The organism is Chromatocurvus halotolerans (assembly GCF_004340525.1).
GTDB classification, from domain to species: Bacteria; Pseudomonadota; Gammaproteobacteria; order Pseudomonadales; family Halieaceae; genus Chromatocurvus; species Chromatocurvus halotolerans.
The window spans coordinates 1-115,343 of the sequence record NZ_SLWX01000008.1 but is presented as its reverse complement, the minus strand read 5'-3'; the positions used below and the strand labels follow the sequence as shown (position 1 = coordinate 115,343).

Annotated in this window: 85 protein-coding genes (1 of these 85 running past the window's edge); 45 read left to right on the top strand and 40 right to left on the bottom strand. The window is 63.8% G+C overall.

Annotated elements, in window-relative coordinates:
* The 3 genes from EV688_RS10675 to EV688_RS10665 all read right to left on the bottom strand — a co-directional run.
* Positions 1-1,291, bottom strand: partial view of a TonB-dependent receptor gene (locus tag EV688_RS10675; RefSeq protein ID WP_117317967.1) — the start only. It extends 1,316 nt beyond the left edge of the window; 1,291 of the gene's 2,607 nt are visible here — the first part of the coding sequence; it begins with the start codon at positions 1,289-1,291; the stop codon falls past the left edge of the window.
* Between the two features lie 154 nt (positions 1,292-1,445).
* Complete coding sequence (locus tag EV688_RS10670) at positions 1,446-1,775, bottom strand: type II toxin-antitoxin system RelE/ParE family toxin (RefSeq protein WP_117317969.1); 330 nt, start codon at positions 1,773-1,775, stop codon at positions 1,446-1,448.
* Positions 1,772-2,044 (bottom strand): type II toxin-antitoxin system Phd/YefM family antitoxin, encoded by a 273-nt coding sequence (locus tag EV688_RS10665; protein ID WP_117317971.1) that lies wholly within the window; start codon positions 2,042-2,044, stop codon positions 1,772-1,774. The genes EV688_RS10670 and EV688_RS10665 overlap by 4 nt, the downstream gene beginning before the upstream one ends.
* Before the next feature lie 172 nt (positions 2,045-2,216).
* Between EV688_RS10665 and selD the strand changes: the two genes are divergently transcribed.
* The gene (gene selD, locus EV688_RS10660) at positions 2,217-4,511 is read left to right on the top strand and encodes a selenide, water dikinase SelD (RefSeq protein ID WP_117317972.1); all 2,295 of its coding nucleotides are present in this window, start codon (positions 2,217-2,219) and stop codon (positions 4,509-4,511) included.
* Here the strand turns inward: selD and EV688_RS10655 are convergent.
* Positions 4,435-6,960 carry a CehA/McbA family metallohydrolase gene (locus EV688_RS10655; protein ID WP_117317974.1) on the bottom strand — a complete coding sequence of 842 codons (2,526 nt, stop codon included), beginning with the start codon at positions 6,958-6,960 and terminating at the stop codon, positions 4,435-4,437. The genes selD and EV688_RS10655 overlap by 77 nt on opposite strands.
* Positions 6,961-7,109: 149 nt before the next feature.
* On the opposite strand from EV688_RS10655, the gene EV688_RS10650 reads away from it, so the two are divergent.
* Together EV688_RS10650 and EV688_RS10645 are read left to right on the top strand one after the other, a co-directional pair.
* Positions 7,110-8,282 carry a dipeptidase gene (locus EV688_RS10650; RefSeq protein WP_162883915.1) on the top strand — a complete coding sequence of 391 codons (1,173 nt, stop codon included), beginning with the start codon at positions 7,110-7,112 and terminating at the stop codon, positions 8,280-8,282.
* Positions 8,283-8,610: 328 nt separating this feature from the next.
* Entirely contained in the window at positions 8,611-9,273 is a 663-nt protein-coding gene (locus EV688_RS10645) for an SDR family oxidoreductase (RefSeq protein WP_117317978.1), read from the top strand.
* 25 nt (positions 9,274-9,298) lie between these two features.
* On the opposite strand, the gene EV688_RS10640 is transcribed toward EV688_RS10645, so the two are convergent.
* The 3 genes from EV688_RS10640 to EV688_RS10630 all read right to left on the bottom strand — a co-directional run bounded on the left by EV688_RS10640 (position 9,299) and on the right by EV688_RS10630 (position 11,199).
* The gene (locus EV688_RS10640) at positions 9,299-9,901 is read right to left on the bottom strand and encodes an exosortase H-associated membrane protein (protein ID WP_117317980.1); all 603 of its coding nucleotides are present in this window, start codon (positions 9,899-9,901) and stop codon (positions 9,299-9,301) included.
* The gene (gene xrtH, locus EV688_RS10635; RefSeq protein WP_117317982.1) at positions 9,882-10,388 is read right to left on the bottom strand and encodes an exosortase H; all 507 of its coding nucleotides are present in this window, start codon (positions 10,386-10,388) and stop codon (positions 9,882-9,884) included. The genes EV688_RS10640 and xrtH overlap by 20 nt, the downstream gene beginning before the upstream one ends.
* 91 nt (positions 10,389-10,479) lie before the next feature.
* Positions 10,480-11,199, bottom strand: coding sequence for a hypothetical protein (locus EV688_RS10630; RefSeq protein ID WP_117317983.1), 720 nt, complete (start codon positions 11,197-11,199; stop codon positions 10,480-10,482).
* Between the two features lie 283 nt (positions 11,200-11,482).
* On the opposite strand from EV688_RS10630, the gene EV688_RS10625 reads away from it, so the two are divergent.
* Complete coding sequence (locus EV688_RS10625) at positions 11,483-13,099, top strand: amidase family protein (protein ID WP_117317985.1); 1,617 nt, start codon at positions 11,483-11,485, stop codon at positions 13,097-13,099.
* 590 nt (positions 13,100-13,689) lie between these two features.
* Positions 13,690-15,147, top strand: a complete 1,458-nt coding sequence (locus EV688_RS10620) for a serine hydrolase domain-containing protein (protein WP_117317987.1) — start codon at positions 13,690-13,692, stop codon at positions 15,145-15,147.
* Positions 15,148-15,165: 18 nt separating this feature from the next.
* On the opposite strand, the gene EV688_RS10615 is transcribed toward EV688_RS10620, so the two are convergent.
* Positions 15,166-17,325 (bottom strand): S9 family peptidase, encoded by a 2,160-nt coding sequence (locus tag EV688_RS10615; protein ID WP_117317989.1) that lies wholly within the window; start codon positions 17,323-17,325, stop codon positions 15,166-15,168.
* A gap of 144 nt (positions 17,326-17,469) precedes the next feature.
* Here EV688_RS10615 and EV688_RS10610 point away from each other — a divergent pair, with 144 nt between their 5' ends.
* A complete protein-coding gene (locus EV688_RS10610) occupies positions 17,470-19,896 on the top strand; it encodes a penicillin acylase family protein (protein WP_117317991.1) in 2,427 nt (808 codons plus the stop codon).
* 123 nt (positions 19,897-20,019) lie between these two features.
* Positions 20,020-21,189: an ATP-binding protein gene (locus EV688_RS10605; protein WP_117317993.1), complete on the top strand. Its 1,170-nt coding sequence runs from the start codon at positions 20,020-20,022 to the stop codon at positions 21,187-21,189.
* A 19-nt stretch (positions 21,190-21,208) separates the two neighbouring features.
* On the opposite strand, the gene EV688_RS10600 is transcribed toward EV688_RS10605, so the two are convergent.
* Together EV688_RS10600 and EV688_RS10595 are read right to left on the bottom strand one after the other, a co-directional pair.
* Positions 21,209-21,700, bottom strand: coding sequence for a DUF6702 family protein (locus tag EV688_RS10600; RefSeq protein ID WP_240624363.1), 492 nt, complete (start codon positions 21,698-21,700; stop codon positions 21,209-21,211).
* Between the two features lie 7 nt (positions 21,701-21,707).
* Positions 21,708-24,278 (bottom strand): M1 family metallopeptidase, encoded by a 2,571-nt coding sequence (locus tag EV688_RS10595; protein ID WP_240624364.1) that lies wholly within the window; start codon positions 24,276-24,278, stop codon positions 21,708-21,710.
* A 302-nt stretch (positions 24,279-24,580) separates the two neighbouring features.
* On the opposite strand from EV688_RS10595, the gene EV688_RS10590 reads away from it, so the two are divergent.
* Positions 24,581-25,717 (top strand): GGDEF domain-containing protein, encoded by a 1,137-nt coding sequence (locus EV688_RS10590; protein ID WP_117317995.1) that lies wholly within the window; start codon positions 24,581-24,583, stop codon positions 25,715-25,717.
* 67 nt (positions 25,718-25,784) lie between these two features.
* On the opposite strand, the gene EV688_RS10585 is transcribed toward EV688_RS10590, so the two are convergent.
* Together EV688_RS10585 and EV688_RS10580 are read right to left on the bottom strand one after the other, a co-directional pair.
* Positions 25,785-26,108 (bottom strand): type II toxin-antitoxin system RelE/ParE family toxin, encoded by a 324-nt coding sequence (locus tag EV688_RS10585; protein WP_117317997.1) that lies wholly within the window; start codon positions 26,106-26,108, stop codon positions 25,785-25,787.
* A complete protein-coding gene (locus EV688_RS10580) occupies positions 26,105-26,380 on the bottom strand; it encodes a type II toxin-antitoxin system ParD family antitoxin (RefSeq protein ID WP_117317999.1) in 276 nt (91 codons plus the stop codon). Before EV688_RS10580 ends, EV688_RS10585 begins: the two co-directional genes overlap by 4 nt.
* Before the next feature lie 293 nt (positions 26,381-26,673).
* On the opposite strand from EV688_RS10580, the gene EV688_RS10575 reads away from it, so the two are divergent.
* Positions 26,674-27,891, top strand: coding sequence for a M20/M25/M40 family metallo-hydrolase (locus EV688_RS10575; protein WP_240624365.1), 1,218 nt, complete (start codon positions 26,674-26,676; stop codon positions 27,889-27,891).
* Positions 27,892-27,939: 48 nt separating this feature from the next.
* Here EV688_RS10575 and EV688_RS10570 read toward each other — a convergent pair whose 3' ends face one another.
* Both EV688_RS10570 and EV688_RS10565 read right to left on the bottom strand, forming a co-directional pair.
* Positions 27,940-30,237: a penicillin acylase family protein gene (locus EV688_RS10570; RefSeq protein ID WP_240624366.1), complete on the bottom strand. Its 2,298-nt coding sequence runs from the start codon at positions 30,235-30,237 to the stop codon at positions 27,940-27,942.
* Positions 30,238-30,323: 86 nt separating this feature from the next.
* Complete coding sequence (locus EV688_RS10565) at positions 30,324-32,483, bottom strand: winged helix-turn-helix domain-containing protein (protein ID WP_162883916.1); 2,160 nt, start codon at positions 32,481-32,483, stop codon at positions 30,324-30,326.
* A gap of 217 nt (positions 32,484-32,700) precedes the next feature.
* Between EV688_RS10565 and EV688_RS10560 the strand changes: the two genes are divergently transcribed.
* Both EV688_RS10560 and EV688_RS10555 read left to right on the top strand, forming a co-directional pair.
* A complete protein-coding gene (locus tag EV688_RS10560; protein WP_117318018.1) occupies positions 32,701-33,732 on the top strand; it encodes a hypothetical protein in 1,032 nt (343 codons plus the stop codon).
* A 66-nt stretch (positions 33,733-33,798) separates the two neighbouring features.
* Positions 33,799-37,326 carry a hybrid sensor histidine kinase/response regulator gene (locus EV688_RS10555; RefSeq protein WP_205686636.1) on the top strand — a complete coding sequence of 1,176 codons (3,528 nt, stop codon included), beginning with the start codon at positions 33,799-33,801 and terminating at the stop codon, positions 37,324-37,326.
* 24 nt (positions 37,327-37,350) lie between these two features.
* On the opposite strand, the gene EV688_RS10550 is transcribed toward EV688_RS10555, so the two are convergent.
* On the bottom strand, positions 37,351-38,052 hold the full coding sequence (locus EV688_RS10550; protein WP_117318132.1) for a response regulator transcription factor: 702 nt from the start codon (positions 38,050-38,052) through the stop codon (positions 37,351-37,353).
* 283 nt (positions 38,053-38,335) lie between these two features.
* On the opposite strand from EV688_RS10550, the gene EV688_RS10545 reads away from it, so the two are divergent.
* The 10 genes from EV688_RS10545 to purT all read left to right on the top strand — a co-directional run bounded on the left by EV688_RS10545 (position 38,336) and on the right by purT (position 48,421).
* Complete coding sequence (locus EV688_RS10545; RefSeq protein WP_240624367.1) at positions 38,336-39,712, top strand: DcaP family trimeric outer membrane transporter; 1,377 nt, start codon at positions 38,336-38,338, stop codon at positions 39,710-39,712.
* Positions 39,713-39,778: 66 nt separating this feature from the next.
* Entirely contained in the window at positions 39,779-40,048 is a 270-nt protein-coding gene (locus tag EV688_RS10540; protein ID WP_117318020.1) for a DUF4212 domain-containing protein, read from the top strand.
* A 4-nt stretch (positions 40,049-40,052) separates the two neighbouring features.
* Complete coding sequence (locus EV688_RS10535; RefSeq protein WP_117318022.1) at positions 40,053-41,783, top strand: sodium:solute symporter family protein; 1,731 nt, start codon at positions 40,053-40,055, stop codon at positions 41,781-41,783.
* A 4-nt stretch (positions 41,784-41,787) separates the two neighbouring features.
* Complete coding sequence (locus tag EV688_RS10530; RefSeq protein WP_117318024.1) at positions 41,788-42,288, top strand: hypothetical protein; 501 nt, start codon at positions 41,788-41,790, stop codon at positions 42,286-42,288.
* Complete coding sequence (locus EV688_RS10525) at positions 42,285-44,135, top strand: DUF294 nucleotidyltransferase-like domain-containing protein (RefSeq protein WP_117318026.1); 1,851 nt, start codon at positions 42,285-42,287, stop codon at positions 44,133-44,135. The genes EV688_RS10530 and EV688_RS10525 overlap by 4 nt, the downstream gene beginning before the upstream one ends.
* Positions 44,136-44,167: 32 nt before the next feature.
* Entirely contained in the window at positions 44,168-44,815 is a 648-nt protein-coding gene (locus EV688_RS10520) for a 3'-5' exonuclease (RefSeq protein WP_240624368.1), read from the top strand.
* 220 nt (positions 44,816-45,035) lie between these two features.
* Positions 45,036-46,463 (top strand): DUF1538 domain-containing protein, encoded by a 1,428-nt coding sequence (locus tag EV688_RS17715; RefSeq protein ID WP_117318138.1) that lies wholly within the window; start codon positions 45,036-45,038, stop codon positions 46,461-46,463.
* Positions 46,460-46,816, top strand: a complete 357-nt coding sequence (locus EV688_RS10510; protein WP_117318028.1) for a P-II family nitrogen regulator — start codon at positions 46,460-46,462, stop codon at positions 46,814-46,816. Before EV688_RS17715 ends, EV688_RS10510 begins: the two co-directional genes overlap by 4 nt.
* Before the next feature lie 3 nt (positions 46,817-46,819).
* The gene (locus EV688_RS10505) at positions 46,820-47,221 is read left to right on the top strand and encodes a CBS domain-containing protein (protein ID WP_117318030.1); all 402 of its coding nucleotides are present in this window, start codon (positions 46,820-46,822) and stop codon (positions 47,219-47,221) included.
* A 9-nt stretch (positions 47,222-47,230) separates the two neighbouring features.
* Positions 47,231-48,421: a formate-dependent phosphoribosylglycinamide formyltransferase gene (purT, locus tag EV688_RS10500; RefSeq protein WP_117318032.1), complete on the top strand. Its 1,191-nt coding sequence runs from the start codon at positions 47,231-47,233 to the stop codon at positions 48,419-48,421.
* Here purT and EV688_RS10495 read toward each other — a convergent pair.
* On the bottom strand, positions 48,407-49,222 hold the full coding sequence (locus EV688_RS10495; RefSeq protein WP_205686637.1) for a helix-turn-helix transcriptional regulator: 816 nt from the start codon (positions 49,220-49,222) through the stop codon (positions 48,407-48,409). The two genes, purT and EV688_RS10495, sit on opposite strands and share 15 nt — an antisense overlap.
* A gap of 365 nt (positions 49,223-49,587) precedes the next feature.
* Here EV688_RS10495 and EV688_RS10490 point away from each other — a divergent pair, with 365 nt between their 5' ends.
* The 3 genes from EV688_RS10490 to EV688_RS10480 are packed head-to-tail and all read left to right on the top strand — an operon-like array spanning position 49,588 to position 54,060.
* On the top strand, positions 49,588-51,927 hold the full coding sequence (locus EV688_RS10490) for an efflux RND transporter permease subunit (protein ID WP_117318034.1): 2,340 nt from the start codon (positions 49,588-49,590) through the stop codon (positions 51,925-51,927).
* The gene (locus EV688_RS10485) at positions 51,911-52,729 is read left to right on the top strand and encodes an outer membrane lipoprotein-sorting protein (protein WP_117318036.1); all 819 of its coding nucleotides are present in this window, start codon (positions 51,911-51,913) and stop codon (positions 52,727-52,729) included. The genes EV688_RS10490 and EV688_RS10485 overlap by 17 nt, the downstream gene beginning before the upstream one ends.
* A 56-nt stretch (positions 52,730-52,785) precedes the next feature.
* Complete coding sequence (locus tag EV688_RS10480; protein ID WP_117318038.1) at positions 52,786-54,060, top strand: DUF1302 domain-containing protein; 1,275 nt, start codon at positions 52,786-52,788, stop codon at positions 54,058-54,060.
* A 31-nt stretch (positions 54,061-54,091) separates the two neighbouring features.
* On the opposite strand, the gene EV688_RS10475 is transcribed toward EV688_RS10480, so the two are convergent.
* From EV688_RS10475 to EV688_RS10455, 5 genes are all read right to left on the bottom strand, one after another.
* Positions 54,092-55,435 carry a Rid family hydrolase gene (locus tag EV688_RS10475; RefSeq protein WP_117318040.1) on the bottom strand — a complete coding sequence of 448 codons (1,344 nt, stop codon included), beginning with the start codon at positions 55,433-55,435 and terminating at the stop codon, positions 54,092-54,094.
* Entirely contained in the window at positions 55,432-57,030 is a 1,599-nt protein-coding gene (locus EV688_RS10470; protein WP_162883917.1) for a flavin monoamine oxidase family protein, read from the bottom strand. The genes EV688_RS10475 and EV688_RS10470 overlap by 4 nt, the downstream gene beginning before the upstream one ends.
* A gap of 74 nt (positions 57,031-57,104) precedes the next feature.
* Positions 57,105-58,541: an aromatic amino acid hydroxylase gene (locus tag EV688_RS10465; protein ID WP_117318044.1), complete on the bottom strand. Its 1,437-nt coding sequence runs from the start codon at positions 58,539-58,541 to the stop codon at positions 57,105-57,107.
* Between the two features lie 32 nt (positions 58,542-58,573).
* Positions 58,574-59,632 (bottom strand): 4-hydroxyphenylpyruvate dioxygenase, encoded by a 1,059-nt coding sequence (gene hppD / locus EV688_RS10460; protein ID WP_117318046.1) that lies wholly within the window; start codon positions 59,630-59,632, stop codon positions 58,574-58,576.
* A gap of 149 nt (positions 59,633-59,781) precedes the next feature.
* Positions 59,782-60,240: an Lrp/AsnC family transcriptional regulator gene (locus tag EV688_RS10455; protein ID WP_117318048.1), complete on the bottom strand. Its 459-nt coding sequence runs from the start codon at positions 60,238-60,240 to the stop codon at positions 59,782-59,784.
* Between the two features lie 97 nt (positions 60,241-60,337).
* Here EV688_RS10455 and EV688_RS10450 point away from each other — a divergent pair, with 97 nt between their 5' ends.
* The 5 genes from EV688_RS10450 to ltaE all read left to right on the top strand — a co-directional run bounded on the left by EV688_RS10450 (position 60,338) and on the right by ltaE (position 65,240).
* Positions 60,338-61,747: a M20/M25/M40 family metallo-hydrolase gene (locus tag EV688_RS10450; RefSeq protein WP_117318050.1), complete on the top strand. Its 1,410-nt coding sequence runs from the start codon at positions 60,338-60,340 to the stop codon at positions 61,745-61,747.
* Between the two features lie 87 nt (positions 61,748-61,834).
* On the top strand, positions 61,835-62,398 hold the full coding sequence (locus EV688_RS10445) for an acyl carrier protein phosphodiesterase (RefSeq protein ID WP_162883918.1): 564 nt from the start codon (positions 61,835-61,837) through the stop codon (positions 62,396-62,398).
* A 60-nt stretch (positions 62,399-62,458) separates the two neighbouring features.
* Positions 62,459-63,436, top strand: a complete 978-nt coding sequence (locus EV688_RS10440; RefSeq protein ID WP_117318054.1) for an ABC transporter ATP-binding protein — start codon at positions 62,459-62,461, stop codon at positions 63,434-63,436.
* Positions 63,433-64,194, top strand: a complete 762-nt coding sequence (locus EV688_RS10435; RefSeq protein ID WP_117318056.1) for an ABC transporter permease — start codon at positions 63,433-63,435, stop codon at positions 64,192-64,194. Before EV688_RS10440 ends, EV688_RS10435 begins: the two co-directional genes overlap by 4 nt.
* A gap of 38 nt (positions 64,195-64,232) precedes the next feature.
* Positions 64,233-65,240 carry a low-specificity L-threonine aldolase gene (ltaE, locus tag EV688_RS10430; protein WP_117318058.1) on the top strand — a complete coding sequence of 336 codons (1,008 nt, stop codon included), beginning with the start codon at positions 64,233-64,235 and terminating at the stop codon, positions 65,238-65,240.
* Between the two features lie 51 nt (positions 65,241-65,291).
* Here the strand turns inward: ltaE and EV688_RS10425 are convergent, their stop codons facing one another.
* Positions 65,292-66,731, bottom strand: a complete 1,440-nt coding sequence (locus tag EV688_RS10425; protein ID WP_117318060.1) for a sodium/proline symporter — start codon at positions 66,729-66,731, stop codon at positions 65,292-65,294.
* A 146-nt stretch (positions 66,732-66,877) separates the two neighbouring features.
* On the opposite strand from EV688_RS10425, the gene EV688_RS10420 reads away from it, so the two are divergent.
* Positions 66,878-68,353, top strand: a complete 1,476-nt coding sequence (locus EV688_RS10420; RefSeq protein WP_117318061.1) for an alpha/beta hydrolase — start codon at positions 66,878-66,880, stop codon at positions 68,351-68,353.
* Between the two features lie 104 nt (positions 68,354-68,457).
* Positions 68,458-70,029, top strand: coding sequence for a sodium:solute symporter (locus EV688_RS10415; protein WP_205686639.1), 1,572 nt, complete (start codon positions 68,458-68,460; stop codon positions 70,027-70,029).
* 26 nt (positions 70,030-70,055) lie between these two features.
* On the opposite strand, the gene EV688_RS10410 is transcribed toward EV688_RS10415, so the two are convergent.
* On the bottom strand, positions 70,056-71,234 hold the full coding sequence (locus EV688_RS10410) for a mechanosensitive ion channel family protein (RefSeq protein ID WP_117318065.1): 1,179 nt from the start codon (positions 71,232-71,234) through the stop codon (positions 70,056-70,058).
* A 112-nt stretch (positions 71,235-71,346) separates the two neighbouring features.
* Between EV688_RS10410 and EV688_RS10405 the strand changes: the two genes are divergently transcribed.
* The 3 genes from EV688_RS10405 to EV688_RS10395 all read left to right on the top strand — a co-directional run bounded on the left by EV688_RS10405 (position 71,347) and on the right by EV688_RS10395 (position 73,820).
* On the top strand, positions 71,347-71,739 hold the full coding sequence (locus EV688_RS10405; protein ID WP_117318067.1) for a hypothetical protein: 393 nt from the start codon (positions 71,347-71,349) through the stop codon (positions 71,737-71,739).
* Positions 71,732-72,886, top strand: a complete 1,155-nt coding sequence (locus EV688_RS10400; RefSeq protein ID WP_131917628.1) for a phospholipase A — start codon at positions 71,732-71,734, stop codon at positions 72,884-72,886. Before EV688_RS10405 ends, EV688_RS10400 begins: the two co-directional genes overlap by 8 nt.
* Before the next feature lie 85 nt (positions 72,887-72,971).
* The gene (locus tag EV688_RS10395) at positions 72,972-73,820 is read left to right on the top strand and encodes a 2OG-Fe(II) oxygenase family protein (protein WP_117318071.1); all 849 of its coding nucleotides are present in this window, start codon (positions 72,972-72,974) and stop codon (positions 73,818-73,820) included.
* A 27-nt stretch (positions 73,821-73,847) separates the two neighbouring features.
* Here the strand turns inward: EV688_RS10395 and EV688_RS10390 are convergent, their stop codons facing one another.
* From EV688_RS10390 to EV688_RS10380, 3 genes are read right to left on the bottom strand one after another with little or no spacing between them, the layout of a single operon-like run.
* Positions 73,848-74,837, bottom strand: a complete 990-nt coding sequence (locus EV688_RS10390) for a nucleoside hydrolase (RefSeq protein ID WP_117318073.1) — start codon at positions 74,835-74,837, stop codon at positions 73,848-73,850.
* The gene (locus EV688_RS10385) at positions 74,834-75,850 is read right to left on the bottom strand and encodes an endonuclease/exonuclease/phosphatase family protein (protein ID WP_131917626.1); all 1,017 of its coding nucleotides are present in this window, start codon (positions 75,848-75,850) and stop codon (positions 74,834-74,836) included. The genes EV688_RS10390 and EV688_RS10385 overlap by 4 nt, the downstream gene beginning before the upstream one ends.
* A gap of 29 nt (positions 75,851-75,879) precedes the next feature.
* Positions 75,880-76,761: a sterol desaturase family protein gene (locus EV688_RS10380; protein WP_117318077.1), complete on the bottom strand. Its 882-nt coding sequence runs from the start codon at positions 76,759-76,761 to the stop codon at positions 75,880-75,882.
* Between the two features lie 122 nt (positions 76,762-76,883).
* Between EV688_RS10380 and glgB the strand changes: the two genes are divergently transcribed.
* Positions 76,884-78,839, top strand: coding sequence for a 1,4-alpha-glucan branching protein GlgB (glgB, locus tag EV688_RS10375; RefSeq protein ID WP_117318079.1), 1,956 nt, complete (start codon positions 76,884-76,886; stop codon positions 78,837-78,839).
* Here glgB and malQ read toward each other — a convergent pair.
* Entirely contained in the window at positions 78,819-80,396 is a 1,578-nt protein-coding gene (gene malQ, locus EV688_RS10370) for a 4-alpha-glucanotransferase (RefSeq protein ID WP_162883919.1), read from the bottom strand. The genes glgB and malQ overlap by 21 nt on opposite strands.
* Positions 80,397-80,501: 105 nt before the next feature.
* Between malQ and glgX the strand changes: the two genes are divergently transcribed.
* Genes glgX through EV688_RS10345 form a run of 5 tightly spaced genes read left to right on the top strand, consistent with a single transcriptional unit; the run spans position 80,502 to position 89,686 of the window.
* A complete protein-coding gene (glgX, locus tag EV688_RS10365) occupies positions 80,502-82,676 on the top strand; it encodes a glycogen debranching protein GlgX (RefSeq protein WP_117318081.1) in 2,175 nt (724 codons plus the stop codon).
* On the top strand, positions 82,673-85,123 hold the full coding sequence (locus EV688_RS10360; protein WP_117318083.1) for a glycogen/starch/alpha-glucan phosphorylase: 2,451 nt from the start codon (positions 82,673-82,675) through the stop codon (positions 85,121-85,123). The genes glgX and EV688_RS10360 overlap by 4 nt, the downstream gene beginning before the upstream one ends.
* A gap of 26 nt (positions 85,124-85,149) precedes the next feature.
* On the top strand, positions 85,150-86,418 hold the full coding sequence (gene glgC, locus EV688_RS10355; RefSeq protein ID WP_117318085.1) for a glucose-1-phosphate adenylyltransferase: 1,269 nt from the start codon (positions 85,150-85,152) through the stop codon (positions 86,416-86,418).
* 20 nt (positions 86,419-86,438) lie between these two features.
* Positions 86,439-88,073, top strand: coding sequence for an alpha-D-glucose phosphate-specific phosphoglucomutase (locus EV688_RS10350; protein ID WP_117318087.1), 1,635 nt, complete (start codon positions 86,439-86,441; stop codon positions 88,071-88,073).
* A gap of 11 nt (positions 88,074-88,084) precedes the next feature.
* Positions 88,085-89,686: a glycogen synthase gene (locus EV688_RS10345; RefSeq protein WP_117318089.1), complete on the top strand. Its 1,602-nt coding sequence runs from the start codon at positions 88,085-88,087 to the stop codon at positions 89,684-89,686.
* 20 nt (positions 89,687-89,706) lie between these two features.
* Here EV688_RS10345 and EV688_RS10340 read toward each other — a convergent pair whose 3' ends face one another.
* The 9 genes from EV688_RS10340 to EV688_RS10300 form a co-directional block, all read right to left on the bottom strand.
* The gene (locus EV688_RS10340; RefSeq protein WP_117318090.1) at positions 89,707-91,110 is read right to left on the bottom strand and encodes an MBL fold metallo-hydrolase RNA specificity domain-containing protein; all 1,404 of its coding nucleotides are present in this window, start codon (positions 91,108-91,110) and stop codon (positions 89,707-89,709) included.
* 66 nt (positions 91,111-91,176) lie between these two features.
* Entirely contained in the window at positions 91,177-91,638 is a 462-nt protein-coding gene (locus EV688_RS10335; RefSeq protein ID WP_276309878.1) for a DUF4124 domain-containing protein, read from the bottom strand.
* A 131-nt stretch (positions 91,639-91,769) separates the two neighbouring features.
* Positions 91,770-92,546, bottom strand: coding sequence for an OmpA family protein (locus EV688_RS10330; protein WP_117318143.1), 777 nt, complete (start codon positions 92,544-92,546; stop codon positions 91,770-91,772).
* A gap of 153 nt (positions 92,547-92,699) precedes the next feature.
* Positions 92,700-94,127, bottom strand: a complete 1,428-nt coding sequence (locus EV688_RS10325) for a TolC family protein (protein WP_117318094.1) — start codon at positions 94,125-94,127, stop codon at positions 92,700-92,702.
* Positions 94,127-95,164 (bottom strand): efflux RND transporter periplasmic adaptor subunit, encoded by a 1,038-nt coding sequence (locus tag EV688_RS10320; protein WP_117318096.1) that lies wholly within the window; start codon positions 95,162-95,164, stop codon positions 94,127-94,129. The genes EV688_RS10325 and EV688_RS10320 overlap by 1 nt, the downstream gene beginning before the upstream one ends.
* Positions 95,165-96,952 carry an ABC transporter transmembrane domain-containing protein gene (locus EV688_RS10315; RefSeq protein ID WP_117318098.1) on the bottom strand — a complete coding sequence of 596 codons (1,788 nt, stop codon included), beginning with the start codon at positions 96,950-96,952 and terminating at the stop codon, positions 95,165-95,167.
* Positions 96,953-97,058: 106 nt separating this feature from the next.
* Complete coding sequence (locus tag EV688_RS10310; RefSeq protein ID WP_117318100.1) at positions 97,059-97,529, bottom strand: MarR family winged helix-turn-helix transcriptional regulator; 471 nt, start codon at positions 97,527-97,529, stop codon at positions 97,059-97,061.
* A gap of 13 nt (positions 97,530-97,542) precedes the next feature.
* Positions 97,543-99,558, bottom strand: coding sequence for a tetratricopeptide repeat-containing sulfotransferase family protein (locus EV688_RS10305; protein ID WP_240624369.1), 2,016 nt, complete (start codon positions 99,556-99,558; stop codon positions 97,543-97,545).
* Between the two features lie 10 nt (positions 99,559-99,568).
* Positions 99,569-102,172, bottom strand: a complete 2,604-nt coding sequence (locus EV688_RS10300; RefSeq protein ID WP_117318101.1) for a TonB-dependent receptor — start codon at positions 102,170-102,172, stop codon at positions 99,569-99,571.
* A 305-nt stretch (positions 102,173-102,477) separates the two neighbouring features.
* On the opposite strand from EV688_RS10300, the gene EV688_RS10295 reads away from it, so the two are divergent.
* Both EV688_RS10295 and EV688_RS10290 read left to right on the top strand, forming a co-directional pair.
* Complete coding sequence (locus EV688_RS10295; protein WP_205686641.1) at positions 102,478-104,448, top strand: BCCT family transporter; 1,971 nt, start codon at positions 102,478-102,480, stop codon at positions 104,446-104,448.
* Positions 104,449-104,527: 79 nt separating this feature from the next.
* Positions 104,528-105,877, top strand: coding sequence for an MFS transporter (locus EV688_RS10290; RefSeq protein ID WP_205686642.1), 1,350 nt, complete (start codon positions 104,528-104,530; stop codon positions 105,875-105,877).
* On the opposite strand, the gene EV688_RS10285 is transcribed toward EV688_RS10290, so the two are convergent.
* Together EV688_RS10285 and EV688_RS10280 are read right to left on the bottom strand one after the other, a co-directional pair.
* Positions 105,878-106,981, bottom strand: a complete 1,104-nt coding sequence (locus tag EV688_RS10285; RefSeq protein WP_117318105.1) for a glycosyltransferase family protein — start codon at positions 106,979-106,981, stop codon at positions 105,878-105,880. It abuts the gene before it with no gap.
* Between the two features lie 40 nt (positions 106,982-107,021).
* Positions 107,022-107,537: a phosphatase PAP2 family protein gene (locus EV688_RS10280; protein ID WP_117318107.1), complete on the bottom strand. Its 516-nt coding sequence runs from the start codon at positions 107,535-107,537 to the stop codon at positions 107,022-107,024.
* Between the two features lie 180 nt (positions 107,538-107,717).
* On the opposite strand from EV688_RS10280, the gene EV688_RS10275 reads away from it, so the two are divergent.
* Positions 107,718-109,178 carry an amidase gene (locus tag EV688_RS10275; protein ID WP_117318109.1) on the top strand — a complete coding sequence of 487 codons (1,461 nt, stop codon included), beginning with the start codon at positions 107,718-107,720 and terminating at the stop codon, positions 109,176-109,178.
* Positions 109,179-109,195: 17 nt separating this feature from the next.
* A complete protein-coding gene (locus tag EV688_RS10270) occupies positions 109,196-109,843 on the top strand; it encodes a helix-turn-helix domain-containing protein (protein WP_117318111.1) in 648 nt (215 codons plus the stop codon).
* A gap of 7 nt (positions 109,844-109,850) precedes the next feature.
* Here the strand turns inward: EV688_RS10270 and EV688_RS10265 are convergent, their stop codons facing one another.
* On the bottom strand, positions 109,851-110,912 hold the full coding sequence (locus tag EV688_RS10265; RefSeq protein WP_117318113.1) for a COX15/CtaA family protein: 1,062 nt from the start codon (positions 110,910-110,912) through the stop codon (positions 109,851-109,853).
* A gap of 101 nt (positions 110,913-111,013) precedes the next feature.
* Positions 111,014-112,966: an acetoacetate--CoA ligase gene (locus EV688_RS10260; RefSeq protein WP_117318115.1), complete on the bottom strand. Its 1,953-nt coding sequence runs from the start codon at positions 112,964-112,966 to the stop codon at positions 111,014-111,016.
* Positions 112,967-113,296: 330 nt separating this feature from the next.
* On the opposite strand from EV688_RS10260, the gene EV688_RS10255 reads away from it, so the two are divergent.
* A complete protein-coding gene (locus tag EV688_RS10255) occupies positions 113,297-115,210 on the top strand; it encodes an ATP-binding cassette domain-containing protein (protein WP_117318117.1) in 1,914 nt (637 codons plus the stop codon).
* The last annotated feature ends 133 nt before the right edge of the window (positions 115,211-115,343 follow it).

Here is a 115,343-nt window from a genome sequence, read left to right as displayed (position 1 = left end):
TGCGCGCGGCGTTGAACTGCCAGGTGATTTCCTCATCCGTTGACAGGGCGTCGGGAATCTCCACCACGTCAAACTCGTAGATGCCCGGATCCAGAAATGCGTCCGCGCCCTGACTGATGGCAAACCGCGGCTGCTCGTCATTGCCGTAGTCGAAGTCGATGCCCAGTGCGCCCGGATCCTCGAAGCCTGCCGCAAACAGGGTTTCGAAAGTGTCTTTCTCGTGTTCTTCCGCGTAGGCGTAGCTGAGGCTGTAATCCAGCTCCCAGTCGCCGAAAAGCGTTTCACCGCCGATGGCGTAGGTCTGGATCTCTTGCGCCTCGTAGCGGTCTTTCTGCTCGCGCTCAGCAACGATTTCACCGTCATCTGACAGGAAAGATGCTGACGTGGCGCTGCCCGAACGCGGTTCCTCGTCCATCTCGAGGATCAGCCGACGGCGCGATTCAGTATCTTCGAACAGGCTGTACATCATCCGCGCATACAGCGTGGTGCTTTCCGTGGCCTTGAAATCCACGGTCAGTGAGGCGCTGGAGCGTTCCCGCACCACGTCGTAGTCGCGGTACTCCACCGTGTCGGCATAAAGAACGCCGTCATCCGTGATGTCCCAGCCCTCCGACTCAATGTTGTCGGTGGAGAACTCCCGATCCTGGTAGGAGATGCCCCCGGCAATGCCCAGTCGGTCGTTGATGGGAAAGAGAAACTCCACGGAGCCCTTGGGGGAAAAGGCGTCGCTGAGGTCATTGTAGGACTGCTCGGCCTTGACGGAAAAGAAGCGGTCGTCCGCCTCGAAGGCGCGCATCGTATTGATCTGGATTGAGGCACCGATGGTGTCGGCGTCCATGTCCGGCGTCAGCGTCTTGACCACCTCGATGGATTCCACCAGCTCGGAGGCGATGACATCCAGGGCAACAGCCCGGGTGTCCGCTTCCGGTGAAGGAACACGCACACCGTTCACGTTTGAGGCGTTCAGACTCGGATCCAGCCCGCGTACGGCAATAAAGCGGCCTTCGCCCTGGTCGTTGAGGACGTTGACGCCTGGCAGTCGGCGAACGGACTCTGCCACGTTCTGGTCCGGCAGGTTGCCGATGGCATCCCGCGTGATCACGCTCATAATGCGGTCTGAGTCACGCTGCCGATCGATAGCGCTGCGCATCATGTCGCGCTGACCATACACCAGCACTTCCTCGATACCTGTCTCACTGCGGTCTGTTGCTGACTGGGCGGCAGCGCCGCTGGCGATCATGGTGCCAAGGGCAGCCGCAACGGCGGCGGATAAGTGGGCTCGCACCTTCATGGGGTTCTCCGGCAGTGATGTGAGAAGCGCCAAAGGCTAGGTGCGTCGCGGCAAGCGCTCAATGCGATTATCGAGTCTTCATGGAAAATTCATGGAAAGTTCTCGGAGAATTCACAGTGCTTTCATGACGCTGTCATAAAGCGATGCTTTTGCATTACCCGGGATGCAACAGACGCCGCTGCAGCAGGACAGACATGTCTCTGCGGCCATCCGCGATCAGGTTGACAATGACGCGTTCATCCCTGCAATGATAGATGATGCGGTAGGGCTTGAAGTAAATCTCCCGATATTTGTCCATCCCGAGGCTCCCCAGCTCAAGGGGAACGGCACCGCGTCCGGTATGGTCTTGCAAGGACAATACCCTGGACTGGATTTGATCCAGAACATGCAGCGCCTTGTCTGTCGAATCGTTTCTGGCAATCCAATGGACGATGTCGTTAAGGTCTTCCGTGGCCGACGCTGTAAGTTCTACCGAATACGTCACGACCGTAATCGCTGCCTGATGACCTCTATCGCCTCATCCGCCGGGACTGTATCGCCCTTCATCACCTCAGCCTCGCCCAACGCAAGAATCCTGAGCAGCGCCAGAGTTTCCTGGGTCTTCTCGTAGGTATGTATATCCTGAACCACGATCCTGGCCTCTCCGTTCTGGGTGATGTAAAGAGGCTCTCCGGTATCCGTGACGGTGCGTACAGCTTCGGCTGTGCTGGATTTCAGGTAGCTGATAGGTTTGATCTGTCTGGCTAAACTCATAATGCGTCACCTCATCAAAACTTCCATATTATGGCCATATTTGGCAGATATTTCACGTCGCTGAGAGTTGTCCACGTTGTTGGACGAGGCATGCCACCCTACACTGCGCGGGATTTGCGCCGCCGGTACGCGATGCCTCGGTGCCCGCCTCTCTCGCCTTCTGGAGCCAGACATGCAGCAAGCCGACACGCCCATCCTCCGCGACATCGTCCTGATCGGCGGAGGACACAGCCATGTCGGCGTGCTGCGACGTTTCGGCATGCGGCCAATCCCGGGCGTGCGTCTGACGCTGATCTGCCGCGATACGCACACGCCCTACTCCGGCATGCTGCCGGGCTATATCGCCGGACACTACGCCTACGACGAGGTGCATATCGACCTGGGGCGGCTGGCGGAATTCGCCGGGGCGCGGTTTTTCCGCGACGAGGCCGTCGGGCTCGATCTTGCCGGGCAGCGGGTTTTCTGTCGCGGCCGGCCCGCGGTGCCCTACGACCAGCTGTCCATCAACATCGGTTCGACGCCCCAGGTAAGCGAGGTGCCCGGTGCCAGCAAAAATGCCGTCCCGGTCAAGCCGATCAACCAGTTCAACGACCGCTGGCTGGCGCTGCTGGAGCGCATCCGCGAGCATCCGGGTGCGACGCGGGTCGCGGTGGTCGGCGGCGGTGCCGGGGGCGTCGAGCTCACCCTGGCCATGCAGTACCGGCTGCGCCGGGAGCTTCGCGAGGCGGGCCGCGATCCCGATGAGCTGGCGTTCCACCTGTTCACGTCCAGTCATCGTGTGCTGCCGACGCACAATGCCCGCGTGCGCCGGGCTTTCGAGCGGCAGCTGGAGTACCGGGGCGTGCACCTGCACCGGGGGTCTGCGGTGAACCGGGTAGAGAACGGCGTGGTGCATACGGCAGCCGGCGACACGCTGGACGCCGACGAGATCGTCTGGGTCACCCAGGCCGGCGGCGCCGCGTGGCTGCGCGAGACAGGACTGATGCTGGATGAGCGCGGATTCATTCTGGTGCGCGATACGCTGCAGACGCTCACCGACGACCGGGTATTCGCCGCGGGCGACATTGCCACCTGCGTGGATCACCCCCGGGAGAAGGCCGGCGTGTTTGCCGTGCGCCAGGGTCCGCCGCTGGCGCGCAATCTGCGCCGCGCCGTACAGGGGCGTGCGCCGCGGCCCTTCCATCCGCAGAAGACCTGGCTGGCCCTGATCAGCACCGGTGACAGGCACGCGGTGGCCTCCCGGGGCGCACTGGGCTTTGAGGGCGACTGGGTCTGGCGCTGGAAGGACTGGATCGACCGGCGCTTCATGCAGCGGTTCAGCGACCTGCCGGCGATGGAGGAAGAGACTGATGATCCCGGTCGCGGGCTCGCCCTGAAGAACGAGGAGGCAGCCCAGGCGATCTCCGCGGTCGCCATGCGCTGCGGTGGCTGCGGCGCCAAGGTCGGCGCGTCCGTGCTGTCACGGGCACTCGCTCAGCTGCAGCCGGTGCAGCGGAATGATGTAATGATCGGGCTGCACGACCCGGACGACGCCGCGGTGCTGCAGGTGCCGCCGGGCAAGGCGGTGGTGCACACCATCGACTTCTTCCGCGCCTTCATCGACGATCCCTACGTTTTCGGCAAGGTCGCCGCCAACCATGCCCTGGGGGATATCTTCGCCATGGGCGCCGAGGCGCAGAGTGCCACCGCGGTGGCGACGGTGCCCTCCGGGCCGGAGAGCAAGATTGAGGATACGCTGTTCCAGATGATGTCCGGTGCGGTGGAGGTCCTGAACGAGGCCAACTGCGCGCTGGTGGGCGGGCATACCGGCGAGAGCCGGGAACTGGCGCTGGGCTTTGCGGTGAACGGGCTGCTTGATGCCGACGGCGACCGGGTGCTGCGCAAGGGCGGCATGCGCGCCGGGGATGTCCTGCTGCTGACCAAGCCCATCGGCACCGGAACGCTGTTCGCCGCCCATGCAAAGCTGGCCGCGCGAGGCCGCTGGATCGATGCGGCGCTGACCTCCATGTGCCAGTCGAACCGCCTCGGTGCGCTCTGCCTGTTGGAGCATGGCGCCACCGCCTGCACCGATGTCACCGGCTTCGGGCTGCTCGGGCACCTGGTGGAAATGACACGGCCTTCCGAGGTGGATGCCGAACTCGATCTCGCCGCCCTGCCGGTGCTCGACGGCGCGGAGGAGACCGTCGCCAGCGGTATCCTGAGTTCCCTTCAGCCGGCCAACGTGCGCCTGCGGCGAGCGCTGCGGAACCCGGAAGGCATGACCGATCACCCGCGCTACCCCCTGCTGTTCGACCCGCAGACCGCCGGCGGGCTGTTGGCGAGTGTGCCGGCGGCCAATGCCAGGGCCTGCGTGGCGGCGCTGAGGGCGCTGGGTTATGGCCAGACTGCGATTATCGGGCGGGTATTGCCCCAGGGTGAGGCGCTGGAGCCGATTCACCTTGAGGGGTCAGGTCCCGTTCGGACCTGACCCCAGAGTGCCCCCCCACTCGGTCCTCCAGCGCCTCCAGTTCGCGCCTTGCCTGATCTATCCGCACCTGCAAGCCGGCAGGGACAGCGCCAGAATAGCCCTCAATAAACTGCGCTTCCGAGTAGTCGAGTGCCCGCAACAGGTCATTGGCGGCCGCCTGTGCGGCCATGGGGTCAGTGCTCCCGATGTGGCCGATCCAGATCGGTGACGAGTGCGCAAACGGGAACACGCCCATGCTCGGCCAGCCTGTTTCGCCACCGACAGCCCGCGCCGCAACCCAGCCTCCCTTCGGCAGATCGATGGCACCTGAGTAGCGCTTCGAACCCTTGCCGTCGAAGCCGTCGAGTGCTCGCACAATCTCTCCATTGACGATGATTTCCAGCCTCTCCACCGGGCGCACACTGACAAGTTCGATGTCCCAGCTCCGCGTTCCCGATTCCACCGTCTCGCCCGGCGTGCTTCCGTTCACCTCGAACAACAGCCCTGGTCCCGTGGTGACAAAACCCGTGCCCCTGCGCACTTGCTCAACCACCGCATCAAACCCGGTGGCATTGGCTGCCACGGGCACGTAGGCACGCGCGGTTCCGATGGCCGGAATACGGTAGAAATTTGCCATCATATCGGTGCCCGCGGTGGCCGGCATGGCCCTGCCGATATTGAGAAACCGGTACCAGAGTTCTGCAGTGCCGAGCGAACTCGTCCACTGGCAGACAAGCTCCAGCCCCACGCCATCTGTCAGCACGCCGTCGATAACGAGCTCATGGGGTGGCGAGTTGGCAGCCAGGTCAGCGAAGGGATCGGCATGGCCGTCGACAGGGTGCACGTAGGTCGCCAGCGCACCCTTCGTCCTGGCGTGGGCAATGGCCTGCCCGTTATTGAAGTCCCGGTTCGAATAGACAGGCTCGATCGGGCCGAAAAACCACGGGTGGAAGGCGTCTTTCAGGCCGATCATTCCCAGGTGACCGTGAAAGTCCGAGCGGACCTCCTGCGACAGTAGGGCCGACGTGCCATCAGCCGTTGTCTCGGTCTGGCCGACGCGATGTGCATCAATGAAGCGGTTGTACTGGTTCCATGCCATGGGAGCAGCGGAGTCGAGGGCTTCTCCCCGCATGAAAAGCAGGAGGTCGGCAAGGTCGAGTTCGGTCACTCCGCTCGCGTTCAGATGGATGTGGTGATCCGCGGAGGCATAGCCTGCGTTTCCCGGGTTCCATATTTCCGGGATAGCCGCAACCAGCTCCAATGACGCGTCCCGGGACACGTCAACGCTGCGCTCAACCGGCATCGAGAAGGGCCCGCGTGTCGCGACAATGCGGTACTGCCCTTGCGGGAGATCGAGTTCGAGACTGCCGGGCGAGTAGAAGTAGGTGTCGCCATTATTGTTATCGACAAAGGTGGGGCCGCCGGGGTTGGCCACGGGGTGGCCATCCATGCGGGTCACTGACACTCTTGCGGGAGCAGGCTCTCCGTTATCCCTCGTCGTGATGATCGTGGCCTTGCCAACCGGGCTGGTGTAATCCCAGCGGGCAATCTCCACCGCTGATGCCGGGCCACCGGCCACATCGATCTGCCTGAGTTCAAACTGCTGATTCGTGTTTGCCTCCACGAAATAGATCGTGGTGCCGTCTGCCGAGAAGGCCGGATGCAATGCCTTGCCGCCGACGGCTGTCAGCCAGCGCGGGAAACCCGGTTGATCAATGTCCATCACGGCAAGACGCTGGTCATTGCCGTTGCCGACGCTATAGACCATGGAGCGTCCCGACGGGTGCACGTCAGGATCGAAATGGGCCATCCAGCCCTGCTCGAACAGCAAGCGGTCTGTCTGCCCATCCGCCTCACGCACCCGCAGTCCGAAAGAGGGATAGTCCTTCGCGTGATAGACGATTCCACCGTCCGCCAGCGACCTTGCCCCACGACCAAGGCCCCCAGGCTCTATCAATTTTTCATCATCACCGGTTGCGAGATCGCGTTGCCATATCGCGAGACGGCCGGTGCGCGCAGAAGTGTAGAGCAGGCTATTTCCATCGCGAGTGAACTCGGGATCAAGCTCGATGGCCGGCGTGTCGACGACCGTTTCTGCGCCATCGCTCAGTCGCTTCACGACAACCGCGGTATCCGCACCGCCGTCTCGCACGAAAGCGAGTGATTCGCCATCCGGTGACCAGCGTGGCCGGCCGTCAATGCCGGCGCCGTCGGTCAACTGGCGGGCAACACCGCTTTCGAGGTCCAGCAACCAGATCCAGCCTTGATGCGAGAAGGCGATCTGCTCGCCGTCTGGTGACGGCGCCGGATTGATCGGTCCGGAAGAGAGAATCGGCAGATTTTCCTGTTCAAGGTAGAGCTGATGGGAATAGCCTTCCACCCTGGGGTACTGATGGGTCCACTGGCCCAACAGGGACTGTGAAAGCATCGCGAGCGAAAGTGCCAGAATCGCCGATAGTGATTTCTTCATCGACTGTCTCTTCCCAGGCCTGTTTGCCTTGCATGTTATGCATTGCCGCGCATTTTTACGAGGCTTATCAGATCGCCGGCGACACGCATCTTTCTCCGGCGCATGGCACACTCTATAGCCGGGCAACCTTCAACTTACAGGAAACCGCCATGAGCATCCCGCGCCGAGACTTCCTCCGCTTCGCCTCCGTAGCCGGAATTGCCCCGGCTGCCATCGCGGGCAGCTGGCCGGTAACGTCCACCGCCGCGACGCCTGCCACAGCGACGATGCCCGATGCAGACGCCGGCCATCAATCCCCGCGCTGGCCAGGCTACAACCAGGCCATGGTGGTCGACTTTCTGGGAAGCCCGGGATACTTCAATTATCCGCAGAACCCACCCCTAGACCGCAAAATGATCGATAACGCCCGCAACTCGGGCATCACCGCCATGAACGTGACCGTGAGCGGGGGCGATACCCTGGCATCCCTGCGCCGCATGGCACCCTGGTTTGCCAACGTCGAGCGCTGGCCCGACGTGTTTCGCCTGGTACGATCCATGGACCAGCTTCAGGACGCGAGGGCTTCAGGGCGCGTGGGAATCATCCTGGGCTTCCAGGATACGACACCCTACGAGGGCGACCTCTCTCGCATCGATATGTTCCACGACCTCGGAGTGCGGGTTGTCCAGCTCACCTACAACGTGCGCAATCTTGTGGGGGACGGCTGCCTGGAGCCGGGGAACGCCGGCCTCAGTACCTATGGGCATGAGGTGGTGGAGCGCCTGAACGCGCTCGGGAGCCTTGTCGATCTCTCCCACTGCGGCAAGCGGACCACCGCCGAAGGCATACGGGCGTCCGCGGCTCCCGTGGGCATCACACACACCGGGTGCAATGCCGTCATGCGCCATCCGCGCTCCAAGGATGATGAAGAGCTGCGCGCCGCCGCAGATGGCGGTGGCGTGGTGGGCATCTATCTGATGCCCTTTCTCACGCCTGGTCGCATCCCCACCACCGACGACGTGGTTGCCCATATTGAACACGCGCTTGACGTTTGCGGAGAGGATCACGTGGGGATCGGCAGCGATCTCTCCATCACCCCCATTGATGGATCCGATGAATACTGGGCCGCGCACCGGGAGTTTGTCTCGGGACGGATCGAGGCCGGCATCGCCGCGCCCGCAGAGGACCCGGAGGTACTCTTCACGGTACCGGAGCTGAATTCCCACCGGCGCATGGATCTTATTGCCGACGCTCTTGTGGCCCGGGGTCACAACGACCGGATCATCGAGAAGGTGATCGGCGGCAACTGGGTGCGGCTGTGCGGCGAGGTGTGGAAGGAATGAGGCCCACATAGGCTAACCCTGCATAAAGCCAACGAGCTAGCAACAACGATGTGCGTCTCGGTGTCATACGAGACAGAGCGCTTCTTGTTAACGCCCTCACCCCATCAACCCGTTCCGATCCATCAAAAAGCGCCAACATCTCCGCGGAGACGTTTTTCGGTTATAAGGGCAGCGAGAGAGGGGTGACTTCGAAATATAGCTTTCAGTATCACTGACAGAACTGCTTGGAAAACCGGAATAAAGTGCACTATTGAAACGCGGCCCCGGCGCGAGGCGCAGGGGGCATTACCTTTTGAGATCAGCCCACCGTTTGCGTTAGACTTGGCGCATGAAAAACGCTGTCATTATTGGTGCCAATCGCGGCATCGGACTGGAACTGACTCGTCAACTTGCGGATAACGGGTGGCGCGCAAGGGCCGTCTGCCGCCAGTCATCCACCAAACTGCAGGCGCTCGACGTAGAGGTGGTCGACGGTGTCGACGTCACGGACGCGGCCTCGCTGGAAAGACTGGCATCAGCCCTGGGTCCGGACTCCACCGACCTCCTGATCAACAACGCCGGCGTGATGCACCCGGTGTCTATCGATACGCTGGACTCGCAGGCCATTCGCCGGCAATTCGAGGTGAATGCGCTGGGACCGCTGCTCGTGGTCCACGCCCTGCTGCCAGCCCTGCGTAACCCGGCAAAGCTCGCCCTGATCAGCAGCCGAATGGGTTCCATTGCCGACAATGACAGCGGTGGCAGCTACGGCTACCGCATGTCCAAGGCCGCACTCAATGCCGCGGGAAAGTCCCTGGCGCATGATCTGGCAGAGCGCGGCATCAGCGTCGCGTTGCTGCATCCAGGCTATGTCCGTACCGACATGACCGGCAATCGCGGTCTGATCGACGTCGATGAGGCGGCATCCGGGCTGCTGGCCCGCATTGACGCGCTGTCTCTGGAGACCTCGGGGACCTTCTGGCACAGCAATGGCGAGGTTCTGCCCTGGTAGGCAATGGGCCACAACTAATGGGCCGCTAGGACTCCGGCGCCGGCTGGATCTGGTCCAGAAGTAGCAGCAGCATCTCGCGGTTCATGCTCACCCACAGTGCCACGGCACCGATCACGGGCAGCATGAGATAGCCGAACTGGTAACCCAGCCCGATCAGCTCGAGCTGGAAGTCGCTGTAGCCCAGAAAGGCATTGGCCTCAGCGCCCGACTGCAGCGCGAGCGTTTTCAGGACATCGAAACACAGCCCCCAGACATAGCAGGGCAGCAGGCCGAGGTAGGCCAGCGCGAGATGCCGGTAAGAGAAGAAGCGTGGATCGGTTGCGAATAGCAGCGCGAACAGCACCGGCAGATTCCACGCGTAACTCAGCACATTGACCTCGATAATGAGCTGCGCCAGGCCCCGGGGATGCGCCACATTGATGCCGGTCAGCACGTCCAGTGCTCCGCTACGGCCCTCAAAGCCCTCCACCAGGCCCGGGTGCAGCAGGTTGAGCAGCGCGCCGCTGGCCGTGATCGCCGGCCACAGCAGCAGGTCAGCCAGATTGAACCAGGCCACAAACCACAGCGGTAGCAGCATCAGGCTCAGGGCGATGAAACGCCCCAGTGGGTCAGATGGCAGCCAGCGCATGCTCGCCGCCAGACCGCGGTAGCGCGCGGATCCAGAGCAGGAAAACGACCACGACATCCAGCATGATCAGTGCCTGCCATAGATACAGGTGGGCCCAGTCGAAGGCGCGCGGATACCGCATGCCCAGGTAGAACAGGGAGATGATACGCAGCAGGTTCAGACCCTGAATAGCCAGCATGCCCGCGGTAATGCCCGCTACCCGATAGCGCCAGGGGGCGGGGAAGGCCAGCATCACCGCCAGCAGGAGTATCATGGCCTCCACGCCGTTGCAGCCGGCGGCGATTTCCACGCCGAAGCCCGTCTGCAGGTCGTGGATCAGCACGCCACTACTGCTGATATCACGACCGGTGAGGCCGATCAGCAGCGCTGACACACTCGCCAGACCACCAGTAAAGGGCTGCACCACATACTGCTGGCCCGGCGGGGTGAGCTCGGCAGTGAACAGCACCGCCTGGATTATCAGAAACAGCAGAAAGAAACGTAGCACGCCGCTTGCACTCCCTGTTGGACTGTCGTGGAGTTACCTGATGACCCGGCAGGCGTCCCTGCCCGCCGGGATATCCACGTCGTCTGCGGGATCAGGCCCGCAACTCGCGCTGTCGCTTCAGCACCCGGATGCCAAGTGCCGCCAGCGCGAGAGCGATAAACAGGGACAACTGAGGTGAGAGAGGAACCTGCCGCACCTCGGTGCTGCGGGTGCTGCCCGTGACCGGGCTGCCGCTGAAATCAGTGAAGGTCACAGATGCGCCGATTGGTGAGTCCTCGTCCGGTACAAGGGAAATCACCAGGCCACAGAACTCCGCGACGCCGCAGGTCCCGAGGGGGGTGCCGGTTTCGGAGGAGAAAACGAAACTGAAGGCGCTGCCGGCGTTGTAGTTGGTGCTGGGCGAGAATACCGACAGGCTGATGCCCTCGTCGGCGTCATCGCCCAGGGGCCCGCCATCCAGGTTGTAGGCGAACGCCATGAAGGTATTGCGCGGTGATTCCATGTCCGCCACGGACTTGTCGTAGACCACGGTTGTCTCGCCTGGCAGGTCGCCGAACCCGGTGAAGGTGACCTCGGCATAATCCAGCTCATTGCCATAGGGCACATCGAATAAATTGCTGATCGTTCGTGAGACCGCATAAATGCGCCCATCGCCGTCGAGATCCGTGCCGCGGAAGAAGCCGGAAATACTGCCGCCGCCCGAGAAGCCCGTCTGACTGAAATCATGGGTCACTGTCTGCCCCTGCCCCCAGGACAGTTGTGTCATGCCGGTGAGCAGCATAGCGACAGCCGCGTGTTTGAATTGTGTCATGACGTGTATTCCCTCTTGTGTTGCGTGATTGAGTCCGGGCCTGCCTGCGCATGCCCCGGCGCCCGAAGGCGTCGGCATCCGCAAAGACGGCGTCGATAACGTTACCCGGGGCGGCACCGGATCCAAAATTCAAAAGATATTTTTTATGCTTTATTTTCAACGGGTTATGATTCTTAAGAAAAGCTTTAGGCTTTGTTCAGAAAGAATCGAGGAAAAGATCGGGCATCTGCCCGGCCCGAGGTCTGCTACGCTCACGGCTGTCACCCCATCGGAGCCACGCGCCATGCCGCAGTCCCGTCATTGCCTGAACCCTCTCCCGCTGGTGGTTTTCTGCCTGCTCTTGTCACTGGCGGCGCGGGCGGAAGTCACCACGCTATCCAGCGCCAGCATCGCCGACATCCATCGCGCCATGGAGCGGGGAGAGATCACCTCGGAAGCGCTGGTACGGCAGTTTCTTCGCCGCATCGAGGCCTACGACGATGCGGGTCCGGGCATCAACGCGGTGCTGCAGCTGAATCCGGCGGCGCTCGACGAGGCCCGGGCGCTGGATGCGGAGCGCCAAAGCAGCGGCCCGCGTTCGCCGCTGCACGGCATCCCGGTGGCGTTGAAGGACAATATCGACACCCACGACCTGCCGACCACGGCAGGCTCCTTCATGCTGGCGGGTACCGTGCCGCTGGATGATGCCTTTCTGGTAAAACGCCTGCGGGATGCCGGCGCGGTGATCATTGCCAAGCTGAACATGAGCGAGTTCGCCTCCGGCGGGCCGCTGAACTCGCTGGATGGCCTGACCTACAACCCCCACGACACCAGCCGGTCACCCGCCGGCTCATCCGGTGGCACCGGCGCGGCCATCGCGGCGGCCTACGCCATGGTGGGATTCGGTACGGATACCGGCGGCTCGGTGCGCATGCCCTCCTCCGCCAATGGCATTGTCGGCCTCAAACCCACCCTGGGTCTGATCAGCCGCGATGGCATCGTGCCGCTGGCGCTGTCGTTTGACACCGCAGGGCCCATGGCGCGGCATGTCCATGATGTTGCCACCACGCTGGGCGTAGTCGCCGGTGTCGATCCTGCCGATCCGGCAACCGCGCGCAGCGAAGGCCAGGTGCATCAGGACTACACCCGTTTTCTCGATCGCGACGCCCTGCAGGGCGCGAAGCTGGGTATTGCGCGCGATTTCATGGGTGCTGACAACGAAGTCGACTGGATCATGGAGTCCGCCTTTCAGACCATGCGTAAGGCGGGCGCCGAGCTGGTCGATATCGAATTACCCCCCTGGCTACTGGCATCGCGCGGCGATTTTTACCGCACGATTCGCTACCGCGAGTTCCGTGCACAGATCGCCGACTACCTCGAAACGACCGGGCCAGACTACCCCAAAACGCTTCGAGCACTGATTGACACCGCCATGACACTGCCTTCGCCGGACAGCGAGCAGGGCTACATACCGAACCCCTCGCGCTGGCAGCTGATGCTGAAAGAGGACGCCGGCGGTGAGCTCAGCGACCGGGAGTACCTGGCCGTGCGCGATCATGCCCTGCCGCTGCTGCGGGATACCATTGAGGGACTCATGGACGAGCACGGGCTGGATGCCATTATCTATCCCACCCAGCCTCGTCGCCCGCAGCGGATTGATCCGGAGCCGAACCCGGACTCTGCACCGGGCTCCGGCGGCTCGCCGGTAACGCTCGCCAACCTCACCGGCTTCCCGGACCTGATTGTGCCGGCCGGGTTTACGGCTGGCGGGCTGCCGGTGACCGTCTCCTTCTTTGGCCGCGCCTTCAGTGAACCGGTGCTGCTGGGACTCGGCTATGCCTTTGAGCAGCGCACGCAGGCGAGACGCCTGCCGCGCACGACGCCGCCGCTGGCGGATGCAATGCGGGTCGCCATCGAGTGATCACGTCGCTGGTGGGTGTCGAGGGAATTTCACAATCCTGGGGGTTCTGACCGCGGCGCCGGACCCCAGATTTCACGGACAGCCTAGACACTCACGCTATCACCGTAGGCCCGGCGTCAGCCCTTTTCCATCAAATACCAGCAACGGCTTGCCCGACACTCCAGGCTGCTCCATAGTTTGCATGAACCCTGTCCGGAAGCTGCGGAGATGCCTCAACTAACGCATGCGCTGATCCGAAAAGCGATGAACAGCATCGTTGCCGACGAGACGGCGCGCTGTACCTCCACGCCCGCACTCCATCAGCGTTGTGGTCCCATCAAAAAGCGCCAGAATCTCCGCGGAGACGCTTTTCGGTTATAAGGGAGTGCAAAACCTCGCAGCGCGAGAATAAGATCGCCGTTCCTGTGATCGCAGCCACCCCATGACGGCGTGTCCAGGCAGCTGTTCGCCGGGAGAATCAGAGCCCCCGGTCTGATGAGTCAGGCTCGCGATACGTGCGCCTGCGATCGAGCCGGCACATCGAAAACCCGCGCTTGAGTCAGCGCTGGCAGTGCTAGACTTCAAGCCACGACCACCTCGAGGCTTATGGCATGATTCACACACTCAAGACTCCCCTGCGCCTTGTGCGCGCCATTACCCTGCCGCTACTGGCTGTGATGCTGAGCTTTTCCGTCATCGCGCAGGAACAGCCCCCGGCCGACGACCCGGATGTGCAGGCCTCCATCCGCCTGTTCTCGGCCTGGATGGAAGGCCAGCTGGCCTATCGGGGCATCCCCGGGGTCGTGGTTGGTGTGGTCGCCGGGGACGATCTGGTCTGGACGCAGGGCTTCGGTCACGCGGACCTTGCCGCCGACCGGCCCATGACGCCAGATACCCGCTTTCGCATGGCCTCGCACAGCAAGCTGTTTACCGCAACGGCGATCATGCAGCTGCGCGAGCAGGGTCTGCTGCGCCTCGATGACCCGGTGGCGCAGTACCTGCCCTGGTTCGAGGTGCAGACCGCAGCGCCGGACGATGCGCCCATCACCCTGGAGCACCTGCTGACACACAGCTCCGGGCTGCCGCGGGAAGCCGGCCCCCACTGGTCGGACCTCGAGTTTCCCAGCGCGGCACAGCTGCAGGCACTGCTGCCCGAGCGGCAGGCGGCATTCTCTCCCGAGACGCGCTGGAAGTATTCGAACCTGGCGTACACGCTGGCCGGCATGGTTGTCGAGCAGGTGAGCGGCGAGAGCTGGGCCGGGTATCTGCAGGCGAACATCTTTGACCCGCTGTCGATGACTGCCAGCAGCATTGACCGTGAGGACCCGAAGCTGGCCACCGGCTATGGCCGTCGCATGCCCGATGGCAGCCGCGCCATCATGCCCTTTGTCGACGCCCGCGCCATGGCCTCGGCCACGGGGCTGACCTCTACCGTGGAAGACATGGCGCGCTTCGTGTCGGCGCAGTTCCGCGAGGGCGCGCGCGGCGAGAACCGCCTGCTTTCCACCGCCTCCCTGCGAGAGATGCATCGCGTGCGCATGCTGGAAAACGACTGGACGCGCGGCCAGGGCATCGGCTTTGCCGTGATGCGCGTCGACGACAGGCTTTACGTGGGTCACGGCGGCGGCTATCCGGGCTACACCACGCATACACGGATTCAGCTGGACGACGAGATCGGCGTCATCGTGCTGACCAACACCAACGACTCGGGCCCCTCGCACATTTCCGCCGAACTCATGAAAACCGTCGGCCAGGCGGTGGCCAGGGCGACAAAAACGGAGCCCGAGCCGGTCGAGTGGGATGCGGACTGGGCGCGCTTCGCAGGCATTTACCGATCCACCTGGGCCGACATGCAGGTGGTGCTGATGAATGAGCAGCTGGTACTGCTGCGGCCCGATGCGGACAACATCGACGTCACGCAGACACTCGAACCCCTCGGCGATGGGCAATTCCTGCTGACGGCGCCCACGGGCGGCAGCGCAGTGGGCGAGGTTGTGCGCTTTGTCGAGGAAGACGGTCGCGTCGTGCGAATGATTACCGGCGACTCCTACGCTGACCGCATCGACTGAGGGGTGGCGGCAGCTGCCTTAATCCGCCACCGCGAGCTTTCGATCGAGAAACGCTGCCGCCGCGCGGTAGGCCGCCAGCCAGTTGCGATGCAGCAGGAAACCGTGCACCTCGTCCGGAAACACCAGGGATTCCACCGGCGTACCCTGCCGGCGCAGCGCTTCTGCCAGGTCTACCGATTCCGAGAAGGGCACGTTGCGGTCGTCGTCGCCATGAATCAGCAGCACTGGCGAGGTCCAGGTCCCGACGTCTGCCATGGGCGACGATTGCCAGGCGAGGTCGGCGAAATCCTCGTCCATGCCGGGATCATAGGCGCTGGCAAAATTGCCGATGACCACGTTCCAGTCATGCACCCCGTGCAGATCGACACCGGCAGCGAACAGGTCTGAGGCCCGCGCCAGTCCCAGCGCCGTGAGATAGCCGCCATAGGACCCGCCCCACAGCCCCAGTCGTGCCGGGTCGACGTCGTCCCGGCCGGCCAGATAAATGCCGGCACCCACGACATCGCGATACTCGGAGGCGCCGCGCGCCCCGTAGTCCCGGGCCTCGCGGAACTCCATGCCATAGCCCACGCCGCTGCGGTAATTCACGGCGGCAACGACGAAGCAGCGTGCGGCCATCGCCTGGTTGAAGGCATAGGCGTTGGAATAATAGCTGCCCGGATGAAAGCCCATCAGCATCTGGCGCCGTGATCCGCCGTGGAAAAACAGGAGCCCCGGGTGCGGCCCGCGGCCACACTGCGCCGGCGGCAGGAACACCTGGGCGTGAATCTGCAGTCCATCGGCAGCCGGGAAAGACACGAGTTCGGGCTGCACAAGGCCTTGTGTCGGGAAGCGCTCTGGCAGCGGCGGCCCCGGCGCCCGGCGCGCACCCTCGACCAGCACAACGGGATGGGCCGGTTCGCGGGCCGCCGACGCGAGGAAGACCAGCGTCCCGCTGCCGGTGCGCCCGGGCATCCATTCAATGCCACTGCCCGTCGTGAGGCGCTCGGGTTCGCCGCCGGCAACCGGCGTCTGCCACAGGTGGCGACGATGCAGATCCCCATGATTGGCGCTGTACAGCAAGGCGCTGCGGTCAGGCGCCAGATCGGCGTACTGCACTTCGCCCTCGCCCGGCGTCAGGTCGACAGCCTCACCGCCGGCACTGGCCACGGACCAGATATGCAGCCAGCCGGTCTTTTCCCAGGGAAACAGGATGCGGTCATCCGCGCCCCACCACAGACGATCCCCGACAAACCAGTATCCGGGCTGGAAGGGGCTGCCCGGACCTGCGTCGGCACGAAAGATTTCCCGCGTGTCGCCGGTGCTTGCGTTGCCGATGCGGATGGACCAGGGCAGTCCCTCACGCCGCGGCACAAAGGGCAGAATCCGCTTTTCATTGGGTATCCGCAGAAAAGCGATGTGCTCGCCGTCCGGCGACCAGGTTGGCGCGCGGTCCCGGTCCAGCGACGGTTCCAGCCAGGTAATGGCGTTTTCCTCACGGTCGTACACGCCGATGAAGGCATGGTCACCGCGGTCGGAGACGAAGGCAATCCTGCTGCCGTCCGGGGCGATGGAGAAGGTCGATACACCGCGGCGCACGCTGAACAAGGGCTTGTCGCCGGGTCCATCGTTTTTCACGGTTTCGAGGCTGCCGCCCTCTTCTGCGCGGCTCAGTCCACGCATCCAGACCTGGCTGTCCTTGAGAAAAAACACCGACTCGCCGTCGGGAGACACGTCGAAATCGTCGGTTTCCGCCAGCTCCCGGGGCACGGCTTCGCCATGGGCCGGCACCACCCAAAGCTTGCGCGCAACGCCCTCCGGCCGGCTTGTGGGGTTGGGCAGGTCCCCCTCACGGTTGCGGGCGCCACCGCGAAGAAACATGACCGACTCACCGTCCGGTGTGAAACGAAGATCCGTGATGGCGTCACCCGTATCACCCTCATAGTGGGTGAGCGGCCGGCCTTCCCAGTCGGGGCCATCGGCGACCCAGACATTACGCGCGCCCTCCTGCTGGCTGACCCAGCTGATGCGATCGCCGACCGGTGAGGCAACCAGGTCGGTGGCATGCGGGAAAGACAGCACCGCCTCGAAGCCGACTGACGCCATCGCCGAGCTGACCGGAAGCCACGACAGGCAGGCAAGGATGACACCAGCGGAGAACGGCAGGGAGCGTGAAAGGAAGAGCGTTCGTAAAAGCATACGAGCCTCGGGCCAGGTTTTCCGGATAGCGTGTTGGACAATTGCCCCCACGGTTTCTATGCTGCAGCAGGCAGAACGACTGCGCCCTGACAATAATCAGCCCTCTGACGATCCGTCAAGTGGCAACCAGCGAGGCAGACCGCCATGACCTTATCTCCCCGTCCCTGGTTGATCCTCATCATCCTCAGCGCAGCCCTGCTAAGCGCGCCGGGATTTTCCCAGACTGACCAGACCCTGAAGGTGCCGGGACTGGAACAGCCGGTGGAGATTCTCAAGGACAAATGGGGAATCTCCCATATTTATGCCGAGACCGAGCACGACCTGTTCTTCGCCCAGGGCTACAGCGCCGCCCGCGACCGGCTGTTCCAGTTCGAGATCTGGCGCGCCCAGGCAACCGGCACCACCGCGGAAATGCTCGGCCCGCGCATGGTCGACCGCGACCACGGCACCCGCCTGTTCCAATTCCGCGGCGACCTCGATCGGGAACTGAGCCATTACCATCCCCGGGGCATCGCCATCATCAACGCCTTTGTCGACGGCGTGAATGCCTATATCGACGCGGCGCTGGCCACTCCCGAGTCACTGCCGCTGCCCTTCCGCATTCTCGACATACAGCCGCAGCACTGGACCCCGGAAGTGGTGATCTCGCGCCATCAGGGCCTGCTGGGCAACATAGGCAGCGAACTGGACACCGGACGCGCGGTCTGTCTGCTGGGCGAGGACGTGGTGCATGAGCTGTCCTATTTTCATCCCCACGAGCCCGACCTGGCGCTCGACCCGCTCATCGATTGCGAGTCCCTGCTGGAAAACGACATTCTCCATCTCTACAACGCGTATCGGGACCGCCTGCGCTTCGAGCCGCAGGACGTTGTCGCCGCCTACCGTAACGACGAGGACAGCTTTGCCCGGCTGGCGGCGGTGCTCGATAAGGAGGACCGGGAGCTGCACAAGCGGGCCATTGAAGACATCGGCAGCAACAACTGGGTGGTCAGCGGCGACCTCACCCAGGACGGCTCGCCGATGATGGTCAACGATCCGCACCGCGCCCAGGCGGTGCCCTCGCTGCGCTACTGGGCCCACCTGGTGGGCCCCGGCTGGAACGTGATCGGTGGCGGCGAACCGGAAATTCCGGGCATCTCCATCGGCCACAATGGCTACGGCGCCTGGGGGCTGACCGTGTTCCGCACCGACGGTGAGGACCTGATGGTCTACGAGACCCACCCGCAGAATCCCAGACAGTACCGATACCAGGGGCGCTGGGAAAACATGCAGGTGATCGAGGAGGTCATCCCCGTGAAAGGCGACGACCCGGTTACCGTGGAGCTTCTGTACACCCGCCACGGCCCCGTGACCTTCGAGGACCGGGACAGGCACCTGGCCTATGCCGTGCGTCCGGCATGGATGGAATCCGGTGGGGCCCCCTACCTGGCATCACTGCGGATGAACCAGGCGACCAGCTGGGAAGCCTTCCGCGAGGCCAGCCACTACAGCAACATCCCCGGGGAGAACATGGTCTGGGCCGACCGCGACGGCACGATCGGTCTGCAGGCAGTGGGGATTGCTCCCCTGCGCCGCAACTTCTCCGGCATGGTGCCGGTGCCGGGAGATGGACGCTACGAGTGGGACGGCTATCTGCCCATCAAGGCCAAGCCACACGAGGTCAATCCTGAGCGCGGCTACATCGAGACTTCCAACAGCAACTACACCCGCCAGGACTACCCCTATCTGGACGCCATCGGTTACACCTGGGCCGACCCCTACCGCTGGGCACGGGCCAGCGAGGTGCTGGGGTCGGGGCGCAAGTTCAACATGATGGACATGATCCAGCTGCAGCATGACACCCTGTCTATTCCGGCACGCACCCTCGTACCCATGCTCAAGGGCCAGCCGTCTGACGATACCACGGTGGAGCAGGCACGCCAGCGGCTGCTGGCCTGGGATTCCGTGCTGGACAAGGACTCCGTGGCGGCCGGCATCTATGTCGCCTTCGAGAGACGCCTGCTGGAAAACATCGAAGCGCTGAAGATTCCCGAGCCCGGCCGCGACCTCCTGACCATCGGCATGAAGCGGATGATCGATTTTCTGCTGGCACCGGATGGCGACTTCGGAGACGACCCCGTGGCCGGCCGCGACGCCTTCCTGCAGGAAGCGCTGGCACAGGGGGTTGCGGATTTGCGTGACAGGCTAGGCGAAGACTCATCGAACTGGGTCTACGGCCAGGCGGATTACAAGCATGCCCTGATACAGCACCCCCTCGCCAGCGCGGTGAACGCGGCAACCCGCGAGCGACTCAATGTGGGCCCGGTTCCCCGCGGCGGCAATGGATTCACCGTGGGCAATACCGGCAGCGGGGACAATCAGACCTCGGGGGCGTCATTCCGGATCTTCGTGGATACCCGCGACTGGGACAACACGCTGGGCATGAACACCCCCGGGCAGGTGGGTGACCCGGACCACCCGCTGTACGACAACCTGTTCGAGCTGTGGGCAAACGACAAGGTGTTTCCGGCGTTCTACAGCCGGAAAAAGATCGAGACGGTGCTGTTTGAGACGCTGACGCTGGAGCCCTGACAGACTGCAGCGCCTCTTCGTTATTTGTCCATCTGGCTGGATAAACAAAGATATGTCCAGTGCACTGGACGAAATCCGTATCGTCTTCTACACTGGACATAACTGGCAACGGAAGCGTGCGCAATGGAAACGGCGGATCTGCAGCAGATTCTCAGGGACTGGTCTGGCTGGTCCGCCCAGCCCTCTAACACCGTTTCGCGGAATCTGGTTGGGGAGTGTGTTCTGACACCCGACGTGGTCACCGTAATTCAGGGGGTGCGCCGCTGCGGAAAATCCACCCTGTTGCGGCAATTAATGCTCGCCAATGGCATCGCCGACAGTCAGGCGATTTTTATCAATTTCGAAGATCCGCGACTGCTGGGTGAACTCGATGCGGCATTGCTTGATGACATCTACGCAGTTTCGACGGCGTCCAGCCAGGACAGGTTGACGTTTTTTCTCGACGAGATCCAGAATGTGGCGAACTGGCAGCCGTGGTTGAATACCCGTCTTGCCATGAACAGTGGCCACTGCTTCGTGGTCACGGGCTCCAACAGCCAGTTACTGGGTGGCGAACTCGCCAGCTCACTGACCGGACGACACTTGCGCCATGAGTTGTTCCCCTTTGATTTCGCAGAGTTCCAGCAGCGTGAGCGACCCGGAGATCTCGAGCAGTTCATTCGGCGGGGTGGCTTCCCGGCGGTACTGGACTTCCCGCAGCCGGAGAAACTGTTGCAGCAATACTTTCTGGATATTGTCGAGAAAGATATTCGTGAGCGGATCTCCGCCAAGTCCAGTCGACTGTTGCAGGCCATGGCAAGAATGGTGCTGGAATCTGTCGGGTCGGAACTGAGCCTGCGGCGTATCGCCGGTGCAATACAGTTGAGCCCGGAAACTGTCAGCCTTTATCTTCAGGCCTGCGAGGATGCCTACCTGATTTTCAGCTGTCGCTACTTCGCCTATTCCGAAGCAAAACGAGTACGGCATAACCGCAAATATTATGCGATTGATACCGGGCTGCGCCGAGCAGTCAGCACGCGATCTGGCCGGGATTCCGGCAAGGACTTCGAAAACCTCGTCTATCTTGTTCTGCGCCGAAGCAGCGCCGATATCAGTTACTGGAAAGGCAGGAGAGAAGTGGATTTTGTCGTCAACACACCACGTGGTGTGACGCCCATTCAGGTCACGTACGGTGAACCGAAGCCTCGCCACGAGGAAGCCCTGGAAGAGTTTTTCCAGCATTTCCCGCATGCCAACGAGGCTGTGTTTGTGACACCAGAAACCTTTGATGCATTCACAGCCCTGGAGTTGTGAACAAACAGATAGCGTAGCCTCAGCGAACGCGCTCCTCGTCCAGCCCGGGACCCATAATGCGGATAAACGCCTGCGACCCGGGTTCCACATCCAGCAGGACCCGGTTGTCGATATCGGGAAACGCCGCGGGCAGCGACGTTGACCACTCCTGATACACGTAAACGAAGCCGTCGATAATTTCCGCCCCAAGGGTCTCGAAGGCCGCAGGCTCATCGGCAGCGGTCAGCGAGAATCGCTCTTCCACGTACAGCGCGACCAGCGCCAGACTGCGCAGGTCCTCAATGGGCAGTGAGCCGTCCATGAAGCGGTTCACCGTGATCGCGTCGGGCACGTGCAGGCGATGGGTAATCTCGAAACGGTCTTCCACCCAGTGAATATCGGTCCACACGGCGTGGCCGCGATGGGCCGTGCCGTGGGCTGCGCTGACCAGCAGCACCAGCCCGAGCAGCCAGCGGGACAGGCCCGGCAGGCGGCCGTGCGCTGCGGCTCGCGGCGCAACGGACGCTGACACAGCACCTCTACTCATCACGCATATCGCGGGCGGGCTCCAGCGGTGCCTTGCGATCATCGCTGCCATCCGCTTTGCCGCTCTCACGCAGCTCGTGCAGCATGTCGGCCATCAGGTTGCGCTTCGCCGTCTCCTTCTTGAACACAGACAGACGCGATTGCCGGATCTGCTGCGGGAAGCGGTTGTTGGCGTAATCCGCGTCCGCCGTCTGATGGCGCTCATCCAGGGCGATAGCGGCGATGGGCCGGGTCTCGATCAGGCGATGGGTCACGGATACCGCATCCTTGCGCCAGATCTCCACCGGCAGCTCCAGCGCACGCTCGCTGCCATCTTCGTAATAAATGGTCAGCAGCAGCGGCGTGGGAATCCCGCCGAGGTTGTCGAAGTCAATGAAGTAGAAGAGAGACTCATCCTCGATGGCCTGCCTGAACACCCGCTGCTCCCAGGCCTCGAGCTTGTCAAACTTGTCTGCCGCTTCATTGCGGTCCTTGTTGGTGACGGTGTAGACGTCGTTGTCACTGTACAGATCCTGCAGCTCCTCAAAGCGTGATGCACGGGGCACGATGCCCGCCTCGCGGTTGCGCTCGACGCTGATCGGCGCCGGGTAGTCCCGCGCACGCTCCTCGCGATCCAGCGGAAAATCGACATCGGGGTCGTCGTGCTTGAGCCGATAGGCGCGCACGTCACTGATAGCGATATCCACATGATCGGTGGTGAAGAACCAGGCGCGCCAGAACCAGTCGAGGTCCACGCCGGAAGCATCTTCCATGGTGCGGAAGAAGTCCGCCGGTGTCGGTCGCTTGAACTTCCAGCGCTCGGCGTATTCACGAAACGCAAAGTCGAACAGCTCACGCCCCATGACGGTTTCCCGCAGGATCGTGAGCGCCGCCGCGGGCTTGGTGTACGCATTCGGTCCCAGGTTCAGCACGGAGTCCGACTGCGTCATGACCGGCACCTGGTTGGACGAGGTCATGTATTCGGGAATCATGTCGAGCACGTTGGTTTCCCGGATCAGCGGGTCGGAGATGCGCCGGAACACCGGGTAGTCCTCCTCCCACTCCAGCTGCGAGACGTACTGCAGGAAGGTATTCAGCCCCTCATCCATCCAGGTCCACTGCCGCTCATCGGAATTGACCACCATCGGGAAATAAATGTGTCCGATTTCATGGATGACGACGCCAATCAGCCCGTACTTGACCTGCAGCGAGTAGGCCCGCTGTGCCTCTGCCCGGGCCTCGGGGGACTCCGGATTGTCGTCGATGGCTTTCGGTGGATCCGGGCGATAGCCGTTGAAGGTAATCATGGGGTATTCCATGCCGCCGGACTGCCAGGTATTCACCGACTGTGCCGTCGGGTAGGGATAGTCGAACGACAGACGGCTGTAGACGTCCATGGTGTGGACAACGGCCTGGGTGGAATACATCGACCACACCGGCTCTGCCTCGTTGGGGTAGAAGGACATGGCCAGCACCCGGTCGTGGCGCGCGCCGGGCTGCTCATGCACCATGGCGTCCCAGATAAACTTGCTGGAGCTCGCCCAGGCGAAATCGCGCACGTTCTCGGCTTCAAAGCGCCAGGTCTTGCTGCCTTTGGCGTCGGTCTTTTCGTTCTCCAGCGCCTCTTCCGGGGTGACGATAAAGTCCGGTCGCTCGCTGCCGGCACTGGCCAGGCGCTCGCGCTGCACGTCGGTCAGCACCTCGCGGGGGTTTTTCAGGGCGCCGGTCGACGACACGATGTGGTTGTCCGGCACGGTGAGGTTGACGCCGTAATTGCCGAACTCCAGGGTGAATTCGCCGGAGCCCAGGAAGGCCTTGTTGTGCCAGCCCTCGTAGTCGCTGTAGGCGGCGAGCCGCGGAAACCACTGGGCAAGGAAGAAGATCTGCGTGTCCGAGTCTTCGAAGTTCTCGTAGCCACCGCGGCTGCGCACGGTGTCACGCTCCACAATATTGAAGGACCAGGTGACATCCATCACCACCTGCGCGCCGGATTTCAGCGCGGTCGGCAGATCCACCCGGACCAGGGTGTCCACCACCACGTAGGGCACATCCTCACCGGCGATCCGGAAGCTGAGGTCACTGTAGCCATAGTTGCCGGTCGATATCGACTGGTGCTGCCGCAGATCCTGATAGGAGACGACATCCCCGGCGACCGTTCGCGAACGCTGGTCGAGGGAGTCGGCCTTGAAGCGGTTCTGGTCGAGCTGCAGCCACAGATAGCGCAGCGTATCCGGCGAGTTGTTGCGGTAGCTGATCCGTGCACGGGCGTCAATGCGCCGCGCTTCCGCGTCCAGGGTGGCGTCAATCTGGTAGTCGGCCTGCTGCTGCCAGTAATCGTGGCCCGGTGCACCCGACGCCGTGCGGTAGGTGTTGGGCGTGGGCAGCATCTGGCCCAGCTGCGCAAAGGCGTCTGCGCCGGAGCCGATGCGCTGGCTGGCAGGCGCAGCGCCGGAGGCGGTGGCTGCCTCGGCCAGGGTCGCAGGCCACAGCACCGTGCCGGTCAATGCCAGCGTCGACAGAATGCCGGTAAGAGGCGCGGCAACGCTGCGCAGCGCAGCGTGGAAGAAAGAAAAGCGAAAAGACATGGCAGATATCCGGAAAGCGGGAACGCCGGAATGATATACAGTCACAGACGCCCGCTCAATCCCCGGATGTGCCCGGCTGAGCGCAGCCCGGCTGAGCGCAGCCCGGCTGATAGCAGCCCGGCTGATAGCAGTCCGGCTGATAGCAGTCCGTAAGCCACCACACTTTGGCGACAGCTGGGTTTACAATGCGGTCGATACACCGGTCGACGCATGTTCGTGGCCGGTGACACTTTGCGAAAGGGGGAAAACTTCTGGATAACGGGTGGGAGCAGGTTGTCGTCAACGGGGACAGGCAGCGTGCGGTGCGTGCCGAAATAGACCGGCAGAACCTGGCGCGCCTGTGGATACTGGCCGGTGTTGTCGTGTTTCTGATGCTGTTGTTTCTGCGGCGCGAATGGGCCTATCTGGGGATGAGCCCTGAGGAGCTCGGCGCGCTGTTCCGGGTGGAGGCGATTGATCCGGCGCTGTTTCACTGGGTCGTGGGGTACCGGATTGCCACACTGGCGGCGGTGTTGCTGATCGTCCCCCTCGCCTGGCGCTCGCGGCAGGATGAGCTGCGACTGGGGCTCGTCATCGGGGCCTTCATCGTTGTGGTGGGTGGGCTGTTGATTGCCACGGCCACGCTGAACCTCGCTTTCCGTGATGCCTTCGATCTGTTTTATCTGCAGGTGTTCATTTTCTCGGCGATGTTTTTCCTGCGGCCCTGGCTGGCGCTGCTGTTCTTCGGCGGCGCGTTTCTCGTGTATGCGGTGGGGGCGAACTGGGTCATGCCCGAATCCACAACCACCCGCATGGGCGCGCTCTACACCAACGTCGGCATCATGACCGGACTTGCCATGATCATTGCCATCCAGAACTACCGCATCAAGTTTCGTGAACTCGACGCCCTCGAGACCACACGGCGGGACAATGCAGCGCTGCAACAGGCCAATCGCGCTATCACGCTGTCCAGTGAGACCGACAGCCTGACCGCCGTATTCAACCGCGGTGCACTGGATCGCGATCTTGCGCAGCTGCAGCGCAAACGCCTGCCCTTCGTTCTGGCATTACTGGATCTTGATCACTTCAAGCCCTTCAACGATCACTACGGTCATCAGGCCGGCGACCGCGCCCTGCAGGCGGTAGCGGCCTGCCTGGAGCGTGGCCTCAAGCGCCGCACGGACCGCGTCTACCGCTACGGGGGCGAGGAGTTCGTGGTGCTGCTGCGCGATACGGACATGGCTGGCGGCAGGGTCGCGATGAAAGCGCTGCGTCGACAGGTAGAGGCACTGGCTATCGAGCACGCCTATCGCGATGATGAGTCGCGGGTGGTGACGGTCTCTATCGGTCTTGCGGAATCGGACGGCCAGCAGCTCGCCGCCGATGTGCTTGAACAGGCCGACAAGCGCCTGTACGAAAGCAAGGCCGCCGGGCGGAATCGGGTGATGCCGGCTGCCTGATGGTGTGCGGGGGTAAATGGCAGCAGCATTGAAGCACGACGGCTCAAGCCGGGCGATTCACGGATTTTCAGCCCAACTCCGCAAGAATGGCCGGCAGATTACGAGATCCGTGAATGAAATCCAGCACGAGAAGACCGCCTTTGGTATTTCTATAAATGATGAAGTGCCGACCTTCTCGATAGTACTCAAGGTCATCGACTTCACGCTCCCCAGCAAGCAAGCTGTTGCACGATATCCCATGAGGCAGCTCGTCTGCAGCGAGCGCTGATAACCGATTGATCAACTGATTCTTGTAACTTTCTGCCTGATCGATGCCGAAGTTCTCGATCGTCCAGAGAATAATCGCTTCAAGCGTCCGTTCAGCCTGCGGTGTTAACCGGTAACCCCTCACAAACCATGCTTGCGAGAAGCGCGCTCGAATGCCCTTTCAATGGCCTCTTCACCCGATCCCGCGGCAAACTCCTCTCGCTTGACCTGATCAAAACCCGCGATGACACCGGCTTTGATATCGGCCAGCTCGGCCTCACGTCGCTGCACCCGGTGCTCCAGGAGACGAAGCCCGTCACGCAGGACTTCGCTGGCATTCTGATAGCGGCCCGCCTCGACCAGTTTTCCCACAAAAATCTCCTGCTGCTCTGTCAGAACCACGTTTCTTGTCGGCATAAGCATCTCTCATTGTCTCTGCCTTGATGATAGCAATATTGGCAATATATGCCAGTTTTGCTCGGCTCACTTTCCGGGGCGCTGCAGATCGCACCGCTAGCGGGCCACTGGTTTGCCCGTCAATGCGTTTATGCGGATGCTGCGGTATCCAAGAGCAACGATAACGACAAGGAAAACCGCACGATCCACGCCACTATCCGACGCGACAGCGCGGCTTCACCACCCGGCGGATTACCACGCAGGGAGCCCCGCTGCTGCTCGCCGAGCGGCCGCAGGATGCTGCCGGGAAAACGGTGCTCATCTACCTGCAGCTGGACGGCCAGCCGGTAGACCCGAACGCCTGGTTTCAGGACAGCCCCTACCGGCCCGCGCTGAAGACACCCGACGGCAGCGGAGGCTTCGTGGAAATACCCTGGGACGAGATCGACAGCTACGACGATGAGATGCGTGTGTTCGCGCGCTCGGCCTCCGACGCCAAGGGGCCTGTCGCAATGTGTCTCGCGGCGCTGGATGCCATGCGGTCGGCAGGGCGTGCGCCGAACTTCAACATGAAAGTCATCATGGACTTCGAGGAAGAGCTGGGTTCACCTAATCTTCCGCAGGCGGTTGAGACTAACCGCGAGCTGCTGGCCGCCGACATGCTCATCATTTTCAATGGCCCGCGGCATATCACCAACCGCCCGACACTGACCTTTGCCGCCCGCGGCATCGCGACGATCACTCTCACCACCTATGGACCCGTGGTGCCGCAGCACAGCGGGCACTTCGGCAACTACGCACCCAACCCGGCCCTGCGTCTGGCGCAGCTGCTGGCCTCCATGAAGGATGCCGAGGGACGCGTTACAATCCCCGGCTTCTATGACGGCATTGCCATCGATGCCGACACCGAGCAGCTGCTGCGCGCGGTACCGGATGACGACGCGGAGATAAGAGACCGGCTGCAGCCGGGCTCCGTCGACCAGGTCGGCAGCTATTACCAGGAGGCGATGCAGTATCCGTCGCGGAACATCCGCGGCATGCAGTCGGGCTGGATTGATGACAAGGTGCGGACCATCGTGCCGGGTTGGGCGCGAGCGGAGCTGGACATCCGGCTGCTGCTGGAGCCCGATCCGCAGCACCTGATCGACAGCGTGCGCGAACACGTTCGTGAGCAGGGCTTTTTCGTGACCGATGCCGTGCCCGACAAGCGCACGCGCATGGCGCACGAGAGAGTCGCCACGTTCACCCACGAGTATTCCTACCAGTCTTTTCGCACAGACTTCGACGCCGACGTCGGTCTCTGGCTGCGCAGTGCGCTGGATCGCGCCTTTGGCGAGGAGCCGATTCTGATACGCATGAGTGGTGGCTCGATTCCCATATCGCCCTTTGTCACCACGCTGGGCATTCCCGCCGTGACGGTGCCAACGGTCAATCGCGACAACAACCAGCACAGTCCCAACGAGACCCTGCGCCTTGGCAACTATCGCGAGGGCATAAAGACCATGCTCGGGATTCTCAGTGAACCGCTGTAACATGGCAGCCTGGTGTGGGCCTGCATGGCCCAGGGCTTTGCTCGTCGCTCACTCACCGGGATGATAGGTTCTCACGGCCCGCTTCTTCACGTCCTCGCGGTAGTACGCCACGTCCTTGAACTCCCGGTTGATGTAGCGCAGCGCCTGATCATCAAAATGCGGTGATTCCGGATCGGAGCTCTGGCCACCCGCCAGCAGTGATTTCGCCCTCACTCGCTCCCCGAACTCCACCACGGCGACAAAGCTGTTGCCGGATGTCCCGTAGATCCGATCCGTGCCGGGATAGGCGCGGGCGCCGTAGGAGGCGAGCGCGCCCCAGCGTGAGGAGGCCATGCCCACCGGCAGGCTCGGGGCCTCATCGTCATACTGATGATCGATGTCGCCGGTCAGGCGCTGGTAGCGGTTGATCTCGCCCCAGGGCGTCGCCCAGCTGCCGAAGGCACCTTCCAGCTCGAGCAGTGTTTCACTGAATACGCCCAGGCGTTCATCTTCCGGGCTGTCGGTGCCCAGCCAGTTGATCTGTTCCATCCGGCTCATGTCCGTGGGTGTGTCGATGCGCTGCGCGGCATTCATGCCGTAAAAATGCGCCAGCGACATGGGCACCGAGTCTGCACTCACCCGCAGGTCCCAGTCACGCAGGACGTCAATGGCCTGCTCCAGCTGCGGCCACTCGGCGGCATTCGCCTCCCAGGCCGACACCAGGCCCGGTATCAGCTGTGCAAAGCCCTGCAGGTAGCTGTCATAGGCCAGCGCAATCATGCTGTCGATGGTCAGCGGCGGCGTGGCCTCCAGCAGACTGACCGCCTGCAGGCCGCGGAAGTTTTCCGCATCCGGGGCCATGTAGACGGGGTAGTCTTCAGGCTTCGGACTGTCAGCCCCGGCCACCGTGAACGGCGTGGCGTTGGTGTTCTGCAGCCAGTCATTGGGGGGATTCACCCGCATCACGGTTTCCTCCACCTCGTGCACCCCCTGCCAGTCAGTGGCGGGGTTGCTGCCGTCAACGGGCATCGAGTAATCAAACTGCGGATCGCGCCGCGGCATGAAGTTGCCGTGAAAGTAGGCAATATTGCCCTTCGCATCCGCAAACACCGTGTTGTTGGAGGAATTGGTGCGGATGTCCATGACCTCGCGGAAGCCGTCGTAGTCCGAGGTCTTCATGCGCAGGTAGGACTGTCGCAGGGCGTCCACCGGATTCCAGTTGATGCGCGTCGCCACCCACTGGCCCTCCATGCTGTGAGTGATCGGCCCCTGATGGGTGCGATACAGCGGGAAACGCCGCTCCCTCAGAGTGTCGCCATCGCGATAGCGCAGGGTCGTCTCCATCACCTCGAGCGGACGCAGCTCATCGCCATAGCGGTACATCAGCTGGCCGTTCTCGCTCACCACGTCCTGCACGAATTCGTCGATGAAATCGGCGCGGGTGCTGGTGTGCATCCAGCCGGTGCTTTCGTTGAAGCCCTGGTAAATAAAGAACTGCCCCCAGGTGGAGGCGCCGTAGGCGTTCAGACCCTCCTCGCTGACCACGTGATATTCACCCCTGAAGTAAAAGCTGGTGTGGGGGTTGATCAGCAGGATCGCGTTGCCGGATTCGGATTTCGCGCCGGTCACGGCGAAGCCATTGGAGCCGGAGGGTTCGTCGAAGAGGGTCTGCGACAGCGGCGCCGGGGCCGGCTGACGCTGCGCCACGCGTGGGGTCTGCATCCTTGCCGGCGCCGAGGCGACCGGCAGTTCGTCCACCCGCTGCCCGACCTGAGAATAGAACGCCTCGATACCGGGCAGCCCGATGGCCTCGATGTCACCACCGATGGAACCCTCGAAGAAGTAGAAAGGCATCCAGGGCTCGAAACGGGTCAGCAGCTGCGGCTGCACCTGGGGGTGCGTGGCAAGGTAATAATTCAGGCCGTCGGCAAAGGCATCGCACAGGGCCTGCAGCCAGTCGGGCGAGGCGGCGTAGGCGGCGCGCGCCTCATCCTGCGTCATATAGAGTTTCGCCCGCAGATCGCTGTACAGCGCGGACTCACCCTCCACTTCCGCCAGGCGACCGGTGGCCCAGATGTAGTTGCGCTCGATGCGCGGAAAATCATCCTCGGCCTGCGCATAGAGAAAACCGAAGGCGGCATCGGCATCCGTGCCGGCGTACACATGCGCCACGCCGAAGTCGTCGCGCATGATGGTGACGCGCTCGGCGATAGCCTGCAGGCGCTGCAGCTCCGGGTCCGTCGCAGACGCGGAGGCAGACGCAGAGGCGGGCGACTCTTCCTCCGAGGTGCAGCCGCCTGCCATCAGCACGGCGGGCATCAGCAGGAAAAGCATCAATAGCCGGTTTCGGAGGGTTTTTATTGGCATGGTTTTCTCGCTCTTCGTTGGAAGGCCTGGCGATGGTATGACAGAGACTACAGCTTAATGAGAATAGACTCGAGATCCCGATCGCCTCAGACCCGCTCAGGATCGATCAGAAATCGCACGAACCTGGCGTCGCCACGGATCAGGTCGTAATACGGCAGAAACGGCTCGATAAAGGGCATCACCAGGCTCGGTGCTGCGAGCGCCGCGGTAAGACATTCCACGCTTGCAGCAACCGCTCCGGCCATCGCCAACGCACGACAGGCGTGATGCCGGTTATTGGTCAGTTCCGCCAGGTCTTTGCTCGCGTCCCGTTGCCAGCTGCGAACCCTCTGCTCGATCCCGGCCGTGCCTCCAAGGGGGTCTGGGGTAGCAAGTAGCGCCAGCGCAAGATCGGCGCCGGGCGCGAACGCATACCGACCTTCCGCCTGCTGCTTGTCTACCGTGGCTCTGGCTGCGGCAAGCAGATCGCCCATGGCTGCGTCATCACTCTGTAAGCGCGCGGTAATGGCGCGGGCGAGATTAAGATCAATCAGCGAACTATAACCCGAATCATCCCCGCTGAGTCCGTCCCGCTGCATGTCGTCAAGTACTGTCGTGGCGCCACGATAATCTCTCGCGGCGATGTGCGCCTCCCACAGCTGCACGGGAGGTACCGGGACATTGTACTCACTCTGCAGTGCCATCAGCTCTGGCAGAAGGCGGGACGGTTCACGGTGTTGCCTCACCCGCAGCAGGCTGGCGAGAGCCGCCTGTCTGAAGGTGCTCGTCGGTGCGCTGTCGAGTATCACCGCAGCCTCGTCATAGCGGTGGGCAACAACAAGATTTATCGCCAGCCGGTAGACCCAGTAGTCGCTCCGCGGGTCGAGGCTCATTGCCTCGCGCAGCGTCTCGATCAAACCCCTGTAGTCGCCGAGGCGTCGCTGTATCCAGGTTTGCAGCTCCAGCACCAGCGTATCGCTGGGACGCATCAGCCGTGCCTGGGCAATCAGCGCAGAAGCGCGCTCATAGTCCTTGAGGACATAGTAGGTGTAATAAGCCTGCGCCACGATATATTCAGAGGACTGCGGCGCCATTGCGCGCATCCGCTCCAGAATGTCTTCAAGGCGTCTCACCGCAGCGGGATCCCTGACACTGATGCTGGCGAAACTGAGCGCGCCGGCAAGCTCGGCCCAGGCCCGCAGGAAGCCGGGATCCAGCGCCACCGCCTTTTCCAGGTGTGCGAGATAGGCCGGCGTACTGATGGCCTCCCTTTTTCGCAGCTCGATCGCGTCGTGATAAGCCCGGTAGGCGGACATGTTCTGTGTGGGCAGGACCTGAAGCTGCTTCATGTCCTGCCGCGTCAGGGTGGCATTCAGCGCCGCGCTGACCGCGCGCGCTATGTCTGTCTGAATGCTGAAAATATTGCCGGGGGTCAGTTCGCGATCGTATTGCGCGGCCCACAGGTGGGTATCGCTACGGGCATCGATGAGCTGGACATTGATACGAATCTGCTCGTCCAGGCACTGAACACCGCCCTCCAGAATGGCATCAGCACCCAGCTCACGGCCGATACTGCGGATGTCATGACCCTCGTTGCCGTAGCCGGACACCGACGTTCGCGAAATGACCTGGACCGACTGCAGCTGCGCCAGTTGCGTCAGCAGGTCTTCGTGCACCCCTTTGGCAAAAAAGTCGCTCTCCGCGGAAAGCCCGACCGAGGTGAAGGGCAGCACTGCAACCACGGGCACCGTGCCAGACGCCGGGGGCGACACGGCACCGCGCAGAACCACAATGCCGACCAGAAGCACGCCAGCCAGTGCCGCGGGCATCCCGAATCGCCAGAAGTGTGCGCGGTATCGCCGTTGCCCAAGAGCGGGCCGGGTTTCCTGTGACGGGTCGGGTTCCGGGGCTACTGCGGCCTCGATGGGGGATGGAAAATGACTGATAAAGCCGCGGCGCATGACGGTTTCGATATAGGCGTTGCGGTCATCCGGCGTGAGTTTCTGACGCAGGATGGAGATGCAGCGATTGACCGCATCATCGGAGACGACGCGACCGTCCCAGACCGCGCCGATGAGGGTGTCACGGGAGATCAGGGTTTCCTGATTGATCAGAAAATAATCCAGGAGCCGCGCGACCTGGGGCTCCAGTCGAAGGGTGTTGGTTCCGTCCTCAAGATCACCGGTATCAACGTGGAATCGCCAGCGCCCGAACGCGCGAACAGCCGGACTCTCGCCGCCGGTCCCGATCACCCGCGGCTCCGGCATCCTTACGGACCCCTGCCCGCAGGCGAGCATACGCTTGCCATGAAAAACACCATAATCATCGTAAAAACAGCCTCTTACACGGACATCAGGTTTGCATCGGCAATATATCAGCATTTCATCAGGCAATCCCCCTCCCCGCCACGCAAAGTGAAAGTCTGTGCGCTGGCACGGCTACACCCGACATAAACCGGGCACCCAGCCCTGAGAGGAACTTCGCATGAGCATGATGAGCATCAACAGAACCCGCCTTTTCGCTGCGCTGGCCGTAGCCGCCTGTGCCCTGCCTGCACAGGCCGACCGCGGCGGCGCAAAAGCCTTTGCCACAACTGTGCCGGCATTGACCGGTGCCCCGCCGGAGGGATTCACCATCGGCAAGGGCTCTACGGCGTACACCGGTTCCGTCGACGGTTCCATCTACAAGGTGGATCTGCGCAGCGGTGAAGGCGAAATACTGGTCCCTGCGGAGAAGGATTTCGACCTCTTCACCCAGTGCTTCAAGCTGGGGATGCGCGTCGATCCGCGCAGCAATTACCTGTTTGTGGCGGGCTGTGTCGGCGGCAATGCCTATGTTTTCGATGCCGACTCCGGTGAAGAGCTCCGCAACTATGACCTGGCTGGATTCGGCCAGGTGATCAACGATCTGGCCATCACGCGTGATGCGGTGTACTTCACAAATTTCACGGCGCCGTTTTTGCACCGGCTGCCGCTGGCGAAGAATGGCCGCCTGCCCAACAAGGACGACGCACTGCCGATCGCGCTGAGCGGCGACTTTCTGGAGGATGACCAGGGTCTCGATGCAGAGGGCAACCCAATCGGTGACTACAAGGGAAACGGCATTGTCGCCACGCCGGACGGCAGGACCCTGATCGTCGGCAATTCGAACAACGCCCGCATTTATCGGGTAGATCCTTTAACAGGACACTCGGACCAGATTATCGTCACGCCACCGCTGCAGGGCTTTATCGATGGCATCGTGCTGCACCAGAAAAAGCTGTTTATCATGACGCCCTACAACCCTGCGGATCCCGACGATATCGACCGCATCCAGGTGGTCGAGCTGGACAAGGACATGCTCACTGGCACCCTGATCGGCAGCATTACGGACCCGGACAATCTGGATGGTGTGGCCAGCGGCGCGATGTTCGGCGGCGCGCTGTATGTGAACAATGCCCGCTATAGAACGTTCCCCGAGCCAGATACCGAGTACGGTGTTACCCGCTTGAGCATCAAAGAGGTAGTGCCCGAGTGAAGCCCTAGAAACCCGGTCACGCTATGCTAAAGTCGCGGCCACCTGCCGTTGATCGCGGAGCCCGGCGTGACCTCACTCAGCAACCTGCTCAGCCTGGCGCTGTTCTATGTCAGCCTGCTGTTTGCCGTTGCCTGGTGGTTCGACCGGCGCAGCCAGACTGGCGCAAGCCTGCACGATGTGCGCCTGCGGCCCTGGGTGTATGCCCTCTCACTCGGCGTTTACTGCAGCTCCTGGACCTTTTACGGCGCGGTGGGCAGCGCTACCGCCCAGCCCTGGAGCCATGCGCCGGTCTATCTCGGGCCTATTCTGCTGTGCCTGTTCGGCTGGCCGATCCTGGCGCGGCTGGTGCGCCTCGGCGTGCGCCACCGGGTTACGTCCATTGCGGACTATCTCGGCGCCCGCTACGGCAAGCGCCAGTCCCTGTCGATCCTGGTTACGGCAGTGGCCACCGCGGCGGTGCTGCCCTATATCGCGCTGCAGTTTCGGGCGCTGGATCAGGCCTGGGCCGTCATGGTGGCCGATCGCGGCGCGCCCCCAGCGCATGACAGTGGCAACACCACCCTGCTGATTGCGGTGCTGCTGGCGGCCTTCACCCTGCTGTTCGGCACGCGGCGTCTCGATGGCCGCGAACGCCACCCGGGGATGATGAACGCCATTGCCGTGGAGTCGCTGGTAAAGCTCCTCGCTTTCCTCGCGGTCGCGGTATTTGCGCTGGTCAAGCTGGGCAGCGTGGCCTTGCCCGACGGAGCGACGCCGGCCTTCCCCGCGCCTGATGCGTCGCTGGTGTCGGCGGAGTTTCTGGCGCACACCCTGCTCAGCGCCCTCGCCATCCTGTGTCTGCCGCGAACATTTCACGTCATTGTGGTGGAGGTACAGCGCTTTGCCGATGCGCGGCTCATGCGCTGGATTTTTCCCGCCTATCTGGCGCTGTTTATGCTGCTGGCGGTACCGATCAGCTCGCTCGGCAGCGCCGTGCAGGCAGGCAGCGCCTCGGGCCTGCCGAGTCCGGATGCGTTCATACAGTGGCTGCCGCTGGCGTATGACGCCGAGTGGCTGGCGCTGGCGGTGTTTATCGGCGGCATCTCCGCAGCGACCGGCATGGTGATCGTCGCCACCGTCAGCCTCGCCATCATGATCACCAACGAGATTGCCGTGCCCGTACTTTTGCGGCTGCGCGGCGATTCCAGTGAACTCATCCTGCGACTGGGTGAGAACCTGCGGCGGGTGCGCCAGCTGACCATTGTCGCCATTCTGCTCGCGGCCTGGTGGGTGGCGCGCTGGCTGGCCGGGATTCCCTGGCTGTCGGATATCGGCTTTATCTGCTTCCTCGCCGCCGCCCAGCTCGCACCCGGACTGCTCGCCGGACTCTACTGGCGGCGGGCACAGGGCGTGGCGGTCATGGCCGGTCTGCTGCTGGGCCTGTCGCTCTGGCTCCTGCTGGCGGCCCTGCCGGCCATCCAGCCCGGCATGGCGGCGCCGACCGTGGCCGCGAATACCGCGATGGCGCAGGCCTTGCCCGCATCACTCGCCCTGGCCACGCTGATCAGCCTGGGCGGCAATACGCTGCTGATGGTACTGCTGTCGATCCTCCTGCGCCCCTCTGCCGCCGACCTTCGCCAGGCGCACGCGTTTCTGGATGAGGACTCGCCGGTCCCGACCGGCGACAGCGTTGAGGCGCTTGCGCTCAGTCCGGTGCGTATGGGCCAGCTGCAGGCGCTGCTGCTGCCCTTCATCAGTGACGACGCCTACCAGCGCCTGTGGCGGGAGCTGGAGGAGCGCTACCAGCAGCGGCTGCTGATCGCCGATCGCGCGCCGCGTTTTGTGGTGCAGCAGGTCGAGTCTCTTCTGGCCGGCGTGATCGGTGCCGCCTCGGCGCGCCGGGTCCTGCAGCAGCTGGAGGACAGCCGGCAGCTGGCGTTCAGCGATCTCGCCGGCCTGATCGGCGACGCCAACCAGCAGTACCGCTTCAATCGAGAGCTGCTGGAATCCACGGTGGAATCCATGCTGCAGGGGGTCTCGGTGGTGGACAGCGACCTGCGACTGGTGGCCTGGAACAGCCGCTATGAGCAGATGTTCGACTACCCGCCGCGCTTTCTCTACGTGGGCTGCCCCATCGAGCGGGTATACCGCTTCAATGCCCAGCGCGGCATTCTCGGTGGCAGCGAAGCCTCGGATGACCAGATTGCACGGCGGCTCGCCTGGCTGCGCCAGGGCAGCCCGCACCGTCTGCAGCGGCGCATGCCCAATGGCCGCGTGATCGACATTCGCGGCAACACCATGCCCAACGGCGGCTTTGTCACCACCTTCATCGACGTCACCGACTACCGGGAAATGGTGGCTGAGCTGGAGGATGCCAAGCAGGAACTCGAGGCGCGTGTGGAATCGGGCAGCCGCAGCCTCAGCGAGAGCAACGCAGAGCTGCGCCGCGAAAACCGCTTGCGCTCTGCGGCGGAAGCACGCCTGCGCGAGGCCAACCTCAGCCGCAGTCGCTTCATGTCGGCGACCAGTCACGACCTGCTGCAGCCGATAAATGCGGCGCGGCTGTTTCTCAGCACCCTGCGCAGCCGCCGGGAAGACGACGATGCGCTGGCGTCGACCCTCGGCCAGATCGACGATGCACTGCAGCGCGCCGAACAGCTGATTGCCGAGCTGCGCGAGATGGCGCGCCTGGACGCCGGCCGCCAGCAGCCGCAGCGGGAGCACTTCGCCGCCGCACCGCTGCTGCAGCAGCTGGCGGACGAGTTCGGCCCCGCCGCCCGCCGCGCCGGCGTGCGCCTGCGCTGCCGTCCCGGTTCACTGTGGCTGTACAGTGACCGTGCCCTGGTCTACCGGGTGCTGCAGAACCTGCTCGGCAACGCCATCAAGTATGCGGCCCCAGGGGACGTTCTGCTCGGGCTGCGTCGCCGGGGCGGGAGCGCGGAGCTGCAGGTGATCGACTGCGGACCGGGCATCCCGCCGCAGGATCAGGTACGCATTTTTGACGAGTTCGAGCGCCTCGAGGGCGGCAGTCGCGATGACGAGGGGCTCGGTCTGGGTCTGGCCATCGTGCGCCGCTACGCCGAACTGCTCAACCTGCCCCTGCGCCTGGAATCCCGGCCCGGCCGCGGCACCCTGTTTTCCGTCACCCTGCCGCGGGGCGAGGTACAGCTGTCTGAACCCGCAGCCGAAAATCGCGGCCAGGCAGAACTGGCCGGCGCTCGGGTGCTCTGCCTGGAGAACGACGCCAGGGTGCGCAGCGCCATGCTGTCCATGCTGGAGTCCTTCGGCTGCCGGGTACGCGCAGTGGCCGATCGTCAGGGCCTGTGCGACGCGCTGGCGCAGGAAGCTGTCGATGTGGTGCTGGCGGACTACCATCTGGATGCGGGCGACACGGGCATCGACGCACTGCGGTCAGTCTGCAGCGAGCTTGCGCCGCCGCTGCCTGATGGCGTGATCATCAGTGCCGACGACGGCGCCGACACGCGCCTTGCCGCGCAGGCCGCGGGCTACCGCTTCCTGCCCAAGCCCGTCAACCCCGCGCGGCTACGTGCCCTGCTGCGCGCCCTGCTCGACGCGCGTGACGTGTCTGCGGACGGCGCGCGCAGCGAGCTCTGAGGAACACCTTCCGCCCGCGCGGACTCAGGCGCCTGGCGGCCGCGACAGCGCATCCGGCGGCGCGATCACCAGGCTGCCGAGGGCGAGCACCGCCTGTGTGCGCGAATGCACCCCGAGCTTGCGGAAGATTTCGGTAATGTGCGCTTTCACCGTTACCTCCCTGACCTCCAGCGCGTGGGCGATCTGCTTGTTCAGCAGGCCCTCGGCCAGCATATTCAGCACCCGGAACTGCTGTGGCGTCAGATTGCCCAGCGCCTCGGCGGTGTCGAGGCCCGACAGGTCCACGCCCTCGGCGGACGCCTCGAGCCCCGGATGCAGACCGCGACGGCCGTCGAGCACCGCCTCCATGCAGCCGACCATGGTATCCACATCGGCGGACTTGGAGAGAAAGGCCGCTGCGCCATGATCGATTGCCCTGCGCACGGTTTCAGGATGGGTGTTTGCGGAAATCAGGATCACCGGCAGCTGCGGACGCTGGCCCACCAGCCAGGACAGCGCCGACAGTCCGACAGCGCCGGGAATGTGCAGATCCAGCAACAGCAGATCCACCTCACCACAGACGTCGAGAACGCCCTGCAGCGCCGCCACATCTTCGGCATCGCGCAGCAGCGCGCCGGGAAAGCGTTCGCCGAGAACCTGCATCAGCGCCTGGCGAAACAGCGGATGATCATCGGCAATCACGAGGGTTCGCGACGACGGGGATTCACAGGAGGATGCACTGGACATGGCTGACATAAGGCGCCTGTGCCGGCCCCGGCAAGCGGGGCTGTATTTATCGTGTTGTTCTACGGCTGCTCCCCGGCATTCTCGTCAGCCCTGAGGGCAGTGTAAAGCCCCTCTTTCAGACACCCTTCCCGATTTTGTCGTTACAGGCCTCCCCGGCGCTACGGACAGCGTCTTATACCAAGGTCCAATGTTCACCTCGTCGTCAACGCGATACAACGTCATCGTGCAGGGGGGCTCCCGACCGATTCGCCCCGACAACAGTAACCGAACAAGGACCGGCAACATGAACAGACCCGGGGTTCACAGACTGACGATAATCGGCGCCGGCCTGCTGCTGGCGGGCAGCGCCGTGGCAGATTCCGGTGACACGGATGCACGCATCGCCGCGCTCGAGGCACAGCTGGCCCAGATGCAGGCCGCGCTCGCCACCCTGCGCGCCGAAGCGGAGGCACCGCAGCCGGCATCGGACAGACTGCGCTCCGAGACCATCGCCGCCGAGTGGGCGAGCCGCGACGACCTCAACGCTGCGCGAGCCATGCCCGAAGGAACCCGCCTGCGCTACGGTGGCTACATACAGCTGGATGCCATTGCCAGCCGCTACGCGGAAGGCAGCCCGCCACCGATCATGGATGACCTGTTCGTGCCGGCACTGATTCCGGTGGAGGGTCCGGATGGCAGCGGCGACAGCACCAGCCGCACCAACCTGCACGCGAAAACCTCGCGGTTTTTCTTCGACACCGCGACCGAGACCGGCGCCGGACGCCTGCGCTCCCACGTCGAGCTGGATTTCCTGCTCGGGGCACAGGGCGACGAGCGCGTGTCCAACAGCTTCGCCGCGCGCATCCGCCACGCCTTTCTGGCCTGGGAGTACGCCCCCGGCAAGTCGATCATGGCGGGGCAGAACTGGTCGACCTTCTACAACGTGGCCAGCCTGCCCGACCTGCTCGACTTTGTGGGACCGGCCGGCACGGCGTTTGGCCGCCAGCCACAGGTGCGCTGGACCTCGGGTGGCCTGCAGCTGGCAGTGGAGAATGCCATTACCCGCGTGCGCCTGAACGACAACAGCACCCGCCTGGATGACAACGAGCTCATGCCCGATCTAGTGGCGCGCTACAACGGCACGCAGGGTGGTCTGGACTGGTCGCTGGCCGGCGTGGTGCGCCAGCTGGCCTACGATGCACGCAGTGCCGGCGGCGCCCTGGCCGATGAGGACACCGCCTACGGCTACGGACTCAGCCTCTCGGGGGTGTGGCAGGTCGGCGCCGACGATCTGCGCTTCATGGTCAGCTATGGCGATGCCATGGGCCGCTATCTCGGCCTGAATGCATTCGATGATGCCTACGTGGCCAGCGGCAGCGATGGCAGCATCGAGACCTTCGGTCAGTGGGGTGCCTACGCCGCCTATCGCCACCACTGGAGCCCGAGCTGGCGCAGCACCCTGTCGCTGTCCGCCATGGGCGCCGACAACCCGTCGCCAACCAACTTCCTGCCCGCGGAGGCACTGGCCAAGTCCTACCATTCTTTCCACGCCAATCTGTTCTATGCTGCCGCCCCGGGGCTGCTGTTCGGGGGCGAGGTGATGGTTGCCGGCCGCGAACTGCAGGACGGGCGCGACGGCGACATGATGCGGCTGCAGATGGCGGTGAGATACGTTTTCTGATCAGTAACGACGAACAGCGCCGAGCAGCGCTTTGGACACTCAAGGGAAACCCGGAAGGAGCCCGACATGGCAAAAAAAATGACAGAAGAACAGGCCAAGGCCTACTGGCATCGCAATCTCGCACTGATGCTCAAGCTGCTGATCGTGTGGTTCGTGGTGAGCTTCGGCTGCGGCATCCTGCTGGTGGATGTGCTCAACCAGTTCCAGATTGGCGGCTACAAGCTCGGCTTCTGGTTTGCCCAGCAGGGTGCCATCTACGTGTTTGTGGTGCTGATCTTCATCTACCGCTGGCGCATGGCGGTCCTCGACCGCGAATTCGACGTCGAGGAGGACTGAGGCCATGGAACTGCAGACCCTCACCTATCTGGTTGTCGGCTTCACCTTCTCCATTTACATCGGCATTGCCATCTGGTCCCGCGCCGGCTCCACCAAGGAGTTCTATGTGGCCGGCGGCGGCATCCATCCGGTGGCCAACGGCATGGCCACGGCGGCGGACTGGATGTCCGCGGCCTCCTTCATCGGCATGGCCGGCCTGATTGCCTACATGGGCTACGGCGGCTCCGTGTTCCTTATGGGCTGGACCGGCGGGTTCGTGATCCTCGCGCTACTGCTGGCACCCTACCTGCGCAAGTACGGCAAGTTCACGGTGCCGGAGTTCATCGGCGACCGCTTCTACTCGCGCACCGCACGGGCGGTGGCCGTGCTCTGCCTGATCATCTGTTCGACGACCTACGTCATTGGCCAGATGAAGGGGATCGGCGTCGCCTTCTCGCGCTTTCTCGAGGTGGACTACAACGTCGGCCTGCTGATCGGCATGTGCATCGTGTTCTTCTACGCGGTGCTCGGTGGCATGAAGGGCATTACCTATACCCAGATTGCACAGTACTGCGTGCTCATTCTGGCCTATACCATTCCCGCCATCTTCATCAGCCTGCAGCTGACGGGAAACCCTATCCCCCAGCTCGGCCTCGGCAGCACCCTGGTGGGCACGGATACCTACCTGCTCGACAAGCTCGACCAGATGGTCATGGACATCGGCTTCAACGAATACACCACCGACGTGCGCCTGTCCGGGCTCAACATGTTTGCCTACACGGCGTCGCTGATGATCGGCACCGCCGGACTGCCCCACGTGATCATCCGCTTCTTCACCGTGCCCAGGGTGCGCGACGCGCGCTCCTCCGCGGGCTGGGCGCTGGTGTTCATCGCCATTCTCTACACCACCGCACCGGCAGTGGCCGGCATGGCGCGGCTCAACCTCATGCAGACCATCGAGCCTGCGCCCGGCCAGTACCTGCAGTACGAGGATCGCCCTCAGTGGTTCCGCAACTGGGAGACCACCGGACTGCTGGAGTTCGAGGACAAGAACAACGACGGCGAGATGTATTACAGCGCCGACCCGCAAACCAATGAGCTGGTGACGGTGGACCTGGACATCATTGTGCTGGCCAACCCGGAAATCGCGCAGCTGCCAAACTGGGTCATTGCGCTGGTGGCGGCCGGCGGTCTGGCCGCGGCCCTGTCCACCGCCGCCGGACTGCTGCTGGCCATTTCCTCCGCCATCTCCCACGACCTGCTAAAGGGCATGATCAGGCCGGGAATCAGCGAAAAGAACGAGCTGCGCGCCTCGCGGATCGCCATGGCGGCGGCGATCGTCGGTGCCGGTTATCTCGGCTTCAACCCCCCTGACTTTGCTGCGGGAACGGTGGCGCTGGCCTTTGGCCTGGCGGCCTCCTCCATATTTCCCGTGCTGATGATGGGCATTTTCTCCAGCCGGGTGAACAAGGAGGGCGCCATCGCCGGCATGCTCGCGGGCCTCGGCGTCACGCTGTTCTACGTGTTCCAGCACAAGGGCATCATGTTTGTGGAGTCCACCGCCTTCCTCGGCGATACGCCGGAGAACTGGTTCCTGGGCATCGAACCGAACGCCTTCGGTGCGGTGGGTGCGCTGGTCAACTTCGCCGTCGCTTTTGGCGTCTCCGCGGTGACCCAGGCGCCGCCCGCCGAAGTCCGCGAACTGGTGCAGCACATCCGCGTGCCCGCCGGCGCCGAAGCCGCGCTGGATCACTGAGCGCATGTTCACCAACAGGCACGTTATCGTGGCGCTGCTGGTGGCCCCGGTCATGGCCATACTGGCCTGGTTCGCGGTCGGCCAGCTGATCGGCGAACGTGCGGCACCGGCGCAGGCAGGACAGTCCTACCCGCTGCTGGCGCAGTCAAACTGCCGCTACGCCAGCGGCAGCTGCGAGCTGAAGAACGCGGAGCTCTGGCTGCGCCTGGAGGCACATTCCGGCGCCTCGCCACAGCTGCGCCTCACGGCCTCGCATCCCCTGGACGGGGTGAAGCTGGCCGTGTCTGCGTCGGCAGAGGAACAGTCCGCCGGCAGTGACGTGACCGCCTCGCCGCGTGCGCTGAACCCGCGCGGTGACGATGGCAGAACCTGGGTGCTGCCGCTGCCCGGCGATCTGCCGACAGACGCCAAGCTTCAGCTGGTGGCCCGGGCAGCGGGGGCGCTGTATTTTGCCGAGACGGGGACCGCGTTCGCCGCTGCCCCGAAACGGGAGCTGCGCCGATGACGACGCCGCCCGCTGAGCTGGCCGGCGTGGCCGGATTCCTCCGCCAGTCGCTGCCCTTCGATGTGCTGGATGAAGCGCAGCTGCAGGAGGCGGTCGCGGCCCTGAAAATCTCCTATCACCCCCAGGCCGAGCGCTTTGACGCCGCGACCCGGCCCATGGGCCTGCGCCTCCTGCGCAGCGGCGCTGTGGACCTGCGCAATGACAGCAACAAGCTGCTCGACCGGCTCGGCGAAGGCGAGAGCTTCCATATCGGCGGCCTGAATGCCGATGCGGAAGTGGTGCACGCCACGGTGATTGAAGATGCCCTGATCTATCTGCTGCCGGACGCCGCCTACCAGCGGCTGCGCGCCGCCAACCGCGACTTCGACCGCTACTTCAGTCGCCAGCGCAGCCGTCGCCTGCGCCGCGCCGCGCGTTACATGCCGGATGACAATCCGCTGCTGGCCCCGGTCGCACGGCTGATGACCACGGATCTGCTCTGCGTTGCCCCGGAAACGCCCATACAGGCGGTGGCGGCTGCCATGACCGAGCGCAGGGTGTCCTCGGTGTTCGTGACAGAGGCCGGACAGCTGCTGGGCATTGTGACCGACCGCGACCTGCGCAGCCGCTGTGTGGCGGCGTCGCTGCCGACCCGGACGCCGGTGCGCGAGATCATGACGCCCGACCCCCAGAGCATCGACGAGGAGGAGACCGTTTTCAACGCGACCCTGCGCATGACGCAGCACGGCTATCACCACCTGCCCGTGCTGCATGAGGGGGAACTTCGGGGAATCATCACCACCTCCGACCTGATCCTGGCGCGGCGCAACGATCCGGTCTATCTGGTGCAGCACCTGTCGCGCCAGGACAGCGTGGACGGCCTGCGCGAACTGCTCACCGGCCTGCCGGATCAACTGCTGACCTGGGTGCAGACCGGCATGCGCGCCGAACAGGTGTCACAGCTGCTCACGGCAATCAGTGACGCGGTCACGCTGCGCCTGATCCAGCTGGCCGAGCGCGAGCTGGGCCCGGCGCCCGGACCCTGGGCGTGGCTGGCCTTCGGCTCACAGGCCCGGGGTGAACAGCTGCTCGGCGCGGATCAGGACAACGGCATTGTTATCAGCGACCTGGTGCCCGCCGCCGAGCACGGCTGGTATGCGGCGCTGGCGCAGCGGGTGTGTGACGGTCTCGCGGCCTGCGGCTATGCCTACTGCCCCGGCGGCGTCATGGCCACCACCGACAGCTGGCGCCAGCCACTGGCGGTATGGCAGGACACCGTGGCCAGCTGGACGCGTGCACCCACCCCTGCAGCGGTGATGCGCGTCAGTATCTTCTTTGACCTGCGTGCCATTCACGGCGACCCCACGCTATGCACCGCGCTGCAGAACACCATGCTGCGCCGCGCATCGCGCGACACCATTTTTCTCGCGGCACTGGCGGCCAACATCCTGGCAAGCAAGCCACCGCTGGGGATTTTTCGTCGCTTTGTGGTCGATCGCGATGGTGAGCATCGCGACAGCCTCAACCTGAAGAAGCGCGGCGTGCTGCCGATCACCGAGATCGTGCGCCTGCATGCCCTCGCGCGCCAGGTGAGCGCGGTGAATACCAGGGAACGCCTGGAAGCGCTGGCCGAAGGACGTCACCTGAGTATCGGCGACAGTCGCAATCTGGCCGATGCCCTGCACTGCGTGCAGCAGCAGCGCATACGGCACCAGTGCGAGCAGATCGCCGCCGGCACGGCCGTGAACAATTTTCTCAACCCCCGGCAGCTGCCGCGCCTGGCGCGGGAACAGCTGCGCGATGCCTTCACCATTATTGATGAAGCGCAGTCCGCCGTGCGCCAGACCTACCGCGCCGGCATGGGTTGAGTGTGGTCGCGCCGCAGCTGCTCGGACTGAGAGTGGCACGTTTTCGCCGCCGCAAGCGGTTGCGGCCCGGCGCGCTGATGGATTGCTGGCAGGCAGGATTGCCGTCGCCGCGCACGGACTGGCGATCGCTGGACTTTCTGGTGGTGGATGCCGAGATGTCTTCGCTGGACCCGCAGCAGGGCGAGCTGCTGAGCCTGGGCTGGGTGGCTGTGCGCACCGGAGCCATTGACCTTGGCAGCGCAAGCCACCGGGTACTGCGTGCCAGCAGCAGTGTGGGACAGAGTGCGGTTATCCACCAGCTCCGCGACCTGGATCTGGCGGATGGCGAGAAGCCAGAGAGCGCACTCGACGCACTCCTGCAGGCCGCCCGCGGGCGGATTCTGGTGTTCCACAATGCCCGTCTCGACCTGGCATTTCTCGATCCCATTGCCTGTTCCTGCCACGGCACGCCCCTGCTGCTGCCTGTTGTCGATACCCTGAGGGCCGAGCAGCGCCTGCTGTCACGCCGCAGCATGACGCCCCGCGCAGGCGACCTCACACTGACGGGCTGCAGAGCGCGCTACGGGCTGGATGGTCACGCGGCGCACAATGCGCTTGGCGATGCGCTGGCCACAGCGGAACTGCTGCTCGCCCACGCCAGTTCGCGCGGCGCGGGAATTTGCCTCGGGGATCTTTTATGATCGCGGACCGGAAACCCGGCCGGAGGCGGCGCCAGCCGTTTTCATAGCCCGCTTGGCAGTAATCGCTTCAGACGCGCGATTGTCGGACCGCCCGTAACAGGCCCGGGAAATCTCCGCAGGGAGACGGTATGATAGCCTCGTCGATCTGGCCGGATGCTTATTCTTGCTGTATTTCCTGAAGCAGCTCCATGCGCAATTTTTACACGCATTGCGCAACCTGATGCCCATCGTGCTAGTGGTCGTCTTCTTCCAGCTGGCCATTTTCCGCTCACTGCCACCGGATCTGCCGAGCCTGTGCCTGGGCCTGGTAATCGTGGCGATAGGCATCGCGCTGTTTCTGCAGGGCCTTGAGCTGAGCATTTTTCCTGCCGGCAAGAGTCTCGCCAACCAGTTTGCACGCCGCGGCTCGGTACTTTTACTGATGGTCTTCGGATTCTCCCTGGGCTTTGCCGCTGTCGTGGCGGAGCCGGCACTGATCGCCGTGGCCGAGCAGGCGGAGCGGATCAGCGAGGGCCGGGTCAACGGCATTACCCTGAGGGTGATCGTGGCCCTGTCCGTGGGCGCGGTGATTGCCCTGGGCATTGTGCGCATTGTCTACGGCTGGCCCATTCACTGGCTGATGATCGGCGGCTACGTCATCGTGCTCTGCGTCACCGGGTTCGCCCCGGCGGAAATCGTCGGCCTTGCCTACGACTCCGGCGGTGTCACCACGAACATTGTCACTGTGCCCCTGATAGCCGCGCTGGGGCTGGGGCTGGCCAATTCCATCGCCGGACGCAACCCGCTGCGCGACGGCTTCGGCCTGGTGGCCCTTGCGGTTATGGTGCCGATGATCAGCGTCCAGTTCTATGGTATCTGGGTCTACAGCGTGGCAGGGACAGAGGCAGTCAGCCTGGCTGCGTCCGGCTCACGCGAACTGCACTGGGCGCTGGGCATGCTGCTTGACCTGGCGGAAATGCTGCGCGACATCCTGCCCATGATCCTGGTGGTTCTCTTTTTCCAGTACGTAGTGCTGCGCAAGCCCCTCGCCAATGCCGCACGCGTCGGGCTGGGTTTTCTGCTGGTGCTTTTCGGGCTGTATGCCTTCGTGGTGGGCCTCAAGCTCGGGCTGTTCCCTGTCGGCACGCTCATGGCGGAGCAGTTGATCGAGAGAAACGAGAACCTGCTCATCCTACTGTTCGCCTTCATGATCGGCTTTGCCACCACCATGGCGGAACCCGCGCTGATCGCGATCGGCGATCAGGCCCAGCAGGCGGCGCCGGGCAAGCTCAAGGGCAACGTGATTCGCCTCGTGGTTGCGCTCGGCGTTGCCATCGGCATCAGCGTCGGTGTGTTCCGCATCATTGGGGGCCACTCGATTCACCACTACATCATGACTGCGTATCTTGTCGTGTTGATTCTGACCTTCGTGTCTCCGCGCTATATTACGGCGCTGGCCTTCGATCTCGGTGGCGTCACCACATCCGAAGTCACGGTGCCACTGGTAACCGCACTCGGTATTGGTCTTGCAAGCTCGATCGACGGTCGCAGCGCGCTGCTCGACGGTTTCGGGCTGATTGCTTTCGCCTCCATATTCCCCATCATTTCCGTGATGCTGTATGCCCTGGTGGTTGAGGCGGCATCGAAGAGAAGGAGATCAGACCCATGAAATTCTGTGCCGTAGTGGTGATCGCCCCTGACGACCTGGAGCAGGCCGCCATCGAAAAAGCCAAAAAAGCCGGCGCCTCCGGCATTACCATACTGACTGGACGCGGTATTGGCGACGAAAACCGCAAGACCTTCCTGGGCCTCACGTTTGAGGGCAGCCAGTCGGTACTGTTGATGGTGGTGGCCAAGCAGCTGTCACAGCCGATTCTGAAAGCCATGCGCGACGTTCTCGTGGACGACGGTAATTCCCGCGGAATCGCTTTCAGTATGGGTATCGATCACCTCACCGGCATCGAAATGTCGCAGGTGATGAAGTTCGAACAACATATGCATGACCTGGATGAGGAGAATTAGGGTATGGCTTTGAGGAAACTGGTCAGGGATGTCATGGTAAGAGACATCGTCACGATCTCGCCGTTCAGTACGCTGCGCGAGGCGCTGTTGATGATGCGGGACCGCAACGTGAAGAGCCTGGTGGTTGACCGGCATGATAGTCACGACGCCTTTGGTCTTCTCACGTATACCCATATTCTCAAAACCATCATCGCCGAGGAAGGCGACATCGATCTGGTCAACGTCTACGATGTGTGTGCCAAACCGGCGCTCTCCGTACACCCGGACCTGGCCACGCGGCACGCGGCACACATGATGCACGGCCACAACGTGAAGCGCCTGCTGGTCACTGAGAACAACCAGGCCGTGGGCATCATCACCACCAACGACCTCGTGCGTGATGTACTGAGGCTGATCGAACAGTAAGGCGCTGACATGACAACCATCGGCACACCGCTCGCTCCTGGCGCCACCCGTATCATGCTGCTTGGCAGCGGTGAACTGGGCAAGGAAGTCGCCATCGAACTCATGCGCCTTGGCTGCGAGGTGATCGCCGTTGACCGCTACGCCAATGCCCCGGCCATGCAGATTGCCCACCGAAGCCACGTCATCAACATGCTGGATGGCGCAGCGCTGCGTGCGCTGGTGGAGAGCGAGAAGCCGCAGCTGATCGTGCCGGAAATCGAGGCCATTGCGACCGACGAGCTGGTACGGCTGGAGTCCGTGGGCTGGCACGTCGTACCCACCGCCCGCGCTGCGCAGCTGACGATGAACCGCGAGGGCATACGGCGACTTGCGGCAGAGGAACTGGGGCTGCCGACGTCGCCGTACCGCTTTGCCGCAACCCGGGAATCTTACCGGGCTGCGGTAGACGACATCGGCGTGCCCTGCGTGGTCAAGCCCATCATGTCCTCATCGGGCAAGGGCCAGAGCACAGTGCGATCCGCCGACGATATCGACAGGGCCTGGGAACATGCCCAGTCGGGAGGGCGCAGCGGAGCCGGCACGGTTATCGTCGAGGGCTTCATCGATTTTGACTACGAAATCACACTGCTGACGGTGCGTCATCGCGATGGCACCGCATTCTGCGAGCCCATCGGCCACCGCCAGGAGCGCGGTGACTACCGCGAATCCTGGCAGCCGCAGGTCATGAATCCGCAGGCACTCGAGCGGGCCCGGGAGGTCGCGGCAGCGGTAACCGCCGCGCTCGGTGGACACGGCATCTTTGGTGTAGAGCTGTTCGTTCGCGGCGATGAGGTGTACTTCAGCGAGGTCTCGCCACGGCCCCACGATACCGGCCTCGTGACCCTGGTCTCACAGGATCTCTCGGAGTTTGCACTGCACGCCCGGGCCATTCTCGGTCTGCCGGTGCCGCTGATACGCCAGCGTGGCCCCGCCGCGTCCGCGGTTCTGCTGGTCGAAGGCAACGCCACCGACATACGTTTCGGCAATCTGGCCGCCGCACTGGAAGAGCCGGATACCCATCTGCGCCTTTTCGGGAAGCCCGAGGTGCAGGGTGAACGTCGCATGGGTGTGGCGCTGGCGCTGAGCGACAGCACAGCGGGGGCTGTAGAGAAAGCATTGCGGGTTATCGGGAAAATTGATGTTGATCTAGCGGGGGGATAGGCTCTGCACGCCCCCTCCCGAGCGCAGTTTTGCCAGCAGGCGACCACGGCTGGTAACGTCGTAGTGGCGGTAGACGCGCTGCACATGACGGTTGACCGTGTGCCGGCTCAAACCCAGCCTAGATGCAATCTGCTTCTCCGATTCGCCCGCCAGAAGACCCATCAGAACCTCGCGCATTCTCGGCGTCAGTCCTGCGAGGTCCTCCCTGGTGCCAGGGAGGGTCAACAGCCGACCCTGCAGCTCGGACAACCCGTGATGGACAAGCCGGACGAGATAGCGGGCGGGAGCAGGGAATGCACCATCCCCGGCGTCCCGGTGCAATACCAGGGTCTGCTCACAGCGCGGGCCCGCCGTTGGCAGAGACAGCGACGAGGTGATCCGGTCGCCGAGACCGCAGGCAGCCACATAATCTCCATAATGGCGTGAGCGCTGCCACGCGCTGCGCTCCACAACATCGTAAAGGCTGCGGGTAACCAGTCGGCTACTGCCTCCAGCGCGGGTATAGAAGCCGCGATGGAAAAGGTCATCGCGGTGGGCCTCCGTCGCCTGGTAATGCGCCCAGAGAGCCTGCTCCCGGGCGTCCAGAAACCCGCTGGCCAGGGTTTCGGAGACCTGCTCGACCGCTGACAGCGGCGCATCCACATGCAGGTAAAGCGCCACGCGCGCACCTGTCATGGCCTGCAGTCCTGTCAGCAGATGCGCGCGCCAGGCCGTGGAATCCTCGCGGTGCTCCAGACACTCCCCCAGCAGATGATAGGCGCGACGGACGTCACGCAATCTTGGCCGCGCGCGCCGACTCACAGATTGCGCTTCCCGCCACGCGATGCCGCATTGGTGTCTTTACAGTAATGCGCGATCCGTCGCCGTGATCTAGCTTTGAGAAAAAACGCACAGACCGTCAACGTATTCATTCCAGTCGATACATCCGCAGGAGATTCATGCCCACCAGATCCACCATGAATTATTACCGCAAGTGTTTCATGCGCGCAAATTCTGCCTCTGTGTCCGTCCTTGTGAGGGGATCAGGGGTGCTTTCTCGCTATTAAGGGAACAGAGCAGCTTGCAGGTGGCCCTCCGCATCACTGCCAGTGCTTCAGTGGAACCGAACCGGCACTGTCACTGCATACGCCGGCACGACGATAAACCGATAAAGGAGCACTGACACCATGCACTCAAGGATCTCTGACACGCTGCGGGCGCTGATGGATCGGCAGCTGCAACACCCCGCCAGGCTGCTGATCGCCTGCGGTCTGCTGACGCTGGTATTCGGTATGGGGCTGCGAGGCGTCTCCAAGGATCCATCGGTAGATGCTTTCGTTCCCGGCAACCATCCGGCAGCACTGGCCCGGGACATTGCCCGTGACACGTTCGGACTTGAAGACCCCATTGTTATCGGCCTCGCAGCACCCGCCGGGGAGAGCGCCTTCACACCGGCGCGGCTGGAGGCGCTGCGACGAATCGACCAGGCCGTGCGCCGGGTTGATGGCGTGAAGAAGAATGATGTCCTGAGCCTCGCCGGGGAAAATGCCATCAGCGGCAGCCAGGGCGACCTGCTGGTCGACCCCATTATCGAACCCGGCCCTGTGACAGCAGAAACCGCGGCCCTGGCGGCCCAGCGCTTTCGCAATATGCCGATGCTGTCGGGCCTTCTGGCCTCGACCAACGGAGACATGCTGATCGCCATTGTCCCGGTCGTTGACCCGAATCACGCCGTGGAAAGCGTCACCGCGGTTCGCGCGATTGCGGAGAGGGAGGCCGGTGACGTGGCGCAGGTTCACGTTGCGGGGGTGGCCGCGATGAATGCGCGTCTGGCAACAATGGTCGATACCGATACGCGAATCTTTATCCCGGCAGCCATTCTCACCGTACTGGCGATTCTGCTGTTCGCGCTGCGCCGGCCCGCCGCGCTGCTCGGGCCACTGTTTGTCATCGCTTCCTCCGCCGCCGTCGCCATTGGTCTCATGGGCTGGCTGGGCTCGAGTTACTACCTCATTACCACGGCTCTTCCGGTCGTCATCATGGCGATCGCGGTAGCCGATAGTCTGCATATTTCTGTGTTTTACCTCCGGGCTCGCCGGGTCTCGCCGGAAATGTCCGCGCGCGTGGCGGCATCCGAGGCGCTCGGACATACCTTTGTGCCGGTGTCGCTGACGACACTGACCACGATCGCCGCATTTCTCGGGCTTTCCGTCGGTGCCGCCATGCAGCCAATCAGCGAATTCGGCATCTACGCTGCCGTGGGCGTGGCCGCCGCGTGGCTGTTCAGCCTCACAGCCCTGCCGGCAATTCTGGTTCTCACTGACCTTCGCCCCGGGGCGGGCCCCGCGCGGGAAGAAGACGATACGCCGATCGGTCGCGCCATCGCCGCAGTATCCACCGCGTCCCTGTCGCGCCCGAAAACGGCGCTGGCGCTGACTTTCACGGCACTGGTTCTGCTAAGTTTTTTTGGCCTGCGCGCCGAATTTGACTACGAGCGTCAGCGCTACTTTGTCGCCGACGATCCGGTGCGGATTGCCGACGAGACGATCAACGCGCGCCTCGGCGGCATGAACTTCCTGGACGTAATGGTCAGCTCACCGACTACCGGTGGACTGATGACGCCAGCCGCCATGCGGGCCATTGCCGACCTGCGCAGAGAGATGGCGAGTCTGCCACTGGTCGTGAATGTCACTGGCATCGACAGCTACCTGTCCCTGCTACACGCGGTGCTCACTGACGCCAGCTATGGCGAACTGCCTACCCGCGAACGCGGGCCCGGCCAGTACATGTTTCTTTACGAAACCGCCGGTGCGCCCGAGGATTTCAGGCGCGACATCGATTACAACCATACCCGGGCACTGGTGCGGGCGCAGCTCTCCACCGACAGCTACCGGAGCACGCTGCCCGTGGTCCGCGCACTCGAGCGCCAGCTGGAAACCTGGCGCGCCAGTAGCGGCCTGGACGCGCAGATCAGCGGACGCGTCGCGGTTAACGATGGCTGGATGAGCCAACTGGCCGCCAACCACTTTGTCGGACTTGGCGTCGCCTCCGCCCTGGTTTTCCTGACCACGCTGGTGATTTTCCGCTCGGCGATTTTTGCCAGTCTCGCGGTAATACCGGTCTTTGTCGGCGTTGTGACGGTTTACGCCTGCATGGGACTGTTCGGAATCGATATTGCGCCGGCGACCTCCATGACTGCCGCCATCGCCACGGGGCTCGGCGTTGACTTCGGCATCCACCTGGTCTCGCAGCTGCGCAGGCAGCTCGACATCAACCCCGAGGCAAGCGCCGCGGTCAGCGGCAACTATATCGTTGTCGCCCGGGCCTGCTTCTGGTCGGCGGTGGCGCTGGGTCTTGCACTGGCCGTGATCTGCATCAGCTCGGCGCCGCCACTGCGCTGGTTCGGCGTACTGGTGGCGGTCGGTGCCCTCGGATCGCTGGTGGGCGCGCTGGTCATGCTGCCGGCCCTCATTGCCTCCATTTCACTCATTCCCCAACGGAGCCAGACTCATGTTGCTCACGCCTAGACAGTTCATGCTATCCCTCTTTTTGGCCGCAGGCACCGGTGCCGCTGTGGCGGGAGGGGCCTCCGATCCTGCCGCGCTGGCAACCGCGCAGGCAATCGCTGCGCGCCCGGCCAACGAGGGCCGGGTGGGCACCATGCATTTCGCGATGCGCAACGGATCCGGCGATACGCGCCAGCGCGAGGCGCTGATGTTCCACTCGGACACGCCGGAGACAATCCGCATTGCCATTTTCTTTACCCAGCCAGCCATGATCAGCGACACAGCTTTCCTCACCTTTGACCACCGGGTCGGCGATGACGAGAACTGGCTGTACCTGCCCGCTACCGGGCGCGTGCGGCGCCTGCCAGTGTCAGATCGCGGTGACTACTTCATGGGAACCGATCTGTCCTACGGTGATATCAAGGATGATTTCAAATTTGGTCTGGAAGACTGGATATTCACGTCAGCGCGGGAGGAGACTGTCGACGGCATTCGCTACGCGCGGCTCGAGGGTGAGGCGCAGTCAGCCCGGATCATTGCAGAAACCGGCTACTCGCGATTCACCGCACTGATCGACACCGAGCGCAACTTTCCGGTGGATATCACCTACCTTGATGCTGACGGTGACCCTCTGAAGCATATTGTCGTTGAGGAACTCGACACCGTTGGCGGCGCCTGGACCGCGATGCGCTTTACGGTGGACCAGCTGCAGAGCGGCCATACCACCGTCGTGTATTTCACAGACATGCAGCACAGGCCGCACCTTGACGACAGCGTATTCGACGCCGAGTCCCTCGCCTACGGCGTACCCTACCTCGACTGACAAGGCACTCCATGGATCTGTCACCCGCCCCGACGAGCACGAGGCGCCGCTCAGTCATGCGCCTGTCACGACTCTCTGCGTCAATGCTTGCGGCCCTGCTTGCGCTCGAGGCGACGGCGGCACCCCTGCGCAGCAGCAGTTCACTGCAGACAGAAAGCGTGATAGCCGCCGCAACCCGGGGTGGCGTGTCGCAGCTGCGTGTCATCCTGCTGCCAGAGACTCAGCTGCGAATGGGCCGTACCTGGTCTGCCGAAGGCCGCCTGCGTCTGGAGGGCGCAGCCAGCGACACTGGCCTTGGTACCCGGGAGACCTACAGCACTGTGTCCGAGCCCTGGCAGTCGGGCAATGATGTCCGCGTCGAAATCGATGCCGCCACGCTCAGCTGGCGCAAACGCACGACCCAGCTGACGCTGGGCAAGCAGACCGTGGCCTGGGGCGTGCTCGATGGCGTACAGGTGACGGATCGCTTTGATGCGGTGCGCCGCCGTGAGGTGGTCTTCACGCAGGACCGGCCCGAGCGTATTTCACGCTGGGGCGCCCGGGCACGCTTTCGTTTTGGTGATACGCGCCTGGACGCCGCGGCTGCGTTTGATGGCACCGTCAATCAACTGGCAGGAACGGGAGATGCGTTCGATATCCGCGCGGCGCGATCCCGGGGCGGGATTCCGGCCGGCATTGTACCCGCGAGTATCGACGTCGATGTCCCGGATAATCCAACGCTCGGAGTTCGGGCCTCGCGGACTATCGGCACATCAGATACCAGTGTCATGGTCATTCACGGCCCGGATACGGAGCCGGTTTTCCTGGCGGATGGCAACGGCGTGGAGCTCCGCTATCCGGTGCGCACGCTTCTGGGCGCCACCTGGCAGCACGCTGCAGGCGCGCGGGTGTGGCGACTGGAGGGCGCTTATATTCCCGAGCAGCCGGTGAATCTTGTGCCTGTTCGGGGGCTCGCGGCGGCAAAAGAATCGCGCTGGCTGATCGGTAGCGGGCTGGACTGGAGCCTGCCGGGGGGCGTCTTCCTGAATGCACAGCTGGTGGTGGACCATATCGCCATCGGAGACATCGACCTGGTCCGCCCGGAAACCGACGTGGTGAGCACGCTGCGCATCCAGCGCAGCTTCCGCAACGAGCGCTGGCGCGCGGTACTGGAGATGATCAACGTGCTCAGCGACGGCAGCGGCAGTCTGCGGCCAGCCCTCACCTGGCAGCAGGGCAACTCGCTGGCCCTGGATCTCGGCGCCGACCTGATCTGGGGACAGCAGAGTGACCTGATCGGTCAGTTCGAGCGGGCCAGCCGGGTGACGCTGCGGATCCGGAAGACCTTCTGATGGGGTCAGGTGCGACGACGACCCGGCCCCGCTAGGGCCGCGCCAGCACCACCTCGATCTCGACCAGCATGCCCGGCACCGCCAGCCCGGCCACCTGCAGCGCCGAGCGCGCGGGCAGGCTGGGCTGGTCCTCGGTGCCAAAGTAGCGACGATAGGCACGCATCATGCCCTGAAAGTCCATCATGTCCTCACCCTCAGGCGCGACCAGGAACACCTGCATCTTGATCACGTCACCGAAGGTCAGGCCCTTCGCTGTCAGCGACTCCTCCAGCCGTGCGAACACGGACAGGGTTTGTGCCTCCGTGTCGCCCCAGTAGTCCGGGGAATACTCCTTTGCATCGGGATTGGCGGGGCGCGGTGTCGTGCCGCTGTGATAGACCAGGGTTGTGCCCGGCAGCACCTCCACCGCCTGGGCGATGGGGAAATCACTCCCGGGCAGCTTGTGCCGGCGGACCTCCGCCGAGGCGCTGGCACTCGCGCCCACCGCGAGCGCCAGTGCCGCGGTGGCGGCCAGTTTGCGGGGGCGGGAAGTCGGTTGCTTGTTCATGGAATTATCCTCAGCTTTGGGTTGTGGGGTGGGCGCCGCCGCGCTGGCCATCGTTGTAGACAGCCCGGCAATGTACGCCACCGTATCGTACACCGCCTGCTCATCCGCGAGTCCAGCGCTTGCCAGGCGCATGCCCGTGCCGGCGACGTCCTGTGCGTCATAGCCCCGCACGCCGCGACGGAAGCCGTCGATCTGCCGCGCCAGGTACCAGGACTCGCGGCCGACCAGCGGTGGCGCCTGCAGGTCCGCGTTACCGCTACCATCGACACCGTGGCAGGCGGCGCAGGCCTCATATAGCACGGCACCGCGGGCCGTATCCCCGATGGCGGCGGGATCATCACGACCCCTGTCCGCAGCGGCTGTCACCAGCGCCGCTCCAGAGACTGGCGCCGGCAGGGACACGACCAGATCGACCGCGCGTTCCACGGCACTGTCATCCAGCTGCGCCGCCTGCGGCCACATGGCCGCGCCGTAGCTGTCGTCGGGATGCCGGCCGCGCCAGCCCTCGCGAAAGGCACGCAGCTGATTGCGCACGTACCAGCCCGGCAGCCCGGCGAGTCGCGGTGCATTCAATGCCCGGTTACCGCCAAGACCCACGCCGTGGCAGGTGGTGCAGGCAATCAGCTCTTCCGCCACGGGGGGCAAGACAAAATCGCCGTCATCCACTGCTGTTGTTGCGCTGTGCTGATCGGCGTGCGCCATTGCCGCTGCCGACAGCAGGGCGACGGCCAGCCGTCTCGCAACAGAGCCGGCACTTTGCCAGCGGGAGGATGTCCGGCGTCCGGGTCTGTCGATACAGCGCTCCGCAAACAGGCGCCCCGGCGTCATCGCGCCGCCACCCGCGGCGCTGCCACCTGTGACTGCAGCTGCTGGATGGCATGATGTGCGGACGAGAAGGCCCCCTCCTGCCAGCCGGGGTGGTAGCTCATCTGGTCCCCCATCAGCAGGTGACGGCCACGCAGCGGCCGCTGCAGGTAGGGGAAATGCCGACTGCGCGCCGTGTCACTCCATTTCGCGGTGCAGCCCATGTTGAAGTTCATGCGCTGCCAGGGCACGCTGACAAAGGTGTGGGCGTGCTGCTTCGCCTGCGGATGCAGCTTTTCCAGCTGCGACAGCGCACTGGCATAGCGCTGCTCCGGCGGCATGCGGGCAAACAGTTCGGCATGCGCGGGGTCAAAGGTATAGGCGGCCAGAACAATCCCGCTGGGGAGGTGGGCGCCGTGAGGGGGATACCAGACCTGCTCGATGGGCTGGCTGGTCCAGGAGATGCCACCGTAAATCCCCTCGTCTTCCCAGAAGCGCTGGTTCATCTGGATGCCCAGCTTGAACAGCTTGCCGCGACCGATGCTGTTCAGCGCCTCGGTGTAGCGCGGCGGAAAGTTGTGATCGATACCCGCCAGCAGGTGCGCAGGGATGCAGTTCAGGCAGTAATCCGCACGCAGGCGATGGTGGGCACCGTCGCGCTGGTAGACCACGTCCACCCCGTCATCCAGCACGCGGATGCGCTGCACCACCGCGTGGGTAACCATGGGGCTTGTGATATTGCGCTCAAAGGCGTGCACAATCGCATCCATGCCGCCGCGTGGCTGCATCAGTGGCGCTGCCTGGTCTTCGCTTTCACCAAAGTGCATCTTGTAGCGCCAGAAGTCGGACTTGAGAATTTCCGAGAAATCGAGCCCAGGCGGCAGCTGCCCCGGCTCAAGCATACCGGCCGTGGGCGAGAGATTCCCGGGCTGAAGGTGACCGCCGCGCGGGGAACCGCGATAGACCAGGTTGCTGTCGAGGTCGCCATAGCTGCGCAAAAAGCCCATGAAGCGCTCGACGTCGTCCGCATCCAGCGCCTCGTCAAGGGCGCCCTCCCGGCTGAGCTTGCCGGCAAGCTCGGCCAGGAAACCCCGGGCCTCGGTGACGAAGTGGCGCTGGCGCACACGCTCGCCGCCAAAGGCCGCGTCATCCTGGGTCCAGGCGTTGTAGTCGACGTTGACGAAGGGCTCGAGCTCCACCCCGAGGGTCTTGCAGTAGTGGAGCAGCAGGCGATGGTGCGCGGGAATGCGCGCCGGTCCGGCGTTGAAGTAGAGATGCGGTTCGTCATCGAATTCGCAGCGGCGCGGAAAGCCCATCTCGTCGATCAGGTCGCCGGAGCGCAGGGTGAGGTTGCGCCCGCCGAGACGATGCGAGGCTTCCAGAATGGTGCACTGGAAGCCGGCGCGCTCCAATTCGAGGCACGCCATGAGACTCGACAGACCGCCGCCAAGCAGAACAACCGAGCGGCCATCGCCCACCGGCATCGGTCTGGAGAGCGCATCCGCGTTTGCCGCACCCGGCGTCAGCCCCAGCGCCACTGCGCCCTGCAGCACCGCAGCAGAGCCCCCCGCGGCACCGAGCCGCTCCAGAAAAGCCCTGCGCGTTAATGAAACAGACATAAGTGACTCCGCCATCCGCTTGCCATTCAGCTACCGGATGCACGAATCATGCCTCTATGCGGTGTAGTGGCCCGCTAGTAGAGCCGGAACGCCTCGCGATCCGCCGTGCCGCCAAACACCGATGTCACCCGCGCGCCCACGATCATGTCGTAGGGACCCCATGCGGGTTCGAACAGCACGCGATCGTCCAGGGTGGTGACGCGGCAGTCGTCGAACTGCAGCAGCAGGTTGCGGTGCTCCATGCGCAGGATGTGGCGCAGAATGCCGCTGACAGTGATCCCCGACAGAAACTCCAGCGTGACGCGCTCACCCAGTCGGATATCGTGGGCCTTCAGCTCATCCACACTGTAATCGGAGAGGCAGCGGCTGAAATCCTTGAGGTAACCCACGGGCCCACCGATGCCCTCGGGGTGCCTTTCAGTGCCGTGGCCATAGAGTTCGCTGCCGCGCCAGGCGATCTGCCCCGGACCCCGGGTCTGCAGGTAGCTGACGTTATCCACCGCATCGCAGATCATGTCGACAAAGCGTCCGCTGATCTGCACGCCGGAGTCGAGCTCCGCCGTGCACACGGTGCCGGCCTCGATGGCCTGGCGCACCGAGGCAGCACCGCCGCGGCGGAAGGCCATGCCCGCGGCGAATTCCTCCAGCACCTGGGACAGGTGGCGGCAGCTGCGCGTGACGAAGAGCTGCGGCTGCTCGCGGGTGATATCGTAGTTCCACTTGATGGCATCCACGGTGAGTGGGATCTTGCGCACCCGACTGTCGTCCAGGCAGCGCTGGCTTTCGCCGAGTGAGGACAGCAGACCGGCGCCGAAAATCCGGTAGTCGTCCAGGGTTCCCACCAGCCCGTATTCCACGGTCCACCAGTGCAGGCGCGCCAGCAGCGCCGCTTCCGAGGGCGGCGCATCACTTTCCGTGAGCGCGGTCAGGCTCGCCTCGGCTTCGGCCACCGCATCGGCCGGCGCATTGCGCGAGGCCTTCAGGTCGGACAGCGTGCGCACCGCGTTGTAGACCTCGAAGTCGTGCTGGTTGGCGATGGCGCGCATGCCGACCTCACCGAAACGCTGCAGGAATTCGGCGTAGTCCACATCGACAATAAAGGGAGCGTGACCTGCCGCCTCATGCAGGATATCCGGCGCCGGCGTGTACTCCGTGTGTTCCTCATCGCGCATCTCCAGCGCAATCACCAGCACCCGGCGCGCCTGGAATTCCATGAAGATGGCCGGCGGAATAAAGCCGTCCACCACGATCGCGCTCCAGCCCAGCTGCGCCAGGCTCTGGTTCATGTCGTCGATCGAGGGGATGTGCCGCAGGGATACCCCGGTGCGCTGTAGCCCCTCCAGATACACCGGATGCGCGGTGCGTGCCAGGCTGCGCGTCAGCCGTCGCATGAGAAAGCGCCACAGCGCGTGATCGCGCCGGGTGTACTGCGTGGCGTGGTCCTGCACCCGGGCAAAGGGCTGCAGGTGGCCCGGGAGGCTCGCAATAATGTCCCGCTGGGTAAGGCTCATTGCCGTGTCCCACTCTCTCGCATGACGCCGGCTCAGATCACGCCCCGGCGTTCCTGCTCCAGCTCGATGGACTCGAACAGGGCCTGGAAGTTGCCTTCGCCGAAGCCGTCGTTGCCCTTGCGCTGGATGAATTCGAAGAAGATCGGACCGATGACCGTGGTCGAGAAGATCTGCAGCAGATAGCCGCCGCCCTGCTTCTCGCCGCCGTCGATCAGGATCTGTCGCTGGCGCAGCGCCTCGACGTCTTCCCCGTGCCCGGGCAGGCGTTCGTCGATAAGGTCGAAGTAGGCATCCGGTGTCTCCTGCAGGGTCAGGCCGCGCTCGGTGAGCGCATCCACCGAGGCATAGATGTCCTCGCAGCCCAGCGCGATGTGCTGGATGCCCTCGCCGTTGTAGGCGTCGAGATACTCGGCAATCTGGCTCTTGTCGTCGGAGGATTCATTGATCGGTATGCGGATCTTGCCGCAGGGACTGGTGAGCGCACGGCTCTGCAGGCCGGTCTTCTTGCCCTCGATGTTGAAGAAGCGGATCTCGCGGAAGTTGAACAGCTTTTCGTAGAAACCGGCCCATTTGTCCATGTTGCCGCGCTGCACGTTGTGGGTCAGGTGGTCGATGTAGGTCAGGCCGGTGGTCGCGCTGGCGTTGTCTTCGGTCTGCGGGATGGGCTCGAAGTCAACATCGTAGATAGTGCGATCGCCGTAGCGATCCACGAGATACAGGCGGCTGCCACCGATGCCCTCGATCGCCGGAATATTCAGCTCCATGGGACCTACAGGCTCGCGGATAACGGTGGCGCCGAGTTCTTCCGCACGCTTCAGCGCCGCACGGGCATCCTTCACCCGAAACGCCATGGCACAGGCGCAGGGACCGTGTTCACGGGCGAAGGCCTGGGCAAAGCTGTCCGGCTCGGCATTGACGATGAAATTGATATCGCCCTGCCGGTGCAGCGTCACGTTCTTGGTGCGGTGGTGCGCCACGGCGGGGAAGCCCATGCGCGTGAACAGATCACGCAGCAGCTCGGGATCGGGTGCGGCGTACTCGACGAATTCAAAGCCGTCGGTTCCCATCGGGTTTTCCATCTGATCCACCATTGCCTGTCTCCTTACCCTATGAAAACACTATGGTATTCCCGAAGCTGCGGGGAATGCTGCCAGAATCGGGGCTTCGACGCGAGTTTTTGAAACACGCTTTCAGATAACGACATAAAAGTGGCAGGATATTCCGAAAAATCGCACTTCCGTCAGAGTTCGATCCGCGTCGTCCGCTTCACCGTGCGCAGGGTGAAACTCGAGGCGGCGGCATCCACCAGCGGGCTGTTGAGCAGCTTCTGCGTGAGGAAGCGCTCGTAGTCCTCAACATCCCGCACCATGACCAGCAGCGTGTAGTCGTGGTTGCCGGACACCGCGTAGCAGGCCATGACCTCCGGTGCCTGGCGGACCATGTCCTCAAAGTCCACCCGGGAGGTGTCGTTGTGGTGGGCCAGCTTGACGTTGCAGATCACGCTGACGCGGATGCCGAGGCTGGCGGGCGACAGCAGCACCACCCGGCCCTCGATCACACCGCCCTCCTCCAGCGCCTGGATGCGGCGCCATACCGAGGAACTGGAGCTGCCGACGCGCTCGGCAATGGCCTGGTGCGTGAGCTGGCTGTCGCCCTGGAGCAGGTTGAGAATGGCGCGGTCGGTGCGGTCGAGCTTCATCGGGCTTCCTTTTGTCCCTTTGGGGTCAGGTCCGATACCGACCTGACCCTGGAGACATGGGCTATACTGCCGCCATCACAAGTCACGGGAGACTCACATGTCAAGAATAAAGCGACTCATGGCCATGTGCCTGATCGCCGGACTCAGCGCCGCGCCCGCGCTGCAGGCTGACGACACCATCCGCTCGGAGCACGCGCAGAAAACCCTCGAGATCTACCGCACCATTGTTGAAGTGGACACCTCCAAGCGCATGGGGAATACCACGAAAGTGGCCACCTACCTCGCCGGCGAGCTCGTCGCCGCCGGTTTCCCTCCCGAGGATATCGAGGTGCCGATGACCGGCGAATTCGCCTCACTGGTCGCGCGCTACCGCGGCAACGGCTCCACCGACAAAAAACCCATTCTGTTCCTCGGCCACATGGACGTTGTCGAAGCCCTGGCAGACGACTGGGAGCGCCCACCGTTCCAGCTCACCGAGGACGGGACCAACTTCTATGCCCGCGGCACGATCGACAACAAGTTCGGCGTATCGCAGCTCACGTCCACCTTCATCCGCCTGAAAAAAGAGGGCTTTGTGCCCGATCGCGACCTCTACCTGGTGTTTTCCGGTGACGAGGAGAGCGGCATGAGCACCACCCGTATGCTGGCCTACGAGCGCCCGGACCTTGCGGAGGCGGAATACGCGCTCAACTCTGATGCTGGCGGCGGCGTGCTGGACGCGGAGGGCAACGCCGTGGCCTATCGCATACAGGCGGCGGAGAAGACCTACGCCACCTGGGAAATGACCGTGCGCAATCCCGGCGGACACAGCTCCCGGCCGCGGCAGGACAATGCCATTTACGATCTCGCCGACGCGATCAAGGCGGTACAGGCCTACCAGTTTCCGGTGCAGTGGAGTGAAATGACGCTGGAGTACTTCCAGCACACCGGTGAACAGCTTGGCGGCGAGCTGGGCGATGCCATGGTCGCCTTCGCCTACGACCCGCAGGACGAGGCCGCTGCGGCGCGGCTGGCGCAGGAGCCTTCCTATGTCGGTACCACCCGCACCACCTGCGTCGTGACCATGCTGCAGGCGGGCCACGCCGAAAACGCCCTGCCCCAGTCTGCTACCGCCACCGTCAACTGCCGCATTTTTCCAGGTGTTGGCGTCGCTGCCGTCGAGGACACGCTGCGCGAGGTTGTCGACAACGAGGCGGTGGAGTTAACGATGCTGGCGGATCCCACCGAAAGCCCCATGTCCGAGCTGCGCAGCGACGTGGTTGCCGCCGTCGGCAAGGCGGTGCACAGGCGCTATCCCGACGTGAAGCTCATTGCCTACATGGAGTCTGGCGGCACCGACGGCATGCATTTTCGCAATGCAGGCATCCCGACCTGGGCAGTCAGCGGTGTGTTCATGAACCCGGACGAAATGTTTGCCCACGGGCTGAACGAGCGCGTACCGATCAAGGCCTTCTACGACGGGCTCGACCACTGGAGCGTGATCATCCGCGAACTCACCACGCCCTGATGAGGGTGGATGACAGCAACATCAACCCGCTCTCCCTGCTCTGGTCTGCGGCGGAAAACCGGACAGCGCCCGGTCTGCGGGGCTGAGGTGAATCATCTAGCACACGCGCTGCTGGCGGACCCGCAGCCGCCACAGCGCCTGGGTAACCTGTTTGGCGACGCGGTTCGCGGCCCGCTTTCCCGTGTCGACCTGCCCGCCGGCGTGCTGGAGGGCGTACGCCGGCACCGGCAGATTGATGCCATGACAGACAGGCACCCGGCATCGATTCGCCTGCGCGAGCGCTTTCCCCGAGCGCTGCGACGCTACGCCGGTATCGTGCTTGACGTTGCCTTCGACCACTACCTCATTCGCCGGTGGCCGCTATTCTGTGATGTGGACCGGGAGTCGTTTACCCTTGAGGTCTACGACGTCATGCACCAGAATCCGGCGCTGCTGCCCGAACCCGTCCGGCTCGCGGCCCCGCGAATGATAGCGCGGGACTTTCTCAATCGCTGCGAGACGATGGACGGCGTCATGTCCGTGCTTGCCTCTATCGATGCGCGACTGTCGCAGGGCTTCGATGTTGCCGCGGCGGGACGCACCCTGGAGGTGCACGACGGGGCGCTGGAGTACGGCTTCACAGAGGTATTCAGCGACCTGCAGCGGCCCTAGGAGGCAGGTGCCAACGGGACCCGGGCCGACAACGAAAACGACAGTCAACAAGGAGCACACGTGCCAGGCGAAATTTCCATCAGGCATCTCGAAAAGGTTTACGACGATGGATTTCGCGCCCTCAGCGATATCAATCTGGAGATACAGCGCGGCGAGATCTTTGCCCTGCTCGGTCCCAACGGTGCCGGCAAGACCACGCTGATCAGCATTGTCTGCGGCCTGGTGAATGCCTCCGGCGGTGAGGTGATGGTCGCCGGGCACGACATTATCCGTGACTATCGCGGGGCCAGAGAGAGCATCGGCCTGGTGCCCCAGGAACTGAGCACGGATGCCTTCGAATCGGTGTGGGGCGCGGTATCTTTCAGCCGCGGTCTGTTCGGCAAATCCCCCGACCCGGCGCACATCGAGAAAGTGCTGCGCGAACTGTCCCTGTGGGACAAGCGCAACAACCGCCTCATGTCCTTGTCCGGCGGCATGAAGCGCCGGGTGATGATTGCCAAGGCACTGTCCCACGAACCGCGCGTGCTGTTCCTCGACGAACCCACCGCCGGTGTCGACGTGGAGCTGCGGCGCGACATGTGGGCGATGGTCCGCGGCCTGCGTGAAAGTGGCGTCACCATCATTCTTACCACCCACTACATTGAAGAAGCCGAGGAAATGGCGGACCGCATCGGCGTCATCCGCAACGGCGAGATTATCCTGGTCGAGGACAAGGCGCAGCTGATGGCCAAGCTGGGCAGCAAGGAACTGCGCCTGCACCTGCAGCACCCGCTGGATGCCATCCCCGACGCTCTGAACGGCGAGCCGGTGTCTCTCGAGGCAGACGGCTACGATCTTATCTACACCTTTGATGCCCAGCGCGAGCAGGCCGGCGTCGCCAGGCTGCTGCGGCTTCTCGGCGAAAAGGGCATTGAATTTCGCGACCTGCAGACCCGCGAGAGCTCGCTCGAGGAGATCTTCGTGGGCCTGGTCAACCGGCCATCCGCCGGCGTCGACGCGGCCACCACCGCCAGCCCCTCCGGAGTCAACGAACGATGAATCTGCACGGCATCCGCGCAATCTATAAATTCGAAATGGCGCGCATGCGGCGCACCCTGATGCAGAGCGTGGCGTCGCCGGTCATCTCCACCACGCTGTATTTTGTGGTGTTCGGCGCCGCCATCGGCAGCCGCATGGGCGACATCGACGGCATCAGCTACGGCGCCTTCATCATTCCAGGTCTGCTGATGCTGTCACTGCTGACCCAGAGCATCTCCAATGCGTCCTTTGGCATCTACATGCCGAAATTCTCCGGCACCATCTACGAAGTGCTGTCAGCGCCGGTCTCCTATCTCGAGATCGTGCTTGGCTACGTGGGGGCCGCCGCCACAAAGTCAGTGATTCTCGGTCTCATCATACTGGTCACGGCGCGTTTTTTCGTGGACTATCAGGTGCTGCATCCCTTCTGGATGCTCGCGTTCCTGGTGCTCACCGCGGTGACCTTCAGCCTCTTTGGATTCATTATCGGTATCTGGGCTGACGGTTTCGAGCAGCTACAGGTCGTGCCGCTGATGGTGATAACGCCGCTGGTGTTTCTCGGCGGCACGTTCTACTCCATCGACATGCTGCCGGAGGTCTGGCAGACCGTGGCGCTGTTCAACCCGGTGGTCTACCTGATCAGCGGCTTTCGCTGGGCGTTTTACGGCGTGTCCGACGTGCACATCGGTATCAGCGTCGGGATGACGCTGGTCTTTCTGTTCGCCTGCATGTTCACCATCAGCTGGATTTTCCGCACCGGTTACCGGCTGCGCCCCTGAAGCCGGCAGACACCGCGAATTCCTCGGCGAGGCCCCCCATGATCGATCTGCGCAGCGATACCGTCACCCGTCCCAGCGCCGCCATGCTCGCCGCAATGACCGAAGCCCCGCTGGGCGATGACGTCTGGGGCGATGACCCTACGGTCAATGCCTTTCAGGAGCGGCTGGCCGCGCATACCGGCAAGGAAGCGGCGCTACTCTTCCCCACCGGTACGCAGAGCAATCTTGTCGCGCTGATGGCGCACTGTGAGCGCGGGGACGAATACATTGTCGGGCAGTCCGCACACACCTACCGCTACGAGGGGGGCGGTGCCGCGGTGCTCGGCAGCGTACAGCCGCAGCCCATCGAGAACGCGGCGGACGGCAGCCTGCCCCTTGAGCGTATCAGTGCCGCCATCAAGGCCGATGACTTTCATTTTGCACGCAGCCGGCTGCTGGCCCTGGAGAACACGATTGGCGGCAAGGTTCTGCCCGCCGATTATGTTCACAAGGCGACGGAACTGGCCCGTGAACGCGGGCTGTCGACGCACCTGGATGGCGCGCGGCTGTTCAATGCTGCGGTCGCCAGTGGCGTCTCTGCGGAATACCTGTGTCAACCCTTCGACAGTGTCTCGCTGTGCTTCTCCAAGGGCCTCGGTGCGCCGATGGGGTCCGCGCTGGTGGGCTCCCGGGCACTGATCGACCGGGCTCGGCGCTGGCGCAAGGTGGTGGGTGGCGGCATGCGCCAGTCCGGCCTCATTGCCGCCGCGTGTCACTACGCGCTCGATCATCACGTCGCAGATCTCGCTGAAGATCATCGCCGGGCGGCGCGCCTGGCGGAGGGGCTTGCCGGCCTGCCCGGCACCGACATCTGCTCGCAGTCGACCAACATGGTCTTTGCACGCTTCCCCCCGTCCCATCTCTCCGCGCTGGAGGCGTCACTGAGAGCCTCGGGCGTGCTGGCGCAGATACTGCCCACCAGCCGCTTCGTCCTGCACCGGGATATCTCGGATGCGGATATCGGGACCGCAGTGGCGGCATTCGCTGCCTATTTCGATCGTCAGTGAGGCGCAGACCGGGCGTCTGAATGTCAGCGCCCCTTGCAACAGATCACAGGGCTACGGCCGCGATGAGGCAGCACGGCGCCCGGACTCAAAGCGGCTGCCCACAACGTACACCAGACCGCCGGCAAGAATACCGGGCAGGATCTCGTACACCGTATCGACAATGCGCGTGTCCACCCACTGATAGGCAAACACCGTGGCGGGACCGGCGATGATCATCGCCAGCGCCAGCCTCTGGGACGGCCGCCTGTCCAGCGTGTAGGCGAGCAACAGCGGGGCGAACGCGGCGCCCAGGCCAGACCAGGCATACAGCACGAGGATGAACACGCTCTCATCTGACACCAGGGCAATGACCAGCGCCAGTACGATCATGCCCAGAGTCACCAGCCGGGTCAGGCCAAAGCTCTGCCAGCGCTCTGGCAGCAGGTCCTGGCTGATGGCTGCCGAACAGCTCAGGATCAGGGAATCCGCGGTGGAGATGGTCGCCGCGAAGAGGCCCGCCAGCACCAGGCCAGCCAGCAGGTCCGGCAGGAGCTGGGCTGCGAGGGTCGGCAGCGCCAGCTCGGTGTCCTCGGCAACGTCGAAGGCAGCGATCTCCGGAAGGATGAGGCGCGACAGCAGGCCGACCACCAGCGCCAGTGTGTAGAAGCTGACATACCAGGTGTAGTAATAGGCCCGGGCGCGCTGCATGCTGTCTTCGCTGTCCAGCGACATGAAGCGCACCATGACGTGTGGCTGGCCGATCACCCCGAAGCCGGCAAACATCCAGCCAATGACGAACAGCGCAGGCCCGGCTGCACCAAAAGCGAGATCTTCCGGGAACAGCGTCATGAAGGACTCGGAGACGCCGTTGAGCGCCTCCCAGCTCCCCGCAACGCCGCCGAAACGACCGAGCGTTATCCACACCATGATCAGCATGCCTGCGAGCATCACCATGGACTGGGCGGCATCGGTCCAGACCGAAGCGCGTAATCCCCCGGAAAAGCAGTAGAACAGAACCATCCCGGCGCCCAGCATGACGCCGAGGCGTTGCTCCCAGCCAAACAGCACATGCAGCGCCTTGCTGCCGGCGCTGAACTGGGCCGCCGCGTAAATGCCGAGAAAAACGACCGCGAGCAAGGCAGCCAGAATCCGCACGGCCCGATCGTTCTGCCCGTACCAGTTGCCGAGCAGGGACGGATAGGTGAGTGAGTCGAATTTTTCCGTCGCACGGCGCAGGCGCCTGTGCACCAGCAGCGAGATCAGAAAATCACCCAGGATCCAGCCGACCATCAACCACAGGGCCGCGAGACCTGTAGTGTAGGTGAAACCGATCATGCCGATGAACATGTAGCCGCTGTTGTTGGTGGCTACCGCCGACAGCCCCGCCAGTGAGGGCGGCAGCGAGCGCCCGGCAAGCAGATAGTCGCTGCTCTTCTTGCGGCGCAGCAGCACGGAAGAAAACCCCACCAGTAGAAACGCCAGCATGAAAAATAGGAAGCTTCCCTGTAGCACGTCACCTCCGCGGCTCTTTATGCCTCTCACACCCTACACGTTTTCGCCCGACGAGAAAAAACGGGAGGACTCTGCCAGGGCCCGGGCAGACCTGCGATACTTGACCGATGCCCGATACCGGCCTTCTCGCTGACGGATAACACGCGATGGTTTCAAGACAGCTGACAGTCTTTCTTGCCGGCCTGATTCTGGTCGCCTTTGCCCTGTGGCAGCTTGAGCAGGCGCGCAGCGGCGTCAGCACCCGCGACATGGACATCGGCGCCACCCCCGCGACGCTCTACTGGGACGGCAACGCCGCGCCCTCGCCGGTAGTCGTCGTCAGCCACGGCTTTGCCGGTTCCCGCCAGCTCATGCAGGCGTTCTCGCTGCATCTGGCGCGTGCGGGCTACCGCGTGCTCGCCTTTGACGCGCTCGGGCATGGCCGCAACCCCATGCCCATGTCCGGTGACGTCACCGCGATCGATGGCACGACGGCGCTGCTGGTCGCCGAGACGCGGCGCGTGATCGCGGCCGCGCGGCAGATTGCTGGCGCCAGCGGGGACGTCGCCGTGCTCGGCCATTCAATGGCCAGCGACATTGTCATTCGCGCGGCGCTGGCGGAGCCCGATGTCGACAACGTCATCGCCATTTCCATGTTTTCCGAGGCGGTAACGCCGCAGGCGCCGGCGCGACTGCTGGTCGTGAGCGGAGAATGGGAGGCTCGCCTGCGCACGGTGGCGCTATCCGCCCTGCAGCAGGTCGACCCGGAGGCCGACGAGGGTGACACCGCCACGTCCGGCGACGTGCAGCGCCGGGCAACGGTCAGTCCGGCGGTAGAGCACGTGGGCGTGCTGTTCAGCGCGCACAGCCTGCGCGAGTCGCTGGACTGGCTGAACCGCGGATTCCAGCGCAGCGAGGTACCGTCAGTCGAGCCCACCGGCGGCTGGATCCTCGCCCTGCTGATCGGCATCGTGCTGACGTTCCGGCCGCTGACCGCGCGCCTGCCCCAGCGGCCTGCAGCAGAACCACCGACCACGAAACGCCTGCTGCTGGCCATCGGGCTGCCCATGCTGCTGGCGCCGGCGATAGGCGTTCTCGTCTTCCGGCCATTCCTGCCCGTGCTGGTCGCGGATTATCTGCTGCTGCATTTTGCGCTGTATGCGGGGATTCAGCTGGCGGTACTCGGGCGCTGGCCCGTGCAGCGCGGCGAGCTGTCGTGGACCGGCCTGGCGCTGCTGCTGACCTGGGGTCTGCTGTTTATCGGCGTGGCCCTCGATCGCTATGCCGCCAGCTTTCTCCCTACCGGTGAGCGCCTGCTGGTCATCGCGGCGCTGTCACTGGCGACAGTCCCGTTCATGCTGGCAGACAGCCAGGTAAGCGGCGCCGGCGCCGGTCGCTGGTGGCAGCGTCTCGTCGCGCGCCTGGCCATCCTCGTCTCGCTCGCGATTGCCGCCGTGATCAAGCCCGAGGAACTGGGGTTCGTCCTGCTCGTGTTCCCGGTGATTCTGCTGTTCTTCCTGGTGCACGGCACGCTGGGGCGGGCGCTGGCCCAGCGTACCGGCACAGCGGCCAGCGGCATCGGTCTGGGACTCATCCTGGCCTGGGCACTGGGCGTCAGCTTTCCGTTTTTCGCCGCGGGCTAGCTCCGGCCCGGGGGTAGACAAGTCCGGCGGAAACGGCGATTCTCCGGCTCTGACACCAGAACGGGCACTGCAGCGGGAGGTACGCAGGCATCTTCGGCCTCGAGGTGAACATCAGCGGCATCGACCTTGCGATCATCGCCGCTTATTTTATCGCGGTGGCCGTGATTGGCGTTGTGGTTGCGCGTCGCACCCGCAGCGGCGACGACCTGTTCCTCGCCGGACGCCGGCTGACCTGGGGCGCCATCGGCCTCTCCCTGTTTGCCTCCAACATCTCGAGCTCCACACTGGTGGGACTCACCGGCGACGCCTACCGCGTCGGTCTTGCGCCGTCAGCCTACGAGTGGATGGCGGGGCTGCTGCTGATCGTCGGCGCGTTTACGTTTTTTCCCTTCTTTCTGCGCAGCCGGATCTCGACCATCCCCGAATTTCTCGAGAAACGCTTCGATGCGCGGCTGCGCCGCTATTTTTCCGCGATCACCATCTTCCTCGCCGTGGTGGTGGATACCGCGGCAGGCCTGTACGCGGGCTCACTCGTCGCCCAGGTGTTCATCCCCGACCTCAATCTGTCTGTGTTCATTGTCACCCTGGCGATTGTCGGCGGACTCTATACCGCCGCCGGGGGCCTCGCGGCCGTGGTCTACACCGATGTGCTGCAGGCCATCATCCTGATCGCGGGCACCAGCGCCATTGCAATTCTGACCTTCGGCCAGTTCGACTTCTCCTGGAGCGCGGCCACGCAGGCGCTGCCGGACGGCCACCTGTCGATCGTGCGCCCCGCCGATGACCCGGTGCTGCCCTGGCCCGGCCTGCTCATCGGTGTGCCGATCCTGGGCTTTTACTACTGGATCATGAACCAGTACATCGTGCAGCGGGTGCTCGGCGCGCGGAACATCACCGAGGCCCGCCGCGGTGCCATTCTCGCTGGCCTTCTGAAGCTCACGCCGCTGTTCATCATGATGCTGCCAGGTGCCTTCGCCGTTTCGCTATTGCCGGGCCTCGATTCGCCGGACAAGGTATTTCCGACGCTGATCCAGGAGTTCCTGCCGGTGGGGCTTACCGGGATTGTGCTGGCCGGATTGCTGTCAGCGATTCTGTCCAGCGTCGACTCGGCACTTAACTCTGCCTCGACGCTGCTGGTGCTGGACTTCATCGAGCCGCTTCGCGGAGAGAAACTGACGCCGCGGCAGGGTCGGCGCTACGGCACGCTGGCAACGCTGGGCTTCATGCTGGTAGCCGCGGTGTGGGCGCCGCTGATACAGCATTTTCCGGGGCTCTTTTCCTATATACAGGCCATGTTCGCGTATATCGTCTCGCCGGTGGTCGGCATCTTCCTGGTAGGGTTTTTCTGGGCCCGCGGCAATGCCCAGGGCGCATTCCTGGCACTGGTGAGCGGACACGGGGTTGCCGCGCTGATTTTTGCCCTGGTGCAGTCCGATATCATCGAGCTGCATTTTCTGTACGTCTCCGGTTTGCTGTTTGCCCTTAGCGCCGTGCTCTGTGTCCTGTGCAGTCAGCGCTTTGGCGATGCCCCCACTGACGCGCAGACCCGCGACCTGACCTTCTCCCAGCGGGACCTGACCCCCGAGGAGACGCCCGCGGCCTGGTATGCGGATCCGCGCTTCCAGGCCGCAGCGGTGGTAGCATTGACGCTGCTGACGGTGATCGTCTTCCGCTAGTGGGCAACGCCTGGCGTACTGGCTTTTCAGCGTACCGGGGTCGCAGCGACGCCGCCGGCAGGCGTCGCCCCGTCGTCCTGACCCGGCGACAGGGGAAACACCTCAGCCACTTCCCCGGTGTTTTCCAGGTACAGCGAGCGACTGGGGAAGGCGAAGCCAGTGCCGGCAGCCTCGACAATCTCCTTGATGCGGCAGGCCAGACGCTCCTTGATTTCCAGCCATTCACCCCAGACCGTGGTGTGCGTGAAACAGTAGAGCAGGATATCGATCGAGCTGTCATTGAAGGAATCGATGCGCACAAACGTCGCAACCTCGTCGGGCCGGGCGAATTCGTCGCTTTCCAGAATATAGCGCTCTATGCCATCGCGGATCTCACGCAGCTGCTCAAGCGTCGTGCGGTACTCCACCCCGAGCATCCAGCGGATGCGGCGATGGCTCATACGGGAAAAGTTGGTGACAGCGTTGTCCGCGAGCCGCGCGTTCGGCACGTAGACCGGTGCGCGGTCGAAGCGGCGGATCGTGGTGGTGCGAAAACCGATCTGCAGCACTGTTCCCTCGACGACACCATCCACCTGAATCCAGTCGCCGGTCTCAAAGCGCCGTTCGCCAAGCACAAACAGGCCCGCAATCAGGTTCTTGAACAGGTCCTGGGCGCCGAGGGCAACGGCAACACCAAACAGGCCAAAGCCTGCAATAATCGGCGCAACGGCGACGCCCCACAGCTCCAGTATGGTCGCCGCACCCATGGTCACGAACACCAGCCTTGCAAACTTCACCAGCCACTCACCCATGGCCTCGGTCAGCAGGCGACTCGAGCGCGTCAGCGCATTCCCAACCGGAGTACTGATGCAGAAAAACGCCCAGAACAGCGTAAACGCCACCAGCGAGCGATTGATGTTGTACACGAACGCTTCCGCACTGTCGCTCAGATGCATCACACGGCTGGCCAGGAAAATGCCTAGCAACACGGGTACGAAACGCAGCGGCTCGCGCAGTGCCTGTATCACGCTGTTATCAAGAGAGGTCGCCGAGCGATGACTCAGCCTTGTGAGTGCCCCCAGCACATAACGCGTGAACAGCGACCGGACCATGAGGGAGAACAGGATAATGACCAGCGCGGCCAGTATCTGCGGCAGGTTGATGCCATAGACACCCTGATTCCACACTTCCCGCACCAGATCCCAGAACTCCAGCAGAGACGCCATGCTCCATTCCACTGTGCAAACCTCCTGAAAAAAAACCTCTATACTACCAGTGCGATCTGCGGCATTCAGCGTTCCGTCGCAGGTGCCATCAGTGCGCAGGAGGAGACCACCCGTGAAAACCCGTTTACCGATCTTTGCGCTGACTGCACTGGCGCTGGTATGGAGCGGCACTGCGAGCGCACAGCAGGACAGTGCCATAGACCGCATCCCGCAGCCGGAGCCGTCAGAAACCCGCACCTGCCTGCCGATTTCGCAGATTCGCAGAATCCAGACCGTCGATGACCAGACCCTGCTGTTCCACATGCGCGGCAGCAGGAAATACGTCAATCACCTGCCTCGCGCCTGCCATGGCCTAAAGCGCAACAGCTTTATTCACCGAACACCGGTGAACAGCTACTGCAGCATGGATATCATTACGGTGGTGGACATGTTCACCGGCATGCAGTTCGGGTCCTGCCCATTGGGAAAATTCGAGGAAGTGATGGACGCATCGATCCTTGAATAGGTCGTTTGCAGGTCGCGACAGGTCAAACGGATGCCGCAGGCCCGAACCGTCGATTTCGGCCCTGTTCGTAGCGACCGCTACCCGGACACTTCTCGCCTGCGCCAGTGTCTGCTGGAGTGGCGCCGCTGCGCTGGCCAGCGAGACCGCGATTCAGGCCTGCGCCGCCATGGCCGACAACGCCACGCGCCTGGCCTGCTTTGACGCGCTCGCAGCAAGCCTCAACGCCAACCACACCAACGGCGTCGTGCCTGTCACCGCCGTCCGCGGCGACCGCAACCCGACAGACATGGGCGACACTGCGGGCAGCGATGGCAGCGTGCGCAATGGCACGGAGACCCCCCCTGCGCAGCCGGGACTGGCGCGTCAGCGAATGAACGTGCAGTCAGCCATCGCAGATCTGCCCTGGGCCGTTCTGCCCTACCACCGCAATTACCTGCTGCCGGTGACCTGGAACAACAGCCTCAACCGCGAGCCCTGGCAGAACCTGTTCCCCGGTGAGGGACTGCAGCAGGAAGAGGCCAAATTCCAGATCAGTTTCAAGGCACTGGCGGTGCGCGATATCCTCGGCGAAGGCACCCATCTGTGGGCCGCCTATACGCAGGAAAGCTGGTGGCAGGTCTACAACAGCGATCTGTCATCGCCGTTCCGGGAAACCAATTACCAGCCTGAAATCATGTTCACCGTGGACAATGACAAGAGCGCCTTCGGCTTCACCAACACACAGCTCGGACTCAGCTTCAACCATCAGTCCAACGGCCGCAGCCAGATCCTGTCGCGCAGCTGGAACCGGGTGATCGCCAGCGCCGATTTCGAGCGCGACGCAGCGCTGGTGCGGCTGCGCGCCTGGTATCGGGTGCCGGAAAGCCGCGAGAAAGACGACAATCCGGCCATCTGGAACACCATGGGCTACGGCGATATCACGCTTGCCTGGCGCAATGACCAGCATGAGTTTTCCGTGCTGGCGCGCAACAATCTGCGCGGCGGCGACGACAGCAAGGGTGCCATACAGCTGGACTGGAGCTTCCCCATCAGCCGCCGCTTCCGCGGCTACGTGCAGTACTTCAACGGCTATGGCGAGAGCCTCATCGACTACGACGCCCGCTCACACCGGCTGGGCATCGGGATCACGCTGACCGACCTGCTTTGACTTGCACCCCGCGACCGTAGCGGCGATCATTGCGCGCTCGGATCCCACCCCGGCCACCCGTCCCGTTGACCGGAGGCACACAGGCTTGAACGTCCAGACTATCGACTATCGCTCCGCCACAGCCGGCGGGCAGCTGGTGCAGTCACTGCGCGATACCGGCTTCGCGGTTCTCAGCCACCACCCGCTGCCCGACGATCTGCTGCAGCGCCTGTACCGACAGTGGTCGGCATTTTTCCGCAGCGAGGACAAGCACCGCTACCTGATGCGCCCCACCCGGCACTCGGACAACACCGTCGGCTTTGTCCCCGCGGATGTGTCGGAAACCGCGGTCGGACACCCGCTGCGGGATCTCAAGGAGTTTTATCACGTTTTCCCGGAAGAGCTGCTGCCGCCCGCCCTGGCGCCAGACACCCTCGACTACCTCGACCGGGCCTTCGCGCTTGGCGTGGAGATGCTCGACTGGCTGCAGGCAAACGCCCCGACAGCGGTGCTGGCGGCACTGCCCGACCGGCTCAGCTCGCTGTTGTCGAAGGAGGTCAGTCTGCTGCGCGTGCTGCACTACCCGCCTCTCGTCGGCCCGGACACAAGCGTGGCAGTGCGCGCCGCCGCCCATGAGGACATCAATCTGCTGACCCTGCTCCCGGTGGCCGAACAGCCCGGGCTGCAGGTACGTGACCGCCGGGGACGCTGGCTCGACGTCAATGGCAACCGGGGAGAGCTGATCATCAATGCCGGGGATATGCTGTGCGAGGCTACCGATGGCTACTTCCCCTCCACCACCCATCGCGTGGTGAACCCGTCCGCTGCTGCCGATAACGTCTCGCGCTATGCCATTCCGTATTTCATGGCGCCGCGGCTGGATACGGTACTGTCTGATCGCTACACGGCGGGCAGCTATCTGAGCGAACGACTGCAGGCACTGAACCGGCAGTGAGGTGCCGAGGGGCGTCGCGGAAAGGCGTTATCGGCCGCCGCCTTTCCCGGCCAGGGCCAGCGTTTCCAGATACAGCTGTCGCACCGCGTCGGCATCGACATCCACACAGATCTGCAGGGGTGGCGCCTCACGCCAGGCATCCGACACGTAGTCCGCGCCGGGCTCCCCGGCCACTGTCTGACCGATAGCAATACCCCCGATTGCCACGCGCACGACCCGCGACCGGGTGCGGTACAGGGAGGGCGCCAGCAGACAGGCCACGGCGCTCGAGTCGTGGATCGGGCAGTCCCGGGAACCGTCGCTCTGCTCGTAGAAATCGAAATAGAGGCGCGTGGTGCGATAAATGAACTCACCGGCATCGCCGGCACGCTCGCGCAGCTGGCGGATAAACGACTCATCCATGCGCGTCTTCGCGGTGACATCAAGCCCCACCAGCGTCAGCGGCATGCCGCTGACAAACACCGCATCTGCGGCGGCCGGGTCGCCCGCGATATTCGCCTCGGCAACCGGCGACACATTACCGCCCTGACCGTCCACGCCGAACACCCCGCCCATCACCACAACCTCCCGGAGCAGCTGTGGAAGCCTGGGGCACAGCGCCAGAGCAGCGGCGATGTTGGTCAATCGGCCGACCGCAACGAGGGATAGCTCACCGGGGTGGGCCATGGCCAGCGCGACAATCGCCTCGGCCGCCGGCAGCGGATCCTCGCGCAACGCGGGTTCATCGAAAGCCAGGTCACCCAGGCCGTTGCGTCCGTGCACAAAGTCCGGGTAGCCCTCGCCCAGGGCCGGACCGGATGCCCGGGCGGCGCCCCGATGCACGGGCGCTGCAATACCGAAGCGCTCCTTCACATGCAGCGCATTCCGGGTTGTGTCGTCGATACTGGCGTTACCCGCCACGCTGGTGATGGCCACCAGTTCCACATCGGGGCTGTAGTGCAGGAACAGCAGGGCCATGGCATCGTCGATGCCGATGTCGGTATCGAAAATCACGCGCTTGCGCGCTGGCGTGCTCATGTTCGCGAGACTCCGCTGTCCGGTGGCAGGGTGTGCAGGTCGCAGACCACGGCCGTGTGATCGAGATAGACAAGATCGCTCACCGGCGATGTCTGCGGCGTGCGTCCGGCGTACCAGCAATCGCCCGCTATGCCGGCGGCGAGAACGTGGTCAATGTTGAGGAAAGACAGAAAGGTCGGACGCACGAACAGGCCGACATCCGTCATGAAGCGGTAATGCCCCGGTGGCCGCGCGGACTGTCGCAGCGCCCTCCCGGCGGGGTCCAGCCAGGTCACGCGGCCGGGATCGGTATTGAAATCCCCCAGCACCACGCCGAATCCCGGTGAGGCGCCACCCTCGCCAAAAATCGCCTCGACCTGTCCGAGCCGGCAGCGGGTGTCCGCCCGCGCCAGCCCCGAAGTCCCGTGGACATGAACCACGCGCAGCACCCCCCCATCCACCAGCCGCACCGTGGCCGCCGCCACCCGGTTACCGGCACCGCAGCCGTCATCGTCCAGTCCCTGCAGGCCGCGCAGGCAGAAAGCCTCATCGCAGCCCGCAATATGGCCAAGCCGCCGGTGAACCGCCAGGCACTTGTCCGGCTTGCCCGGGTGACAGGCCACCTGGTAAGCCTCGCCCAGAATGCGCTGCACCACCGTGGGATCGCCCGGCTGCCAGGTCTCACACACGAAGCCATCGCGCGCGGATGACGGAATGTCAGCGCAATGCTCGCTGTGGAACACCTCCTGCAAGCCCACGATATCGGCGTCCACCGCATCGAGGAAACGTCGCACATCGCGCACCACCGCCGGCCATGCCAGGCCGTTGCCATACCAGCGATCCGCCAACGCCGCCTGTGCAGGGCCGTAGCCCGCGTTGGCATCGCTCAGCCTGTCCACGGATTTTCCCGCGCCCGCGTTCAGCGTCACTACCCGCAGCGCATCGAGGCGCGGGCTTCCCTCCGGCGCCGACACCGCCGGGGGCATCGACTGACAGGCGACCAGGAGTAGCGGCAGCAGCAACAGTAAACCCATTGACAGCCAGGGATGTGACGCCGACACCATCAGCCACTGGCCCGCTGGCTTTCCGCGTCAGCGGCAGGCCGCCAGCCGGGTGGACCGAACACACAGGCACAGCGCTCGCGCCAGCCGCCAGCGCCACGAAAATCCCGGGCAATGGCGCGGTACTCGTGGCTCAGCACCGTCCAGGGGTTGTCCGAGTTCAGATTCCGGGTCAGGCCGTAGCGCACCGGATCGTCATCGCGCTCCGCGCTGAAGGTGCCGAACAGCCGGTCCCAGATGATCAGCACGCCGCCGTGATTGCGGTCGATGTAGCGCGGGTTGGACCCGTGGTGCACGCGGTGGTGCGACGGCGTGTTGAAGACCGCCTCGACCCAGGGGTGCAACCGGCCCACGCTGCGGGTATGAATCCAGAACTGGTAGAACAGGTTGAGACCGATCATGGTAATGATCATGGCCGCGTCAAACCCCAGCAGCGGCAGCCACAGCCAGAACAGGAACTTGTGCAGGCGCTCGCCAACCCCCTGGCGCAGGGCGGTGCCGAAGTTCAGGTAGCGCGACGAGTGGTGATTGACATGGCCGGCCCACAGCAGGCGCACGCTGTGGTTGCTGCGATGAAACCAGTAATAGCTGAAATCGTCGAGGAAGAACAGCAGCAGCCAGGCCCACCACTGCCTCTGCACCACATCGCGCAGCGGGCTGAGTTCGTGCAGCTGGATGATCAGCCACAGCGCCAGCAGCCGTGGCAGGAACTCCACCAGCGCCGAGGCCAGGAGCATGCTGAGCGACGTCAGCGTATCGCGAAACCGGTAGTAATCCAGCGCGTGACGTCGCGAGTGCCAGGCCTCGAGCAGAATCGCCGCCAGATACAGCGGCAACGCGAGGGCGCTGAGGTCATCCTGCAGAATGTCGATGATATCTTGCATGCCTGGCGTTATCCTGGCCTGTTGTTCTGCGGGATTCTAGCGCATCTGGCACCTCGGGCGTGGGTCCAGCATACTGCCCCGAGCGCACTCCGCCAGCATACGACGACACGGACAGGCAGCTCATGCACGACACAGACAGCCCGGACCCCGGCCAGAGCGACCCTCATTCCCTCGGCGAACTCGACGAGTACCTGCTTGGCGAGGGAACTCACCGGCGACTGTGGAAGGTGCTTGGCGCCCACCTCGCCAGCCGGGAAGGCGTGTCCGGCGTACGCTTTGCGGTCTGGGCGCCGAACGCCCGGCGCGTGTCCGTCGTCGCCGATGTCAACCGCTGGGATCCCGCGGCACATCCCCTGGAGCCACGGGGCAGCACGGGAATCTGGATCGGCTTCGTCGCCGGCATGGGCGAAGGCGACGCCTATCTGTATGACATACTCGGCGCAGACGGCAGTCATCGGCGAAAGGCGGACCCGGTCGGTTTCGGCGCGCAGCATCCACCACAGATCGCCTCGGTGGTGCGCGACATCCGCGGCTATGGCTGGCGCGATGACGCCTGGCTGCAGCAGCGCGCGAAGAGCAACGCCCGCCGTGCGCCGATCAGCATCTACGAGGTGCACCTGGGCTCCTGGCGCCGCCGCGTACAGGAAGACCATCGCATGCTGTCCTATCGCGAGGCAGCGCGCGAGCTGATCGACTACGTGGCGGATATGGGCTTTACCCACATCGAGCTCATGCCCGTCTCGGAGCATCCCTTTGACGGCTCCTGGGGCTACCAGCCCGTGGGGCTCTTTGCACCGACCATTCGCCACGGCCCGCCACACGAATTCCGCGATCTGATAGATGCGGCCCATGCCAGGCATATCGGCGTGCTTCTGGACTGGGTGCCGGGGCACTTTCCCACCGACGCCCATGGCCTCGGGCACTTCGATGGCACGGCGCTCTACGAACACGCAGACCCCCGGGAGGGCTTTCACCAGGACTGGAATACGCTGATCTATAATTTCGGCCGGCGCGAGGTGGGCAATTTCCTGATCGCCAATGCCCTTTACTGGCTGGAGGAGTACCACCTGGACGGCCTGCGCGTGGATGCGGTGGCTTCCATGCTCTACCGCGACTATTCACGGGCTGCGGGCGAGTGGATACCCAACGTGCACGGTGGACGCGAGAACCTCGAGGCCATCGACCTGCTGCAGCGCATGAACAGCGTTGTTTACGCCGAGGCGCCGGGAATCCTCACGGCCGCCGAGGAAAGCACCAGCTTTCCGGGGGTATCAGGGCCGGTCCACGATGGCGGGCTGGGCTTTGGCTACAAATGGAACCTGGGCTGGATGAATGACACCCTGGATTATATGGGTCGCGAGCCCGTGCACCGCCGGCACCACCACCACCAGCTGACCTTCGGCCTGCACTACGCGTTCTCGGAGAACTTCATCCTGCCCATCAGTCACGACGAGGTGGTGCACGGCAAGGGCTCCATGCTCACGCGCATGCCCGGCGACCGCTGGCAGCAGTTCGCCAACCTGCGCGCCTACTACGGCTTCATGTGGGGACACCCGGGCAAGAAGCTGCTGTTCATGGGCTGTGAATTCGCCCAGATCCGGGAATGGCGTCAGTCCGGGCAGCTCGACTGGGAACTGCTGGACCAGCCGGAGCATGCCGGCGTACAGCGCCTGGTGCGCGATCTCAACACGCTGTACCGCGGGAACCCGGCACTGCATCGTCACGACTGTGAGTCGCAGGGTTTCCACTGGCTGGAGGCGAACGACGCCGCGCACAGCATCTACGCCTGGCTGCGACGGGGCGACGACGGTGACCCGCCGGTGGTGGTGATCTGCAACTTTACCCCCGTGCCGCGCCCCGGCTGGCGCTGTCCGCTGCCGGCCGCGGGGAGGTGGACGGAGCTGCTGAATACGGACGCGGCGATATACGGTGGCAGCAACACCGGCAACCTCGGGTCCGTGGAGGCGGACGCCGGTCCCTGGCACGGGCAGCCGGCATCGGCGCAGGTGAACCTGCCGCCGCTGGCTACGGTGTTCCTTGGCGTTGCCCCTCTGGGGTCAGGTCCGCATCCGACCTGACCCCAGGAGTCGACCGGACTCCCGGGCCAGGTCGCCAAGCGCCGTCAGGGTGAGTGCCCCCCACTGTGCGCGGGTGAGCTGCCAGCACCAGTTCCCCGCGTGCCGACCGGGCGTGTTCATGCGCGCGTACCCGGGCAGCGCCAGCAGATCCTGGGCGGTCACAATGGCGATTCGTGCCGGCGACGACATGAGCAGCGCCACCAGCCGCGGCACCAGTTCTTCATCCTCGCCGCTGCAGTCGATATAGCGACAGAAACGCGCCCTGGTTGCGTCGTCCGCCTCGTGCTGCAGCCAGCCGAGCACAGTGTCGTTATCGTGCGTGCCGAGATAGGCGATGGCGTTCACGGGATGGTTTTCCGGGAGGTAGGGGTTATGGGGGTTGTCCTCGCCGAAGGCAAACTGCAGCACCACCATGCCGGGAAAGCCGTAGTGGTCCCGGAGTGCGGTCACATCCGGGGTGATGGTGCCGAGATCCTCTGCCACCACCGGAAACGGATCCAGTTCCCGCATCAGCGTGTCGAAAAAATCGTGACTCGGGACATCGCGCCATTCGCCATGGACGGCAGACCCGGCATCGGCGGGCACTGCCCAGTACTGAGCCAGACCGCGGAAGTGATCGATGCGCACCACGTCAAAGCGCCGCAGGAGCGCCGCCATCCGCTCCCGCCACCAGCGATAGCCCGATGCGCGCAAGGCGTTCCAGTCATACAGCGGGTTGTTCCACAGCTGTCCATTGGCGCTGAAATAATCCGGAGGTACGCCCGACACCGCCAGCGGCCGGCGCTGCGCGTCGAGCTGGAACAGCGAGGGATGGGCCCAGACGTCCACACTGTCGAAGCTGACATAGATCGGCGTGTCACCGAACAGGCACACACCGTGGGCTGCAGCATGCGCGCGCAGGGCTTCCCACTGCCAGAAAAAGAAGAACTGCCAGCGCTTCTCCCGGTCGACCTGGGAAGCCAGTCGCCGCCGTGCCGACGCCAGTGCCTGCGGGTCACGATCGCGCAGTGCCGGGGGCCAGTCACTCCAGACCCCGGGATACTCTGTCTTGATTGCGCAGAACAGAGCGTGATCATCCAGCCAGTAAGCCTCGCGCGCGCAGAAGTCGCGAAAGCCGGGGGATTCGCCGCCCTCGCCAAAACGCTGCTGCGCCCGCTCCAGCAGCGGATACTTGCTGCTGCGCGCGCGATCAAAATCGGTGCGCCCGGTGTCGGACGCCACGGGCTCGATCACTTCATCGGCAGACAGCAGTCCGGCGTCGACCAGAGCGGCCAGGTCCACCAGCAGCGGATTCCCGGCCATGGAACTGACGCTGTAATACGGTGAATCCCCGGCGATGGCCTCGACCGGATTGAGCGGCAGCACCTGCCAGTAGCGCTGTCCCGCCCGCTGCAGACGCCGCACGAAGTCGTAGGCACAGGCACCGAGGTCTCCTGTCCCCCACGCCGAAGGCAGCGACGTGATGTGCAGGAGTACGCCGCTGGCGCGCTCTGCCAGAGGCTCCGCTGCAGAGCCCGCGTCCGCGGTGGACTCCCCCTGTATCGATTCAGTCTGCATAATGGTCCTGCGCAATCTGTTGGGCCGTCTACGGCAGCAAAACGTGAGCGGCGCATGGTAAACGAGATCGGGTGTCAGGCGTGAACACCCGACAGGAGGCAGCCAATGACCCGGACCGCGGTCAGACGACCGGTCGACCAGACACTTGACGCGGGCGACAGCACGACCCTCGGCGCAACGGCGCGCGACGGCGGCTGCCATTTCGCCCTTTTCTCCGCCGATGCCGAGGCCGTGGAGCTGTGTCTGTATACGGATGACGGCAGTACCGAAACCGCGCGCCACCGGCTGCAGTCCGGCGAGGGCGATATCTGGCACGGTTTTCTGGCCGGTGCAGGTCCCGGCACCTGCTACGGTTACCGTGTCTACGGCCCCCATGAACCCGAGGCCGGGCTGCGCTTCAACCCGAACAAACTGCTGCTCGATCCCTACGCCAGGGCGCTGCGCGGCGACTTCGTGTGGCACGACAGCCACTTCGGCTATCAGCGGGACAACCCCGGGGCCGATCTGTCTTTCTGTGATCTCGACAACAGTGCCTGCATGCCCAAGGCTGTGGTCACAGAGGCGATAGCGCCGGGGCCGAGCCGCCGGCCGGGCATTCCCATGGCGGACACCTGGCTCTACGAACTGCACCTTGCGGGCTTTACCCGCCGGCACCCGGCTGTCCCCGAAACGCTGCGTGGCACCTGTGACGGTCTGGCTCACCCTGCCAGCCTTGAGTATCTGCGCGCCCTTGGCATCACCGCGGTAGAGCTGCTGCCGGTGCATACCTTTATCGACGAGTACGCCCTGCATCAGCGGGGCCTGAAGAACTACTGGGGCTACAACACCCTGGCGTTTTTCGTGCCGCATCCGGCCTACGCAGGACGCGCGGGCGCGGCGGCGTTTCGCGCCATGGTAGACGCGCTGCACGACGCCGGGCTGGAAGTCATTCTGGACGTGGTTTACAACCACAGCGCCGAGAGCGACGAACTGGGGCCGACACTGAGCCTGCGCGGTATCGACAATCGCAGCTACTACCGGCTTGAACCGGACCAGCCACGCTTTTACGTCAACGACACCGGCTGCGGCAACACGCTGGACACCGGACACCCCATGGTGCGCCGCCTGGTCATGGACAGCCTGCGCTTCTGGGCAAGAGAGATGGACGTGGACGGCTTCCGCTTCGATCTGGCGCCGGTGCTGGGACGCGGCCATCGCCACTACCAGCCGGATGCGGCGCTGCTGTGCGCCATCAACAGCGATCCGGTTCTGCGCCACTGCAAGCTGATCGGGGAACCCTGGGATATCGGACCGGACGGCTACCAGCTGGGCAATCTGCCCGGGGGCTGGAGCGAGTGGAACGACCGCTATCGCGATAGCGTGCGTCGCTTCTGGCGCGGTGACGCCGCGCAGCTGCCGGAACTGGGGCGACGCCTGACCGGTTCCGGCGATATCTTTGCGCCGCGCGCGAGTGCGCCCACGGCCAGCATCAACTTCGTCTGCAGCCACGACGGCTTCACCCTGCGCGATCTGGTGAGCTACCGAGAACGCCACAACACGGCCAACGGCGAAGACAACCGGGACGGACATGCCGATAACCTGAGCGACAACCTCGGGCCTGAAGGACCCTCCGGCGATCCTGATACGGAGCGGCGGCGCTGGCAGCGACAGCGCAACGTCATCACCACCCTTGCCGTATCGCAGGGCGTGCCGATGCTGCAGGCCGGCGACGAATTCGGTCGCAGCCAGCAGGGCAACAACAACGCCTATTGCCAGGACAATCCACTGACCTGGCTGGACTGGACGCAGGTGAGCGCTGGCGCCGGTCAGCAGCTGCGCCAGCTGACGCAGTTGCTGACCGGTTTTCGTGCACGCAGCACACTTCTGCGCGCAGACCGCTACCGCCATGAGCGCCCGGATATCGATGGCCAGTGTATCCGCTGGTATGGCGCCGACGGAGAGCCGGCGACCGCGGCGCACTGGGAAGACCCGGAGCGCCGCGACATACTGTATGCCCTGCTGCAGTGCGATCCCGACGAGACGGTGGAAGATGCTGTGCTGATCGTGCTGAATGCGGGCGACCGACCACTGACGTACCGGATACCTGACAGCATGCCGCAGCCGCGCCTGCTGCTGGTGGACACCGCCGATAATGCATCACCCGGGCGTGCACAGGACATGGATAATGCGCTGCTGCTCGCGCCGGGTTCGGTGCAAATTGCACTCGCAGGTACCGGCGCGGTCGCGCATACTGATTCCTGCATCGATTCCGCCGGGAAGCGCACGGATTTATCGCCATGAACAGCACTGAACTGAATCGCCGTCTCGACGGCACCCTGAACGACGACATTGACCGGCACTATGCCCTGACGCTGGGACGCGACGAGCCGGGTGGCTCCCACCGCTATCTGTATGAGGCACTGGCACTGTCGGTCCGCGACCGGCTGGTGGCGCGCTGGCGGCAGACCCGGCATCAACTGAGGGAGGAACGACCCAGGCGCGTCAACTACCTGTCCATGGAGTTTCTCATCGGCCGCAGCCTGCACAATGCGGTGCTGAATCTCGATCTCGAGGACGATGTCCGCGACGCACTTCAGCAGCACCACAGCGACCTTGAGGACGTGGAATCCGAGGAGCTCGATGCCGGCCTCGGCAATGGCGGCCTTGGCCGACTCGCCGCGTGTTTCCTTGACAGCTGTGCCAGCCTCGGCCTGCCCGTGACCGGCTACGGCATCCGCTACCAGTACGGCATGTTCCAGCAGCGCATTCGCAATGGCTTTCAGGTGGAGTACCCGGATGGCTGGCTGCGCAACGGCAACCCCTGGGAGTTCGAAGTGCCGGAGCACGCCCAGCGCATTCGCTTCGGCGGACACACGGATCACTATCGGGACGGGAGCGGCCGACACCGCGTGCGCTGGACAGATACCTACGACGTACTCGCTGTTCCCTGTGACATGCCGGTTCCGGGCTATCGCAATGGCGTGGTCAACACCCTGCGACTGTGGAAGGCCGAGGCCACGGAGGAGTTCAACCTCGACGAGTTCAACGCCGGCAGCTACACCGATGCCGTTCAGGCGAGAACCCGCGCCGAACAGATCACCATGGTTCTCTACCCCAACGACCAGAGCGAGCAGGGCAAGGAACTGCGCCTGCGCCAGCAGTATTTTCTGGCCTCCGCCAGCCTCCAGGACGTGCTGCAGCAGTGGCATGAACTGCACGGTCCCGACTTCGGCACCTTTGCCGCATACAACGTCTTCCAGCTGAACGACACCCACCCGACTCTCGCCATCGCCGAGATGATGCGACTGCTGCTGGACGACTATGGCCTTGAATGGAACGACGCCTGGGAGATCACCCACAACAGCATGGCCTACACCAACCACACGCTGCTGCCGGAAGCGCTCGAGGTGTGGCCGGTTAGCCTGTTTGAGCACCTGCTGCCGCGACTGCTGGAAATCATCTACGAGATCAACGCCCGCTTCCTCAGCCGCGTGGCCGACCGCTGGCCCGGCGATGTCGACCGCCAGCGCCGCATGTCGATCATTGAGGAAGGGCCGGAACCCCGGGTGCGTATGGCCTTTCTCGGCATCATCGGCAGTTTTTCCGTCAACGGTGTGGCGGCCCTGCATACCCGGCTGCTCACCAGTGGGCTGTTCCGGGATTTTTACGAGTTCTCGCCGCAGCGCTTCAACAACAAGACCAACGGCGTGACACCGCGCCGCTGGCTGAGCCACTGCAACCCGGGGCTGAAGGCGCTGCTGGATGACACGCTCGGCGACGGCTGGATATGCCACCTTGACGAACTGGCACGCCTTGCGAGCCGCGGGGATGATGCCGACTTCCGCGAGCGTTTCGCCAGCGTGAAACGCGCCAACAAGGCGCGTCTGGCCGAGCTGGTGTGGGAGCGCTGCGCGGTGGAGTTCGACCCTGACATGCTGTTCGACGTGCAGGTCAAGCGCATTCACGAATACAAGCGCCAGCTGCTGAACGTGCTGCACATCATTTATCGCTATGACCGGGTGCTGCGCGGCGATACCGACACGCTGCAGCCACGCTGCATTCTTATCGCCGGCAAGGCCGCACCGGGCTACGCCATGGCCAAACTTCTGATCAAGCTGATCAACAACGTCGCCTCGGTGATCAACCGCGATCCACGCATGAAGCCCTGGCTGCGGGTGGCATTCCTGCCCGACTACAATGTGTCGACCATGGAAGTCATCTGCACCGGAGCCGACCTGTCGGAACAGATTTCCACTGCGGGCAAGGAAGCCTCGGGCACCGGCAACATGAAGTTCATGATGAACGGCGCGGTCACCATCGGCACCCTGGATGGCGCCAATATCGAAATCCGCGAGGCCGTTGGCGAGAGTAACTTCTTTCTCTTTGGCCTCGACGCCGACCAGGTAGAGTCGCAGCGCGGACAGACAGATCCCGCGGCCTTGATCGACGGCGACACCGACTTTTCCCGGGTCATGCAGCTGCTGGAGAGCGGGCATTTCAATATGCTGGAGCCGGGACTGTTCCGAACGGTCATCGACAGCATCCGCGATCCTTACGATCTGTGGATGACCGCGGCGGATTTCCGCAGCTATATCGACGCGCAGCTCGCCGTCGATGCCGCCTTCGCCGACAGCGAGGGCTGGACACGCAAGTGCATCGCCAACACATCAGCGAGCGGGTACTTCTCCAGTGACCGCACCATCCGCGAATACGCAGACGAGATCTGGTTCCGCAAGGGCCACTGGTAACCATCGGGAGAAACAGGGTGTGATGCATGGATGACCATAATCCCCGCTACGTCAGCCGGCTGACACGCAACACGCTGGCACTGGTCCTCGCCGGCGGTCGCGGCTCAAGACTTTACGAGCTCACCAACTGGCGCGCCAAGCCGGCCCTGTATTTCGGGGGCAAGTACCGCATTATCGACTTTCCACTCTCCAACTGCGTGAATTCCGGCATACGCCAGATCGGCGTTCTCACCCAGTACAAGGCCTATTCCCTGATCCGGCACCTGATGCGAGGCTGGAGCCACTTCAAGAAAGAATTCGGCGAGTTCGTGGAAATCCTGCCCGCTTCCCAGCGCTTTTCCGATGACTGGTACCAGGGCACCGCCGACGCGGTCTACCAGAACCTCGACATCATTCGCGCCCAGCAGCCCGACCATGTCCTCATCCTCTCCGGGGACCACATCTACAAGATGGACTACGGACCCATGCTGGTGGAGCACGTCGAGTCCGGTGCCGACATGACCGTGTGCTGCCTGGAAGTCCCCGTGGCCGAAGCTGCCAATACCTTTGGCGTGATGCAGGTGGATACCAGCGGCCGCGTGGTGGGCTTCGAGGAAAAGCCCGCCGAGCCCCGGGAGATACCCGGCAAACCCGGCATGTGCCTGGCGTCAATGGGCAACTATGTGTTCAATACCGAGTTTCTGTACGAGCAGCTGATCCATGATGCGGCGGTCGCCGACTCAACGCGGGACTTCGGTCACGACGTGATTCCAGCTATGATAGCGACCTGTCACGTACACGCCTATCCGTTCCGCGACCCACAAACCGGTGAAAAGGCCTACTGGCGCGATGTCGGCACGCTGGATTCCTTCTGGCTGGCCAACATGGAGCTGGTATCCACGACGCCGCGTCTGAACCTGTACGAGCGCGAGTGGCCGCTGTGGACCTACCAGGAGCAGCTGCCGCCTGCCAAGTTCGTCTGGGACAAGGACGACCGCCGGGGCGAGGCGCTGGACTCCATGGTTGCCGGCGGCGTGATTGTTTCCGGCAGTCATGTCAGCGGGTCCGTGATTTTTTCCAATGCGCGGCTGCACTCCTATTCCCGCGTGCACGCCTCGGTAATCCTGCCCGAAACGGAGGTGGGGCGACGCGTGCAGATGCAGAACACGATCGTTGATCGCGGCTGCATCATTCCGGAGGGAATGCGCATTGGCTTTGACAGTGAAGAAGACAGGGAGAACGGCTTCCGCGTCAGCACCGGCGGTGTTGTTCTGATCACCCGGGGCATGCTGGGCCTGGCAGAAGGATCCGCCTGATTATTATGGATATATCGCAAATGTCAGTAACACGTATCGAAACCCGGCCGTACGATGGCCAGAAGCCGGGAACCTCCGGACTGCGCAAGAGGGTGGCGGAGTTTCAACAGCCGCATTACCTGGAAAACTTCGTGCAGTCCATTTTCAACGCCATTGGCGGCGATCAGCGCCAGTCGCTGGTTCTCGGCGGCGATGGGCGCTACTTCAACCGGGAAGCGCTGCAGCGCATTCTGTGCATGGCAGCCGCCAACGGGTTCAGCCATGCCATCGTCGGCCGTGGGGGACTGCTGTCAACGCCGGCCGCTTCCTGCCTGATCCGCAAGCACAGCGCCACCGGCGGCATTATTCTCTCGGCCAGCCACAACCCCGGCGGCCCGGAAGCCGACTTCGGCATCAAGTTCAACGGCAGCAACGGCGGCCCGGCAACCGAGACCGTCACCGCAAGAATCCATGAATGTACCCGGCACATCGATCATTATCTGACACTGGATGCACGCAACATCGATATCGACCACGACGGCAGCCAGATGCTTGGCAACATGGTGGTCGAGGTGATCGACCCGGTCAGCGACTATGCCGACCTGATGGCGTCCATCTTCGATTTCCCGGCCATCGCCAAAGTGCTGGGTAACGGCCGCTTTCATGTCTGCTTTGACGCGATGCACGCCATTACCGGACCCTATGCCACGGAGATTCTCGAACGCCGGCTCGGTGCGCCTGCCGGCACCGTCATCAACGGTGAACCCCTGGAGGACTTTGGCGGCGCCCATCCGGACCCGAATCTGGCCCACGCGCGGGAGCTCGTCGCCCGCATGAATGGCGATAACCCGCCGGACTTCGGCGCCGCCTCCGACGGCGACGGTGACCGCAACATGGTCCTGGGCAAGGGCTTCTACATCAATCCCTGTGACTCACTCGCGGTGCTGGCGGCCAACGCCCACCTGATACCCGGCTACAATGGCCGTCTCGCAGGGGTGGCGCGCTCCATGCCCACCAGTCGCGCGGTCGACAGGGTGGCGGCGGCGAAGGGTTTCGACTGCCACGAGACACCGACCGGCTGGAAGTTCTTCGGCAATCTGATGGATGCCGGGCTCATAACCCTGTGCGGTGAAGAGAGCTTCGGCACCGGCTCGAGCCATGTGCGCGAGAAAGACGGGCTGTGGGCCGTGCTCTACTGGCTGAACATTATTGCCGAACGCAAGCAGCCGGCCCACGCCATCGTGCGCGAGCACTGGCGGCAGTACGGCCGCGACTTCTTCACCCGACACGATTACGAGAACGTCGACGCCACGGCTGCCGACGCGCTGATGCACGACCTTCGCGAAAGTCTGCCGGGCCTGGTCGGGCAGTCCTTTTCCGGGCATACGGTCAGCGCCGCCGATGACTTCCGCTATGTCGATCCCGTGGACGGCAGCGTGAGCGAAGGTCAGGGCATTCGTGTTTTCTTTGAGGACGATGCGCGCATTGTCTATCGGCTATCCGGCACCGGCACCGCCGGCGCGACGCTGCGCGTCTACTGCGACAGCTTTCAGCTCGACCCGTCACTGCTGGAAGTCGACACGCAGCGCGCCCTGGGCAGCGTGCTGCAGGCGGCAGACGACATCGCCGGGATTGTCAGCCGCACCGGCCGCACATCACCAGACGTCATCACCTGAGCCTGCAGTTCATGCGTTCACGCCAGGGCGAAAAAGCCCTGAATATCCTGATGCTGGCCGCCGAGAACGGTGCACTGCCCGGCGGCAAGGTCGGCGGCATCGGCGATGTGATCCGCGATGCCCCGGGCGCCCTCGCCGCGCTTGAGCACTCGGTCACCGTGCTGACCCCAGGCTATGGCCATTTCAGCCGCCTGCCAGGCGCCACACGGATCGACACGCTGCAGACGGTGTTCCGCGGGCAGCGGGAACGCGTCTCCCTGCACCGGGTGCCGTCCCGGACCGGGACCGCCGGCGTCAGCTGCCTGGCGCTGGAGCATCCGCTCTTCAGCAGCGCAGGGCCGGCGCGCATCTATGTCGATGATGATCCGGGACGACCCTTCGCCACGGATGGCAGCCGCTTCGCCCTGTTCTGTGCCGCTGCCGCTGCCGCCATTACGGACGGCGTTATCCCACGTCCCGACATCATCCACCTGCACGACTGGCACAGCGCACTGTTTGCGCTATTGCTGCACACCGATCCCGTCTATGCGGCCATCGCCGACATTCCCCTGGTCTACACGATTCACAACCTGGCACTGCAGGGGATCCGGCCACTGAGCGGCGACGAGTCGGCACTGTTCTCCTGGTTTCCGTCACTGCCGCACCTGCCGCCGTCGGCAATCGATCCGCGCTACCGAGACTGCTATAACCCGATGCGCGCGGCCATTGCCCTCTGCGGCCGGGTGCACGCAGTATCACCGCAGTATGCCGAAGAGATCTGCGACCCTGATAGCGACTTCGGCTGCGGCCTGCAGGCGGATCTGCGCAATGCGCGGCATGAGGGCCGCCTCGTCGGCATACTGAATGGCTGCGACTACCCCGATGTGGCACCCCCCCCTGCGACATTCGCTGACACCCTTGCGCTTGCGCGACGCGACGTGCGGCGCTGGATCGGCAGGACCGCAGAGGCACACAGCAGCCATGTCCTTGCGCTGCATCAGCTCGACCTTTGGCTGGCGGGGAGACAACCCCGTCCACAGGCACTACTGACCTCTGTGGGCCGGCTCACCGACCAGAAACTCGGCCTCCTGTGCTCTGTCATGCCCGACGGACGACTGTGCCTTGAACACGCGCTGGATGCGCTGGGGGATGACGGCCTCTGCGTGATGCTGGGCAGTGGCGACCCGACACTGGAAATGACCCTGACACGGCTCGCCAGCGAGCGTGACAATCTGCTGTTCCTCTGTGGGTACTCGGACGCGCTGGCCGATGCCCTGTATGCCGCCGGCGATCTGTTCCTTATGCCGAGCACGTTCGAGCCCTGCGGCATCAGTCAGATGCTGGCCATGCGGGAGGGTCAACCCTGCCTGGTCAATGCCGTAGGGGGGCTGGTGGATACCGTCCAAGATGGGGAAACTGGCTTTGTTTTCGCGGCGGATGCCGACGTTGGCGCGGAACAGGCGCTGCTCATGCGTCTGGGCGAGGCACTTGACTGCCTGCGCGGGCAGCCCGATGCCTATCGCAGGATCCGTGCCGGCGCCGCGGCGGAGCGCTTTCCCTGGGGACGCGCCGCGCTGGCCTACGGCGAGATGCTGTATCGCCCGCTACTGCCGGCGTCGCCGGAAAGTCAATAAAGCCGGCAGGCGCAGCGAGCTCAGAAAGTAATAACCTCGCCGCGCTCCGGGATGCCGGCCTCGATTCCCAGCTCGGTCTGGAGACGCTCGGCCAGCGCGATCTGCGCCGAGGCCTCGCCGTGTACCAGCACCGTCGCGGGACGCCCCTCAAAGGCGGACAACCATGCCACGAGTTCACTCTGCCCGGCATGGGCGGACAGCCCACCCAGGGTTTCTATCTGTGCCTTGACCACGAACTCGTCCTGAAACAGGCGGATCTTGCGTATGCCGTCCACCAGCAGACGTCCGAGCGTGCCACGTGCCTGAAAACCGGCAAAGATGAGGGTGTTGCGCTCGTCCCAGATACGCTGCTTGATGTGATGCCGGATGCGCCCGCCGGTGCACATGCCGCTGCCGGCAATGATGATCGCGCCTGACTTTATACGGTTGATGGCCATCGACTGTTCCGTATCCGGGGTCAGCCGCAGCGTCGGCAGAAAGGTTTCCAGAGAGGCGCGGTCCGCGGCTTCGAGGGCTTTCCTGTCGGTATCGTCAAGCAGCCTCAGCCAGTTGTTGTAGGTCTCGGTGACGGCAATGGCCATGGGACTGTCCAGAAACACCTGCCAGTCGTCGAGTTCGCCCGCATGGTACAGGCAGCCGAGATGAAACAGAATCTCCTGGGTGCGACCCACGGCAAACGCGGGAATCATGACATTACCGCCCCGCGCCCAGGTGTCATGCAGTATTCCCCGGAATTCCGCCAGCGTGTCGATTTCCGTGCGATGCTCACGATCGCCGTAGGTGCTCTCCATCATGACCAGATCGGCATGCTGCAGGGTGGCCGGCCGACGCATCAGGACAGAATCCGTCTTGCCAAGATCCCCCGAGTACACCAGGGTGCGCGGTTCACCCGCCTCCACACAGCGGATCTCGATAATGGCAGATCCGAGAATATGGCCGGCATCGTGAAAGACCAGACTGGCGCCGTCGGCCAGCGCAACGCTCTGATGGTACGCATAGCCCTGACAGGACCGGATAACCGCGTCTACATCCTCCATCGTGTACCTGGGCGCGATCTCCCCGCGGCCGCGACGCCGGTTACGCAGATTGGCACGCTCGAGATCACGCAGGTAAAGACCCGCGGCATCCTTGAGCATGATCACCAGCAGCTCCGCCGTGGCCTCGGTGCATAACAGCGGCCCGGTGAAACCCTCATGCAACAGCCGGGGCAGCAAGCCCGAGTGGTCCAGGTGCGCATGGGAGAGTATTACCGCATCCAGGGACGCCGGATCGAAGGCAAAGGTCTCGTCCTGCACGCGCTCCACGGCATCTCCGCCCTGGTGCATGCCGCAGTCAAGCAGGAAGCGCCCGACGCCAGCGGCCTCAAGGAGATGGCAGGAGCCGGTGACCTCGCGGGCGGCACCAAAGCAGGTTACGGTCGGCATCGGGGGTTCTCTCCGGTTCGGAGGTCGGGACAGGGCACACCACGGATCGGTGACCCGGGGCACGCATCAGTCACGCGAGGACACAATGGGGCGCATCAGCTGCCGGTTGCCTGGCTGAATTACCTGAAAGCCCGGGGGCACCCGGACTGGCGAGACGGGTCGGTGCTGCGGATACCGCAGTGGACCCGGATACATACCGCGCAGACGGGGATTGATCCACAGCACCGGCGCGGGCTGTGGCGATGTGGCTGTCTGCCGGGCAGGAAAGTCGCGATTCGTGGTGTAGCGAATGGTCGGCGGTCTGGCCGCCGCACGCTCGGCTTCGCGTTCGCGGCGTGCCTCCACCATACGCCGGGTGGTCAGGCGCAACTCCCGCAGACGCGCCGCGGCATCTGCCGTCGCAGCGCCTGCTGCGACGTGCATCACCTCTGACTCCGTCCCGGACGCCGGTGGCTGATCGCTGAAAAGCACCTCGCCATTGTTGCCGACAGAACGATAGACCGTGGTCGCCCAGGCCGGCTGCATCAGCAGCAGGCAGAGTGCAGAAGCTGCGATCAGACGCTGGCCTCTGCACCCGGCACAGTTCCGTGTGCTGGCCTGGCCTTCCGGGAAGGCAACACGCCAACGCCGCCAGCGAACGATTGCCGCCGTGCAGACGGTTACTCGACCACCAGTTCCACACGTCGGTTCTGCGCACGGCCGTCGTCCGTGTCATTGCTGGCCATGGGCTCTGACTCGCCTTTGCCGGAAGAGCTCAGGCTACTGCGACTGACGCCCTTGGACACCAGATAATCGACAACGGCGGCAGCGCGACGCTCCGACAGCTTCTGGTTGTACTCCTCGTCACCGCGGCTGTCGGTGTGGCCAACCACATTCATGTTCACCACTTCACTGTGCGACTTGATGACCTCGACAGCCCGATCCAGCGCCGCCTTGGATGACCGGTCGAGTTCAGCACTGTCAAAGGCGAAGCCCAGTCGGTTGATGGTCAGAACCACCTCGTCCTTTATCGGACAGCCAATCTCGTCCACCTTGACGCCCGCCGGTGTCCCGGCACACTGATCGAGGTAGTCGGCAACACCATCACGGTCACCATCTACCGGGCAGCCACGACCGTCGACGTCGACACCGGCCGGGGTTCGGGGGCAGCGATCCCTGTCGTCGGGCACCCCGTCTCCGTCGCTGTCTGCGGGTGGCGGTGCCTGACGCGGCGCGGGGGCCTCCTGTCCCTGTTCGCAGCTGATCAGGGAAATACCGGTACCGATCATCGCTCCGGGCAGCACGCCCGTGCCACCCGAACTGGCAGCGCCGATCACACCACCGGCCGTCGTCAGCCCGACAACACAGGTTTCCATCTGCCGCTCGGTGAGGTTGCTGCAGGCGCCGAGCACCAGCAGCAGCGGTGCCAACAGCGTGATTCTCGTCGTGGTGTTCATAAAAAATCCTTTTTCATTGTGTTGGGATACCAGATTGTCACTGTGCACCCAGAAGTCTGTGCCGATCATGGGGCCTATCATACACCTTGCCAGTGGGGTGGGTCAGCCGCCCGGCGCCACAGCGGACCCGACGGCAACCGCCGTCGCAATCGGCTATTGGACCAGCCCCAGGCGCTCCAGGTTCACCGTTGCGGCATGAAACTCCGCCTGCGCCAGCTGTGCGGCCCGATAGGCATCATAATACCGGACGCGCGCGTCTGCGGCCGTCTCTTCCCGCACATTGACCACAAAAAAATCACTCGCACCCTGCTCAAAACGCCGCTGCTCTGCCCTGCGCATGGTTTCGGACTGTTCTACCTCAAGGGCCGCCAGCTGCATCAGCCGGCGGGCGACATTGAGTTCCAGCAGAATATTCCGCAGTTCCAGCTCGATACGATCCTCCAGCTGGCGACGCTCCTGCTCCAGTGCATCCAGCCGTGCCCGGGCCTGGGACAGGCGACCCTTTGCCGCTCGCTGCTCCAGGGGAACAGAGAACGTAAAGCCGACAATGGCATCCCGGGTGTCCCGCGACGGCCCACCTTCGCCGATGCTGCCAAAAGGCTCCGCCAGTTCAAACTTCAGGTCCAGTCGGGGCAGAAGGTTGTTCTCCGACAGTGCGACTTCGCGCGACGCCCGACGCATGGCGGTCTCGACGATATTGAGTTCAGGACGTTTCGACAGAATGGAGCTCACGTCCATGTCGGGCGCGCCAGCGGGCTCCGAGACGTCCTTGATCGCGTCACTGGAGGGTAGGCGCTCAGCCTCCGGCACGCGCGGCTGGCCGTCGTCGTCGCGGAGGAAAAACGCCAGCTGGTTGGCCGCCACCCGAAAATCGCGCTCGGCCCGGGTCACCAGCGTCTGTCGCCGCGTGATGTTCTGGCGATTTTCGGTGAGAAAAATCTCCGCGCGGCGGCCGGTGCGCACCTCGACTTCCAGTGCTTTTTCCCGGGTCAGCGCAATGTCCAGCAAATCGCGGTAGACAGTCAGCTGCTGACCCATCGCCACCCAGTGCCAGTAGGCCGCGAGCGCGCGCTGCTGCACCCCGATTCGGGTCAACAGCAGCTCCAGATCGGCCTGACCCAGCGCCAGCTCGCTGTCGGTCTCGGCGAAACGCCGCGCATCGATATCCCGATCACGCAGCAGGCTGAACAGGACACCAACCTTGAGATCACCACCGTTGTTAGTGAAATACTGATCCTCGTATACGGGAAACGAGCCATCGGACACGGAGTACTTGCTGTAAATGCTGGCGCCGAGAGGCCTGAGGGCCTTGCGCGCGCCACCCTCGACGCTAGTGCCATCGTAGAATCCGTTCACCCGGCCAAAGCTGTCGGCAGAGAACACCAGATCGAATGCGCCCCGGGCTTCCGTAACGCGACCTTCCGCGACCCGACGCTGGGCCAGACTTTCCAGAATGCCCGGGAAATGCTCCGCGGAAGACGCGAGAACGTCCTCCGGCTCCAGCGCGTCAGCTGCCGCCACCTGCGCCTGCGACGGCGCTGCCAGAAAACACCACAGAATCAGCAGGGTTCTGGGCAGCATCAGCCGCCCCCCCGGACCGGCGCCTGCCCATCCACCGGAAAATTCGGCGGGAAGTTGTTCATGCGACGCCACATCTCGTAGCCGACGGAGACCTCGTCGAGCAGCACCCAGCCGCGCGCCTTGGCGCCAAAACGGACGTAACGCCGGTCCGGCCATTCGTTCTCATCATCCGGGTCCTGCTCGACAAGCACCCGGAAACGGCCGTTGGCCTGGGCAGATGCATCAATGGCAACCACCCGGCCACCGAAGGTGCCTACCGCTTTGGACGGCCAGCCGCTGATCTGCACCACGGGCCAGCCCTCGAACTGCAGACGCACCGGCGCGCCCTCGCGGATCAGGGACACGTCCATGCCATCCACAAACAGTTCCACGGCGCGCTCCACGTCGTCCGGGACAAAGGTGGCCACCACCTGCCCCATGGATACCATGGTGGCGGCATCACCGGCATTGACGCGAAGGATGACGCCATCGCGTGGGGCACGCACGATCTGCATGGACTGGCGGGACAGACGCACATCAACACGGCTTACCTCGGCGGAGGCCGCAGCCACCTGCGAGCGCAACTCCTCGATGCGGATACGCGCCTGTTCAAGATCGCGGCGGGCCGCCAGTCCCTCTGCCAGCAGTTCCTCGGTGCGGCGCCGGTCTATCTGCGCGATTTCCAGCGCCGTCTCCGCTGCGGTCAGCTGTGCAATAACCTGTGATCGCTCGGCCTGTAAACGCTCGATCAGCTGGGGATCATTGTCCACGATACGCACGATGGGATCGCCAACACTGACGCGACTGCCGTCGCGAACATACCACTCCTGAATGCGTCCGGGCACAAGGGCGTTGATTTCCTGCATGCGGTCATTGGGATTGATTGCCGTCACGGCTCCCGACCCCATTGCGGTCTGCACCCAGGGCACGTAGATCATTATCGGCGGCAATATCACAAGCACAAAGGCAATGAGCAGGCCGACGCGGCGCATTACCCGCGGCGTGCGAATCGACGCCAGCGTGGTGAACTTGTCCTGATGATAGTCGAGAGAAGCCATTCAGCGGTTCTCCCGATCATCTGCCGGCGTGGCGGCGGGTGTTTCCGGCAGTAGCGACCCGCCTTCCGTGGGGGCCCGCAGCGCCGTGGGCGCCAGCTGGTGAAACTCGCACATGCTGTCGTAGTCCTCGTACAGATGCTGCGACTGGCTGCCAAGGTACAGGTAGTGGCTGAATCCGAAATCCGCCAGCTTGCTGGAAAAATACAGCACGCTTGTCTGCTTCTGTGCCTGCAGCAATTCCAGTGAAGTCAGCAGGGCCGCCTCCGGTACTGCGTCGAAAGCCTGGCTCAGCACCAGCACACGCGGTCGCGCGATGATCGCTGCCGCCAGCGCCAGCTGCAGGGTTTCGGTGATGCTCAGTGGCCAGCCGGTTGACGCGACCTCGGTGTCGAGACCATCCGGCAGGTGAGAGATGGCGGGCTCAAGGCCAACCACCCGGATGGCGGTGACCGGGTCAATGGCGTTATCGTCATCGGCACTCAGGCGCAGGAAGTTGCGCAGACTGCCTTCCACGACCGTGGGGCGGTCGATCACGATAATCTCCTGACGGATCTCGAAGGGTCGCAGGGTACGCAGGTCCGTACCGGCAAGCTCCAGCGTCCCGGTATCAGGCCGGGAGTGCGACTTGAGCAGCTCAATGACCAGCCGCTGCACCGCGGGACCTGCAGAAAACACACCCACCCGCGCGCCGGCCGGTATTTCGCAATCCAGCATCACCGACTGGCCACCGCCCTGCACCTGGACCTCATGAAACGACAGCGTGGGCGGACCCGATAAGCGGACGTGGGGGCCCGTGGCCGGCTCCTGCTCGATCTCCATGAACAGAGTGAGCTCATCCACTGCCGCGCACACATCATAGAAATAACTCAGGTAGATCCCCATCTGGGAAATGCCGACGAACACCACCGACAGCACCAGCTCGGCGGCCACCAGCTGCCCGAGGGAGAGCTGCCCCTGAATGACAAGCCAGCCACCGAGCCCCAGCAAGGCGGCGCTGGCAGCGGCGTAAATCAAGATGAAGGCCAAGGTCTGCGAGAAATGATGGCGGAAGTGGGTAACGTGCTGATCCATGTAATAGCGCGTATTACTGTCAGTGCGATACAGCACGTCCTCGATGTGACGCTCACTCTTGAAGCAGTCATTGGAGCGGCCGATGCTTTCCAGCCAGGCCGCATTGACGTGCTTGCGGTGGGACAGTTCGATGGCGCTGCGGATGGCGCGTTTGCCCCAGATCACCCACACCAGCCAGATCAACAGCGTGAGCACGCCGTTAAAGATGAACAGCAGCGGGTGATAAGAGGAAACCAGGACGAAACCCACAACCGTCTGCAGCAGTATGGTAAAGCCGCCCACCAGGAGATTGGGCACCTGCTTGAGCATGATCATGATATCGAAGTAGCGATTGAACAGGGCGCCCTTGCGGTTGTCCTCGAAGAACGCATTGCGGGCATAGACCGCCCGCACCGCCATCTCCGAGACGATCCGGGCATAGAAGCGCCGACCGAAGATGTCCATGAGGTGAATGCGCAGCGCATTCAGGCCGCCGGCAAATAACAGGAGCGTGAACATGCCCACGGAAAGCACGATAAGCGGCGTCGCGAGACCTATATTTGCCACGGTATTGATCAGCATCTGCACAGAGAGCGGCGTGGCCAGAGAAAGCAGGGAGATGCCGATACCGTAGGCCAGCGCCAACCCGTAGAAAGAACGTTCCGGACCGAGGATATTGCGGAAATATTTCCACAGCTGCTCAGATGAGGGAGAGGGGTGCTCTGAGGGCCCGGCCATGCGGAGTCAATCCTTGTTGGATAAATTGTCCACTATACGTCGGGATACTGGAGCGGGATGCATGAAACGTCCAGTTTTTTCGGGGAAAATGCCATTAACGACCGGATCAGACCACGTCGGCACCATCCAGGAGAGGCGCGGCATCAATGCCATCGGCATCCATCATTTCCGCGACCCTCGCCAGTGCCGAGACAATCTGGTGTTGCTCCCATTGCGACAGCGCCTCAAAGCGGCCCGAGAATGTATCCTGCAGTGGCAGCGGCGCCTCCTGAAGAATCGTGTTGCCGGCCTGTGTCAGCTGCAATATGACGCGCCGGCGATCCTGCGTACTGCGCTCGCGCGTCACCAACCCACGCTCTTCAAGACGGTTGAGGATAGTGGTCACCGTGGCCTGGCTCAGGCTCACGGCACGCGCGACTTCCCCGGCGCTTGGCATGCCCGCATGGCCGATGGCACGAATCACCACGAGTTGCGGCACGGTGAGCCCCACCGATTTACCGAGCTTGCGCGAGTGAAGACTGCTCGCGCGCATGATACGCCGCAGCGCCACTAGGACATCGCTTTGGAGGTCTGCCATGAATCGGATTCCGCTAGTGAATGTCAGCCGAGGGGCTGTCAGGCGTGCTGGTAGCCGGCACCAGGGACTCCCCCAGGGCGTCTCGCAGCGGCTCCAGCCACGCCGCGTAATTGTGCCACTGTTGCTTCGCATCGCGATAGATCGGGCGGCGCACCTGTTCCGAGCTCGGCGTACGCACGGCACGTTCGGTCTCGAAATACCGCAGGCAGCTCTCCTCGAACGGCAGACCGAGAAAGTCCAGCATGCGCCGCACCTGACCCTCAAGGTCATCGAGGACATCCTCATGCTGCACCCGCAGCACCTTGCCGGGCAATACCGTGTCCCAGTGCGCCATGAGCGCCACGTAATCCCGATAGTATCGCCCCGTGTCCGCCAGGTCGTAACTGAACTCCTGGCCCTCGGCAAACAGCTGCTTGAAGTTGCTGAAGCCGCAGGCCATCGGCTCGCGCCGGGCATCGATGATGCGCGCATTCGGCAGCATCAGATGGATAAGCCCGATATGACGGAAATTGTTGGGCATCTTGTCGATAAAACGCGGGGCTCCGTGACGGTGGATCCCTGTATCGGCAAGGAACTGCTCGCCGAGAGCTCGCAGCTCGTCGGGCTTCAGAGCTTCAAGGACGGCCGGATAGCCCGGCACGTCGTCACCCACCCGCCTACGCCGCAGCTGCTGGCTCATGGCAAGCACGTTGGGCAGCTCCTGGGTACCGTCCACCTGTGAATGCGATGACAGGATCTGCTCCAGCAGCGTACTGCCGGCCCGCGGCATACCGACGATGAATATCGGGTCGTTCGCCGGGGCTCCCGCACCCGACAAGCCGCTGAACAGACTGGCACTGCAGTACTCGCGCTGCGCGGCAAGCTCTCGCGTCACGGCATCGGCATCGTAATGGCTGGCGCTGCGCTTGAGTCGGTTGCCCTCGGCGTAGCGGGCGAAGGAGTCGGCGAAATCCCGACGGTCCTCCAGCGCCTTCCCGAGGGCGAAACACAGGAAAACCCGGTCCGCAGTGACGAGATCGGCATCCTGCAGCAGCTCACTCATGCTACTGATATCGCCGTCGTCAAAGCGGTAGGTCTTGAGATTGGCCAGGGAATACCAGGCTTCGCCGTAGTGGCGGCTGCTGTCTAGCGCAGCCCGGTAGGCGGCGACCGCGTCATCGCCATCGCCACGGGTTTTCAGCGCATGACCGCGCGCAGTCAGGGTAACCGGGTCCCCCGGCATCTGTTCAAGCACGGCAGCGAAGCCTTCCAGCGCGGCGTCATAATCTCCCGCCTGCAGACACTGCACCGCGTGCAGGGACTCCAGCTGCGGGTTTCCCGGGTGCTCGCCGCGCAACCGCGCTGCCTGCTCCCGGGCGGCGGCGAAGCGCTGCCGACGGCCGAGCACACGAACATAGTCGATACGCGCGGCAATGTTTTCCGGCTCGAACATCGCAGCACTCTCGAGCAGGAACTCCGCCTCTTCCAGCGCCCCCAGACGCTGGCCGATCTCCGCCAGCAGGCGCATGCCCTCCACCTGCCTGGGCGACTCCTGCAGAAAACGCCGGCAGAGTGTCTCCGCCTGCAGCAGGCGGCCACGGGCAAGCAGGTCGGTAACGGCAACCAGAGGCCGCGGCAGGTCCTCAAGGTGGGCGAGCTGCGCGCGCACCCGTGCCGCCGCTTCACGGTTATCGCGGGCTTCGAGAATGGCAAGCTGACCGCGGAAACTGGCAACCAGGGAAGGATTGGCCCTGCAGGCATACGCGTAGGCACGCAGAGCGCCATCCGCGTCACCGCGATCGCGACAGAGATGCCCGCGCTCCTGCAGTGCGTGACCGTGCTCGGGATCCTGAGCGAGGATCCGGTTCAGGCAGTTCTCTGCCTGTGCGCTATCGCCCTGAAAGCGGTAACAGACCGCCGCAAGGTAGAGGCGATGGCTGTCCGCCCCGGGTTCATCCGGCGCGAGAAGCTCCAGCGCGCCGGAGAAATCCCCGGCGCGCATGCGCGAGCGTACCGCGGCCTCGTCCAGCGTCGCAGCAGCGCCGCTCACCGCAGTCACATCAATTGAAATCGTAGTTGACGCGGAAGCCGGCGGTCAGGGGGCGCGCAAGCATGACGCGCTCTCGATCCGCGACGAAACTGCCGGTCAGCTCTGCCGCCTCATCCGTCAGGTTGTCGACGAACAGCTCTGCCGTCCAGGAGGCCGTGCTCACGCCGGCTGTCACACCCAGCATCATCCAGGAATCCAGCTCCATGCGATTGATGCTGATGATATCCGTGAACGCAGTATCCGAATAGGACACGTGCGGCATCACGTGGGCGCGCATGCCGTTGTCGAGATCCCAGCCGTAGCGCGCCCGCAGGTTGCCCTGAAACTTCGGCGCGTAGGCCAGCTCGTCGCCCTTGCGAACATCCTCTGTCGGCGTCAGTACCTCAGTGATTTCCGTGTCAAGGAACGAGAAAGCACCGGTCACCGTCAGGCCCGGCACTGAAGCCGGCGCCCAGGTCACATTGCCTTCAAGCCCCCATATCTCGGCATTTGCCGCATTGTCCGAGAAAAACAGATTGGTAATGCTGGGATCAAAAATCGTCGTCTGCAGATCGTCAATCTCGACGAAGAACAGACTGCCGTTGAAACGCAGGGACTGGGCCAGGTCCAGCTTCCAGCCAATCTCGTAGTTGGTCACGGTATCGGTGTCGAGTGCGAAGGGCACGCGATAATCACCGGGACCATTGGCGCCACCGGGACGATTGAGCAACCCCGGGCGAAAGCCCTCGGAAATTGTGGCAAACCAGAGCTGGTCGGCGTTCGGCCGCCATGAGAGGGACACCTTGCCGATGACGCCGTCGGTCGCGGCGACATCCGGCGCAGACCGCAGCGCTGCCGCCACCTGATCCGGTGCCTGGTCGATGGTATCCATCGTGTAGGTGATCTGCTCTGCAGGATCGCAGGTTCCGCGGAACGTAATCTGACCATCACCGTTGTAAAGATCAGAGATATCCGTCCCGAAGGCGTTCACATCCGGCCCCGTCAGATTGCAGAACGACGAGTTCGCGCTGCCCTCCAGATCCACCTCGATATCGTACCAGCGCGCACCCAGAGTCAGGGCGAGCTGAGGCGTCAGGTCGTAGGTCGCCTCACCGAAGACACCGAGTTGCGTATCGGTACGTCGCACGTCGTTGCGGAAGTTCGTGCCGGCGGGAAAGGGCCCAGGGTCGGATGTGAAGCCAGTGGTGAACGGAAAGTTCGGCGAAAAGCCCGTCTGTACGCCGAAACCGTCCACCCGTGTGGAGCCGGGATAGACGAAATCGTTGCGCTCATCCAGCTGCAGATCGCTGTAGAAGCCACCGACCGTCGCCCGGAGCCGGTTGGCTTCCGGTGTATTGATACGGATTTCGTGTGTCTGCACCGTGGTATCCGTGACGCTGGTAACGAGCAGATCGGGCGGCTGACAGGTGCCCGAGGGAGCCGCATCGCCCGGATAGGACACCGATCCGTCGCAGATGTAGTACGGCAGGTACTGGCCGACAAACATGTAGTCCGAATAATCGATGCGCTGGTTGCTGTCGCGCTGGGTAAAGGCCCCGGAGTACAGCACCTCGAGCTCTCCGACCCGGCCTTCCAGCGTCAGGGCCGTGTTGTGGAACTCGTCAGACAGCTTGTCCTCGGTGAAGCGTGTCACCTCGTAGTCGTCCAGCTCCGGATCGGAGTAGAACACGCCGTCGGAATCAAGCTGCTGCTGCATGTGAGAGAGCTGCAGGGTCCAGTTCTGGTTGATCAGGTACGTGGCCGACAGGCGAAAACCCGAGTAGGTGGTGTCGTTGTAGTCATCCTCGGCGATGGTGCCGTTGTCGGCCTCGAGGAAATTGACATTGCTCAGGTCGGAAGTGGACTGGAACCCGGCGCGACGGGGCTCGACCGCCACCCCATTGGCACGCACGGTGCCTTCGGGGCGGAAGCGTGCACTTTCGCGCAGGGTCTGCGTGCCGGCAACGTTATCCACGTAACCCCCCATGCTGTCCGCGTAGACAACGCCACGCAGGGCCAGCTTGTCGGTCACGGGCAGATTGAGAACGCCCTCCATGTTGTTGCTCATTTCACCGCCCCGGGTGAAGGAGGTTCCCGCCTTGACCTTGCCGTAGGTGCCGGAAAAATCCGGCTTGTTGGTGATCAGGCGGACCGTTCCGGCCTGCGAGCTCGCGCCAAACAGGGTGCCCTGCGGCCCGGACAGCACCTCCACGCGATTGATATCCGCCGTGTAGACATCGAGGTTGCGGCCGGGCTGGGCAAGAGGCTGCTCATCGAGGTAGAAGGCGACATTGGGGGCCAGACCGGCCACCCCGGCCGTCGTCAGGGCCGGCGTTGTCGAGGCAAGCCCGCGGATGTAGATCGTGTTCTGTCCCGGACCGCTGCCACCTGCCGTGACGCCGGGCAGCTGCACCAGGTAATCCTCGAAGTTGGTGATCCCGAGCTGCTCTAGCCCCTGCTGCCCCAGCGCCTGGACGCTGAGCGGGATGTCCTGCGTGCTGGCGGAGCGCTTGGTGGCCGTGACGATGACCTCCTCCAGCTGGGCCTGCGCGCTGCCGGCCAGCATGGTGCCGGCAATTGCGGAAACCACGGCATGGCTGAGACGGCGACGGTTTACGGTCGGACGTTGATACATGAAAGATACCCCTCTTTGAAAATTCGAAGACAAACTTTCCCTGAGAGCGGACCGGCGTTTGCACGGTCTGCTCCGATAGTTTGTCTGCTGTGCGACAAATGATACTTACAGACCTAAGCAATTACCAGATCACAATTGTCGGCAAAATAAGGAGAAAACCCGGTATCAGCAAGAATTTTCCGAAATCTTACAAAGTTCTGTCGCAAAATGGACAGCAATATGCTTTCCCTGCAAATGAGTTTTCCAGGTATCGTGATAGACTTTCGGAACTTACATTTCACTTCCTGGCAAAGAAGTTGTCGTCCATGAACACGCCCATTGAACGCCGTTTTTACGTCGACCACACGGTCTTCTGGCCTGCTACCGGGCTATTGATGCTGCTGGTCATTATCGCCAGCGTCTGGCCGGAAAGCAGCCAGCAGGTCTTTCAGTCCCTGCAGACGGCGATTGTCCACTACGCCAGCTGGTACTACCTGCTGGTGGTCGCCATCATTCTGATCAGCGTTGCCGTGTTCAGCCTGTCCCGCGCCGGGGACATCAAGCTGGGACCGGACCACTCAGAGCCGTCCTACTCCTACGTGTCCTGGTTTGCCATGCTGTTCGCGGCGGGCATGGGTATCGGCCTGATGTTCTTCGGGGTTGCCGAGCCGGTGATGCACTTCCTGACTCCCCCACTGGGCGAGGGCGGCACCGTGGACGCCGCGGCCGAGGCCATGAAACTCACGTTTTTCCACTGGGGCCTGCACGCCTGGGCCATCTACGCCATTGTCGCCCTGATACTCGCCTATTTTGCCTTTCGTCACGGCCTGCCACTGACCCTGCGATCGGCGTTCTACCCCCTGGTAGGCGAGCGAATCTATGGGCCCTTCGGCGCTGCGATAGATGTCTTCGCGATTGTCTGCACGACCTGCGGCGTTGCCACCAGCCTGGGGCTGGGAGTACTGCAGATCAACGGCGGCCTGAATTATCTGTTCGGCGTCGAGATATCTGTCGGCGTACAGGTCGCCCTGATCATCGGCACCATGCTGCTGGCCACGGTATCCGTGGTACTCGGACTCGATGCCGGCATCAAGCGCCTGTCAGAGCTGAATATCGGTCTGTCGATGATCCTGCTGTTCGGCGTTCTGCTGGCCGGCCCCACCGTGGTCATACTGCAGGGCACAGTGGAGAATTTCGGCACCTACATCGGCGACCTGGTCACCAACACCTTCAACCTCTATGCCTATGATCCTACCGACTGGCTGGGTGGCTGGACCATTTTCTACTGGGGCTGGTGGCTGAGCTGGTCGCCCTTTGTCGGGCTGTTCATTGCCCGGATCTCCCGCGGGCGCACCATTCGCGAATTTGTCCTCGGCGCCATGCTGGTGCCCTGCGGCTTTACGCTGCTGTGGATGGGTGTGTTCGGCAACAGCGCCATTGAACTGATACTTCATGGGGGCGCGACGGAGCTGGCGGACGCGGTGCAGGAAAACCAGTCGGTGGCGCTGTTCAGCTTTCTCGAGTATCTGCCGATGACCACAATCCTGTCGGGTATCTCGCTGCTGATGGTCGTGGTGTTCTTCGTGACCTCCGCGGACAGCGGGGCGATGGTACTCAACATGCTCTGCGCGAACGGTCGCGACGACACCCCGGCACCGCAGCGCATCTTCTGGACTGCGCTGATTGCGCTTATCGCCATAGCCCTATTGCTGGCGGGCGGTCTGTCCTCGCTGCAGACAGCGGCTATCGCCAGCGCCCTGCCCTTCTCCCTCGCCCTGCTCGGCGCAATCTGGGGTTTCGGCAGTGCACTGCGCCAGGACGTCGCCAAGCGAATGACGCAGACTGTCACTCCCTATGTAAACCTGCCCGGCGACTGGCGACAGCGCCTCTCGACGCTGCTGCATTATCCGGGACAGGCGACGGTCATGCGCTTTATGGAGACGACCGTGGCCGAGGCCATGCGGGATTTTGCAGCAGAACTCGCCGCCCACGATGTGCAGGCCCGCGTTGTCGATGAGCTCAGTGAAAACGGGTCACTGCATATCGACGCGCTGCACGGCGAGGAAATCGATTTTGTCTATCGCGTGCGCTGCCGGCCACACCCCATGCCCTCCGCCGGCATCGCCGCAGAATCCATCGAGGAGCTCGGCGAGGAAGACAAATTCTATCGCGCAGAGGTCCACCTCAAGGAGGGCGGACAGGACTACTGCGTGATGGGCTGGACTGCCGAGCAGATCAACCACGACATTCTGTCGCAGTACCAGACACATCTGCAGTTTCTGCATTCCCTGCGCTGACCGCCCCGGCGGGCGTGCCTCCCGGAGGGCGGATCTGGGCTAAGATAGCCGGGTTTTCATCGGTCACGGGGCGGCAGCCATGCCAGATCAGAACACCACGGCGGGATTCGAGCGGGATATCTACGGGCGCTTCTACGCGCTTATCGCGGAGGAAGAGGATGCGCGGGTCTGCAGGGATATTCCGGACGACGCCTGCAGCGAGCAGCCCGCGGCCTTCACGCTGCAGCTGCTGTCGCAGATCCTGACCAAGATAGGCGACGCCCTTACCAGCAGCCGCATTGTCCTGGCCTGGATTCTCGCGTCCCTTGCGGCACCGGCGATTTACCTGTCACTGCTGGTGCCAGTGCGTGAATCACTGTCGCTGCTGCCGCAGCTGTTTGTCGCCCAGCGCGTGCGCCAGCACGCCATTCGCAAAGGCTTCTGGGTCGCCGGCAGCGCAACGCAGGCGGCGTGCCTTCTGGGCATGGTGCCGGCGATCCTCTGGCTGCGGGGGCACGCGCTCGGCCTTGCGGTGATCTGCCTGCTCGCCATTTTCAGCCTGGCCAGAGGGGTCTGCTCGGTTGCCGCCAAGGACGTGCTCGGCAAGACGGTCTCCAAGAGCCGGCGCGGGCGCCTGAGCGGTCTGGCCGGATCCGTCGCCGGCCTGGTGACGCTGGCGGTGGCCGCGGCACTGATGCTTTACGGAAGCCTTGATACACCGCGCGAGGCGGGAGACACGATGCTGTTCGTTGTTCTGCTCACCGTGTCGGCCGCTGCCTGGCTGCTCGCCGCCGCGCTGTATTCCCGCATACCGGAGGTCCCAGGCGCCACCGGTGGTGGCGGCAATGCCATTAGCGAGGCGCTGCGAAGTCTTGCCCTGCTGCACTCGGATACCACCTTTCGCAACTTTGTCATCGCGCGCATTCTGCTGATCTCCACCGCGTTCGCCATTCCCTACCTGGTGCTGATCCTGCGCGCCAACGGCGACGGCGACAGCTACGATCTCGGCGCCCTGCTTCTCGCCGAGGGCCTCGCCGCCCTGCTCTCGGCCCCATTCTGGGGCTACTGGTCAGACAGCGCCTCGCACCGGGTGATGGCGGCGGGGGCGGCGATTTCCGTGCTGACACTGGCCGGCACACTGTTTCTGCAGGGCTACGCGCCAGCGCTGCTCGGCAGCGCCCTGATCGGCGGGCTATTGATTTTCCTGTGTGCCGTGGCCCACCAGGGCGCGCGTATCGGACGCAAGACCTACCTGGTAGACATGGCGGACAGCGGTAATCGCGCGAGCTATACGGCCGTCAGCAATACGGTGGTCGGGGTGTTTCTGTTCAGCGGTGCCGGGCTCGGTGTTCTGGACGCGACCTTCGGCACCAGCAGCGTACTCTGGCTGCTGATTGCCGCGGGCACGCTGGGGATTCTGCGCAGCGCCAGCCTGCCGCGGGTTGACTGATCAGGCCGCCCAGCCCGCACCGGACGGCGCGGCCCGCGCATCCGGGCGCACGCGCAGCGGCACGGCACAATCCGGTGTCACGCTGCGCCACAGGTGATCACCCAGGCGCGCCAGCGATTCACTCGCATAATCGCCGGCCAGCAGCCAGTCCGCCAGTGACGACGCGACATCCGGGTAACGTACCCGCGGCGCAAAGGCATTGGACGCGAGCCAGGTCTCAACCACCTCGTGGCTCAACCGCGGCATGCAGGTCGCCAGCCGGAGCTCCGCCAGCGCCAGGGCATTGGATGCCTGCTCCATCTGCCGCTGCTGGGGTTTGACCAGCAGCCGCTTGCCAAGCGCAAGACACTCGCTGGCAAGCTCGAAACCCGCGCCGCAGATAACCCCCTCGCAGTCTTTCAGATCCGCCTGAAAACCGCTCACCGAGGTCGGCCGCAAATGCAGATTGCCGCGATCTTCCGGTTTCAGTCCCGGGGCGTAGATATGAAACTCGAACGCCGGGAAGTGCTTCAGCAGGGACTGCACTGCCGCGATGTCCTCAAACGGCAGGTAGACGAGGATCTTGCCGGCCCGCCGCACGCCCTCCCGCACCGACAGGTGAATCAGCGGCGGCAGAATCAGTGGCGAGTAGCGCGCCCAGTGCAGACCTATGCGCACCTGTCCGGGAGCGAACCAGCGCATCACGAGTTCACTCGCCAGATTCGTTTCGGCCACCGGCACGGCGTAATCGAAGGCCGGCTGATGACCCAGGCTGATCACGGTCTTGCCGCGCACCCGCCCCGCCCAGGCGGTAATCGGCTCAAAATCCGTAAGAATAACGTCGTAGCGCGCGACGTCCAGCGCCCGGACATCCCGCAGGAAACGAAGATAGTGGTTTGACAGCAGCGTTTTGCGATAGCGAAGCCGCCCCGCCTCGTTGACAAAGCTTAAGCCGCTGCGCACCCGGTAGTCACCAAAGCCCTGCATGTCGAACAGCTGCGACGGCTCACGGCCGCTGAACAAGTAGTGCACATCGGCGCCACGCGCCGCAAATGCCGCCGCCATGGCCCGAGCCCGACTCAGGTGGCCGTTGCCCGTGGCCTGCACGCCGTAGAGTATCTTCATCACCCGCTCCTGCAGCGATGCACCGGGACCCGCTCTGTCGTCACAGCAGATAACCTGCAGTGAACAGGCACAGAGACGTTCCCAGGGCCGCGCCCAGCACGGTATCGCTGGGAAAGTGCACACCGAGGCTCACACGCGACATGCCCACCGCGGCAGACCACAGGTAAAACAGGGCCGCTGTGGCGCCGTAGTGCACCACCAGCAGCGTGACAAACAGGAAGGCACCCGATGTGTGCCCCGAGGGCATGCTGAACTGGTCCGCGGCGATGATCCGGCTGTGGAAACCCGGCAGCAGCTCGGCGGGACGACGGCGGCGGAAACTGTTCTTGAGCACCCAGTACACCACCCGCTCAAGGCTGAACGTGATCGCGGCGTGCTGCAGAAGGAGCACGCCAGGGGTGGTAACGGCCGCCAGCAGCAGCGGCAGCGCGATATACAGATAGCCGTCGGCGCTGCGTGACAGGACCCGGCTGTGGCGCAGAATCCAGAGCGTGGATCCGCGGGTAGCCAGCAGCCACTGCCGGTCGATTGATGCTATGCCATTCAATGCTCGCATGCCTTCAGAGTAGGCACGGCGGATGACAGAAACATGACCGAAAGCCCTCGCTGCGTGAATTTTTCATGACAGCTGACGGCCGGGGATACCCGCCTGATCACGAACAGACCTGCAGAGGATTCCCGGGTGGCTTTGCAGTATCATCGCAGACGCAGCCACGCAGTCAGAGGACAGCCAACCATGAGCCTTCTTTACCGCAGCGCATTCGGCATTGCCGAAGACATCAAGGCACGGCAAATTTCCGCCGTCGAAGTCCTGACGTTTTTCCTCGAACGCATTGATACCTTCAATGCCGATATCAATGCCGTGGTCGCTATGGATACGGACGCCGCCCTGACCCGCGCCCGGGCCGCCGATGACGCCGCGGACCGGGGCGAGGACTGGGGTCCTCTGCACGGCGTACCGCTCACCATCAAGGATGCCTATTGCACGGCGGGCCTGGTGACGGTGGGCGGCATACCTGCCTGCGCCGAGCACATACCCGAGCGCAATGCCGCGGCCGTCCAGCGCTATGTCAATGCCGGCGCCATCGTGTTCGGCAAGACCAACGTGCCGTTCATGAGTGCCGATCTGCAGGTTTTCAACGATGTCTACGGCGTCACCAACAATCCCTGGCGCCGGGATCGCACCTGCGGCGGCTCGTCCGGGGGGTCCGCTGCTGCGCTTGCGGCGGGGCTGACGCCGCTGGAGCTGGGCTCGGACATCGGCGGCTCCATCCGCACGCCCTGCCATTTCAACGGCGTCTTCGGTCACAAGCCAACCTATGGTCTGGTCAGCCTGCAGGGGCATCTGCCCCCGGGAGAGGACGTGCTGTCGGAACCCGATCTCTCGGTCGCCGGACCGATGGCGACCTGCGTGGACGATCTTGAAAAAGCCCTCGACCTGCTGATCGGTCCCGCGCCCGGTGTAGCGACGGAACATTCCTTTACCCTGCCGGCGGTGCGCTTTGATACAGTGCGCCAGCTGCGCGTTGCAGTCTGGTCCGACGACAGCTTCTGCCCCGTGGACCCGGTCATCGCCGAACACGTGGAGGCGGCGGCAGACTGCCTCGAGCGCCTCGGTGCGAGCGTGGATCGCCGTGCCAGACCGGACATCGATCCCGAAGCCAACCACCACAACTACACCCAGCTCATGCTGTCGGTGCTCGGTGCCGACATGCCGGAGAGCGTGCGCCGCATGGCGGAGAGCAGGGTGGCGGAGGCAGACCCCGAGGACATGAGCGAACCCCTGCTGCAGATGCGCGGCATCGCCCTGTCGCACCGCGACTGGCTGCGACAGAACGAGATCCGCATGCGTACCCGCCGGGCCTGGGCATCCTTTTTTACCCAGTACGACGTCCTGCTTTGCCCCTGCGCGCATGTCCCGGCGTTCCCGCACGACCACGCCGAAGACATGCAGTCGCGGCTGCTGCACGTCGACGGCGTCGCACGGCCCTACACGGAAATCCTGCGCTGGGCCGGCCTGACGCTGAACGCCCTGCTGCCCGCCACTGCCGTCCCGCTGGGCACAACCCGGGACGGACTGCCGGTCGGCTGCCAGATTGCCGCGGCACACATGGGGGATCGCACCAGCCTTGCGGTAGCCCGCCTGCTGGAAACCCATCACCGCGCCTTCGTTCCGCCCCCCGGCTACAGCCATTGACACAACGAGACGCCCGCATGCCTGACAGCCACGACCTTCCGGAAGACAAAAACCCCGAGCTTGCACCGGGAACCGCACTGCGCCGCGGCGCGCCCCTGCCCGGCGGCACGGATCCGGCCAGTGAATTCCTCTGCCAGCGCGTCACCGAACTCCGGCAGCAGCACCGTTTCACCCTTGAGCAACTCGCCGCTGCCTCAGGCGTCAGTCGCTCCATGCTCAGCCAGATCGAGCGCGGCCGCGCCAACCCCACGCTGGCGGTGACCTACCGCATCGCGCAGGCCTTTGGTATCAGTATCGGTGAGCTGGTGGATGATCCCAGCGCCAGCGCCGGTATCGAAGTGGTCTACGGCAACGATCCTGCCACTCTCTTTCGCGCCGACCACGAGTGCCAGATACGCACCCTGTCGCCGCTGCATCAGGAAAAATCCGTGGAATTCTACGAGGTCCGGCTGCAACCCAGGGCGCGACTGGCCAGCAGCGCGCATTACGACGGCACGCGGGAACTGTTCACCGTCGCGGAAGGACGCGCGCGCATCCTGAGTGGCGGCAGTAGCTGCGACCTGGGCAACGGTGATACCGCGCAGTATCGGGCGGACGTGGACCACTGCATCACCAACGCCGGGGACGATGCGCTGCGCGGCTACCTGGTGGTCACGTATAAATAGCGCGGCCTCAGGCGTGTGCGCTGGCCCGGCGCAGCAGCGTGTGCGCCAGAAAAATCGTGCTGCTCAGGAGCAAGACAGCGCCACCCTGATGCGCGGCTGCCAGGGGCACCGGCACGTGCAGCAGCAAGGTGCTGATCCCCAGCACAAGCTGTAGCGTGAGCGCCGCGACAACGCCCAGCGCCGCCCAGCGGATGCGCGGCTGGGTTTCGCGCTGCAGCACAACCACGGCAAAGCCCACCAGCAGTGCGGCCAGCAGATAGGCGAACAGACGGTGGTTGAACTGTATCGTGGTGACGTCCTCAAAGGCCGCCAGCCACGCCGGCTCCATGGCGTACAGCCCCTCGGGCACAAAGGTGGGGCCCATCTTCGGCCAGGTGCTGTAGGCAAACCCCGCGTCCGTGCCGGCAACGAGGGCACCCGAGAGAATCATGAGGTACACCAGCGCCACCAGCGCCACCGCCCCGACACCCAGTCCGGACCGGTAATCGTTGCTCGGCGCCGGCCGCTGCGGGTGACGCCACAGATCCAGAATTACCCAGAGCATGAAGCCGTAAATCGCCACCGCCAGCCCCAGGTGCGCGGCAAGCCGGTACTGGCTGACGCTGGGCCGGTCGACCAGGCCACTCTGCACCATGTACCAGCCGAGCAGTCCCTGGCAGCCTCCCAGCACAAACAACAACAGCAGTCGCGGCAGCATGCCGGGCCGTATCATGCCGCGCAGCGCGAACACCAGCAGCGGCACGAAAAACAGCACACCGATGAGCCGGCCGAGTACCCGATGCAGGTACTCGTACATGAAAATCACCTTGAAACCATCCAGCGACATGCCGCGGTTTATCTGCTGGTACTCGGGAAACTGACGGTACTTGTCGAACACCGCCTGCCACTCGGCCTCGGACAGGGGCGGAATGATGCCCATCAGCGGCCGCCACTCGACCATGGACAGGCCCGAGCCCGTAAGTCGGGTGACGCCGCCGAGCAGAATCATGCCGAAAATCACAACGGCGCAGGCGATAAGCCACAGTGCAACGCTGCGGTCGTGCTGTGGCAGGTAATGGCGTGAGGTCATGGGCTCCCGTCGAATCCGGACATTGGCAGGCGCGTAATGATAGCGGATTTGACCGCAAAACCGGAGCCGGCCGAGCCATACCGGACGTGCCGCCTGGCCGATCAGTCCTGCAGTTCCGGGCGATTCGCAAACAGCGACAGCGCCTCGGGATTGGCGAGGGCGTCAGTGTTCTTCACGGGCCGCCCGTGCACCACGTTGCGCACCGCGAGCTCGACAATCTTGCCGCTGATCGTGCGTGGGATATCCGCCACCTGCAGCACCCGGGCCGGCACATGGCGCGGCGTGGTATTCTCGCGGATGGTGCGCCGGATGCGATCCACCAGCGCCTCATCCAGCACTACGCCCTCCCGCAGTACCACGAACAGCACCACGCGCACGTCATCCTGCCAGTCCTGGCCGATGACCACGCTCTCCAGTACCTCATCGATGCGCTCGACCTGACGGTAGATTTCTGCGGTGCCGATGCGCACGCCACCCGGGTTGAGCACCGCATCCGAGCGACCGTGGATCACGAAACCCCCGTGGGCAAACACCTCTGCGTAGTCGCCGTGGGCCCACACCCCGGGCCAGGTAGCGAAATAGGCGTCGTGGAAGCGGCTGCCGTCATCATCGTTCCAGAAGCCCAGCGGACAGCTGGGAAACGGCCGCGTGCAAACCAGTTCGCCTTTCTCTCCCACCACGGGCCGGCCGCTGTCATCCCAGACCTCCACCGCCATGCCCAGGCCCGCCGCCTGAATCTCGCCGCTGTAGACCGGCAGTATCGGACAGCCACCGACAAAGCAGGACAGGATGTCGGTACCGCCGGAAATACTCGACAGGCACAGCTCCTGTCTGAATTCGCGATACACATAGTCAAAGCTCTCGTGGGACAGCGGCGAGCCGGTGGACAGCACGCTGCGCAGGGAATCGAGGCGGTGGCTTTCCCGCGGCCGGTGCCCGGCTTTCTCCAGCGCGGCAATGTACTTGGCGCTGGTGCCAAACACGTTGATGCCCTCGCGGTCGATGGCATCGAGCAGCAGATGGCCGTCCCGCGCAAAGGGCGAGCCGTCATACAGCAGCAGCGTCGCGCCGCAGGCGAGCCCCGACACCAGCCAGTTCCACATCATCCAGCCGCAGGTGGTGTAATAGAAGAACACGTCGCCCTCGCCCAGGCCTACCTGCAGGCGATGCTCCTTGAGGTGCTGCAGCAGCGTGCCGCCGGCGCCGTGCACGATACACTTCGGCACGCCCGTGGTTCCCGAGGAGTACATGATGTAGAGGGGGTGGTCGAAGGGCAGTGATGCGAAATCGATGTCGCTGGCCTGTGCATCACCGAAAGCGGCAAAGTCGATGGCATCGGGATGGGCCCTGCTGATATCCCGATCCCCCACCAGGGGAACAATCACCACGGTCTCAATGCTCGGCACCTCGCGGCAGACAGCCTGCACGCGCTCGAGACAGTCGCAGGTCTTGCCGTTGTAGTAATAGGCATCCGCGGCAAACAGCACCCGTGGCTCAATCTGACCAAAGCGGTCGAGCACGCCATTGATGCCGAAATCCGGCGAGCAGGACGACCACACGGCACCCAGGCTGGCGGTGGCCAGCATCGCCACCACCGTCTCCGCAATGTTCGGCAGGAAACCCGCCACACGATCCCCCGGCTGCACGCCGGCATCACGCAGGCCCGCCGCGACCCTGGCGACCTCGCGGTAAAGCGCATCGCGGCTCCATGTGCGGCGCTCGCCGTTTTCCAGCAGAGATACCAGTGCCGTCTGCTCCCCGCGATAGCGCAGCAGGTTGGCGGCAAAATTCAGTTCTGCCCCGGGAAACCAGCGCGCACCCGGCAGCGCATCGGGATTTTCCAGCACCGCATCGCCGCGTGAGGAGGCCTCGACGCCCGCAAAGTCCCAGACTGCCTGCCAGAACGCCGCCGGCTGCTCCACCGACCAGCGGTGCAGCTGCCGATACTCACCATTGAACGCAACCCCGTGCTCACGCTCCACGGCCTGCATGAATGCCGTAATCGGCGCCTCCGCAATGCGCTTTGCATCCGGTGTCCAGAGCTTTTTGTTCATGAGTCCTCCCGTCGAGGCGCCAAAGCTTCGCACACCCCAATCAACACTGCCAACCCGCCGGGGTCAGGTCCGAGCGCTCCCCCGTCACGGACCACCGCAGTCAGGCCGGTCACCGGGTTGCGGGTTTTCGAGACACGCCGTGAAGCCATCCGTGGCGGCTCGGCGGCGACATCCATGTCGCCGACGGTCTCGAAAACCCGCAACCCGGCGACCGGCCGACCTACGAGGTTCCAAAGCCCCACTGTTCCAAAGACCCCACTCGGCCCCAGGCCCACAGGTAGGTTATGATGCGCGCCTCTTGAACCAACGGCAAAACGCCGACGAGGAACTATGGATCTGCTGCGGCTTGACCGCGCTGCCCTGGCTTTCGGGACCCAGGTGCTGCTGGACGATGTTGAACTCACGCTGCGCCGGGGCGAGCGCCTGGGCCTGCTCGGCCGTAACGGTGCCGGCAAGACCACCCTGCTCAAGGTGCTGGCCGGTGATATTGATCTGGACAGCGGCGAGCGCTGGGTGCGCCCGGGCATCCGCATGGCGCGCCTGGAACAGACGCTGCCGGACGGCGACGACGCCACGGTGTACGCCACGGTGGCCGGCGGACTGGATGACGTGGGCGAGCTGATTGCCCGCTACCACGCTATCCTCGGCAGCGGTGAGGACATGGACATGCAGGAACTGTCCAACGTCCAGCAGAAGCTGGAGGCGGCGGACGGCTGGCGACTGCAGCAGCGCGTGGAGACCGTTCTCAGCCAGCTTCAGCTGCCAGCGGACGTCACCCTCGGCTCGCTCTCCGGCGGCTGGCGGCGTCGCGTCGCCCTGGCGCGGGCGCTGGTTGGTGAGCCGGACATCCTGCTGCTGGACGAGCCCACCAACCACCTGGATATTCCCTCTATCGAGTGGCTGGAAACCCAGCTGGCGCAGTACGGCGGTGCCATCGTGCTCATCACCCACGACCGGCGCTTTCTGCAGCGCGTGGCCGGCCGCATCGCCGAGCTGGATCGCGGGCACCTGACCCTGTGGGAAGGGACCTACCGCGGCTTCCTCGATCACCAGGCGCACCAGGCAGAAATCGAAGAGCGCGCCAACGCCCTGTTCGACAAGAAGCTCGCGGAAGAGGAAAAGTGGATCCGCCAGGGGATCAAGGCACGCCGCACCCGCAACGAGGGCCGCGTTCGCGCCCTGGAGAAACTCCGCGGTGAACGCAGCGAGCGCCGCGAGCGCACCGGGACTGCCAGCTTCAGCATCGAGGACGGCGCGCGCAGCGGCAAGATTGTCGCCGAGCTCCAGCACGTATCCCATGGCTATGGGGACAAGACCCTGCTGCGGGATTTCTCCACGATCATCCAGCGCGGCGACCGCATCGGCATTGTCGGCCCCAACGGCGCCGGCAAGTCGACCCTGGTGAAAATCATTCTCGGCGAGCTGGCCCCGGACAGCGGCGAGGTCATTCTCGGGACCAAGCTGGAGATTGCCTATTCCGACCAGCTGCGCGGCAAGCTCGACCCGGAGAAGAATCTGATCGACAACATCTGCGAGGGCCAGGATTTCATTGAGGTCAATGGCAAGCGCCGCCACGCCATCTCCTATCTGGGGGATTTCCTGTTCTCGCCGGAGCGCATCCGCACGCCGGTCAAGGCGCTCTCGGGTGGCGAGCAGAACCGCGCGATCATGGCGCGCCTGTTCACCCGACCGGCCAACCTGCTGGTACTCGACGAGCCGACCAACGATCTCGACATCGAGACGCTGGAACTGCTGGAGGAAATTCTGCTGGAGTTCAAGGGTACGGTGCTGCTGGTCAGCCACGACCGCGACTTCATGGACAACGTAGTGACCAGCCTGATGATCGTGCGCGGCGATGGCACGGTCGAGGAACAGGCCGGCAGCTACAGCGACTGGGAGGCCCGGGGCGGCAGACTGGTGGAGCGCGCTGACACGGGTCGCGCCACCCTGAGCGAATCCGTGGCGCCGCCCGCCGCCGCGCCCGCGAACAGCATACCGCCGACGCCAAAAAAGAGCGGCGGCAAGCGACTGTCCTACAAGGAAAAGCGTGAGCTCGAGCAGCTGCCGGAGCGCATCGAGATGCTGGAATCACGCCATGACGCCCTAGCCGCGATGACCAGTGCCGCCGACTTCTATCAGCAGCCCAAGGACACCATCGAGGCGGCGCTGGCAGAGCTCAATGACGTGCAGCAGTCGCTGGACGCCGCGCTGGAGCGCTGGACGGAGCTGGATGAGCGCGCCTGATCCGGCGCGCCATTCATCGCCTGGGAAAGGCTAGTAGGCCACTGATATGTTGTGACCTGTCAATCGCATTCTTCCAACTTTCATGTGCTATTTTTCATGTTTTCTGCCTTTTGCAGTAAGCCCTTGGAACAGA

What these genes read in the sequence shown, in the direction of transcription:
- EV688_RS10310 (WP_117318100.1), bottom strand. Translation starts at nt 97,529, where the DNA reads ATGGCAGACCTCCAAAGCGATGTCCTAGTGGCGCTGCGGCGTATCATG.
- EV688_RS10345 (WP_117318089.1), top strand. Translation starts at nt 88,085, where the DNA reads ATGCGTTCACGCCAGGGCGAAAAAGCCCTGAATATCCTGATGCTGGCC.
- EV688_RS10565 (WP_162883916.1), bottom strand. Translation starts at nt 32,483, where the DNA reads ATGCCGGAGCCGCGGGTGATCGGGACCGGCGGCGAGAGTCCGGCTGTT.
- glgX (WP_117318081.1), top strand. Translation starts at nt 80,502, where the DNA reads ATGACCCGGACCGCGGTCAGACGACCGGTCGACCAGACACTTGACGCG.
- EV688_RS10625 (WP_117317985.1), top strand. Translation starts at nt 11,483, where the DNA reads ATGCCGCAGTCCCGTCATTGCCTGAACCCTCTCCCGCTGGTGGTTTTC.
- EV688_RS10490 (WP_117318034.1), top strand. Translation starts at nt 49,588, where the DNA reads ATGCACTCAAGGATCTCTGACACGCTGCGGGCGCTGATGGATCGGCAG.
- EV688_RS10615 (WP_117317989.1), bottom strand. Translation starts at nt 17,325, where the DNA reads ATGCTTTTACGAACGCTCTTCCTTTCACGCTCCCTGCCGTTCTCCGCT.
- EV688_RS10435 (WP_117318056.1), top strand. Translation starts at nt 63,433, where the DNA reads ATGAATCTGCACGGCATCCGCGCAATCTATAAATTCGAAATGGCGCGC.
- EV688_RS10265 (WP_117318113.1), bottom strand. Translation starts at nt 110,912, where the DNA reads ATGACCTCACGCCATTACCTGCCACAGCACGACCGCAGCGTTGCACTG.
- EV688_RS10455 (WP_117318048.1), bottom strand. Translation starts at nt 60,240, where the DNA reads ATGAAGCTCGACCGCACCGACCGCGCCATTCTCAACCTGCTCCAGGGC.
- EV688_RS10270 (WP_117318111.1), top strand. Translation starts at nt 109,196, where the DNA reads ATGCCTGACAGCCACGACCTTCCGGAAGACAAAAACCCCGAGCTTGCA.
- EV688_RS10595 (WP_240624364.1), bottom strand. Translation starts at nt 24,278, where the DNA reads ATGTCTTTTCGCTTTTCTTTCTTCCACGCTGCGCTGCGCAGCGTTGCC.
- glgB (WP_117318079.1), top strand. Translation starts at nt 76,884, where the DNA reads ATGCACGACACAGACAGCCCGGACCCCGGCCAGAGCGACCCTCATTCC.
- hppD (WP_117318046.1), bottom strand. Translation starts at nt 59,632, where the DNA reads ATGGTGGATCAGATGGAAAACCCGATGGGAACCGACGGCTTTGAATTC.
- EV688_RS10620 (WP_117317987.1), top strand. Translation starts at nt 13,690, where the DNA reads ATGATTCACACACTCAAGACTCCCCTGCGCCTTGTGCGCGCCATTACC.
- EV688_RS10325 (WP_117318094.1), bottom strand. Translation starts at nt 94,127, where the DNA reads ATGCTGCCCAGAACCCTGCTGATTCTGTGGTGTTTTCTGGCAGCGCCG.
- EV688_RS10550 (WP_117318132.1), bottom strand. Translation starts at nt 38,052, where the DNA reads ATGTCCAGTGCATCCTCCTGTGAATCCCCGTCGTCGCGAACCCTCGTG.
- malQ (WP_162883919.1), bottom strand. Translation starts at nt 80,396, where the DNA reads ATGCAGACTGAATCGATACAGGGGGAGTCCACCGCGGACGCGGGCTCT.
- purT (WP_117318032.1), top strand. Translation starts at nt 47,231, where the DNA reads ATGACAACCATCGGCACACCGCTCGCTCCTGGCGCCACCCGTATCATG.
- EV688_RS10610 (WP_117317991.1), top strand. Translation starts at nt 17,470, where the DNA reads ATGACCTTATCTCCCCGTCCCTGGTTGATCCTCATCATCCTCAGCGCA.
- EV688_RS10290 (WP_205686642.1), top strand. Translation starts at nt 104,528, where the DNA reads ATGCCAGATCAGAACACCACGGCGGGATTCGAGCGGGATATCTACGGG.
- selD (WP_117317972.1), top strand. Translation starts at nt 2,217, where the DNA reads ATGCAGCAAGCCGACACGCCCATCCTCCGCGACATCGTCCTGATCGGC.
- ltaE (WP_117318058.1), top strand. Translation starts at nt 64,233, where the DNA reads ATGATCGATCTGCGCAGCGATACCGTCACCCGTCCCAGCGCCGCCATG.
- EV688_RS10645 (WP_117317978.1), top strand. Translation starts at nt 8,611, where the DNA reads ATGAAAAACGCTGTCATTATTGGTGCCAATCGCGGCATCGGACTGGAA.
- EV688_RS10470 (WP_162883917.1), bottom strand. Translation starts at nt 57,030, where the DNA reads ATGTCTGTTTCATTAACGCGCAGGGCTTTTCTGGAGCGGCTCGGTGCC.
- EV688_RS10560 (WP_117318018.1), top strand. Translation starts at nt 32,701, where the DNA reads ATGAGCATGATGAGCATCAACAGAACCCGCCTTTTCGCTGCGCTGGCC.
- EV688_RS10540 (WP_117318020.1), top strand. Translation starts at nt 39,779, where the DNA reads ATGGCAAAAAAAATGACAGAAGAACAGGCCAAGGCCTACTGGCATCGC.
- EV688_RS10350 (WP_117318087.1), top strand. Translation starts at nt 86,439, where the DNA reads ATGTCAGTAACACGTATCGAAACCCGGCCGTACGATGGCCAGAAGCCG.
- EV688_RS10650 (WP_162883915.1), top strand. Translation starts at nt 7,110, where the DNA reads ATGAGCATCCCGCGCCGAGACTTCCTCCGCTTCGCCTCCGTAGCCGGA.
- EV688_RS10410 (WP_117318065.1), bottom strand. Translation starts at nt 71,234, where the DNA reads ATGGCGTCTCTGCTGGAGTTCTGGGATCTGGTGCGGGAAGTGTGGAAT.
- EV688_RS10505 (WP_117318030.1), top strand. Translation starts at nt 46,820, where the DNA reads ATGGCTTTGAGGAAACTGGTCAGGGATGTCATGGTAAGAGACATCGTC.
- EV688_RS10655 (WP_117317974.1), bottom strand. Translation starts at nt 6,960, where the DNA reads ATGAAGAAATCACTATCGGCGATTCTGGCACTTTCGCTCGCGATGCTT.
- EV688_RS10295 (WP_205686641.1), top strand. Translation starts at nt 102,478, where the DNA reads ATGAACACGCCCATTGAACGCCGTTTTTACGTCGACCACACGGTCTTC.
- EV688_RS10285 (WP_117318105.1), bottom strand. Translation starts at nt 106,981, where the DNA reads ATGAAGATACTCTACGGCGTGCAGGCCACGGGCAACGGCCACCTGAGT.
- EV688_RS10315 (WP_117318098.1), bottom strand. Translation starts at nt 96,952, where the DNA reads ATGGCCGGGCCCTCAGAGCACCCCTCTCCCTCATCTGAGCAGCTGTGG.
- EV688_RS10485 (WP_117318036.1), top strand. Translation starts at nt 51,911, where the DNA reads ATGTTGCTCACGCCTAGACAGTTCATGCTATCCCTCTTTTTGGCCGCA.
- EV688_RS10320 (WP_117318096.1), bottom strand. Translation starts at nt 95,164, where the DNA reads ATGGCTTCTCTCGACTATCATCAGGACAAGTTCACCACGCTGGCGTCG.
- EV688_RS10275 (WP_117318109.1), top strand. Translation starts at nt 107,718, where the DNA reads ATGAGCCTTCTTTACCGCAGCGCATTCGGCATTGCCGAAGACATCAAG.
- EV688_RS10330 (WP_117318143.1), bottom strand. Translation starts at nt 92,546, where the DNA reads ATGAACACCACGACGAGAATCACGCTGTTGGCACCGCTGCTGCTGGTG.
- EV688_RS10605 (WP_117317993.1), top strand. Translation starts at nt 20,020, where the DNA reads ATGGAAACGGCGGATCTGCAGCAGATTCTCAGGGACTGGTCTGGCTGG.
- EV688_RS17715 (WP_117318138.1), top strand. Translation starts at nt 45,036, where the DNA reads ATGCCCATCGTGCTAGTGGTCGTCTTCTTCCAGCTGGCCATTTTCCGC.
- EV688_RS10570 (WP_240624366.1), bottom strand. Translation starts at nt 30,237, where the DNA reads ATGCCAATAAAAACCCTCCGAAACCGGCTATTGATGCTTTTCCTGCTG.
- EV688_RS10630 (WP_117317983.1), bottom strand. Translation starts at nt 11,199, where the DNA reads ATGACACAATTCAAACACGCGGCTGTCGCTATGCTGCTCACCGGCATG.
- EV688_RS10390 (WP_117318073.1), bottom strand. Translation starts at nt 74,837, where the DNA reads ATGAGCACGCCAGCGCGCAAGCGCGTGATTTTCGATACCGACATCGGC.
- EV688_RS10450 (WP_117318050.1), top strand. Translation starts at nt 60,338, where the DNA reads ATGTCAAGAATAAAGCGACTCATGGCCATGTGCCTGATCGCCGGACTC.
- EV688_RS10255 (WP_117318117.1), top strand. Translation starts at nt 113,297, where the DNA reads ATGGATCTGCTGCGGCTTGACCGCGCTGCCCTGGCTTTCGGGACCCAG.
- EV688_RS10510 (WP_117318028.1), top strand. Translation starts at nt 46,460, where the DNA reads ATGAAATTCTGTGCCGTAGTGGTGATCGCCCCTGACGACCTGGAGCAG.
- EV688_RS10640 (WP_117317980.1), bottom strand. Translation starts at nt 9,901, where the DNA reads ATGCGCTGGCTGCCATCTGACCCACTGGGGCGTTTCATCGCCCTGAGC.
- EV688_RS10420 (WP_117318061.1), top strand. Translation starts at nt 66,878, where the DNA reads ATGGTTTCAAGACAGCTGACAGTCTTTCTTGCCGGCCTGATTCTGGTC.
- EV688_RS10580 (WP_117317999.1), bottom strand. Translation starts at nt 26,380, where the DNA reads ATGCCGACAAGAAACGTGGTTCTGACAGAGCAGCAGGAGATTTTTGTG.
- EV688_RS10380 (WP_117318077.1), bottom strand. Translation starts at nt 76,761, where the DNA reads ATGCAAGATATCATCGACATTCTGCAGGATGACCTCAGCGCCCTCGCG.
- EV688_RS10465 (WP_117318044.1), bottom strand. Translation starts at nt 58,541, where the DNA reads ATGAGCCTTACCCAGCGGGACATTATTGCGAGCCTCCCGGGCCACCTG.
- EV688_RS10665 (WP_117317971.1), bottom strand. Translation starts at nt 2,044, where the DNA reads ATGAGTTTAGCCAGACAGATCAAACCTATCAGCTACCTGAAATCCAGC.
- EV688_RS10530 (WP_117318024.1), top strand. Translation starts at nt 41,788, where the DNA reads ATGTTCACCAACAGGCACGTTATCGTGGCGCTGCTGGTGGCCCCGGTC.
- glgC (WP_117318085.1), top strand. Translation starts at nt 85,150, where the DNA reads ATGGATGACCATAATCCCCGCTACGTCAGCCGGCTGACACGCAACACG.
- EV688_RS10535 (WP_117318022.1), top strand. Translation starts at nt 40,053, where the DNA reads ATGGAACTGCAGACCCTCACCTATCTGGTTGTCGGCTTCACCTTCTCC.
- EV688_RS10280 (WP_117318107.1), bottom strand. Translation starts at nt 107,537, where the DNA reads ATGCGAGCATTGAATGGCATAGCATCAATCGACCGGCAGTGGCTGCTG.
- EV688_RS10300 (WP_117318101.1), bottom strand. Translation starts at nt 102,172, where the DNA reads ATGTATCAACGTCCGACCGTAAACCGTCGCCGTCTCAGCCATGCCGTG.
- EV688_RS10340 (WP_117318090.1), bottom strand. Translation starts at nt 91,110, where the DNA reads ATGCCGACCGTAACCTGCTTTGGTGCCGCCCGCGAGGTCACCGGCTCC.
- EV688_RS10475 (WP_117318040.1), bottom strand. Translation starts at nt 55,435, where the DNA reads ATGACGCCGGGGCGCCTGTTTGCGGAGCGCTGTATCGACAGACCCGGA.
- EV688_RS10545 (WP_240624367.1), top strand. Translation starts at nt 38,336, where the DNA reads ATGAACAGACCCGGGGTTCACAGACTGACGATAATCGGCGCCGGCCTG.
- EV688_RS10385 (WP_131917626.1), bottom strand. Translation starts at nt 75,850, where the DNA reads ATGGGTTTACTGTTGCTGCTGCCGCTACTCCTGGTCGCCTGTCAGTCG.
- EV688_RS10525 (WP_117318026.1), top strand. Translation starts at nt 42,285, where the DNA reads ATGACGACGCCGCCCGCTGAGCTGGCCGGCGTGGCCGGATTCCTCCGC.
- EV688_RS10360 (WP_117318083.1), top strand. Translation starts at nt 82,673, where the DNA reads ATGAACAGCACTGAACTGAATCGCCGTCTCGACGGCACCCTGAACGAC.
- EV688_RS10480 (WP_117318038.1), top strand. Translation starts at nt 52,786, where the DNA reads ATGCGCCTGTCACGACTCTCTGCGTCAATGCTTGCGGCCCTGCTTGCG.
- EV688_RS10260 (WP_117318115.1), bottom strand. Translation starts at nt 112,966, where the DNA reads ATGAACAAAAAGCTCTGGACACCGGATGCAAAGCGCATTGCGGAGGCG.